The sequence below is a fragment of the Enterobacter sp. 302C9 genome, assembly GCF_034106085.1.
GTDB lineage: Bacteria > Pseudomonadota > Gammaproteobacteria > Enterobacterales > Enterobacteriaceae > Enterobacter > Enterobacter asburiae_B.
Genome location: NZ_JAWNBW010000007.1, coordinates 1 through 114,053 on the forward strand (window position 1 = coordinate 1; position 114,053 = coordinate 114,053).

At 55.7% G+C, this 114,053-nt stretch carries 106 protein-coding genes (1 of these 106 running past the window's edge); 45 read left to right on the forward strand and 61 right to left on the reverse strand.

The window, feature by feature from the left end; all coding sequences use genetic code 11:
• Positions 1 to 145: 145 nt before the first annotated feature.
• From UR289_RS14335 to UR289_RS14360, 6 genes are all read right to left on the reverse strand, one after another.
• A complete protein-coding gene (locus UR289_RS14335) occupies positions 146 to 328 on the reverse strand; it encodes a hypothetical protein (protein ID WP_014883604.1) in 183 nt (60 codons plus the stop codon).
• Between the two features lie 145 nt (positions 329 to 473).
• Positions 474 to 1,226, reverse strand: coding sequence for a fumarate/nitrate reduction transcriptional regulator Fnr (gene fnr / locus UR289_RS14340; protein ID WP_006174991.1), 753 nt, complete (start codon positions 1,224 to 1,226; stop codon positions 474 to 476).
• 183 nt (positions 1,227 to 1,409) lie between these two features.
• Positions 1,410 to 1,925, reverse strand: a complete 516-nt coding sequence (ogt, locus tag UR289_RS14345) for a methylated-DNA--[protein]-cysteine S-methyltransferase (protein WP_224978804.1) — start codon at positions 1,923 to 1,925, stop codon at positions 1,410 to 1,412.
• Between the two features lie 10 nt (positions 1,926 to 1,935).
• Positions 1,936 to 3,462 carry a p-aminobenzoyl-glutamate transporter gene (gene abgT / locus UR289_RS14350; protein WP_029740288.1) on the reverse strand — a complete coding sequence of 509 codons (1,527 nt, stop codon included), beginning with the start codon at positions 3,460 to 3,462 and terminating at the stop codon, positions 1,936 to 1,938.
• 41 nt (positions 3,463 to 3,503) lie between these two features.
• Positions 3,504 to 4,949, reverse strand: coding sequence for a M20 family metallopeptidase (locus UR289_RS14355; RefSeq protein WP_320710606.1), 1,446 nt, complete (start codon positions 4,947 to 4,949; stop codon positions 3,504 to 3,506).
• Complete coding sequence (locus UR289_RS14360; RefSeq protein ID WP_211437951.1) at positions 4,949 to 6,259, reverse strand: M20 family metallo-hydrolase; 1,311 nt, start codon at positions 6,257 to 6,259, stop codon at positions 4,949 to 4,951. Before UR289_RS14360 ends, UR289_RS14355 begins: the two co-directional genes overlap by 1 nt.
• 175 nt (positions 6,260 to 6,434) lie before the next feature.
• On the opposite strand from UR289_RS14360, the gene UR289_RS14365 reads away from it, so the two are divergent.
• Positions 6,435 to 7,346 (forward strand): LysR family transcriptional regulator, encoded by a 912-nt coding sequence (locus UR289_RS14365; RefSeq protein ID WP_048980433.1) that lies wholly within the window; start codon positions 6,435 to 6,437, stop codon positions 7,344 to 7,346.
• 355 nt (positions 7,347 to 7,701) lie between these two features.
• On the forward strand, positions 7,702 to 8,265 hold the full coding sequence (gene smrA, locus UR289_RS14370) for a DNA endonuclease SmrA (protein WP_318591936.1): 564 nt from the start codon (positions 7,702 to 7,704) through the stop codon (positions 8,263 to 8,265).
• Between the two features lie 27 nt (positions 8,266 to 8,292).
• Here smrA and tcp read toward each other — a convergent pair whose 3' ends face one another.
• Complete coding sequence (gene tcp / locus UR289_RS14375; protein ID WP_039262714.1) at positions 8,293 to 9,954, reverse strand: methyl-accepting chemotaxis citrate transducer; 1,662 nt, start codon at positions 9,952 to 9,954, stop codon at positions 8,293 to 8,295.
• Positions 9,955 to 10,098: 144 nt separating this feature from the next.
• On the opposite strand from tcp, the gene UR289_RS14380 reads away from it, so the two are divergent.
• Complete coding sequence (locus UR289_RS14380) at positions 10,099 to 10,965, forward strand: aldo/keto reductase family oxidoreductase (protein WP_320710609.1); 867 nt, start codon at positions 10,099 to 10,101, stop codon at positions 10,963 to 10,965.
• 45 nt (positions 10,966 to 11,010) lie between these two features.
• Here the strand turns inward: UR289_RS14380 and UR289_RS14385 are convergent, their stop codons facing one another.
• Entirely contained in the window at positions 11,011 to 11,211 is a 201-nt protein-coding gene (locus UR289_RS14385; protein WP_045889461.1) for a hypothetical protein, read from the reverse strand.
• 287 nt (positions 11,212 to 11,498) lie between these two features.
• On the opposite strand from UR289_RS14385, the gene umuD reads away from it, so the two are divergent.
• Positions 11,499 to 11,933, forward strand: coding sequence for a translesion error-prone DNA polymerase V autoproteolytic subunit (umuD, locus tag UR289_RS14390; protein WP_023311486.1), 435 nt, complete (start codon positions 11,499 to 11,501; stop codon positions 11,931 to 11,933).
• Positions 11,917 to 13,179, forward strand: coding sequence for a translesion error-prone DNA polymerase V subunit UmuC (gene umuC, locus UR289_RS14395; protein ID WP_246947823.1), 1,263 nt, complete (start codon positions 11,917 to 11,919; stop codon positions 13,177 to 13,179). The genes umuD and umuC overlap by 17 nt, the downstream gene beginning before the upstream one ends.
• A gap of 12 nt (positions 13,180 to 13,191) precedes the next feature.
• On the opposite strand, the gene UR289_RS14400 is transcribed toward umuC, so the two are convergent.
• Both UR289_RS14400 and UR289_RS14405 read right to left on the reverse strand, forming a co-directional pair.
• Positions 13,192 to 13,461 carry a hypothetical protein gene (locus UR289_RS14400; RefSeq protein WP_058840731.1) on the reverse strand — a complete coding sequence of 90 codons (270 nt, stop codon included), beginning with the start codon at positions 13,459 to 13,461 and terminating at the stop codon, positions 13,192 to 13,194.
• An 83-nt stretch (positions 13,462 to 13,544) separates the two neighbouring features.
• Entirely contained in the window at positions 13,545 to 14,432 is an 888-nt protein-coding gene (locus UR289_RS14405; RefSeq protein WP_232938188.1) for a LysR family transcriptional regulator, read from the reverse strand.
• 97 nt (positions 14,433 to 14,529) lie between these two features.
• Here UR289_RS14405 and UR289_RS14410 point away from each other — a divergent pair, with 97 nt between their 5' ends.
• Positions 14,530 to 15,585 carry an SDR family oxidoreductase gene (locus UR289_RS14410; protein WP_246947827.1) on the forward strand — a complete coding sequence of 352 codons (1,056 nt, stop codon included), beginning with the start codon at positions 14,530 to 14,532 and terminating at the stop codon, positions 15,583 to 15,585.
• A gap of 39 nt (positions 15,586 to 15,624) precedes the next feature.
• On the opposite strand, the gene UR289_RS14415 is transcribed toward UR289_RS14410, so the two are convergent.
• Entirely contained in the window at positions 15,625 to 16,605 is a 981-nt protein-coding gene (locus tag UR289_RS14415; protein ID WP_320710614.1) for a nitronate monooxygenase, read from the reverse strand.
• Positions 16,606 to 16,740: 135 nt separating this feature from the next.
• Here UR289_RS14415 and UR289_RS14420 point away from each other — a divergent pair, with 135 nt between their 5' ends.
• Complete coding sequence (locus tag UR289_RS14420) at positions 16,741 to 17,625, forward strand: LysR family transcriptional regulator (protein WP_045888868.1); 885 nt, start codon at positions 16,741 to 16,743, stop codon at positions 17,623 to 17,625.
• Here the strand turns inward: UR289_RS14420 and UR289_RS14425 are convergent.
• Complete coding sequence (locus tag UR289_RS14425; protein ID WP_246947831.1) at positions 17,597 to 19,051, reverse strand: PLP-dependent aminotransferase family protein; 1,455 nt, start codon at positions 19,049 to 19,051, stop codon at positions 17,597 to 17,599. The genes UR289_RS14420 and UR289_RS14425 overlap by 29 nt on opposite strands.
• Before the next feature lie 96 nt (positions 19,052 to 19,147).
• On the opposite strand from UR289_RS14425, the gene UR289_RS14430 reads away from it, so the two are divergent.
• Entirely contained in the window at positions 19,148 to 19,915 is a 768-nt protein-coding gene (locus UR289_RS14430; protein ID WP_320710617.1) for an arylamine N-acetyltransferase family protein, read from the forward strand.
• A gap of 22 nt (positions 19,916 to 19,937) precedes the next feature.
• Here the strand turns inward: UR289_RS14430 and UR289_RS14435 are convergent, their stop codons facing one another.
• The 4 genes from UR289_RS14435 to UR289_RS14450 all read right to left on the reverse strand — a co-directional run bounded on the left by UR289_RS14435 (position 19,938) and on the right by UR289_RS14450 (position 26,127).
• The gene (locus UR289_RS14435; protein ID WP_320710618.1) at positions 19,938 to 23,015 is read right to left on the reverse strand and encodes an efflux RND transporter permease subunit; all 3,078 of its coding nucleotides are present in this window, start codon (positions 23,013 to 23,015) and stop codon (positions 19,938 to 19,940) included.
• On the reverse strand, positions 23,012 to 24,160 hold the full coding sequence (locus tag UR289_RS14440; RefSeq protein ID WP_320710620.1) for an efflux RND transporter periplasmic adaptor subunit: 1,149 nt from the start codon (positions 24,158 to 24,160) through the stop codon (positions 23,012 to 23,014). The genes UR289_RS14435 and UR289_RS14440 overlap by 4 nt, the downstream gene beginning before the upstream one ends.
• A 78-nt stretch (positions 24,161 to 24,238) precedes the next feature.
• The gene (locus UR289_RS14445) at positions 24,239 to 25,435 is read right to left on the reverse strand and encodes a sensor histidine kinase (RefSeq protein ID WP_143347108.1); all 1,197 of its coding nucleotides are present in this window, start codon (positions 25,433 to 25,435) and stop codon (positions 24,239 to 24,241) included.
• Complete coding sequence (locus UR289_RS14450; RefSeq protein WP_029739347.1) at positions 25,432 to 26,127, reverse strand: response regulator; 696 nt, start codon at positions 26,125 to 26,127, stop codon at positions 25,432 to 25,434. The genes UR289_RS14445 and UR289_RS14450 overlap by 4 nt, the downstream gene beginning before the upstream one ends.
• A 124-nt stretch (positions 26,128 to 26,251) precedes the next feature.
• Between UR289_RS14450 and UR289_RS14455 the strand changes: the two genes are divergently transcribed.
• Entirely contained in the window at positions 26,252 to 27,037 is a 786-nt protein-coding gene (locus UR289_RS14455; RefSeq protein ID WP_320710623.1) for a MipA/OmpV family protein, read from the forward strand.
• Between the two features lie 12 nt (positions 27,038 to 27,049).
• Here UR289_RS14455 and UR289_RS14460 read toward each other — a convergent pair whose 3' ends face one another.
• The 3 genes from UR289_RS14460 to UR289_RS14470 all read right to left on the reverse strand — a co-directional run bounded on the left by UR289_RS14460 (position 27,050) and on the right by UR289_RS14470 (position 28,690).
• Entirely contained in the window at positions 27,050 to 27,319 is a 270-nt protein-coding gene (locus UR289_RS14460) for a hypothetical protein (protein WP_320710625.1), read from the reverse strand.
• Positions 27,320 to 27,371: 52 nt separating this feature from the next.
• Complete coding sequence (gene yajD, locus UR289_RS14465; RefSeq protein WP_003857471.1) at positions 27,372 to 27,719, reverse strand: HNH nuclease YajD; 348 nt, start codon at positions 27,717 to 27,719, stop codon at positions 27,372 to 27,374.
• A gap of 77 nt (positions 27,720 to 27,796) precedes the next feature.
• Positions 27,797 to 28,690: a PhzF family phenazine biosynthesis protein gene (locus UR289_RS14470; protein WP_232938182.1), complete on the reverse strand. Its 894-nt coding sequence runs from the start codon at positions 28,688 to 28,690 to the stop codon at positions 27,797 to 27,799.
• Between the two features lie 195 nt (positions 28,691 to 28,885).
• Here UR289_RS14470 and UR289_RS14475 point away from each other — a divergent pair, with 195 nt between their 5' ends.
• Entirely contained in the window at positions 28,886 to 29,911 is a 1,026-nt protein-coding gene (locus tag UR289_RS14475) for an LLM class flavin-dependent oxidoreductase (protein ID WP_032657621.1), read from the forward strand.
• Positions 29,912 to 30,009: 98 nt separating this feature from the next.
• Here the strand turns inward: UR289_RS14475 and UR289_RS14480 are convergent, their stop codons facing one another.
• Positions 30,010 to 31,044 carry an AI-2E family transporter gene (locus tag UR289_RS14480; RefSeq protein WP_033145372.1) on the reverse strand — a complete coding sequence of 345 codons (1,035 nt, stop codon included), beginning with the start codon at positions 31,042 to 31,044 and terminating at the stop codon, positions 30,010 to 30,012.
• 422 nt (positions 31,045 to 31,466) lie between these two features.
• Here UR289_RS14480 and mdtJ point away from each other — a divergent pair, with 422 nt between their 5' ends.
• From mdtJ to UR289_RS14495, 3 genes are all read left to right on the forward strand, one after another.
• Positions 31,467 to 31,829 (forward strand): multidrug/spermidine efflux SMR transporter subunit MdtJ, encoded by a 363-nt coding sequence (gene mdtJ, locus UR289_RS14485; protein WP_029739354.1) that lies wholly within the window; start codon positions 31,467 to 31,469, stop codon positions 31,827 to 31,829.
• A complete protein-coding gene (mdtI, locus tag UR289_RS14490; RefSeq protein WP_024909144.1) occupies positions 31,816 to 32,145 on the forward strand; it encodes a multidrug/spermidine efflux SMR transporter subunit MdtI in 330 nt (109 codons plus the stop codon). The genes mdtJ and mdtI overlap by 14 nt, the downstream gene beginning before the upstream one ends.
• An 83-nt stretch (positions 32,146 to 32,228) precedes the next feature.
• A complete protein-coding gene (locus UR289_RS14495; RefSeq protein ID WP_182931905.1) occupies positions 32,229 to 34,391 on the forward strand; it encodes a bifunctional diguanylate cyclase/phosphodiesterase in 2,163 nt (720 codons plus the stop codon).
• 1 nt (position 34,392) lies between these two features.
• On the opposite strand, the gene UR289_RS14500 is transcribed toward UR289_RS14495, so the two are convergent.
• From UR289_RS14500 to UR289_RS14510, 3 genes are all read right to left on the reverse strand, one after another.
• Positions 34,393 to 35,214, reverse strand: a complete 822-nt coding sequence (locus UR289_RS14500) for a serine protease (RefSeq protein ID WP_320710630.1) — start codon at positions 35,212 to 35,214, stop codon at positions 34,393 to 34,395.
• A gap of 280 nt (positions 35,215 to 35,494) precedes the next feature.
• Positions 35,495 to 36,016 (reverse strand): acid resistance repetitive basic protein Asr, encoded by a 522-nt coding sequence (gene asr, locus UR289_RS14505; protein ID WP_320710631.1) that lies wholly within the window; start codon positions 36,014 to 36,016, stop codon positions 35,495 to 35,497.
• 174 nt (positions 36,017 to 36,190) lie between these two features.
• Positions 36,191 to 36,706 (reverse strand): thioredoxin fold domain-containing protein, encoded by a 516-nt coding sequence (locus tag UR289_RS14510; RefSeq protein ID WP_320710632.1) that lies wholly within the window; start codon positions 36,704 to 36,706, stop codon positions 36,191 to 36,193.
• Between the two features lie 368 nt (positions 36,707 to 37,074).
• Between UR289_RS14510 and UR289_RS14515 the strand changes: the two genes are divergently transcribed.
• Complete coding sequence (locus UR289_RS14515; protein WP_320710634.1) at positions 37,075 to 38,127, forward strand: fimbrial protein; 1,053 nt, start codon at positions 37,075 to 37,077, stop codon at positions 38,125 to 38,127.
• Positions 38,128 to 38,501: 374 nt separating this feature from the next.
• On the opposite strand, the gene UR289_RS14520 is transcribed toward UR289_RS14515, so the two are convergent.
• From UR289_RS14520 to UR289_RS14545, 6 genes are all read right to left on the reverse strand, one after another.
• A complete protein-coding gene (locus UR289_RS14520; RefSeq protein ID WP_320710636.1) occupies positions 38,502 to 39,989 on the reverse strand; it encodes a carboxypeptidase M32 in 1,488 nt (495 codons plus the stop codon).
• A gap of 320 nt (positions 39,990 to 40,309) precedes the next feature.
• A complete protein-coding gene (locus tag UR289_RS14525) occupies positions 40,310 to 41,230 on the reverse strand; it encodes a hypothetical protein (RefSeq protein WP_094935341.1) in 921 nt (306 codons plus the stop codon).
• Between the two features lie 184 nt (positions 41,231 to 41,414).
• A complete protein-coding gene (locus tag UR289_RS14530) occupies positions 41,415 to 41,759 on the reverse strand; it encodes a DUF1493 family protein (RefSeq protein ID WP_094935340.1) in 345 nt (114 codons plus the stop codon).
• Positions 41,744 to 42,193 carry an STM2901 family protein gene (locus tag UR289_RS14535; protein ID WP_094935339.1) on the reverse strand — a complete coding sequence of 150 codons (450 nt, stop codon included), beginning with the start codon at positions 42,191 to 42,193 and terminating at the stop codon, positions 41,744 to 41,746. Before UR289_RS14535 ends, UR289_RS14530 begins: the two co-directional genes overlap by 16 nt.
• A gap of 13 nt (positions 42,194 to 42,206) precedes the next feature.
• Positions 42,207 to 42,689, reverse strand: coding sequence for an Hcp family type VI secretion system effector (locus UR289_RS14540; protein ID WP_094935338.1), 483 nt, complete (start codon positions 42,687 to 42,689; stop codon positions 42,207 to 42,209).
• 173 nt (positions 42,690 to 42,862) lie between these two features.
• Entirely contained in the window at positions 42,863 to 44,116 is a 1,254-nt protein-coding gene (locus UR289_RS14545) for an MFS transporter (RefSeq protein WP_320710639.1), read from the reverse strand.
• Between the two features lie 121 nt (positions 44,117 to 44,237).
• Here UR289_RS14545 and UR289_RS14550 point away from each other — a divergent pair, with 121 nt between their 5' ends.
• The 3 genes from UR289_RS14550 (at position 44,238) to bioD (ending at position 47,311) form a co-directional block, all read left to right on the forward strand.
• A complete protein-coding gene (locus tag UR289_RS14550; protein WP_232938178.1) occupies positions 44,238 to 45,170 on the forward strand; it encodes a LysR family transcriptional regulator in 933 nt (310 codons plus the stop codon).
• A gap of 94 nt (positions 45,171 to 45,264) precedes the next feature.
• Positions 45,265 to 46,485, forward strand: a complete 1,221-nt coding sequence (gene mlc / locus UR289_RS14555) for a sugar metabolism global transcriptional regulator Mlc (RefSeq protein ID WP_023311510.1) — start codon at positions 45,265 to 45,267, stop codon at positions 46,483 to 46,485.
• 130 nt (positions 46,486 to 46,615) lie between these two features.
• Positions 46,616 to 47,311, forward strand: a complete 696-nt coding sequence (gene bioD / locus UR289_RS14560) for a dethiobiotin synthase (protein WP_023311511.1) — start codon at positions 46,616 to 46,618, stop codon at positions 47,309 to 47,311.
• On the opposite strand, the gene clcB is transcribed toward bioD, so the two are convergent.
• From clcB to UR289_RS14595, 7 genes are all read right to left on the reverse strand, one after another.
• On the reverse strand, positions 47,246 to 48,556 hold the full coding sequence (clcB, locus tag UR289_RS14565) for a voltage-gated ClC-type chloride channel ClcB (protein WP_320710642.1): 1,311 nt from the start codon (positions 48,554 to 48,556) through the stop codon (positions 47,246 to 47,248). The two genes, bioD and clcB, sit on opposite strands and share 66 nt — an antisense overlap.
• A 102-nt stretch (positions 48,557 to 48,658) precedes the next feature.
• Complete coding sequence (osmV, locus tag UR289_RS14570) at positions 48,659 to 49,807, reverse strand: osmoprotectant ABC transporter ATP-binding protein OsmV (RefSeq protein WP_320710643.1); 1,149 nt, start codon at positions 49,805 to 49,807, stop codon at positions 48,659 to 48,661.
• Positions 49,807 to 50,454, reverse strand: coding sequence for an osmoprotectant ABC transporter permease OsmW (gene osmW, locus UR289_RS14575; RefSeq protein WP_006808875.1), 648 nt, complete (start codon positions 50,452 to 50,454; stop codon positions 49,807 to 49,809). The genes osmV and osmW overlap by 1 nt, the downstream gene beginning before the upstream one ends.
• Positions 50,455 to 50,462: 8 nt before the next feature.
• Complete coding sequence (osmX, locus tag UR289_RS14580; RefSeq protein ID WP_320710645.1) at positions 50,463 to 51,362, reverse strand: osmoprotectant ABC transporter substrate-binding protein OsmX; 900 nt, start codon at positions 51,360 to 51,362, stop codon at positions 50,463 to 50,465.
• Between the two features lie 18 nt (positions 51,363 to 51,380).
• Positions 51,381 to 52,091, reverse strand: coding sequence for an osmoprotectant ABC transporter permease OsmY (gene osmY, locus UR289_RS14585; protein ID WP_320710647.1), 711 nt, complete (start codon positions 52,089 to 52,091; stop codon positions 51,381 to 51,383).
• A gap of 276 nt (positions 52,092 to 52,367) precedes the next feature.
• Positions 52,368 to 53,105, reverse strand: coding sequence for a YoaK family protein (locus tag UR289_RS14590; protein ID WP_320710649.1), 738 nt, complete (start codon positions 53,103 to 53,105; stop codon positions 52,368 to 52,370).
• A 155-nt stretch (positions 53,106 to 53,260) separates the two neighbouring features.
• Positions 53,261 to 53,884 carry a glutathione S-transferase family protein gene (locus tag UR289_RS14595; protein WP_064672400.1) on the reverse strand — a complete coding sequence of 208 codons (624 nt, stop codon included), beginning with the start codon at positions 53,882 to 53,884 and terminating at the stop codon, positions 53,261 to 53,263.
• A gap of 353 nt (positions 53,885 to 54,237) precedes the next feature.
• Here UR289_RS14595 and UR289_RS14600 point away from each other — a divergent pair, with 353 nt between their 5' ends.
• Entirely contained in the window at positions 54,238 to 54,867 is a 630-nt protein-coding gene (locus tag UR289_RS14600; protein ID WP_087822476.1) for a helix-turn-helix transcriptional regulator, read from the forward strand.
• A 14-nt stretch (positions 54,868 to 54,881) separates the two neighbouring features.
• Entirely contained in the window at positions 54,882 to 55,493 is a 612-nt protein-coding gene (locus UR289_RS14605) for a helix-turn-helix domain-containing protein (RefSeq protein ID WP_080277771.1), read from the forward strand.
• A gap of 89 nt (positions 55,494 to 55,582) precedes the next feature.
• On the opposite strand, the gene UR289_RS14610 is transcribed toward UR289_RS14605, so the two are convergent.
• The 6 genes from UR289_RS14610 to UR289_RS14635 all read right to left on the reverse strand — a co-directional run bounded on the left by UR289_RS14610 (position 55,583) and on the right by UR289_RS14635 (position 61,783).
• Entirely contained in the window at positions 55,583 to 56,191 is a 609-nt protein-coding gene (locus UR289_RS14610; RefSeq protein ID WP_050595278.1) for a helix-turn-helix domain-containing protein, read from the reverse strand.
• Positions 56,192 to 56,417: 226 nt separating this feature from the next.
• Complete coding sequence (locus UR289_RS14615) at positions 56,418 to 57,062, reverse strand: molecular chaperone (RefSeq protein WP_320710654.1); 645 nt, start codon at positions 57,060 to 57,062, stop codon at positions 56,418 to 56,420.
• Between the two features lie 414 nt (positions 57,063 to 57,476).
• Positions 57,477 to 59,174 (reverse strand): autotransporter outer membrane beta-barrel domain-containing protein, encoded by a 1,698-nt coding sequence (locus UR289_RS14620; RefSeq protein WP_320710656.1) that lies wholly within the window; start codon positions 59,172 to 59,174, stop codon positions 57,477 to 57,479.
• A gap of 1,512 nt (positions 59,175 to 60,686) precedes the next feature.
• The gene (locus tag UR289_RS14625; RefSeq protein WP_320710658.1) at positions 60,687 to 60,902 is read right to left on the reverse strand and encodes a DUF6500 family protein; all 216 of its coding nucleotides are present in this window, start codon (positions 60,900 to 60,902) and stop codon (positions 60,687 to 60,689) included.
• Positions 60,903 to 61,041: 139 nt separating this feature from the next.
• Entirely contained in the window at positions 61,042 to 61,359 is a 318-nt protein-coding gene (locus UR289_RS14630) for a YebG family protein (RefSeq protein WP_320710659.1), read from the reverse strand.
• A gap of 70 nt (positions 61,360 to 61,429) precedes the next feature.
• Positions 61,430 to 61,783, reverse strand: a complete 354-nt coding sequence (locus tag UR289_RS14635) for a helix-turn-helix domain-containing protein (RefSeq protein WP_320710661.1) — start codon at positions 61,781 to 61,783, stop codon at positions 61,430 to 61,432.
• 336 nt (positions 61,784 to 62,119) lie between these two features.
• On the opposite strand from UR289_RS14635, the gene UR289_RS14640 reads away from it, so the two are divergent.
• Both UR289_RS14640 and oqxB read left to right on the forward strand, forming a co-directional pair.
• Positions 62,120 to 63,295, forward strand: a complete 1,176-nt coding sequence (locus UR289_RS14640) for an efflux RND transporter periplasmic adaptor subunit (RefSeq protein WP_320710662.1) — start codon at positions 62,120 to 62,122, stop codon at positions 63,293 to 63,295.
• 24 nt (positions 63,296 to 63,319) lie between these two features.
• Positions 63,320 to 66,475, forward strand: a complete 3,156-nt coding sequence (oqxB, locus tag UR289_RS14645) for a multidrug efflux RND transporter permease subunit OqxB (RefSeq protein ID WP_047061712.1) — start codon at positions 63,320 to 63,322, stop codon at positions 66,473 to 66,475.
• 97 nt (positions 66,476 to 66,572) lie between these two features.
• On the opposite strand, the gene UR289_RS14650 is transcribed toward oqxB, so the two are convergent.
• From UR289_RS14650 to UR289_RS14660, 3 genes are all read right to left on the reverse strand, one after another.
• Positions 66,573 to 67,052, reverse strand: a complete 480-nt coding sequence (locus UR289_RS14650) for an RrF2 family transcriptional regulator (protein WP_029739386.1) — start codon at positions 67,050 to 67,052, stop codon at positions 66,573 to 66,575.
• Positions 67,053 to 67,189: 137 nt separating this feature from the next.
• Positions 67,190 to 68,578, reverse strand: coding sequence for a sensor histidine kinase (locus UR289_RS14655; protein ID WP_047061713.1), 1,389 nt, complete (start codon positions 68,576 to 68,578; stop codon positions 67,190 to 67,192).
• A complete protein-coding gene (locus UR289_RS14660; RefSeq protein ID WP_048980503.1) occupies positions 68,578 to 69,255 on the reverse strand; it encodes a response regulator transcription factor in 678 nt (225 codons plus the stop codon). Before UR289_RS14660 ends, UR289_RS14655 begins: the two co-directional genes overlap by 1 nt.
• Before the next feature lie 203 nt (positions 69,256 to 69,458).
• On the opposite strand from UR289_RS14660, the gene UR289_RS14665 reads away from it, so the two are divergent.
• Entirely contained in the window at positions 69,459 to 70,295 is an 837-nt protein-coding gene (locus UR289_RS14665) for a MipA/OmpV family protein (protein WP_320710665.1), read from the forward strand.
• Positions 70,296 to 70,418: 123 nt separating this feature from the next.
• Here UR289_RS14665 and UR289_RS14670 read toward each other — a convergent pair whose 3' ends face one another.
• A complete protein-coding gene (locus UR289_RS14670) occupies positions 70,419 to 70,967 on the reverse strand; it encodes a hypothetical protein (protein WP_320710667.1) in 549 nt (182 codons plus the stop codon).
• Positions 70,968 to 71,220: 253 nt separating this feature from the next.
• On the opposite strand from UR289_RS14670, the gene UR289_RS14675 reads away from it, so the two are divergent.
• The gene (locus tag UR289_RS14675; RefSeq protein ID WP_219939570.1) at positions 71,221 to 71,646 is read left to right on the forward strand and encodes a VOC family protein; all 426 of its coding nucleotides are present in this window, start codon (positions 71,221 to 71,223) and stop codon (positions 71,644 to 71,646) included.
• A gap of 169 nt (positions 71,647 to 71,815) precedes the next feature.
• Entirely contained in the window at positions 71,816 to 73,531 is a 1,716-nt protein-coding gene (locus tag UR289_RS14680; protein ID WP_320710668.1) for a SulP family inorganic anion transporter, read from the forward strand.
• 39 nt (positions 73,532 to 73,570) lie between these two features.
• On the opposite strand, the gene dmsD is transcribed toward UR289_RS14680, so the two are convergent.
• From dmsD to UR289_RS14695, 3 genes are all read right to left on the reverse strand, one after another.
• Positions 73,571 to 74,185, reverse strand: a complete 615-nt coding sequence (gene dmsD, locus UR289_RS14685) for a Tat proofreading chaperone DmsD (protein WP_320710670.1) — start codon at positions 74,183 to 74,185, stop codon at positions 73,571 to 73,573.
• A gap of 93 nt (positions 74,186 to 74,278) precedes the next feature.
• The gene (gene ynfE / locus UR289_RS14690) at positions 74,279 to 76,717 is read right to left on the reverse strand and encodes a selenate/tellurate reductase subunit YnfE (protein ID WP_320710672.1); all 2,439 of its coding nucleotides are present in this window, start codon (positions 76,715 to 76,717) and stop codon (positions 74,279 to 74,281) included.
• A 131-nt stretch (positions 76,718 to 76,848) separates the two neighbouring features.
• On the reverse strand, positions 76,849 to 77,115 hold the full coding sequence (locus UR289_RS14695) for a DUF1161 domain-containing protein (protein WP_048976916.1): 267 nt from the start codon (positions 77,113 to 77,115) through the stop codon (positions 76,849 to 76,851).
• Between the two features lie 104 nt (positions 77,116 to 77,219).
• Here UR289_RS14695 and UR289_RS14700 point away from each other — a divergent pair, with 104 nt between their 5' ends.
• Positions 77,220 to 77,930, forward strand: coding sequence for a YnfC family lipoprotein (locus UR289_RS14700; RefSeq protein ID WP_033145401.1), 711 nt, complete (start codon positions 77,220 to 77,222; stop codon positions 77,928 to 77,930).
• A 17-nt stretch (positions 77,931 to 77,947) separates the two neighbouring features.
• On the opposite strand, the gene speG is transcribed toward UR289_RS14700, so the two are convergent.
• Positions 77,948 to 78,508, reverse strand: coding sequence for a spermidine N1-acetyltransferase (gene speG, locus UR289_RS14705; RefSeq protein WP_023311549.1), 561 nt, complete (start codon positions 78,506 to 78,508; stop codon positions 77,948 to 77,950).
• Positions 78,508 to 78,846, reverse strand: a complete 339-nt coding sequence (locus UR289_RS14710; RefSeq protein ID WP_023311550.1) for a DUF1283 family protein — start codon at positions 78,844 to 78,846, stop codon at positions 78,508 to 78,510. The genes speG and UR289_RS14710 overlap by 1 nt, the downstream gene beginning before the upstream one ends.
• 152 nt (positions 78,847 to 78,998) lie before the next feature.
• Here UR289_RS14710 and UR289_RS14715 point away from each other — a divergent pair, with 152 nt between their 5' ends.
• The 5 genes from UR289_RS14715 (at position 78,999) to UR289_RS14735 (ending at position 84,808) form a co-directional block, all read left to right on the forward strand.
• Positions 78,999 to 79,325, forward strand: coding sequence for a YnfA family protein (locus tag UR289_RS14715; protein WP_021241222.1), 327 nt, complete (start codon positions 78,999 to 79,001; stop codon positions 79,323 to 79,325).
• A gap of 110 nt (positions 79,326 to 79,435) precedes the next feature.
• Entirely contained in the window at positions 79,436 to 80,650 is a 1,215-nt protein-coding gene (gene manD, locus UR289_RS14720; protein ID WP_063145672.1) for a D-mannonate dehydratase ManD, read from the forward strand.
• Positions 80,651 to 80,664: 14 nt separating this feature from the next.
• Positions 80,665 to 81,684: a Zn-dependent oxidoreductase gene (locus UR289_RS14725; RefSeq protein WP_246947870.1), complete on the forward strand. Its 1,020-nt coding sequence runs from the start codon at positions 80,665 to 80,667 to the stop codon at positions 81,682 to 81,684.
• Positions 81,685 to 81,757: 73 nt separating this feature from the next.
• Complete coding sequence (locus UR289_RS14730; RefSeq protein WP_320710676.1) at positions 81,758 to 83,125, forward strand: MFS transporter; 1,368 nt, start codon at positions 81,758 to 81,760, stop codon at positions 83,123 to 83,125.
• Between the two features lie 219 nt (positions 83,126 to 83,344).
• On the forward strand, positions 83,345 to 84,808 hold the full coding sequence (locus tag UR289_RS14735) for a mannitol dehydrogenase family protein (RefSeq protein WP_320710678.1): 1,464 nt from the start codon (positions 83,345 to 83,347) through the stop codon (positions 84,806 to 84,808).
• A gap of 43 nt (positions 84,809 to 84,851) precedes the next feature.
• Here the strand turns inward: UR289_RS14735 and ydfZ are convergent, their stop codons facing one another.
• Positions 84,852 to 85,055: a putative selenium delivery protein YdfZ gene (gene ydfZ / locus UR289_RS14740; RefSeq protein ID WP_014883679.1), complete on the reverse strand. Its 204-nt coding sequence runs from the start codon at positions 85,053 to 85,055 to the stop codon at positions 84,852 to 84,854.
• A 288-nt stretch (positions 85,056 to 85,343) separates the two neighbouring features.
• On the opposite strand from ydfZ, the gene UR289_RS14745 reads away from it, so the two are divergent.
• The gene (locus UR289_RS14745) at positions 85,344 to 85,775 is read left to right on the forward strand and encodes a universal stress protein (protein WP_033145406.1); all 432 of its coding nucleotides are present in this window, start codon (positions 85,344 to 85,346) and stop codon (positions 85,773 to 85,775) included.
• Positions 85,776 to 85,808: 33 nt separating this feature from the next.
• On the opposite strand, the gene UR289_RS14750 is transcribed toward UR289_RS14745, so the two are convergent.
• Positions 85,809 to 86,495 carry a GntR family transcriptional regulator gene (locus UR289_RS14750; protein ID WP_214538361.1) on the reverse strand — a complete coding sequence of 229 codons (687 nt, stop codon included), beginning with the start codon at positions 86,493 to 86,495 and terminating at the stop codon, positions 85,809 to 85,811.
• Between the two features lie 91 nt (positions 86,496 to 86,586).
• On the reverse strand, positions 86,587 to 87,333 hold the full coding sequence (gene ydfG / locus UR289_RS14755) for a bifunctional NADP-dependent 3-hydroxy acid dehydrogenase/3-hydroxypropionate dehydrogenase YdfG (RefSeq protein WP_023292548.1): 747 nt from the start codon (positions 87,331 to 87,333) through the stop codon (positions 86,587 to 86,589).
• A gap of 142 nt (positions 87,334 to 87,475) precedes the next feature.
• Here ydfG and dcp point away from each other — a divergent pair, with 142 nt between their 5' ends.
• Complete coding sequence (dcp, locus tag UR289_RS14760; RefSeq protein ID WP_320710679.1) at positions 87,476 to 89,509, forward strand: peptidyl-dipeptidase Dcp; 2,034 nt, start codon at positions 87,476 to 87,478, stop codon at positions 89,507 to 89,509.
• A gap of 319 nt (positions 89,510 to 89,828) precedes the next feature.
• Positions 89,829 to 92,411: an EAL domain-containing protein gene (locus UR289_RS14765; RefSeq protein WP_320710680.1), complete on the forward strand. Its 2,583-nt coding sequence runs from the start codon at positions 89,829 to 89,831 to the stop codon at positions 92,409 to 92,411.
• Positions 92,412 to 92,512: 101 nt separating this feature from the next.
• On the opposite strand, the gene uspF is transcribed toward UR289_RS14765, so the two are convergent.
• Together uspF and UR289_RS14775 are read right to left on the reverse strand one after the other, a co-directional pair.
• Positions 92,513 to 92,947: a universal stress protein UspF gene (gene uspF, locus UR289_RS14770; protein WP_023292544.1), complete on the reverse strand. Its 435-nt coding sequence runs from the start codon at positions 92,945 to 92,947 to the stop codon at positions 92,513 to 92,515.
• Positions 92,948 to 93,191: 244 nt separating this feature from the next.
• Complete coding sequence (locus UR289_RS14775; protein WP_039262658.1) at positions 93,192 to 93,863, reverse strand: MgtC family protein; 672 nt, start codon at positions 93,861 to 93,863, stop codon at positions 93,192 to 93,194.
• Between the two features lie 456 nt (positions 93,864 to 94,319).
• On the opposite strand from UR289_RS14775, the gene UR289_RS14780 reads away from it, so the two are divergent.
• Positions 94,320 to 95,528, forward strand: coding sequence for an MFS transporter (locus UR289_RS14780; protein ID WP_320710682.1), 1,209 nt, complete (start codon positions 94,320 to 94,322; stop codon positions 95,526 to 95,528).
• Positions 95,529 to 95,547: 19 nt separating this feature from the next.
• On the opposite strand, the gene UR289_RS14785 is transcribed toward UR289_RS14780, so the two are convergent.
• A complete protein-coding gene (locus tag UR289_RS14785) occupies positions 95,548 to 96,537 on the reverse strand; it encodes a 2-hydroxyacid dehydrogenase (protein WP_058840686.1) in 990 nt (329 codons plus the stop codon).
• Between the two features lie 364 nt (positions 96,538 to 96,901).
• Here UR289_RS14785 and UR289_RS14790 point away from each other — a divergent pair, with 364 nt between their 5' ends.
• The 4 genes from UR289_RS14790 to UR289_RS14805 all read left to right on the forward strand — a co-directional run bounded on the left by UR289_RS14790 (position 96,902) and on the right by UR289_RS14805 (position 101,263).
• Entirely contained in the window at positions 96,902 to 97,657 is a 756-nt protein-coding gene (locus UR289_RS14790; protein WP_320710684.1) for a DUF4225 domain-containing protein, read from the forward strand.
• Between the two features lie 453 nt (positions 97,658 to 98,110).
• The gene (locus UR289_RS14795; protein ID WP_320710686.1) at positions 98,111 to 100,750 is read left to right on the forward strand and encodes a YdbH family protein; all 2,640 of its coding nucleotides are present in this window, start codon (positions 98,111 to 98,113) and stop codon (positions 100,748 to 100,750) included.
• A complete protein-coding gene (locus UR289_RS14800; RefSeq protein WP_014169918.1) occupies positions 100,747 to 100,938 on the forward strand; it encodes a YnbE family lipoprotein in 192 nt (63 codons plus the stop codon). Before UR289_RS14795 ends, UR289_RS14800 begins: the two co-directional genes overlap by 4 nt.
• A 7-nt stretch (positions 100,939 to 100,945) precedes the next feature.
• Complete coding sequence (locus UR289_RS14805) at positions 100,946 to 101,263, forward strand: YdbL family protein (protein WP_028017556.1); 318 nt, start codon at positions 100,946 to 100,948, stop codon at positions 101,261 to 101,263.
• On the opposite strand, the gene feaR is transcribed toward UR289_RS14805, so the two are convergent.
• Positions 101,264 to 102,172 carry a transcriptional regulator FeaR gene (gene feaR / locus UR289_RS14810; RefSeq protein ID WP_033145415.1) on the reverse strand — a complete coding sequence of 303 codons (909 nt, stop codon included), beginning with the start codon at positions 102,170 to 102,172 and terminating at the stop codon, positions 101,264 to 101,266.
• 241 nt (positions 102,173 to 102,413) lie between these two features.
• Between feaR and UR289_RS14815 the strand changes: the two genes are divergently transcribed.
• Positions 102,414 to 103,913 (forward strand): aldehyde dehydrogenase family protein, encoded by a 1,500-nt coding sequence (locus tag UR289_RS14815; protein ID WP_320710689.1) that lies wholly within the window; start codon positions 102,414 to 102,416, stop codon positions 103,911 to 103,913.
• Positions 103,914 to 104,050: 137 nt separating this feature from the next.
• Here UR289_RS14815 and UR289_RS14820 read toward each other — a convergent pair whose 3' ends face one another.
• From UR289_RS14820 to paaZ, 3 genes are all read right to left on the reverse strand, one after another.
• Complete coding sequence (locus UR289_RS14820; RefSeq protein WP_058840684.1) at positions 104,051 to 105,157, reverse strand: GGDEF domain-containing protein; 1,107 nt, start codon at positions 105,155 to 105,157, stop codon at positions 104,051 to 104,053.
• A 120-nt stretch (positions 105,158 to 105,277) separates the two neighbouring features.
• Entirely contained in the window at positions 105,278 to 107,554 is a 2,277-nt protein-coding gene (gene tynA, locus UR289_RS14825) for a primary-amine oxidase (protein WP_320710692.1), read from the reverse strand.
• Positions 107,555 to 108,045: 491 nt separating this feature from the next.
• Positions 108,046 to 110,088 carry a phenylacetic acid degradation bifunctional protein PaaZ gene (gene paaZ, locus UR289_RS14830; protein WP_320710694.1) on the reverse strand — a complete coding sequence of 681 codons (2,043 nt, stop codon included), beginning with the start codon at positions 110,086 to 110,088 and terminating at the stop codon, positions 108,046 to 108,048.
• 285 nt (positions 110,089 to 110,373) lie between these two features.
• Here paaZ and paaA point away from each other — a divergent pair, with 285 nt between their 5' ends.
• The 6 genes in view from paaA to paaF are tightly spaced (at most 11 nt apart) and all read left to right on the forward strand, a layout consistent with a single transcriptional unit that may run on beyond the window.
• On the forward strand, positions 110,374 to 111,303 hold the full coding sequence (gene paaA, locus UR289_RS14835) for a 1,2-phenylacetyl-CoA epoxidase subunit PaaA (protein WP_033145421.1): 930 nt from the start codon (positions 110,374 to 110,376) through the stop codon (positions 111,301 to 111,303).
• A gap of 11 nt (positions 111,304 to 111,314) precedes the next feature.
• Complete coding sequence (gene paaB, locus UR289_RS14840) at positions 111,315 to 111,602, forward strand: 1,2-phenylacetyl-CoA epoxidase subunit PaaB (protein WP_033145422.1); 288 nt, start codon at positions 111,315 to 111,317, stop codon at positions 111,600 to 111,602.
• 8 nt (positions 111,603 to 111,610) lie between these two features.
• Positions 111,611 to 112,357, forward strand: coding sequence for a 1,2-phenylacetyl-CoA epoxidase subunit PaaC (paaC, locus tag UR289_RS14845; protein ID WP_033145423.1), 747 nt, complete (start codon positions 111,611 to 111,613; stop codon positions 112,355 to 112,357).
• An 11-nt stretch (positions 112,358 to 112,368) separates the two neighbouring features.
• Positions 112,369 to 112,866 (forward strand): 1,2-phenylacetyl-CoA epoxidase subunit PaaD, encoded by a 498-nt coding sequence (gene paaD, locus UR289_RS14850; RefSeq protein ID WP_320710697.1) that lies wholly within the window; start codon positions 112,369 to 112,371, stop codon positions 112,864 to 112,866.
• Between the two features lie 7 nt (positions 112,867 to 112,873).
• The gene (paaE, locus tag UR289_RS14855; protein ID WP_039262617.1) at positions 112,874 to 113,944 is read left to right on the forward strand and encodes a 1,2-phenylacetyl-CoA epoxidase subunit PaaE; all 1,071 of its coding nucleotides are present in this window, start codon (positions 112,874 to 112,876) and stop codon (positions 113,942 to 113,944) included.
• Positions 113,941 to 114,053, forward strand: the beginning of a protein-coding gene (gene paaF / locus UR289_RS14860) for a 2,3-dehydroadipyl-CoA hydratase PaaF (protein ID WP_232938141.1). 655 nt of this gene lie beyond the right edge of the window; 113 of the gene's 768 nt are visible here — the first part of the coding sequence; it begins with the start codon at positions 113,941 to 113,943; the stop codon falls past the right edge of the window. The genes paaE and paaF overlap by 4 nt, the downstream gene beginning before the upstream one ends.

The following is a 114,053-nucleotide window of genomic DNA, read 5'->3' on the forward strand; positions in this document are numbered from 1 at the left end:
CTCTTGGGGGCTAATATGGGGGCGACAAATTAACCGATATACTCCGACATTATCCTTGTGCTGTTGGGGGTATAGCATTGATATTTATCTAAGTTATTGAGCGTGCTGAAATTATGATTTGCACTCAATAATTCATGAAAATTTATCAGAGGAAAAGTACCGTCGTCGTCACCGCGATAAACGCAATAAACAGCAGCACCATCACCGCTATCGCAAAGGTCGTGGAGTCCTGGACGTAGGTTTTTTCCTCCCCCTTCATCGGGCCGACAAGCATGATCCAGATGAAGATAAAGGTCACAGAGGCAATCACGACTGAAACGAAAAACAAACTTTCTCTCAATTCATAACCTCAACGAGAACCTTTCGGGCGCTGTGTGGGGACGTGCTACGGTGAAAATTTCTTGAAACGGAAGTGATTACACCAGACCAATAAATCACAAGAATTTATGGTCTGGTCATCAACATGCGGAGAGTTACGCCACGTTGCGGGCGTGCCCGGCAAGAACGGCAAGCGCTTCACCGTTTTCGATAGTGATGTATTTACCTTTAACGGCCAGCATCCCGCTTTTCTGGAAACGGCCCAGCAGGCGGCTGATGGTTTCCACGGTCAGGCCCAGGTAGTTGCCGATATCGCCACGCGTCATCGTCAGACGGAATTCACGCGGCGAGAAGCCACGCTCGGCGAAGCGGCGGGAGAGGTTGTAGATAAACGCGGCCAGGCGCTCTTCTGCGTTCTTTTTAGAAAGCAGCAGAATCATGTCCTGATCGCCTTTGATCTCACCGCTCATCAGACGCATCATCTGCTGACGCAGGTTAGGCATCTTACCGGACAGATCGTCCAGGGTTTCAAACGGGATTTCGCAAACCATTGAGGTTTCGAGTGCCTGAGCAAAGCTCGGATGATGGCCCGTGCCGATGGCATCAAAGCCCACCAGGTCGCCCGCCAGATGGAAGCCGGTGATCTGCTCATCACCCTGTTCGGTGATGGTGTAGCTCTTGATGGTGCCAGAACGGATAGCATAGAGCGATTTCAGTTCGTCTCCCGCTTTAAACAGCGTCTGCCCTTTCTGAATAGGCTTTTTGCGCTCGATGATATTATCAAGCTGATCGAGTTCATGCTCATTCAGGGTAAACGGGATACAGAGCTGGCTGATGCTGCAATCCTGGCAATGGATAGCACAACCGCCAGACTGAATGCGTCGTATAATTCGCTTTTCCGGGATCATAGGTTTGCTCAAGCCTTAATTGATATTGGTCAATTTTAACATCTTTTTGGTAAGTACGTAAGCCTGACAAACCCTCAATAAGGACAAGAGACGGCAACGTGTCGCCATCTTCTTGAAATTCCACAGCTTGATTATGGATTTTTAGCCTAACCGGTAGAAAATTAAGCACAAAAAGCCTGGGAGCTAGAGCAGGAGATACCCTTCGTGACGCAGCAACCACTCTTTTCGCTGCACGCCGCCGGCATAGCCTGTCATGGTACCGTTGCGGCCAATGACGCGATGGCACGGCACCACGATGCTGACCGGGTTAGAGCCGTTGGCGGCACCCACCGCGCGTGCGGCGCCTGCGCGGCCTAGCTGTTCCGCGAGCTGGCCGTAATGCATGACCTGCCCGCAGGGAATGGACCGCAGCGCCTGCCACACTTGGCGCTGAAAAGGCGTGCCTGCCGTGGCGGTCGGCAGAGTATCGATGATGCTGAGATCGCCTTCGAAGTAGGCCGCAAGCTTGTCGCTCAGCCCGCCCGGGTTGGTGGCGCGGATACGTTCATACCCCTGCGCGCGGTAGTGAACATTGAGCAGTTCTTCCATGCGGTCGCTGTGCTCTTCCCATTCAACGGCGCGCAGGCAGAACTGCTCGTCCGCGATCACCCACAGCGGCCCGAGCGGCGTCGCAATCTTATCTTCGAGTAATCTCAGCATCCTCATTCCTTTAGTTCAGCCTCGGGTAAATCCCCGGCCCAATCGGCAGGCCGACAAGATACCATGCCACCAGCATCACCAGCCATACCCCTAAAAAGATAAGCGGGTAGGGTAAAACCAGCGAATAGTAGGTACCCAGTTTGGCCTCGGGTTTATAGCGCTGCAGGAAGCCTAAAAACAGCGGAACAAACGGCGAAACCGGCGCCAGCGGAATCACCGAGGAGTCCGCGATGCGGAACAGGATCTGGGCAAACGCAGGATGAAAACCCAGCATCATAAACATCGGTACGAAGATCGGGGCCAGAATCGACCAGATGGCGGAGCCGCTGGCGATAAACATGCACAGCAGGGATGACAGCAGCGCCAGGCCGACAAACGCCGGTACGCCGCTTAGCCCGGCAGCCTCCAGCGCGTCGGTCAGGCCCACGGCCATAAACTTGCCCATGTTGCTCCAGTTAAACATCGCCACAAACTGCGCCAGCGGGAACACCATCACGATAAATCCCGCCATCTCCTTCATCGGCTCGATCATCAGCTGCGGCAGATCGCCCTGACGGCGGATCTTACCGGTCGCGATACCGTAGGCGAGCGAAACGACAAAGAAGAAGAGGATAATCAGCGGCACGATGCCCTGAATAAACGGCGACGGCAGGACGGTATGTTTAACCGGATCGCGCAAGATGCCGTTTTCTGGCACCACCATCAGCGCCACCAGCGCGATAAAGGCCAGCGAGACAACGCCCGCCACGCGCAGGCCGAAGCGCTGCTCTTTGCTCAGGGTTTCCAGCTTTTCATCGCTACGGCCTTCCCATTTACCCAGCCGCGGCTCGATGATTTTATCGGTAATCAGCCCGCCGACAATCGTCAGGACAATCACTGAGCTCGCCATAAAGTACCAGTTGTCGATCACGCTGACGTGCATGGCCGCATCAATGGTCTTCGCCGCCTCCGTGCTGATGCCAGAGAGCAGCACGTCGGTGGTGACGATCAGCAGGTTAGCGGTAAATCCGCAGCCCACGCCCGCAATCGCCGACAGCAGGCCCGCCACGGGATGACGCCCGACGGCGAGGAAAATCAGCGCCCCCATCGGCGGCATGATCACCAGCGCGGCGTCGGAGGAGATATGGCTGAAGAAGGCGATAAACAGCACCATATAGCTCGCGTAACGCGCGCTGACGTGAGAAGCCATCTTCACCATTAATGCGGGCAGCAAGCCCACGCGTTCAGCCAGCCCGGCGCCCAAAACCAGCGCCAGAATGGCGCCCAGCGGGGCGAAGCCGCTGAAGTTTTTGATGACGTTGGGTAAAAACCAGTGCAGCCCGTCAACGCTGAGCAGGTTTTTCACCGCCACCAGGCTGCCGTCGGCCGGGCTGCGCACGCTCACGTCAAAGGCGGAGAGCACGGCGGTGGCGACCATTAAAATCACAATCAGATAGATAAACAGCAGGAAAGGGTGCGGCACTTTATTGCCGATCCTTTCAACCCAGCCATAGAGCTTACCGGATGGGGAATGCGAAGGTATGGATGACATACTCATGGGCGTTCCTCGGGAGTGTTGTGTTGTTGTGTTGTGTTTTTTTATTTTAAAGGTGACGGTGTCACGCCCTGTGGGATCGGACACACGTACGGTTTTTCTTGTATTTGTTGTTCGAACTCTTCACGGCATTTTTTCAGCAGCGCCGCGTCCTGCAGCAGATTGAGCGCGGTTGCGCCCATCACTTTTCCGGCCAGCAGCATGCCTTTGTGGGCAATGGAGGTACGGCCCTGCGCCACCAGTTGCCAGGTGTGCAGCGGCGTGCCGACGGTAAAGCAGGGGCTGAAGCACTGGGCGACCGGCATTTTCCAGCTGACGTCGCCCACGTCGGTTGAACCCGCCAGCACATTGTCGGTGATGGCATAGGGCGCGACTTCATCCACCAGCAGCGTCTCCTGATGACGCCGGGCAAAGGCTTTACCCGCGTCTCCCCCCGTTGCGGCAATATTTTTCAGGCTGTTTTGCAGATCGTTGGGCGTCAGGGTGGCGCGGATCTCGCGGGCGAAGGCGCGTTCTTCCTCCGTCCAGAGCGGCGTGCCGTAGTGCTGCAACGCGCGATACATCGCCGCTTCAAGCGTGCGGTTCGGCAGGTAGCTGGAGCAGGCTTTATCAACGCGGCACTCGACGGTGGTTTCGGTCATCATCGCTGCGCCCTGGGCGATTTTCTCGATGCGTTCGTAGATCTGCTGCGCATCGGCCATCTCCGGGGCGCGGATCAGGTACAGCACCTCCGCCTGCGCCTGCACCACGTTGGGCGAAATCCCGCCGGTATCGGTAATGGCATAATGGACGCGCGCTTTCTCAATGATGTGTTCGTTAAGGAAGTTGGTGCCGGTGGTCATCAGCGTCACGGCGTCGAGCGCGCTGCGTCCCAGATGGGGGGAGTTGGCCGCGTGTGCCGCCACGCCGTGAAAACGCCAGGCGGCCTGAATATTTGCCAGCGTGCTGACGTTAAACATCCCGGCGTACGCTTCCGGGTGCCAGGTGACGGCGGCATCAACGTCATCAAACAGACCTTCGCGCACCATAAAGGTTTTCCCGGAGCCACCTTCCTCGCCGGGACAGCCATAAAAACGCACCGTTCCGCTGCCGCCGTGCTGCTCCAGCCAGCTTTTCGCCGCCACCGCGCCCGCAAGCGCCGCGGTGCCTAAGAGGTTATGCCCGCAGCCGTGGCCGTTGGCTCCCGGCGTGTCGGATTGCGCCGTCGCGCAGTGCGCCTGCTGGCTTAGCCCGGCCAGCGCGTCGTATTCGCCCAGCAGGGCGATGACCGGTTTCCCGCTGCCGAAGCTGGCGATAAAGGCATTTGGAATACCGCCGGCCTCGCGCGTCAGCGTGAAGCCCTCGGCCTCAAGCTCGCTGGCGAGCCGCTCGGCGGACCAGAACTCTTCAAAGCGGGTTTCAGGACGATCCCAGATCGCATCGGCAATATCGGTTAACGTCCGACATCGCGTGTCGATCGCATCGGCAATAAAAGCGTAGTTCTCCTGCATTACACACCTCGCGTCCACGGGAAATTGAGCGCAGTTCGCGCCAGCGTTTCAATGGCAATGGCCATGACCTGCTCATCGAAGTCGAATTTTTCGTTGTGATGTCCGGCGCTCAAATCCGTGCCGAACACCATATAGGACGCCATGCCGCCGTTCTGCTGCACGCGGGCCATCATCAGCGTGGCGTCTTCGGAACCCGCTGGCGCTTTCACCTTGTCGATGGCGTGAATAACCCCGGAAACCTGGCTCGCCTGTTCGCGCAGGTAATCCACCCACGCCGGTGTCGGCGCGCTGGACGTCGCGGCACCCATCAGGCGCATTTCGGCGCGCACGCCGTAGAGCGCCGCTGCGCCGGTAATGACCGCCTGCGCGCGCTCAAAGACGTACTGATTAATCGCTTCGCTTTCACCGCGGGTTTCAACCTTTATCAGGGCATTGGCGGGCACCACGTTGCGTCCGCTGCCCGCCTGCATCACCCCGACGTTCACCCGGGAGGCGCCGTCGCTGTGCGGGGCGATGCTGTGCAGGGCGAGGGCGGCCTGCGCGGCGGCGAGCAGGGCGTTACGTCCGTCCTCCGGCTTACCGCCCGCGTGTGCGGCAACGCCGGTAAAGTTCACGTCGAACTTGGTGGTGGCCATAAAGTTATCGCTGCCGCAAATCACCGTTCCGGCAGGGACGCCGGTACCAATATGAATAGCCGTGAAATAGTCCACGTCGTCCAGCGCGCCGGCGGCAACCATGGCGCGCGCGCCGCGGGTGCCTTCTTCGGCTGGCTGGAAGATCAGCTTGATGGTGCCGTTGAGCTGCGCGCCATTCTGCTTAAGCACCTGCGCCAGCCCCAGACCAATAGCGGTGTGGCCGTCGTGCGCGCAGGCGTGCATCATGCCCGCGTTGCAGGAGGCAAACCCGTCGCGGAACGGGCGATGGCTTTCATCCAGCGCTTCGCTTAAATCAAGGGCATCCATGTCGACGCGAAACGCCAGGGTCGGTCCAGGGCGGCCGGTATTGAGGGTCGCCACAATGCCGGTAAACCCGCCTTCAAACGGCGCCAGCCATTTCTCAGGCGCGCCCTGCGCCCGCGCGCGGGCAAACTCCTGCGCCAGGGTAGCGGCATCGGGCAGCCCCATCCGGCTTTCGGCATCGACGACGTCGCGGCCCATCGCCAGTTCGTAGCCCAGCGAGTCGAGGATTTCCGCGACTTTCGCGGCCGTTCGAAACTCTACCCAGCCGGATTCCGCGAAATGGTGAAAATCGCGACGCCATGCGCTCAGCTGCGGGGATAGTGTCTGGATGTACTGCGCCAGTGTGTCCATATCTGTTCCTGTCATCATTAAAATATGTGAACTGCTTCACGCTGTGATAGTTTTTACTTATCACTAACCGATTTTTCACAGTTTTAACCGTTCAGGAATTACCCTCGCACATCCCTTTCCATTAAAGTAGATGACAGTTTCTTTACTCTGATAAACAACGGTTATCGGTCGGGCTATGACATTCCAGATTAAATTTCATCAAATCCGGGCGTTTGTTGAGGTAGCGCGTCAGGGCAGCATTCGCGGTGCCAGCAGGACGCTGAATCTTTCCCAGCCGGCGCTGACCAAATCCATCAAAGAGCTGGAGGAGGGCATGGCGGCGCAGCTTTTCGTGCGCAGGAGTAAAGGCGTCGCGTTGACCGAATGCGGTGAGGGTTTTTACCAGCGCGCCAGGTTGATTCTGGAAGAGCTGCGCGCGGCGCAGGATGACATCCGTCAACGGCAGGGGGAGCTGGCCGGGCAGATCAACATCGGGATGGGGGCCAGCGTTTCACGCACGCTGATGCCCGCCGTTATCACCCGCTTTCATGCGCAGCATCCGCAGGTCAAGGTGCGGATTATGGAAGGGCAGCTGGTATCGATGATCAATGAATTACGCCAGGGCGAGCTGGACTTCACCATCAACACCTATTATCAGGGACCTTACGACCAGGAATTTACGTTTGAAAAGCTCTTCGAAAAACCGTTTGCGGTATTTTGTCGGGAGGGGCATCCGGCAATGGGGGCAACGTCAATTAATGAGCTCCTGCATTATAACTGGACAATGCCGACGCCGCGGGGAAGTTATTATAAGCAATTAGAGGAGGTATTTAGCGATCGTTCGCAAATACCGCGAATTGGTGTGGTTTGCGAAACATTTTCTTCCTGTATTAGCCTGGTCGCGCAAAGTGATTTTTTAAGCATATTGCCGCAGGAGCTAGGCTGTGACCCGCTGCTGGCACACCGTCTGGTCATGCTGCCGGTTGTCGAATCGCTTCCTAAAGCAACCTATTATTTAATTCAGCGCCGTGATTCACGTCAGACGCCCCTTGCTGAGTCATTAATTACGCAGTTCAGAAGGGAAGCGAGAAAAATAATCGTCGCGTGAAATGCAGATTAAAAAAAACAGGATCTGCCCGACATCAGACAGACCCTATAGTACACACAGCAGTGCGTCCTTTCGCCAATCCTGGGTATTATTTCCATGAGGCAGGTATATTTAGGTATAACACCTTTTCTGAAAAATGAAAGGCGGGCGAGTGATTGATTTCACGAAATTTTAACATAAATCACGTATTTTACCTTTGCTGAAATTTTAGTTAAGTCTGATTTAAATCTATTTAATAATTACTATATATATTCATCAGGTTAATATTATTACCGCGCATTGCCCCGTAACGGTGATTGAGGCCGGTCTCTGGCGCAGGTATAGTACAGCCCTCAGATGCAGCCGGAGGATGTCCATGAACCCTGACGACAAATCATTTTTTCTTGACGCCATGGAAGATGTCCAGCCCCTGAAGCGCTGCGCGGATATTCACTGGCAGCCCAGCCGCAATACGCGGACGCGCGAGGAGGTGGATAGCGAACAGCTGGATAACTTCCTGACGCTGGATTTTCTTGACATGCTTCCCCTGGAAGAACCGCTGGCATTCCAGCGCGAAGGGGTACAGCAGGGCGTTATCGATAAGCTGCGCTCGGGGAAATATGCCCGCCAGGCCAGCTTAAACCTCCTGCGTCAGCCCGCCGAACGCTGCCGTCAGATGCTCTATTCTTTTATTCGCCAGGCCGGACGCGACGGGTTACGCAATCTGATTATCATTCACGGGAAAGGGCGCGAGCAGAACTCGCATCCCAATGTGGTGCGCAGCTATCTGGCGCGCTGGTTAACCGAGTTCGAGGAAGTGCAGGCCTTCTGCGCGGCGCTGCCGCATCACGGCGGCAGCGGGGCATGTTATGTTTCACTGCGAAAATCGGATGAGGCAAAACAGGAAAACTGGGAGCGGCACGCCAAGCGCAGCCGCTAGCGGGCGATCTCCTCGCCCGCCTGAGACTTAGAACGTTTCCCAGTTGCTGTCGGTGGAGGCGGTTGTCGTTGCCGGGCGCAGCAGCTGTGGCGTTTTCAGACTGGCCGGGCGCGGGGCGACCGCTTTTTCTTTGCCGTTCAGGCGAAACGCGGCTACCGCCTGGCGCAGCTGCTCGGACTGATCTTCCAGTGCCGCAGCCGCCGTGGCGGACTCCTGCACCAGCGCGGCGTTTTGCTGCGTCACGCTGTCCATCTGCGAAACGGCCAGGCTCACCTGCTCAATACCGCGGCTCTGCTCGTCAGAGGCTGATGAAATCTCACCCATGATATCGGTCACGCGGGTGACGGCGGCGACAATTTCCTTCATGGTGGTGCCAGCCTCGCTAACCTGCTCAGAACCGGTATTCACCCGGCTGACGGAGTTCTCGATAAGCCCTTTGATCTCTTTCGCCGCCTGCGCGCTGCGGCTCGCCAGCGTACGGACTTCACCTGCAACAACCGCAAAACCACGGCCCTGTTCCCCGGCGCGTGCCGCTTCCACCGCGGCGTTAAGCGCCAGAATGTTGGTCTGGAACGCGATGCTGTCGATCACGCCGGTAATATGCGCAATTTGCTGCGAACTGTCGGCGATTTCGTTCATGGTGCGAACCACGTTATCCACGACGTGACCGCCGCGCGCGGCCGTTTCAGAGGCGTTTTTCGCCAGCAGCGTGGCCTGACGGGCGTTATCGGAGTTCTGCTTAACCGTCGCGGTCAGCTCTTCCATGCTGGCGGCGGTCTCTTCGAGCGAGGCGGCCTGCTGCTCGGTGCGGGCGGAAAGATCGTTGCTTCCTGCGGCAATTTCGCCTGCGCCGGTGTAGATGGAATCCGTACTTCCCCGTACGGCGCTGACGGTGGTCACCAGCGACTGCTGCATCTCATGCAGGCCCGCGGCCAGCTGGCCCATCTCATTGCGACCGGAGATAGCGATCTCCTGCGTCAGGTCACCCCCTGCAATGGCGCGAATATGGTTCATAATGGAGTGGAGGGGTTTTAACAGCAGGTGTTGTAAACCCTGCCAGATGACCACCAGAACCGCGATAACGGCCAGCAGAATCGCCGCCAGCGTCCACTGCATCTGCGTGAAGCTGCTCTGGTTCTCTTCGGTTGCGGCCTTCAGCAGGGTGTTGTTTTCGGCGCGCCAGCGGTTATAAACCGCCTCCATCTCGTCCTGCGCCTGCTGGGCGTCCAGATCGCCATAGGCCTGGTAGTTGTCGGCACGCAGATACTCAATCGATAGGCGCATCACTTCGTGCATCTGGTTCCAGGACTTCTGCATCTCGTCGGTTAATGCTGCCTCCTGGCCGTTAACCTGCGGCAGCTTCTGCCACTCTTTGTTATAGGCTTCGGCTTTTGCCAGCGAGTCGGCTGCGGTGCCAAGCAGTTTATTGATCGCCGCAAGGGAAGCCGGATCGCGCTGGTTTTTCAGGTAGCGGATCGCCACGCGGGTGACGGTGACGCGTGTTTTCACCAGCGTGTTCACGCTGTCGCTCAGGCTTTCCTGCTGGGCATTGAGCACGCCGGAATTCTGGAAGTTATGGCGATCGTTGCTGACGGCAGAGTAGAACAACCCTCCCGTGACAACTTGCAACAGACAGAATATGGTGAGGGCAAAGATAATACCGGTAATCACGTGCAAATTTTTCAGCATAGCGGTCGTCCGTTAGAAAGGATGCAGAGGTACACCAATACTATCGTCGTATAGAATTTAAACTTTAATTTAACTCGCGCTTAACTAAGGGCTCCGGTGAGGAACCTGTTGTAAATCCGGATCATTTTTATGAGGAAGGTTAACATGAGCAGCATTGATAAAAGCGGGACGTACGCGCTCGGGACGCGGACGGTAAAACGACTGGGCTACGGTGCGATGCAGCTCGCCGGGCCGGGCGTCTTTGGTCCACCGAAGGATAAGCAGGCCGCGCTGGACGTGCTGCGCGAAGCGGTGGCGGCGGGGGTGAACCACATTGATACCAGTGATTTTTATGGTCCTCATGTCACTAACCAGCTGATCCGCGAGGCGCTTCACCCTTACCGGGGCGATCTAACGCTCGTCACCAAGATTGGCGCCCGCCGCAACGACAAAGGTGCCTGGCTGCCGGCCTTTTCCGCGCAGGAACTGACTCAGGCGGTGCATGACAACCTGCGTAATCTGCAGCTGGACGTGCTGGACGTGGTGAATCTCAGGATCCTGTTTAGCGCGCACGGGCCGGCGGAAGGGTCAATTGCTGAACCGCTCTCCACCCTGGCCGAATTACAGCAGCAGGGGCTGGTGCGTCATATTGGCCTGAGCAACGTCACGGCCACCCAGGTTGCGGAAGCCCAGAAAATGGTTCCGGTGGTGTGCGTGCAGAACATGTACAACATTGTGAACCGGGGTGACGACGCGCTGGTGGATCTGCTGGCGCAGCAGGGGATCGCGTATGTGCCGTTCTTCCCATTGGGAGGCTTTACGCCACTGCAATCTTCCGGGCTGAAGACCGTCGCGGATTCACTGGGCGCCACGCCAATGCAGGTTGCGCTGGCATGGCTGCTGCAGCGTTCCCCGAATATTCTGCTGATTCCTGGCACCTCTTCCGTGGCGCATCTGCGGCAAAACCTCGCGGCGGGGGAGTTACGTTTGCCGCCTGAAGCACTGGAAACGCTGAATTCGCTGAGGGATTAAAAGTGACACGCGCAAAGCCTGGAGGGTGCTTCCGGCTTTGCGCGCTTAGGCTCCTGTCTGACTTTTCTGCCTGTGCAGCGCTAACGCTTCCGCCACAATCTCCTGCTTGCTCTTACGCGTCTCAAAGGCGGTGGTTCTGATGTACTCCATCAGATCGGAATCGATGCGGGCGCTCAACATCCTGAGATCGGCCTCCTTTGCCAGACCGCGTGCAACACGCTTGTCTGGATAGTCACGGGCGGGCATGGAAAATATTCTCCAGTAAGTCTTGTTAATTCGTTCGGTAAAATATGCTTTTATCTGACTTAAAAGTCAATGTGTAGTTATTTCATAGTGATGTTATTTTTTATAAGTCATAAACAAGATGACTTTTATATGACTTTTGCTGTCAGGCCTGTTAACGGCGGGCAACGTTGCTAAATTAAAACCGCTCAAACTTCAACGCGTTTGGGTTCGCCTTTGGAAATGACCTTGATCCTTGTCCATAATCCGTAATACTGTATTTATATACAGCATCTGGCGAGAAAGGCATTATGGACACTCTCTTTTCTTATCACCCAAAACAAAACATTGAATTACCTTTGTTTTTAGAACGCGTGGCCTGTGGTTTTCCCAGCCCGGCGCAGGATTATGTGGAGGATCGTCTCGATCTTAACCGGCTGGCAGTCAGACACCCCAGTGCGACCTATTTTATCAAGGTGAGCGGAGACTCCATGATTGGGGCGGGGATCGGCGACGGCGATCTGCTGGTGGTCGATCGTTCGTTAAATGCCGAACACGGGGATATCGTCGTGGCGTCGGTCGCCGGTGAGTTTACGGTGAAAGAGCTACAGACCCGTCCGGTTCTGAGACTTCTGCCGCATAATGCTCGCTATCAGCCGATTACCTTTCAGTCCGAAGAGGAGCTGCAGATCTTCGGCGTCGTCACCCACACCCTCAAAACGCATAAACATGTTCGCGCTGGTTGATGTGAATAGCTTTTACGCCTCCTGCGAGCGGGTCTTCCGCCCCGATCTGCAGGGGAAACCCATCGTGGTGGTGTCCAATAACGACGGCTGCATTATTTCGCTGTCGCGGGAGGCAAAGCAGTTCGGCATAAAAATGGGTGAGCCGTATTTTAAATTCAAAGAAAAGCTATATCCGTCAAAAGTTTACGTCTTTAGCTCGAACTATGCGCTGTATGCCGATCTCAGCAGTCGGGTCATGCAGACGCTGACCGATCTCGCCCCGGCAATAGAGATTTACTCCATCGATGAAGCGTTCGTGAACGTTTCAGGGGTCAGCCACTGCCTGTCGCTGGAAGCGTTCGGTCACCAGATGCGCACAGAGGTCTTTAAAAATACGGGCCTAACCGTTGGCGTCGGTATTGCCCCGACCAAAACCCTTGCAAAGCTGGCCAACTATGCGGCGAAACGCTGGGCCAGCACGGGCGGCGTGGTCGATCTCTCAGGCCGCGAGCGGCAGCGTAAGCTGCTGGAAAAGGTTCCGGTAGAGGAGGTGTGGGGCGTAGGGCGGCGCATCACGAAAAAGCTCAACGCTATGGGCATTACCACGGCGCTGGAGCTGGCGGAAGCGTCGTCCTGGGTCATCCGCAAACATTTCAACGTGGTACTGGAGCGGACGGCCCGCGAGCTGCGCGGTGAGCCCTGTCTTGATCTGGAGGAGTTCACCCCCACCAAGCAGCAAATCATCTGTAGCCGTTCGTTTGGACACCGTATTACCCAATATGAAGAGATGCACCAGGCCATTTGCGCCTACGCGGAACGCGCTGCGGAAAAACTGCGCGACGAGCATCAATACTGTTGTTTTATCAGCGTGTTTGTGCGCACCAGCCCGCACGCGGATAACGAAATTTATTACGGCAATCAGGCTTCCGTCACCCTGATGACGCCTACCAATGACTCACGGGATATCATCCGCGCCGCCACGGAGGCGCTGGGGCGTATATGGCTCGACGGCTATCGCTATATGAAAGCCGGGGTCATGCTTGCGGACTTTTTCAGCAGCGGCGTCGCCCAGCTTAACTTGTTTGACGATAATCGCCTGCGCGCCAACAGCGCGGCGCTGATGGAAACGATCGACAGCCTGAATCATTCCGGCAAAGGGAAGATATGGTTTGCCGGGCAGGGTATTGAGAAATCCTGGGCGATGAAGCGTGAGATGCTGTCACCGGCCTATACGACGCGGTACGCCGATTTGCCGGTGGCGAAGTAGAAGATGGTTGCGTTATTTCTTTTGCGTCAACCAGGTTGCCGCAGCCGTCAGCACGCCAATCCACGGCATTTGGCCCGCTCCGGCCAGGAAGTTATGGCGATCGATCTCGTTATTTTTACGGATATCGGCAAGGCGGGTAAGCGCCTCTTTTTCATCCGCGGCGCCAATCTCCTCAAACTGTTTTTCAAACCCCTGAGCGATGAGCTGAGCGGCCGCATCGGTGTTTGCGCTCTCGATCGCAATGAGGTTCGGGCCTTTTTGGAAAAAACAGTAATCCGGCATAAGTGCTCCAGAAAGAGGAGGATACGGTAAAAACACTCTATTCCTGGCGGTTAAAAAATGCACGTCATTTACGGCGGAAACAATCAATTTTTCTTGAGTATTTCAGGCAGTAACTGCTCGATTACGCTGACGACCTTTCTGACGCGCTGTGGAATAAAGCGGGCGTCAGGGTAGACGGCATAGAGGAAGCGATCGGGTAACCGCCAGTCGGGCAGCACCGGTACCAGCGTGCCCGCCTGCAGCGCCCTGGCCACGAGCGGTCGCTGCATGCCGCCGATACCCATGCCGGATTCCAGCGCCTGCAGCAGCGCGTCGCTGGTGTTGGCTCGGAAAACGGTATTCACGTTGATCTCGACCGTTTCCTCGTCGGACATCAGGCGCAGGGGGGCATCCAGCGGAATACCGCTGAACCGTACGTGTGGCAGCGTCGCCAGCTCGCTGACGGCGTGTACCACCTGAAAACCGGGAGCGGCAAACAGCGCGGCTTCAATACGCGCCAGCACGCGAGCCGCGTGCGCCTGCGGAGGCTCACTGCTCAGCCGTATCGCGACATCCACGCCCTCCGTCACCAGATCGGCAAGGCGGTCATCCAGGGAAAGCATCAGCTGCAGTTCGGGATGCAGGCGCTGCAGCGCCAGCAGATGCGGCAAAAAAATCTGCCCCAGGCCGCTCGGCAACTGGACATGGACGCGTCCCTGAACGCGATGGTCGGCAGGATGTAAACGCCTCTCCGCTTCCCCCATGGCGTCCAGCACAAGCTGCATATCACGCCGGTAACGTTCACCCTGTTCGGTCAGCTTCATCGTACGCGTCGTACGGTGCAGCAGCACCACGCCAAGCTCATCCTCAAGCGCCGCGATCTGTTGACTGACGGCGGACTGCTTAATGCCGGTCTGACGGGCGGCCGCTGAAAACGAGCCCGCTTCAGCGACGCGTAGAAAGGTAGAAATGGCGGTGAGCTTATTATTCATTTAATGATTCTGCTTATAAGTGCCATCGGTTTCAGGGGATATCTTCAGAAAAAATAATAGATCACACTGTGTCTGTCACCCTTTGCGGAGAAACACCATGAATAAGATGCAGCAACACAACGTCGCCCTGGTCGCGGGCGCCAGCGGCATTGTCGGCAGACAGCTGGTCAACACGCTCCTGCACCATCAGTGGGAAGTGATCGGCCTCAGTCGCCGCGAGGTAACCCATCCGGACGGCATTCCCATGGTGAACGTTGATTTACTGGATGCGCAGGATACAGCAAGGGCGCTGCACGCCCTGAACGGTGTTACCCACATCTTTTACAGCGCCTGGGCGAACGCGGCGAACTGGACGGACATGGTTGAGCCGAACGTCACCATGCTGCGCAATCTGGTCAGTACCCTCGAAAAAACGGCACCTTTGCAGACGGTCAGCCTGATGCAGGGATACAAAGTCTATGGTGCGCATCTGGGGCCGTTTAAAACCCCGGCGCGGGAAAGCGATCCCGGCGTGCCGGGTGCCGAATTTAACGCCGCGCAGCTCGCGTGGCTCAGCCAGTTTCAGCGGGGGAAACGCTGGCACTGGAATGCTATCAGGCCGGGCGTGGTGGGGAGCCCGGTACCGGGCAATGCCATGAACCTTGCGCTGAGCATCGCCCTGTACGCCTCCCTGTGCAGGGCGCAGGGTTTACCGCTGCGTTTTCCCGGTTCGGAACAGGCCTGGCACAGCATCGTTGACCATACCGACGCCGGGCTGCTGGCCGAGGCCACGCTGTGGGCAGCCGCGTCACCTGCGGCACAGAATCAGGCGTTCAACGTCAATAATGGCGATATCTGGCGCTGGAGCGAGCTGTGGCCGCGCATCGCACGCTGGTTTGAACTGGACCCTGCGCCGCCGGTGAGGCTGTCATTTCATCAGCTGTTTAACGACTATCGCGGCGTATGGCGCGAGCTTGCCGAAGAGCGGCTGGCGGAAGCGGATATTTTGCAGCTGAGCGACGGGCATTTTGCCGATTTTGTCTTTGGCTGGAATTACGACATGTTTGGTGACGGGAGCAAGCTGCGCAGGGCGGGCTTTACGCAAATGCAGGCGACCGATGAGATGTTTTTCAGCCTGTTCGCGCAGCTGAGAGCCGCGCGGATTATTCCCTGATGAGCCGGGCGTCCTGGGGCAGGCCAGGACGCCGGGTGCTTACACAACCGTTAACGCATTCACAACTTCGGCCACGCTTTTCACGCTGCGGATGTTCCCAATCCCCGTGCCGAGCGCGATATAGCCTTCATCGGTATTATCTTCCAGCATGCCCAGGCGCAGGCCCCGTAATCCTCCCATCGCCTTGCCCAGCGCGTCGTTGCTTGCGCCAGCTTTATCCATCGCCGCCAGTTTTTCCGCCAGCTTGCCGGGAAGAGCGCGGTAATAATGGGGCACGGTGCGGAAAAGCAGCAAATCGAGACCGTTGGCGGCAACGATTTTCTCTTTGACCCCCTGCGGCACGCGGCTTTCTTCCGTGCTGATAAAGACCGACCCGGCAAAAACGCCTTCCGCACCCAATGCATGGGCCGCTCTGGCGGTGCGATTGTCGGTAATGCCGCCCGCGGCCATCACCGGAATGTGCTTCACGGCATCGGCAATCAGCGGCACGATGGAAAAGGTGCCCAGCACCGTTGCGGGTAACGTCCCGCCCTCATCAAAACCGGTGGCGACGATAATGTCAGCCCCCATTTCTTCTGCGAGGCGGGTGTTCTCAGGCGTTGGGTTGATGTCGCGGTAGATAATGGCGATACCCGCCTCTTTTAACTCGCTGAACAGGGAGGGAATAATGCTGCCTTCCCCGTAGCCCGTATACACCACGGCCCTGACGCCTTCGTCTTTCACCACCTGAAGAATAGGCCCAGTCCAGACGTCATTAACGGCCGTGGGGATCAGGTTCACGCCAAAGGGTTTCTCAGTCAGCCGTTTGGTTTTACGAATCTCCTCGCGCATTTTTTCGGCGGTCTCTTCCGGCGTGGAGACCGCGGTGTCGGCGGTTAAACCGGCATTGGGCCCCAGCACGCCGAGCCCTCCGGCATTGCTGACCGCAGCAACTAAACGGGCATCCGTGAGCCAGGATAACGGCCCCTGAATAACAGGTTTTTCGATGCCCAGGATCTGACAAATACGGTTATTTTTCATAGCAGACTCTCCCTCACGTTTGAATGGGGAAGAGTGTAGGGCGGAGGATTGTTAGGAAAAATAGCCAAAAAGATTCATCACTGTTATAAAATTAATAACAATCATATTATTCTGCTCGCGGCAAAAGCATTCCTTATGCAAATAAACCTCTTTGAAGCTCTTCGAATTTTTATTGAAATTGTCGAGTCAGGCAGTCTTAGCCAGGCGGCGGAGAATCTGCAGATCCATCGTCCGGCAGTCACCAAAGCGTTACAGCTTCTGGAGCAGCACAGCGGCACGCGGCTACTGCAGCGCACAACGCGTCGGATTAGCCTGACCCCGGATGGGGAAGCGTTTTATCGCCGGAGTAAACCCCTGCTGGCGCAGGCGGACGAATTGCTGGAGTCGTTTGGTACGGACCGGGCAATACACGGCCAGCTGCGTGTGGATATGCCGGTCTCTTTTGCCACGCTGCGGGTGATACCTAATCTGCCTGATTTTTATCGTCAGCATCCTGAGATCGACATCATTCTGAGCAGCTCTGACCGCCGTCGGGATATGCTGCGGGATGGCCTGGACTGCGTGCTGCGCGTGGGAGAGCTGGAGGACGGTGACTACATCGCGCGTAAAATCGGGAACATCAAAATCACGACCTGCGCCAGCCCGGCCTGGCTGGCAAAGCACGGTACGCCAGAAACGCCGGATGATTTACGCAAACATCAGGCCATCAACTGGATTAATAACCGCAGCAGACAAATTCATCCGTGGACGTTTACCACGCCGGAAGGCATCGCGGAAATTACCCTGCCCGGTAAGCTTGTCGTGGATAACTCCGAAGCTTACATCGCGGCAGGTCTGGCCGGACTGGGGTTAATGCAGGGGATGAATCTCTTTCTCCAGCCTTACATTGACCGCGGTCTTCTGGTTGAAGTCCTGCCGGACTATCGCTCGCCGGACCGCAAGCTGTCACTGCTCTATCCACACCGCCACCTCTCCCGCAAGGTGCGGGTCTTTACCGAGTGGCTGGAGAGTCTGGTGTGAAAGCGGCCAGCTCGTGACACAGCGCGCCAATCTGTTCTACGGCGTTCAGCAGGCGGGGCGTGGGTTCGTTTGCGCAGTTCAGCCGCAGAAAGTGCGTTAACTCTGCGGCAGGGGAAAACAGAGGGCCAGGGCTGACGCCAATACCCAGCGCCAGCGCGCGACGGTGCACCTCCAGCGCGTTGACCCGCTGAGGCAGTTCAACCCACAGCAGGAAACCGGCAGCGGGCACGTTAACGCGCGTACCGGGCGGAAAGCTCGCCTTGACCTGCGCCACGACGGCGCGAACGCCCTCTGCGATCCGGCGCTTCAGCCGCCGCAGATGGCGATCGTAGTCGCCGCTCGCCAGAACCTCGCTCGTCGCCGCTTCCAGCAGCGGGGCGCCAGCCCATTCTCCGGCCATGCGGGCCTGTAAGACCTGCGGGGAGTAGCGTCCGGCGGCGATCCAGCCGATTCGCCATCCGGGCGCAAGCGTTTTGGACAGGGAACTGCAGTAAATCACATTCCCGCTCTGGTCGAACGCCTTGCAGGCCGGAGGGCGTTGCCCCTCGCCGACCAGGTCACCGTAAACATCGTCCTCAATCAAAGGAATTTCAGCCTCTTCAAGCAGGGCAACCAGTTCCTGCTTGCGCGCGACGGGCATGCTGGCACCCAAAGGGTTTTGCACGGTGGGCGAGGCCAGAACGGCCGCAGGGCGGTGGCAGCGAATGGCGTCCGCCAGCGGTTCCAGCAGCAGGCCTTCCACAGGGTCGGTGGGGATCGCTAAAGCCTTCAGGCCTAAATCTTCCAGCAGCAGGAGCGTGCCAAAGTAGGCGGGCTGCTCAATCGCCACGACATCGCCCGGCTGGCACACGGCCCGAAGGGCCAGGCGCAGCGCCTGCGTCGCGCCTGCGGTAATAATGAGATCGTCCGCGCCGAACCGGGCTCCCCACTGGGCAGAACGCGCGGCAATCCTGCTTCGCAAATCCCGTCTTCCCGGAGGCAGGCTGTAGCTCTGTCCATGCGCGTCCAGGCGACGGCCCGCAGAGTGCAACGCCCGCTGCAGGGCATCTCCCGGCAGCCACGCGGGATCGGGCAGGGCGGCGCCCAGCGGGATCAGCCGGGCTTCTGCACTGCTGAACAGCGACCGGGCCACGGCGGACATTGTGACGGGGACCGGGCCCGGCGTGGAACGCGCGGGCTCCGCGCGCGCAGGCTGGCTGGTCTGGCGGATGTAATAGCCTGAACGCGGGCGCGCAACGATCAGCCCTTCAGCCTCAAGGCAGCGAAGGGCCTCCAGCGCCGTCGGAAGGCTAACGCGCTCGCGTTCGGCCAGTTTGCGCGCGGAGATCATCCTGTCGCCGGCGCGCAGCGCGCCGGACGTAATGGTAAGACGCAGCATATCCGCAATACGGCGATAGTGAGGAGAGGACTGGGACGGGGCAGACATGGGTAACTGTTCAGGCTAATTTTCGATAAAACTGACTATACAGCCAATGATGCGCGCCATCTATAGTGTCCGGCATGTTCAGGACAAGGAGGCATTATGCAAAGCGATAACTTCAACATTTCCACCTATTTCAACCGCATAAACTATACCGGACCGGCGGCTGCCGATACGGCCACCCTGCATGCGCTGATGCGCCATCAGCTCTTTTCCGTTCCCTTTGAAAATCTGGACGTGCAGGCGGGCAAAGTTGTCTCGCTGGCGCCAGACGATATCGCCGATAAGGTGTTAACGCAGGGGCGCGGCGGCTACTGCTATGAGGTAAACGGGCTTTTTGCCATGGCGCTGGCGGCGTTAGGGATCCCTTACCGCTTCGTGGCGGCGCGCCCGATGTTCTACCCCGCGCGGCGGCCGAAAACCCACATGGCGATCGTCGCTGAGGTAGATAGCCGACAGTGGCTTTGCGACCTCGGGTTCGGCAGCTACGGCATTCGTGCGCCGATGGCGCTGGACACGCTTGATGTGGATATCACGCAGGATTTCGACACGTTCCGACTGAGCCGCAGCGCGGAGGGTGAGTATCTGCTTGAGGCGAAGGTTGAGGGAGAGTGGGCCCGGCAGTACGGCTTTGATCTCACCCCTCAGGAATGGATTGACTTCGTTCCGGCCAACTACCTTAACTCCACGCACCCGGATGCCATCTTTGTGCAGAAGCGGGTGGTGGTGCAACACAGCCCGGAGGGACGCCAGATTTTACTGGGCGATATGCTGAAAACCATCACGGCGAACGGCACTGAAACGCGGAAACTGGCGGAGGATGAAATCCGCCATGTCCTGAAAGACCGTTTTGCGCTGACCGCCGCGTAATCTGCCGGGAAACGGTGGAGCCTCAGCGCAGTCCGTCTTCTGTGGCGTTGCGCTGAGCTCCCCACTGTAACAGCAGGCTAAACGACGCGGGTAATACGGTCAGCGTCACCAGCGTCGCGACCAGCAGCCCGCCGATAATCGCATAGGCCATTGGCCCCCAGAAGACCTGATGAGAGATCGGGATCATGCCCAGAATGGCGGCGCAGGCGGTCAGACAGATGGGTCTGGCCCGGTGCTCCGCGGCCGCCATAATTGCGGCATCGTTTGCCATTCCCTGAGCAAGATTGCTGTCAACCTCGCTAATCAGTATCACCGCGTTGCGCACGATCATCCCCGCCAGGGCGATGACGCCCAGCAGCGCGACAAACCCCATCGGCGTACCGCCGGGCAGCATAGCCAGCACGATCCCCGGCAGGCCAAACGGGGCCATCAGGAGGGCCAGCAGCATCCGGGAATATCGCCGCAGCTGAAGCATCAGCAGCAACAGCATGAGGACCAGCGTTACCGGAAGAACGGTAAAGACGGAGCTGTTCCCCTTATCCGATTCGGCAACCGCGCCGCCTTCTTCAATGCTGTAACCTGCGGGCAGGCTCGCGCGCAGCTTGTCGACCGCCGGACGCAGCGCCGCGGATACCGCTTCAGCCTTTAGCCCCGGGGCAAGGTCCGTTTGCACCGTGATGAAGGGCACGCGCTGCCGACGCCAGACGACCGGATCGTCCACGCCCCAGACCGGCGTCGCAACGGCGCTGAGCGGAATTTTTTTACCGTCATTCCCCTGAATCGTGAGCGAGGAGAGGGTGGCGGTGCTGTGACGCGCATCGTCCGTGGCCCGCAGCACCACGTCGACAAGGCGGTCATTATCCCTGATGGAGGTAACAACGCTGCCGGACCAGACGGTGTTCAGCGTGCGGGCGAGGCTTTCTGACGATACTCCCGCCGCTATGGCCGCCGTCTGATTCACCTTAAGGGTGATGACCCTCTCCGGCTCTCCGGCCGTCTGGTTAACGTCGCGTGAGAACGGGGACTGTCCAATCGCGTCCGTGAGACGGTTCGCCAACGCCCGGACCTGCAAATAATCTGGCCCGCTCACCCGGTATTTGATGGGCCAGCCGACGGGCGGCCCCAGCTCAAGGGGCGACACGCGCGTGATGATGTCGCTAAACTGCGTCGCCAGGATCCTGTTGAGCTGAGCATGCAGACGATCCCGCGCCTCAAGATCTTTAGCCACCACGACCATCTGGGCGATATTTTCATTTTCCAGCAGCACGTCCATCGGCAGGTAAAAACGGATGGCGCCCGACCCGACGTACGTCGAATAGCGATCGATGTTGCCGTTGCCTGCCAGCGCCTTTTCCAGCTTTTCCACCTCTCTTAACGTTTCCGGCTGCGACGCGTTGGCCGGAAGCGTCAGGCTGACCAGCAGCTCAGGCCTGTCCGAAGCGGGGAAAAACTCGCCCTGCATAAACGTCGTGCCGTACACGGACAGCCCCAGCGCGGAAAGCGCAATCAGCACGGTAGCGACTCGGTGACGCAGTGCCAGGCGTAAAAGTCTGCCGTACCCGCGCGCGATCCTGCCGGGGCCTGCCGCGTGATGTCTGACTTTTTCCGGCAGCAGCCACGTGCCCGTCAGCGGCGAAAACAGGATCGCGACAGCCCAGGAGCAGAGCAGGGCAATGAGCACCACCGCAAACAGGGAAAAACAGTATTCACCGGCGCTGGAGGCCGCAAAACCAACGGGAATAAAGCCGGCAATCATCACCAGAGTACCGGTGAGCATCGGGAAGGCCGTCGTTTTGAATGCATGGGTGGCCGCGTGCCGACGGGAATCCCCCGCTTCCAGCCGGGAGACCATCGTTTCGACGGCGATCATGGCGTCATCCACCAGCAGGCCCAGGGCAATGATCAGCGCCCCTAGCGAGATACGCTGAAGGCCAATACCGGCGAGCATCATGCCGGCAAACGTCATGGCGAGCACCAGCGGAATGGCCGTCGCCACCACCAGTCCGGCCCGTAACCCCAGCGAGACAAATGAAACCGCCAGCACGATAACAACGGCTTCGATAAGCACCCGGATAAACCCGCTTACCGCGTCACTGACCACCGCTGACTGATCGGCAACTTTCACCATCTCGATACCGTGCGGCAGCCCGGCGCTGAGGGCCGCCATTCTGGCATTCAGCGCAGCGCCGAAACGCAGCATGTTGCCCGTTGGCGCCATCGACACCGCCAGCCCGATAGCCGGTTTGCCGTTCACCCGGTAGGCCGGGGCCGGTGGCTCGGCGATTTCCCGGGTGACGGTGGCAATGTCGGTCAGCGGAATATAGCGATTGTTCACGTGCAGCGTGACGGCGCGTAAGCTCTCCTTGGTCGTGAACGCTCCGCTGACCTTGATCGCCATGTTCTCTTTTTCGGTACGCATCGTTCCTGCCGGGACAACCGCATTTTGCGCCCGGAGGGCGTCGGCAACCGCCTGAATATCGAGCCCCATGCCGGCCAGGCGTGCCGGAGAAAAGGCGAGAACCCACTGCTCCTGCTGTTCGCCCAGCAGGGTGGTTTTGCCTATATCCGGCAGGGACATCAGCTCTCGACGAATTGTTTCTGCGCGATCCCGCACCTCCCGCAGGGTAAAACCTTCGGGAATAAAGGCGTAAATAGTGCCGAACGTGTCGTCAAACTCGTCGTCCACGGCAGGACCCTGCACCCCTTCGGGCAGGGACGGCGCGATGTCCTGCATTTTTTTGCGAACCTGATACCAGATATCCGGCACGCGTTGCGGGGGCGTATCGTCACGGAGGTTGACGTGGATAACGGTGCGTCCGGCCCGGGTTTCACTTTCGAGATAGTCCAGCCAGGGCGTTTCCTGCAGCTTTTTTTCAAGCGTATCGGTCAGCAGGCGGGTGGTATCCGCCACGGAGGCTCCCGGCCACTGCGCGGAGACGACGGCCGTTTTAATGGTAAAAGCCGGATCTTCGTTACGCGGCAGCTTCTCATAGCAGAACACGCCCATCGCAATCACCAACAGCATGAAAAAGCTGACCATCTGCTGGTTCTTCAGCGCCCAGGCGGAGAGGTTAAATTTGGCTTGCGGTACGGTGTTCATGGCTGAACCTCTCCGGCAACCACCGGCTCGCCGGAACGTAATGTGCTCACGCCCGCCGTAATCACCCTGTCGCCCGGCTCAAGGCCGGAGGCAATCATGACGGAGGTGGCCGTATAGCCGACGGGCACCACCGCGCGCAGCTGCGCCCGCGACTGCGGGGTAATCACAAAAACGGCCGGTTTGTCGCCGACGCGGGTCAGCGCCGAGGCGGGAAGGGTGTAGCCGCGCGGGGCAGACGATGGCAACGTGACGGTAACGCTGGCGCCCAGCGCCATGGCCGCCGGCGGGTTTTGCAGGGTGGCCCTGACGCGCCAGGTGCGGGTCTGCGGATCGGCCTGCGGGGTGATATCCCGCAGCGCGGCAGACGCCTGCACCGACGGGTCGCTGAGGAGGGAAACCCGCAACTCCGCCTTATCCAGAGGCGGGATCGCATCCGGAGTGGCAATATCAAACGCCACGTCGCGGGCTTCACCCGTTGCCAGCGTCAGCACGGACTGACCGTCGCTGACAACCTGCCCCGCAGAAGCGTTCACGGCGGTGATGACGCCCGCCTGCGGCGCGATCAGGCGCGTCCAGCCGAGGCTTTCACGGGCATTTCGCCACGCGGCCTCGCTGCTTTTTAAGCGCGCGCGGGCGACAAGCCAGTCCGCACGGGCGCTGTCGAGCTGCGTGCGGGCTATAGCGCCCGTTGGCATGAGCTTTTGCATTCGACTGACGTTAAGCGCGGCGACCTGCGCCGAGGCTTTAGCACCTTCATAGTCGGCCGCCGCGCTGTCGAGCTGGTTTTGCCCGGTCGTGTTGTCAAGCGTGGCCAGCAGCTGTCCGGCAGTGACCCGGTCGCCAATATCAACGCTGCGCGTCAGTATCCGGCCCCCGGTCCGAAAGCTCAGGGTCGTTTCATCGCGGGCACGGATCTCACCGGTTCTTTCCAGCGTGGGAAGGGTTTGGGCGGTGCCAACGACGACGTAGCGTACCGCTCGCGCAGGGTCGGGCTTATTTTCGTGTTTATCACCGCAGCCGGTCAGCGGAAAAATCGCCAGCGCAAGCAGGGCCAGGGGAAGAAAATGCAGCCAGGAAAGGGTGCGCGCCACGCCGTACAAATGATGCAGGCAGTGGCGGAGGGAGAGAAAAAATTCGTCTGACATAACGCCGCTCCATAAAGGGAATGGCGTTATTAAATGCGCGCTACGTCGAGAAAGATTCGATGTTCTGTCAAGGCTTTATCAAGAGTGAAGATTTTCATTACCGGACGGATGCCAGGGCAATAAAATGCGCACGGCGAGGCCGCCGGTTTCCGGTAATGACGCGCTAATCTCACCCCCATGCGCCTCGCAAATCGCCCGGGCGATGGACAAACCGAGGCCGCTGCCGCCGGAATGCCGCGCGCGGGACTGCTCCTCGCGGCTAAAGCGTTTAAACATTTCCGGTAAAAACTGGGGCGAGACCCCCGGCCCGTCATCGGTGAATTCGAGGGTGTAGCGCCCGCTGGCGTAGTGCAGCGCCACCTCGAGATGGCCGCCCTCGCGTCCGTAACGTAGCGCATTTTCCATGAGGATGGTAACGACCTGTCCAAGACGGAACGCATCGCCTCTGAAGGGGCTGGTGCGCGGGTTGCGAAGCGTTATCCGAAAATGATGCGCGTCAGCCTCGGGCATGATCCAGGCAGCCCGCTCCTGAATCAGCTCATCCAGACAAAACGGCTGGTCCTCCAGCACGAGGTTACCCGCGTCGGCGAGCGAGAGAAGGTGAAGCTCATCGGTGAGGCGGTTGAGGTGCTGGAGCTGTTTCATCACCATGCCGAGCTGCGCCGGGCTGGCGTCAAACACGCCGTCTAACATGCCCTGCAGACGCCCGATGGCGGCCGTCAGGGGCGAGCGCAGCTCGTGCGCCATCGCAACGTGCGAGGCGCGGAGCTCTTTTTCATAGCGGGCGAGCTGTCCCGTCATGGAGTTAAAGTCGGTCGCAAAGCTGACCATTTCAGCCGGCGCATCCTTGATAAGTTCCGCCTGGCGGCCAAACTGCCCGTCGGCGACATCCTTTGCCGCATCGCGAAGGCGGCTGAACTGCAGCGCCAGCGGCCGGGCGTGTTTGAGCCCCATCACCACGATAAACGGGATCATCACCAGCACCAGCAGGGCCACCGTGGCCCAGTCGGCTGAGGCGATAGACGGCGTGGAATAGCTCAGGCCCCACCAGGTGTCCACAATCGAGTGGAAGCGGGCCGGATTGGCCTGCGGGTTCTGGCTGAGCGTCAGAAACTCCTGCCGGACCGCCGCTGGCATTTTGCCCATTATCCAGTAGTTCTGTACCGCATAGCGCAGCCACATGCAGGTGGCAATGACGATCACGCTGCCGATAGCCAGCGCTAAGATGCGCGCGCAAATCCAGCGCCACAGAGAGGAGTGCTGATTTTTAATCATGGCTGTCTGAACCTGTAACCCACGCCGCGAACGTTGATCAGCACGCCGGAGATCCCCGCCGCTTCCAGTTTTTTACGCAGGTTATAAATATGGGTGTCCACCACGCGCTCCAGCGCCTCGCTTTCCGGCAAACAGTGCTCCAGTAAATACTGGCGGGAGAACGGGTGCGCCGGAGAACGCAGCAGCGTTGCCAGAAGCGAGAATTCCGTTGGCGTAAGATCGAGCATCACGGGCGCGTCGCCGCCGTTATCCACGCTCGCCACAATGGCGGCAACGTCCACCTCGAGCGTTTGCCAACGAAGGATCGCTTCATCCGTCTCTTTTTTACTGCTGCGCCGCAGCACCGCCTGCACCCGAGCCACCACTTCGCCCGGATGATAAGGCTTCACAACGTAATCATCCGCACCGTACCGCAGGGCACCAATGCGGTCCGGGGTATCCCCCATGGCCGTGACCATGATCACCGGCACATCGCTTTTACGACGCAGGCCAGCCAGCACCTCGGTGCCGTTAAGCCCCGGCAGCATCACGTCCAGCAGGATGAGGTCGGGCTTCCACCGCTGCGCCATATCCAGCCCGGAATGACCGTCTCCGGTAATGGTCACGTCGTAATTTTCCCGCCGTAAATAGGCTTCGAGCACGCCGGCCGCATCGGCGTCATCTTCAATAATCAGCACTCTTCTGGACAACATCCGTTCACCTTGACCATTTCTTAACACTATCCCGACGATTCATTGATTCAGCCAAATCATACTGCGCCAACGTTGTGTGGCCGCCCCCGTATCAGGAGGCGCCAGCGTCCGTATGGAGAGTATTATGATAGCGATAAAAAAAGTCCTGTATATGTCCGTCCCGCTTCTGATGGCCGTGAGTTCTGGCGCGCAGGCGGATGATGGCTCCGCGTCCGATTCCTTAACCGTCGGGCTGGGGGGACAGTATGCCCCACGTTACTCAGGCTCAGACAAGCAGGTGTGGCAGGTGGTTCCGGTGCTGCAGGGTCGTAAAGGCGCTTTCTTTATTGATGCGCAAAAAGGGGTGGGATATGACCTGCAAAACGACAGCGGCTGGTATTTCGAACACACGCTGGGCTACGACTTCGGAAGGGATGATAAAAATTCTGGCTGGCGTGAGGGCGCAAACAATCTGAAAGGGATGGGAGACATTGATGCCACCCTGAATACCGGCCTTGCCGTCGGCTGGCAGGCCGCGCCATGGCTGAGTATGGAAGGCAAAGCGACGCTGCCGTTAACGGACAGCCAGGGGGCAAGCTATCAGGCTTCCGTTACGCTAATTCCGGTACAAAATAATCAGGACACGGTCGCCTTTCAGTCTGCGGCCCTGTTTGGCGACAGCCGTTATCTGAATACCTGGTATGGGGTCAGCGAGCAGCAGAGCCGCCGCACCGGCTATCGCCGCTATGCTGCGCCGGGTGGATTCTATGGCGTCGACACCAGCCTGAGCTGGAGCCATCAGTTCGATGCCCACTGGGGAACGGTTCTGAGCGCGGACTATACCTGGCTTGGCGATCGTGCGAATAACAGCCCGATCGTGATGCGGCGCAATGAGGGGGCTGCAACCGCCGCTATCACCTGGACATTTTAACGAGGGAAAGGGTCAGGCAAAGAGTCCCTTAATAAGCATCCAGAAAAGTGAGAGCACGCAGAGGAGTTGTACCGTTCGCAATGACCACAGCTGAAAACGCCATTGATATCGCTCCCGGGCATCGGCTTCTGCAATCGGGCCAGCGGCATCAGCAGCGTTTTTCCCTGGGCGGCGCAGAAAATCATGGCACAGCCAGACCAGAAGTATGAGGCAAAGTATTTTCGTGAAAAGTAAACCGTAGGAGGTATAAAACATATCCCAGTAGCAGCGGAGGGTGTCCATGGCCTTTATCCTTTCCTGAGCCGCCCATACGGCAGGTATGGGCGGTGAAAGATTATTTCTTCTTATCCATCATCGCTTTTAAATCGGCAAACGGGTTAAACGTGGCGACGCCCACGTCTTTTTGCGCGTCTTCCCCGGCCACCACGGTGGTGCCGTACTGATCCGCTTCGGTGTATTTCGAATGCTCGTGATCGTGGCAAAACAGGCACAACAGCTCCCAGTTGCTGCCATCTTCCGGGTTGTTGGTATGGTCGTGATCGATATGGTGCACCGTGAGTTCGCGCAGATTGGAATAGACAAACTCGCGCGAGCAGCGTCCACACACCCATGGATAGATTTTTAATGCTTTTTCGCGATAGCCGCTTTCCAGCCGCGCGTAGTTTTTGGGGATCAAAGCCATTGCCGGTTTTACCTGTGATAAAAATAGTGTGCCAATATAGCCCATCGGGTGCCGTAAAGGTAAACGCCATTGCTCCGTTAGAGTGAAAATGCGCCTTCAAGCGTAATCACACATTTTCCCCCTACGCGAACCACCGCCTTTCCTGACGAGGCATCGTATCCCGCGAACAGCACGCTTGCTCGCCCCATATCAACGCCCTGACTGACGTTAAGGTTAAGCGTCGTTTTATTGCGGTGCAACGCCAGCAGCGCCGTTGTAGCGGCGGTCGCGCTACCTGTTGCAGGATCTTCTGTCATGCGGGGAGTAAACATGCGGGCCTGCACATCGTGAGGTTCATCGGGATCCGTATCCAGGGTATAGGCATAGAGGGAAACCGCGCCATCCAGCGGTAACGTTGCGCGAAAACCCTGTAAATTCGGCACGCACCGACGAAGCGCCTCGCGAGAAGTCAGCTCGGCTATCAGGAAGGGCAGACCTACCGACGCGACAACAGGCATATGTACCGCGGTACGGATATCTTCTGCGTTCAGGGATAAGCAGGCAGCCACGCTTTCCGGGCTTACTTCAGAGCGGCAGGAGAGTGCCTCAGGCACCAGGAGTTCTGCGCCAGTCACGGTATCGTTGTCACGCAGCAGGCGTACTGGCACCAGACCGGCTATTTCCTCGAAGTGCAGCGTTTCAGGCAGGGGCTGATGATTCATCGCGGCGTGATAGGCCAGCACGTACGCAGTTCCAACATTCGGGTGCCCGGCGAAGGGGATCTCGCGCGAGGGCGTAAAAATTCGCACGCGTGCCGTACTGGAGGGATTGTCTGGCGGCAGAACGAACGTGGTTTCGCTGTAGCCAAATTCAACGGCGACCTGCTGCATTTGTGCTTTGCTCATACCCTCCGCATCGAGTACGACGGCGACAGGGTTACCCTGAAACGGGGTGTCAGTAAAAACATCCGCAACAACATAGCGTCTCTTCATTTTCTGTCCGGTGTAAAAATCCTGACATAGAGTAGTAACGTTAAATCAAACCGATAACCAGCCGTTTTTTACCTGACGGACCTGAAAAAAATTCAATCAATTTATTTGAATTATTCCGTTAAATAAACGGCATTTATTCTTACCGGGTAATGCGTAAAGTGTATAGAACGCAAAGCATTCTCAGGACACATGGTTATGAAAAAGATCGGGTTTTTATCCTTTGGTCACTGGACGCCTTCGCCGCAGTCCGGCACGCGCTCGGCGGCAGACACGCTGCTGCAGTCCATTGATTTAGCCGTGGCGGCTGAAGAGCTGGGGGCAGACGGCGCCTATTTCCGCGTGCACCATTTCGCCCGACAGCTGAGCTCGCCGTTTCCTCTGCTGGCGGCCATTGGCGCAAAAACGAAAACCATCGAAATCGGTACCGGCGTAATTGATATGCGCTATGAAAATCCGATGTACATGGCCGAAGACGCGGGCGCGGCGGATCTGATTTCCGGCGGTCGTTTGCAGCTTGGCATCAGCCGCGGCTCGCCGGAGCAGGTCATTGATGGCTGGCGTCATTTCGGCTATGTCCCGCAGGAAGGGGAAGACGAATCGGATATGGCGCGCCGTCATACCGAGGTGCTGCTTGAGGTGCTGCGCGGTGAAGGGTTTGCCAAACCCAATCCGCAGCCTATGTTCCCGAATCCGCCGGGGCTGCTGCGCCTGGAGCCGTATTCTGAAGGGCTGCGCGAGCGTATCTGGTGGGGCGCCGGTTCGAATGCGACGGCCGTATGGGCCGCAAAGCTGGGAATGAACCTGCAAAGTTCAACCCTGAAGGACGATGAAACCGGCGAGCCGTTCCATATTCAGCAGGCAAAACAGATCCGCGCGTACCGTCAGGCCTGGAAAGAGGCAGGGCATACGCGCCAGCCGCGGGTGTCGGTCAGCCGCAGCATTTTTGCGCTAATGGACGACCGCGACCGGATGTATTTCGGTGCCAGCCGCAACGACAGCGATAGCGTGGGCTACCTTGATGAGAAAACGCGCGCCATCTTCGGGCGCAGCTATGCGGCGGAGCCGGACAAGCTGATTGAACAGCTGAAAAAGGACGACGCGATTGCCGAAGCCGATACGTTATTACTGACCGTGCCGAACCAGCTGGGTGTGGATTACAATGCGCACGTGATTGAATCCATTCTCAAACACGTCGCACCGGCAATGGGCTGGCGCGAGTAGTTGGCACACAGGGATAGCGCGTGGCGTGATTCTCAATCTGTAACTATCCGGGCGCTTATCGCGAAGACAGGAGGGGCAATACGTCCCTCCTGTCAGCGCTATTTATGGCTCATATCGCTCAGCAGCACGGCGATAGTTTGCCCGCCCGCCGTCTGTTCCAGACCAATCTTGACGATAATGGTCAGCGGGACTGAGAGCAGCATCCCAACGGGCCCGAGAAGCCAGCCCCAGAAAATCAGGGACAAAAAGACCACCAGCGTGGAGAGTCCCAGCCCCCGACCCATCATGCGTGGCTCAAGAATATTACCGAACACCAGGTTGATGACCAGATAGCCGGCCAGCAGGATCAGCGCGTCATAAAGCCCGCTGAAAACCAGCACCTGGAGGATAGGGGGGATCGCCGCCAGCACGGAGCCGATGTTGGGAATGTAGTTAAGCGCAAACGCCAGTAACCCCCAGACAAACGCAAAGCGAACGTCCAGCGCAAGAAGCATTCCCCAGACAACACCGCCCGTGACCAGGCTAATCGCCGTTTTCAGCACCAGATAGCGGGAGACGCTGTCCAGCGCGCGTTGAATCGCTCCCATTCCTTCAACCGGACGGACCATCATCTGCTGCAGCTTTGCCGGCAGCTGCGGCACCTCCAGCAGCATGAACACCACCGTTAAAAACAGCAGGAAAATGGAGGTCATGGCATTGGAAAGCTGCGCCAGCAGGCTGGTGACGATCGTCATGGCCGCATTGGGGTCGATATATTTCAGGAGTTCCTCAACCGAGACTTCGATGCCCGCGCGCTGCAGCCAGGGTTCCAGCTGCAGCAGCGGTATCGCCAGCGAAGAGCGGTACTTCGGCAGCGTTCGCGCCAGTTCATTGAGCGAGGTCCCCAGATACGCCACCAGCAAGACCATCGCCACAATGATGATGCTGATAAGCAGCGTAATCGCCAGCACGCGCGGGATGCGTAGCCGCGTCATGCGCTGCACCAGCGGGTTAAGGATCACCGCAACAAACAGGGCCAGAATAAAAGGCACAATAATGTCGGCGGCAAAACGAACGCCCGTCAGTATGATCACCAGCATGCCCAGCATGATGACAATTTTTAACCCGTTCAGGGTAATAATGGGTTTAGCCATGGTGACTCCGAATTTTTCTTTATATTTATAATAAAGGTGAAAGGCGTTGCAATAAACTAACCAAAATCAAACGGTATGGGTAAAGAATTGCAAAGACTTTGAGTAAAATCCTGGCTTATGGTACAAATCTGGTGTGTTTAACTACCGAGGACAATTTTCATCCGCAAAGACGAGAAGCAACAACGCGGATAATTGTAATTTTATGGACAATATGTTCAGGACGTACTCTTCAAACAATACCGCTGTCTACTCCACTTCTTTCTGCCTGCTTTCTGGTGAGCAACACTGGCGCACCGCACTATAGTCACGTCTTCTGCCTGAGCTGGCGTTAAGCGCTTAGCTATCTGATTTCAATTCGTATTTTTTTGGTTTGCTGCACGCAGCGAGCCACGATGGATTATATTCTCAAGCAGGAGAAAAACATGTTTTACTGGATCCTATTAGCGCTGGCTATCATCGCTGAAATTACCGGCACGCTGTCTATGAAATGGGCAAGCGTCAGCGATGGCAACACCGGTTTTATTTTGATGCTGGTGATGATTTCACTTTCTTATATTTTCCTCTCGTTTGCGGTGAAAAAAATTGCGCTGGGCGTCGCGTATGCACTGTGGGAAGGGATCGGTATTTTGTTGATTACGCTGTTCAGCGTGCTGATATTTGACGAAACATTAACAACAATGAAGGTCGCCGGATTAACGACGCTGGTTGCGGGTATTGTGCTGATTAAATCGGGTACCCGTAAGCCTGGCAAACAGCAGAAGGAGCAGAACCATGCAACAGTTTGAGTGGGTTCATGCGGCATGGCTGGGGCTCGCCATCGTGCTGGAGATCCTGGCGAACGTTCTGCTGAAATTCTCGGATGGTTTTCGCCGTAAACTCTACGGCCTGATGTCGATTGCCGCGGTTCTGGGGGCGTTCAGCGCGCTGTCCCAGGCGGTAAAAGGGATCGATCTTTCGGTGGCCTATGCGCTGTGGGGCGGTTTTGGTATCGCCGCTACCCTGGCCGCTGGCTGGGTACTCTTCGGCCAGCGCTTAAACAACAAGGGCTGGATGGGGCTCATCTTGCTGCTTGCCGGCATGATCATGATAAAACTCGCCTGACAGACCTCTCGCCATGATTTACAGGCAGCGAAATTCGCTGCCTGTATTACGCTTAGAAAAGCAAAACATGAAGAGGATGGCTGATGTATCGCACATTAAGCTGGCGCAATATTCCCAATGCGAGAACGTTGTTTGCCCTGGTCTTCATGGCGGGCATCGGCTTAATCATCTCCATCGTCGCACTGCTCTATCTATCCCTGCATCTTATCAGCACCAAAACCAACGAAATTGATGAACACCGCACGGCGCTTTCCGTGCAGGGGTCTATTCAGACATCGGTTAACCGCGTCTCCTCTCTGGTGCTTGATAACGCCGTCTGGGACGATGCGGTGCGGGAGGCCTACCGTCCCACGCTCGATACCGACTGGTTGTACAACACCTGGGGTACTGGCTTTAAAATCAATAACCTCTATGACGGCACCTTCGTGCTGGATGAGCATTTCAACGTCCTCTGGGGATCGTTTCAAAGCCGGCCCTTTAACGAAAAAAACCTCGACTTCTTTGGTAAAGGCCTCAAAGCGCTTATCGACCAGCACGGGCGCGAGCTTGCGGGCGAAAAAAATATCTATGCGGGGATCAGCCAGACGCGCAACGGCGTGGCCTTTGTCGGCATTGGACTGATTCGCCCGATGGTCGGCAGCTTACAGGTCCACGACGGAACGCGCCGCTATCTGGTGATTACCCGCCATCTGAACGCCAGAATATTATCCGACCTGGGCGGCACCTTTCAGATCGATAACCTCCATTTTACCCCGGGCAAAATCAACGATCGCAGTATGCCGCTGCACAGTGCGGCAGGGGAGTTAGTCGGATATCTGAACTGGCAGGCGCGGCTCCCGGGCGCACAGGCCGCCCGGGCGGCATCGTCTGATATCAGGCAGATTGTGGTGCTGGTGTCGGGGCTGATTCTGCTCTTCATTCTGGTGAGCAGCGTGGGGCTGTACAAACTCGCGCGCGGCGAAAGCCAGGCGCGTCTGGTCGCAAGAACGGACTGGCTAAGCCATCTGCCGAACCGGCGCGCGCTTATAGAAACGCTTGATCGGGTGCGTTTACGCGGCGATACCGACGTCAAAAGCGTGGTGTTTATCGATCTGGACGGTTTTAAAGATGTGAATGACATCTACGGCCACAGCGTGGGTGACGACCTCATCGTGGCGATAGCAAAAACGCTGAATGAACGCGTGCCGCCGGGCGGGATGCTGGCGCGCATGGGCGGGGATGAGTTTGCCATGACCATCGGTGGAGATGATGCAGAGGCGCAGGCTACCGCCTTTGCCGTTTCCGTGCTGGATTTTCTCACCACCCCGGTTCAGCTGGGGGAACGCACCATCCATATCGGTGCCAGCATCGGTATCGCCAGCGGAACCCTGACGGAATGCAACAGTTCCGAACTGTTTCGCCGTGCCGATATTGCCATGTATCACGCCAAAATGAGCGGGAAAGGGCGTATTACCCACTACGACGCGGAGCTGAACAGCGTCCGGGAACGCAAGCTGGCGATTGAAAATCAGATCCGCAGCGGTCTGGAGCGCGATGAGTTTGAGGTCTGGTATCAGCCGATCGTTGACGCCCGCAGTCAGACAATGAGCAGCGTCGAAGCGCTGGTCCGCTGGCCACGTCGCCCGGAGGGGCTGCTGGGTCCGGACACCTTTATCGCCATTGCGGAGACCAGCGGTCTGATTTACAAGCTGGGTCAGTTCGTATTGCAGCGAGCCTGTGAGGATCTGCAGCCGTACGGTGAATTAAAGCTCTCCGTGAATATCTCCCCCGCGCAATTTCGCGATCCTGCCTTCGAAGAAAAAGTGGCCAGCGTGCTGGAGAGCACCCGTTTCCCGGCCAACCGGCTGCAGCTTGAGGTTACGGAGTCGTATGTACTGGAAAATCCGGAGCGTGCCCGCATGGCGATAGCGAATCTTAAAGCGCTGGGTACGGCGGTGGCGCTGGATGACTTTGGCACCGGCTATTCCAGCATTGGCTATTTGCGGCGCTTTAACTTCGACACCATCAAAATCGATAAATCCCTGGCCGGGCTGGTGGATAACGATGAACAGGCGGCCGCGCTGGTGAGCGGTACGGTGCGGATCGCCAATGCGCTGGGCATGGCGGTGGTGGCAGAAGGGGTGGAAACCGAGAAGCAAATGAAACTGCTGCGGCTGGCTGGCTGCGATCAACTGCAGGGTTTTTGGTTCAGCCAGCCGATGCCAATTGAGTCAATCAAAGCGTTACGTAAGGTCAGACGCTGCTGATTTACTGCTGCGCCAGCGCTTCCAGCTGGTCGCGGAAACCGGTAACGGACAAGGCGCGGTTATCGGCGCGCCACCGGTCTTTTGCCGCCGGCGCAGAGCTCTGGACACCAATCAACTGCCAGCCATTGTCGGTTTTCAGCATCAGCGGCGAACCACTGTCACCCGGCAACGTATCGCACTGATGCGAGAGTACGCTGGTTTGCGCCCAGCCCGTCACAATACAGTCGCTGTGCGTATAAAGCGTATCCAGATGATCGACAGGATAGCCTGACTGCGTCACCTTTCGGTCGGCGGCTTTCAGCGCGGCGGTGAGTGCGGCCTTGTCGCCGTCAAATAAGGGTAGCGGCGTAATGCCCGAAGGCGGGTAGTGTAAAACGATCAGGCCAAAATCCCATGAGGCGGCCGCCGGTGGCACGATCCAGCCGTCGCCATCCGGCTTCAGGCGTTTGCCGAGAGACGGATCGACCCGTCCTTCAATGCCGTGGATTTCATAGCGCCAGGTCCCTTTTTGCGACACAAACCGCAAGGCAACCGCTTTATCCGGCTTGCCGTTTGGCGGCGTTAACAGGCAGTGACCTGCCGTCAGGGCAAGCTGCGGGGTGATCAGCGTCGCGGTGCATAAGTTACCGCTGGCGGTTTCCAGTTGACCTATAGCATCCCAGGGGGCCTGGGTGGGATCGGCGACGCGCGTACGATCGTCATGACCGAAAAAAAGCGTCTTTAGCTCTTTCGCGCTAATGGTGTCATCACCGCCATCATCCGCATGTGAGAATCCAGAAAAAACACCAAACGTTCCCAGTAACAACACAACAGATTTACGCATATCACACTCTGGTGGGGGTAATTATGATTATTAAAAGTGAACCCTATGAAAATACTATAGACGGGACAGCGCTAAAGTGGGAGTAAAATCAGCGTGCTACAATCAGGAAAGATAAAAATGGCTGGCGATGAGCGCGCATAAAATAAGCAGGATAAGAATCAGCTCAAACCGATAGCGTCGCAGCATACGCCCTCCGGAAATAAAAAAACGGCGCGGAACCTGTTCCGGTTCAGCGCCGGTTTACCAACGTGCCCCGAAGGGCACGGTTAAGCTTGTACTCTTACGCAGCTGGCTGTGCAGCTGGTTTAGCAGCTTCGTGTTTTACTGCTTTTTTGTGATGCTTTTTAGCAGCCTGAGCTTTCTGTTCTACAGCCGGTTTGGTCGCTTTTTTGTGATGCTTTTTAGCAGCCTGAGCTTTCTGTTCTACAGCCGGTTTGGTCGCTTTTTTGTGATGCTTTTTAGCAGCCTGCGCTTTCTGTTCTACAGCCGGTTTGGTCGCTTTTTTGTGGTGCTTTTTAGCAGCCTGCGCTTTCTGCTCTACAGCCGGTTTAGCGGCTTTCTTGTGGTGCTTTTTAGCAGCCTGAGCTTTCTGCTCGGTTGGTGCTGCGGTTGCTGGCGCAGCGGCTTCTTTTTTCACTGCAGCTTTGTGATGTTTCTTATGGTGAACCGCTTTTGCTGGCGCAGCGGTGGTGGTTGCAGCAGGCGCGGCAGCCGGTGCAGCAGTTGCGGTAGTGTCAGCAGCAAATGCAGCAGAAGACAGACCCATAGCAGCGGCAACAACCAGAGCTAATACTTTATTCATTCTCATACCCTCGAATTTGGTTTTTCATTTAACCCCACTGCGGGGCCGTTGAAATAACTATATCCCTGTAAATTCGAGGTTTCCGTGAGTGATTGGTATCGGCGTGTAACGGAATGTACAGAGGGGAGGAAAGTGTACGAACAGGCCAAACGCCGCTGCTCGTACGGGCCTCTGTTATTTGTTCAGTGTGGCCAGAATAGCCGCCGGAGACTGACTGCCTATAATCGACCGTGATTCAGGCTCGATCACCACCATTACCGGGGTGATGCTAATGCCCAGTCGTTCTGCCAGTGCAGATTGCCGCGCGATCAGATCGGAACAGGCTGTGGTGGTGTCGTTATCCGGTAAAAATCCCGCCATCGCTTGTTGCAGGCTTTTGACCTTATCGGTTGAACACCAGACGCGCCCCATATCTTCAATTACCGAGTCGCGAATGGCGTTGGGCGCAACGGTCAGAAACGACATCGTCAAACCGGCATCCGTATATTGCTTAACGCTTTTCACTACGTTGCTGCAGTAAATGCACTGATTATCAATAAACACCAGCAGCTTATATTTTTCAGCAGGAGCCTGAAACGTGATGGGCTGGAGGTCTGCAAGAGAACGGGTAATATCGTTGAACGCGTCTTGCGGGGTAGTATCCGTGGCTGCGAAAGTACTTAAACTTGTCGCACACAGAATGGCTAACATCGTTTCATTATACCTTTCATCTTTTACAAACTCCCCCGATCGCTGACAAGCGTCTCTATGCTGCCCCATGCCTGGATCTAACGAGATGCATAGCGTGTGAAAGGCAGGGCTACCCGGAAACCCGATCCGAAATCCATCATGTTGAGGCAATATCAGATATTCAAACTTACATGATAGTTTTAACCGATCGATTTATATTGAATAGATCGGCATAAGTGTATATTATTTTCGATGAACCTGTAATAAAAATACTCGGCACAGAAAAAATAAGATAAACCAATAAGAAAGCGAGCTAAAATTGGATTTCAAAAGTTTGTATAAACAATATACATTCTAGCCATTCTATTACCTAAATATAGTATGGCAGTATGAAAGAGTTTAGTTTGATTTTTTTAGCGTTATTTTCATTATCAGCTCATGCTCAAGATGCTTTGCCGGGAGAGGAGCTGAAATCATGTACTTCCTCACCTGTGTCAGTCTCGTTATCTGGTACAGCGCATTTTCAGCGTGATTCTCCGGTAGGAACGGAAAGCGAATATCTAACCCCGGATATTGAACAAAGTGTGACCTGCGGATTAATCAGCGATAAGGACGGTATAACTGATAGAGATGTATATTATCAATTTTCTGCCAGTGGTGAGAGTGAAAGTGGGATGCCGGGGGTGTTTAAAACGAATGTAGAGGGCGTTGGGATAAGATTTTACTATGGTGTTAAGGAATTTTATGGTTTTACCTACTGCCGCAGGGAAAATAGTGAAGAATATATAAGAACGAACGGGTCGTATATAGGTCTGATATGCCACTGGCTTGATGATACGCCTTCTGAGAGAGTTACAAGCCTTATCAGCGCGAAGTTAGTAAAAACAAGTCCCTCAATAACATCTGGTACAGTTACGTCTACGCCAGCTATGATAAATACACGAATAGTTTATAATAGCACTGTATTTATATATCCGTTAGATGGTATAAATATTTCATCTTCGATCAATATCCTCTCTGATAAATGTACAATAAACAATAATAACATGTCATTTGACATTGGGAATGTCAGCATAACCGATTTCGACGAACAAAGCGGATACGCGCCTGCTAAAACGTCTGTGCAGAATTTAAACTTGAGTTGTGACAATAATGCTAATATCAACATCACGCTCGCTGGAAATCAACATCCTGATTGTTCAGAGCAAAGTGTGTTAGCACTAAGTAATCAGGGGCAACCGGGCGTTGCACAAGGCGTCGGTGTACAATTGCTTTATAATAATATACCCATTAAATTAAATGAAATGCTGAACCTTAAACGCTCCACCGGAGGTCAGGAGATATTCCCGATAGAAGCTCGTTACTATCAGACAAAAGATAAAGACCAGATTAGACCCGGCAAGGCAAATGCAACAGCAACGTTAAACCTCACCTACCAGTAGAATTGAGGAACAAAAAAGCCGCAAATGGAACGGCAAAATGTGAGTGACAAAGAAAGGATTAATATTTCAGTTTGTTGTAGGCACAGAAGAACAGGGCACTAACTCCCTGGTGAAGAGAAATTACCCTCTAAGCTTAAATAAATCCGCCCCTGAGGGCAGGGAATAAAACAGAGGGTATAACGTTGGTTGCCTGACTATCGAATATTTAACCTTTTGTAATCATATCTTTATTTTTTAAATCCTGACCTGTAGCAGTTTAATTGTGACTTAAGGACACGCATTCATACACCCGACACATTCATGACAACATGTGCTAAATCATATTCTTATTGAAAAGGGTGAGAAGAATGCCGGAGCAGGCTCCGGCAGAGGGATTAAAGATAACGGGAGGTCAGATGTTCGCGGAAGTAACGGATATTCAGATCTTCGCCCGTCGCCTGGGTGATTAATTGCGACGTGCTGAAACGGCTGCCGTGCTGCCAGATGTTCTGACGCAGCCACTCAAAGAGTGCGGAAAAATCGCCTTCAGCGATGGAGGCCTGCAGACCAGGCAGTGCGGTTCGGGCGGCATGGAACAGCTGCGCGGCGTACATAGCGCCAAGCGTGTATGACGGGAAGTAACCAAAACCGCCGTCGGTCCAGTGGATGTCCTGCATACAGCCGTTGCGGTAGTTGTCTTTGGTGGATAATCCGAGCCAGGCCTGCATTTTCTCGTCCCACAGGGCGGGAATATCGTCCACCTCGATCTCGCCGTTGATCAGCGCACGCTCAATCTCATAGCGCAGCACCACGTGTGCCGGGTAGCTCACTTCGTCCGCATCGACGCGGATGTAGCCTGGTTTTACGCGCTGGTTCCAGGCAATAAAGTTCTCTTCGCTGAACGCCGCCTGGCTGCCAAAGCGGGCGTGTACCGCAGGGAGAAGATGCCTGAGGAAGGCTTCACTGCGCCCCAGCTGCATTTCAAAGAACAGGCTCTGTGACTCATGGATCGCGGTTGAGCGCGCCAGGGCAATCGGCTGTCCTGCCCACGCGCGCGGCAGGTTTTGTTCGTAGCGGGCGTGTCCGGTTTCGTGGATCACGCCAAACAGCGCGCTGAGCAGCTCATCTTCGTCATAGCGCGTGGTGATGCGCACGTCTTCCGGGACGCCGCCGCAGAACGGGTGCGCGCTCACGTCCAGGCGACCGCCGTTAAAATCGAAGCCGAGCATCTTCATGGCTTCCAGGCCCAGTTCACGCTGTGTTGCCGTCGGGAAGGGGCCTTGCGGCGGAATAAACGACCGTTGAGCCTGTTTTTCGACCACGTTTGCGAGCAGGTCCGGGAGCCAGGACTTCATATCGCCGAACAGAACGTCCAGACGCGCGCTGGTCATGTCGGGTTCAAAAATGTCCAGCAGCGCGTCGTACGGCGTACAGCCTTTGGCTTCGGCCCGCAGGCGAGCCTCTTCGCGGCTGAGTTTGACCACCTCTTTCAGGTTGGCGGAAAAACCCTGCCAGTCGTTAGCGGGGCGCTGAGTACGCCAGGCGTGTTCACACTTGCTGCCCGCCAGGGATTTGGCTTCCACCAGCGATTCCGGCAGCAGAGTGGCCTGCTGGTAGTGGCGCGTCATTTCGCGCAGGTTGGCTTGTTCGACATCATTCAGATCTTCACCTGCCGCCGCCGCTAACAGGTCGCCGACTTTTTTATCGGTCAGGATCTGATGTTGCAGGACGCTCATCTCCGCGAGTGCTTCACCGCGCGCGGCGCTGCCCCCCGGCGGCATCATCGTGAACATGTCCCAACTGGCGATGGAGGAGAGGTGGGAGAAGCGGGAGAGACGCTGGAATACTTTTACAAGTTGTTGGTATTGCGGGGTTTTTTCCATTCTACATCGTCCTTCTAAGTGGGAGTGTTCTAAGGAGCATTCGTGAATAGTAACAAACAATCTGCACAATCCCTGCACATTTCCTTCACTGAAAGAGATGGGTATGTATGGAGGAAAAGACACTCTAAACAGATGCAGTGGGTACCGGATTCAGTTCGATATCACATACTCAGTCATGCGCACACCACCACGTCAGATCGTGTGTATAAGACCAGACAGCCGTTGAAACAGATGCTTCTGGCGTTAAATAAGGCCACAGTGATGTCTAGACAAGTCCAGTAAGGAAGGAGGGGGGCGAAACTCCCCCCGCTGTGCTTTAGTTATCTCTCGTAATTATATTTTTTCAAAACAGTTGCCTCTGTCATGCCTGTGTATTCAGACATCGTTATATAGTTAGGCTTCACTATTGGTTTCAAACAGTTTAAAAATGCTTGTTGCTTATTGTGATAGGTAGGAAGGTGTCCCCACTCTTTGATTTTACTCAGTTCAATGTTGCTCTCAGCAATCTTCGGAAACTCCAAGAGAAATTGATGTAATTCATCAAGGACATAATCAGTTAAAGAAATTGCTGATTCTGTTATATCTACAAATCCACCGCAGAGTTCATCACCAAGCATTTTTCGTACTAAATTCACGTCCCTGTATTCCAAGATACCAACCTGAGACATAACCTCTTTAACCCTTTCATTGATATGGTTTCTTTTACGCAGAAGCTCCATAACTTGATTGTAGTTTTCAAACATCGCGCCAATCTTGACAACATTTCTCCAGGATTTACGCAACTCATCTATTGAAGGTTGCTTAATTTTTCTTCTTAAAATGCGATGAAGGAATGTCCATTTTATCTTTTGCCAAAGACTCTTATTTGCTGTGGGTCTAGTCCTAATGAAAAAAAGCTCATGAGCATTGAATTTAACATCTTCGAGCTTGGTGACTATTGTGGGGAATTCTCCCGCCCTTACCAGCGGGACGTCTGATGAGATGTGCTCGTAATTTGACTTGATTGCTACCAGCTTTGCCAGACATCCATGTGCTAATACAAAAACTTGGTTTGCTGCTACAAAATTGTCTCTGGCAATGTTTTTTAACTCTTGACGTTTGCTTATGCGAACAGCGGAAAGACCACCCAGTAGTGCACCAAAAAGAGCAATCACAAAAGGAAGAACATAGTCCTTAAGATAATCGGGTTTTGGTTGAAGTGCTGATATAGCCTTGGCAATAAGCTCTGCATCATGACTCATCACTTTGATTCCTCATTCTGCATACGTTTCATCCATTCAGCATGGCATGTCATGAGTTGTTGATAAGCTGATGTTTTTTCCATTCTTGTTCTTCCTTATCGTTTTGGGAGTATTGAGGGAGTGTATCGTGAATTATGGAGGATTAGTGCACTTTTGATGCAAGGGGCGCGAAGCCCCTTATTAGTCAGTCGTAGAGCCACTTTCCTGCTTTTGCCGACTCTGCAAACATTCTTACGGTCAACGGTATGCGGGTTGCTTCAACTTCTTCCCGCTTCAGCTTAAACCAGCGATCTAACAATGGGGTGTTCTGCCAGGGAAAATAATGAGACCAGTCCACACCCGATAAATCGACGTTAAACTCTTTCTCGTAACGGGTTAATGCATCATGAAGGTCATCGCCCGGTGAATCGAATAAATCAGAATCCAGTTCCAGAGGGACTTCTTTCCACTGGTTATCCAGATAGCCAGGAATTTCATCCCGAAACATACATAACACGTCGTCTACGATGCTCATCAGAAAGATGTCCACGCTATGCGGTCTTTTGGTCGTGCAATCAAATTGTATTTTTCTTGCGTACGCGTTGAAACTCGATGAAGAGTCAGTGCAAGTGAGGCCCACCCCAGCCAGGGGATATAACGACCAATTACCGCTGCGAGTTTGTTAGTTGGCTGCATCCTGACGCCTACGGGAGTGGGAATTTTAATCCCGAAGGGGAGACGTGCGTCCCGTAAAATTATTCGCGCGTACTTTGAAACAACGCTTGTTCCCAGGGTAGCGCCTTCAGGTTTTGCCCGAGTCCTTAGCCACGGTTGTCCGCCCAAAATAGCCGCGCCTGAAACGGCATCTATCCCCAACTCCATACAAAACTCCTCAAGAAAAATGATCTCAAGTAACTCGCCCGGAGTGACGTTTGAATGACCTCTGTAGAAGTAGGTTCCGTTAATTTCTTCCGTAGTATCCATACCAGTACCCCAGTTACGCTGTCGCCCGTTCATTCCATGCGTCAGAGAAAATGATATTGCCGTCGTTATGTTTCCACGTAATTTTCTCATAGCGCAATTCAACCGTTTCGAGGTGGTTGTTATTGGTGTCGCCCGGCGAGGCCATTGCAGGTGATACTGAAACAATCCGCACGCCTTCCAGAAGAATATTGAAATACTCCGCTTCAAGACCTGCGTCATTAATCTTGTAGAACTTGAGTTCGGCTTTTTGCAGGGCCTGACCAGTAGCGACCGCTTTATAGAGATAGGGTGATGAGTAATCGAATTCCTTTACGATCATCATTGGGGAGTGGATGCGTTTACCCGTAGGTTTACCCGTCAGGTTATCGGTCGGAGTCGAAAGATTGTGGTGAAATCCTTTGAACTCAATGCTGTATTCCCTGTGCTGCACATCACAACCGCCTTTGATAAGCGCACCACCGTCATCGAACAACCACATATTGCCTGGAATGGCCATTTTAAAATCCCTCTTTTCATACGATGAAGTCGATGAGCTTACAGAGAGAGGGAAGAGAGCTGAATGCACAAAATGGTTATAATGAATTCGTTTTACTTAATACTGAATTAAATTTTGCTAACATGAGAAACGCTCCCCCGTACATTAGCTGATATGCGGGGGATAGCGTTTGTTTATTTCAAACGCTGATGCAGGCTTCTCCCCACCAGCAGCGCCGCGCACAGCATCAGTGCGATAAACCCGCCCACGCCGTTCCAGCCGTAGTTATGCCAGAACACGCCGCCGAGGGTCCCGGCGATGCTGGAGCCCAGGTAATAGCTGAACAGATACAGCGATGATGCCTGGCCTTTGGCGCGACGCGCGCGCGGGCCAATCCAGCTGCTGGCGACCGAGTGGGCGGCGAAAAACCCGGCGGAGAAGAGCAGCATCCCGGCAAAGATGAACCACAGCGAGGATAATAGCGTCAGCAGCAGGCCGAGTAACATCACGCCCGTGAAGACCAGCAGTACCGGCCCGCGTCCATAGCGTGCGGTCATCGCCCCGGCTTTCGGCGAGCTCCACGTGCCGGTGAGATAGGCCACAGAAAGCAAACCGACAACGGCCTGATTCAGATGCCACGGCGAGAGCATCAGGCGGTAGCCAATATAGTTAAACAGCGTGACGAAGGCGCCCATCAGCAGGAAGCCGATCAGAAACAGGCGCGGGAGCCCTTTGTCGCGCCAGTGCAGGCGGAAGTTGATAAACAGCGTTTTCGGGCGCAGCGATGTCGGCCGGAAATGACGCGATTCCGGCAGGATTTTCCAGAACATCAGCGCTGATGCCAGCGCAAAACATCCGATTACCGCCAGCGCAATACGCCAGTTAAAGAAGTCCGTAAACACCCCGCTCAGCAGGCGGCCGCTCATTCCGCCAATCGAGTTCCCGCTGATGTAAAGCCCCATAGAGAAAGCAACAAAGCTCGGGTGGATCTCCTCGCTGAGGTAGGTCATCCCGACCGCCGCCACGCCGCTGAGCGAGAGCCCAATCAGCGCGCGCATCACCAGAATACCGTGCCAGCTGGTCATCATGGTCGAGAGTAACGTACAGACCGACGCCAGCATCAGCGCGGTTACCATCACCGGTTTACGGCCAATGGCGTCGGACAGCGGCCCGGTAAAGAGCAGGCCAATCGCCAGCATGCCGGTAGAAACAGAGAGCGAAACGCTGCTGCTGGCAGGCGATACGCCAAACTCATGAGAGAGAACGGGCAGGATCGGCTGAACGCAATAGAGCAGGGCGAAGGTCGCCAGACCGGCGGAAAAGAGCGCCAGCGTGACGCGCATAAATTGGGGGGTACCACGTTTAATGAACTGGACCGGCTGCGGTGCTGCGGGTAAATCATCGATATCTCTTGCCGGATCGATATCAATAGTCGTTGTACGGCTCACACAATTTCCTTGCTTAAACATCCCCGTGATTTCTGGTGACGGGTATGACCACCTGTTCAGGGTAGGAAAATGTAAATATTCTGTCTAATATATTAATAATCTCAAATGATACTTTAAAAATATGAATATCGAGCTGCGTCATCTTCGCTACTTTGTCGCCGTCGCCGAGGAGCTGCATTTTGGCCGCGCGGCGGCACGGCTGAATATCTCTCAGCCACCGTTAAGCCAGCAGATTCAGATCCTGGAGCAGCAGGTCGGGGCGCGCCTTCTGGCCCGCACCAACCGCAGCGTGAGCCTGACGGCGGCGGGTAAACAGTTCCTGATCGACAGCCGACAAATTCTGAGCATGGTCGATGACGCCGCCGCCCGTGCAGAACGGCTCTATCTCGGGGAAGCCGGAGAGCTTCGGATCGGGTTTACCTCGTCCGCGCCGTTTATCAGCGCCGTCTCGGAGACCCTATCGTCATTTCGTCGCCACTTTCCGGATGTTCACATTCAGACGCGCGAAATCAACACTCGCGAGCAGATTGCGCCGCTGAATGAGGGTTCGCTGGATCTGGGGCTGATGCGTAACACCCAGCTGCCGGACACGCTGGCGTGGGAGGTGATCCTGCGCGAACCGCTGATGGCTATGATCCCGCACGATCACCCGCTGGCGTCGCGTCCGGAGGTGTCGCTGGCAGAGCTGGCAAAAGAGCCCTTTGTCTTTTTTGACCCGCAGGTCGGGACGGGTCTGTATGACGATATCCTGGGGCTGATGCGCCGCTACGATCTTGCCCCGGTCATCACTCAGGAGGTAGGGGAAGCGATGACCATTATCGGCCTGGTCGCGGCCGGTCTGGGCGTGTCTATTCTTCCGGCCTCCTTTAAGCGGGTGCAGCTGCGCGAAATGCGCTGGGTGACCATCGCCGAAGAGGATGCCGTTTCCGAAATGTGGCTGGTGTGGTCAAAACACCGTGAACAGAGCCACGCCGCACAGCGCTTCAAACAGCAGCTAATCAGCGCCTCTGCCGGGCGGCATTTTCACGCAAAAGAGGGTAAAAATGTGCGGTAAATCACATGGCTAAGTAAATATTTGACGACGGCCATGCAAGTGCTTCACCATAGCAAACAGTTTATTTCGAAGCTCGAAAATAAGGGAGTACGAGGTGGTTGCTGATAGTCAGCCAGGGCATATCGATCAGATTAAGCAGACCAACGCTGGCGCGGTGTATCGCCTGATTGATCAGCTTGGTCCGGTTTCGCGTATCGATCTTTCGCGCCTGGCACAACTGGCACCTGCCAGTATCACCAAGATTGTCCGCGAGATGCTGGAAGCGCACCTGGTTCAGGAGACGGAAATTCAGGAGCCGGGCAGCCGCGGTCGTCCTGCTGTCGGGCTGGTGGTTGAAACGGAAGCCTGGCACTACCTGTCACTGCGCATCAGCCGGGGGGAGATCTTCCTTGCGCTGCGCGACCTGAGCAGCAAGCTGGTGGTGGAAGACCGGCTTGAACTGCCGCTCAACGCGGAGGAACCGCTCCTCGACGCGATTGTCTCGCATATCGATCACTTCTTTATCCGCCATCAGCAGCGGCTTGAACGCTTAACGGCGATTGCCATCACCATGCCGGGCATTATTGATACCGAAAACGGTATTGTTCACCGCATGCCGTTTTACGACGATGTCAAAGAGATGCCGCTGGGCGAGGTGCTGAAAAACCATACCGGCGTACCGGTCTATATCCAGCATGACATCAGCGCCTGGACAATGGCGGAAGCGCTGTTTGGCGCGTCGCGCGGCGCGCGGGATGTGATTCAGGTGGTCATCGACCATAACGTTGGGGCGGGCGTGATTACCGACGGACGTCTTCTCCACGCCGGGAGCAGTAGCCTGGTGGAAATCGGTCATACCCAGGTCGACCCGTACGGCAAGCGCTGCTACTGCGGAAACCACGGCTGTCTGGAGACCATTGCCAGCGTGGAAAGCGTGCTGGAGCTGGCGCAGGTCAGGCTCAGCCAGTCCATGAGCTCTTCGCTGCACGGCCAACCCCTGACGGTGGATTCCCTCTGCGCCGCCGCGCGCCAGGGCGATCTGCTGGCTAAGGACATTATTACCGGCGTGGGGAATAACGTTGGCCGTATACTGGCCATTATGGTGAACCTCTTCAATCCGCAAAAAATCCTTATTGGCTCACCGCTGAGCCAGGCGGCGGAGATCCTCTTCCCGGCGATTTCGGCCTGCATCCATCAGCAGTCGCTTCCCGCCTACAGCAAAAATATTGCGGTAGAAAGCACCCAGTTTTCCAACCAGGGAACCATGGCCGGCGCGGCGCTGGTCAAAGATGCCATGTATAACGGCTCGCTGTTGATCCGCCTGCTGCAGGGTTAACTCTTTTCCGCAGATGTAAGAAAAATTGCGCTATCTCAAGCCGGGTAGCGCACGCATCCCGTAGACTTCCTCCACTGAATTATTTACCTGGTTTATATTTTCGAAGCATACCCAAGAGGTGGAGTGAGTCATGCTTAAGCGTTTCTTTGTTACTGGTACAGATACCTCTGTCGGCAAGACCGTCGTATCCCGCGCATTGCTGCAGGCGCTGGCAGCAAGCGGTAAACGCGTGGCAGGGTACAAACCGGTCGCAAAAGGGAGTAAAGAGACGCCAGAGGGATTGCGTAATAAAGACGCCCTGGTGCTGCAAAGCGTCTCGTCGCTGGAACTGCCTTATCACGCGGTCAATCCCATTGCGTTAAGCGAAGAGGAGAGCAGCGTAGCGCACAGCGGCCTGATTAATTATCCCCTGTTGTCCGACGGACTGGCGAACCTGAGCGAGAAGGTTGACCACGTGGTTGTGGAAGGGACGGGCGGCTGGCGCAGCCTGATGAATGATTTGCGCCCGCTGTCCGAATGGGTCGTACAGGAACAGCTTCCGGTGGTAATGGTGGTGGGTATCCAGGAAGGGTGCATCAACCACGCGCTGCTGACGGCGCAGGCGATCGCCAATGACGGCCTGCCGCTGATTGGCTGGGTAGCAAACCGCATCAACCCGGGCCTGGCGCACTACGCCGAGATCATCGACGTGCTGAGCAAAAAGCTGCCCGGGCCGCTGGTGGGTGAACTGCCTTATCTGCCCCGCGCCGAGCAGCGCGAGCTAGCGCAGTACATCGATCTCTCTGCCCTCGGTGGCGTGTTGACCGTAGACCGAGTCGTGGCGTAACGTCCGCGACAGCACGGACGCCACCACGCAGGCGACCAGCAGGCCGGGCAGTAAAAAATACTGCCCGGTCATTTCACAGACCATCAGCGCCGACATAATGGGCGCATGCGTGGTCGCGGCAAGTAGCGTTGCCATTCCCGCCAGCCCCAGCAAAATCGCCGTCTCAGAGCCCGGTAGCCACAGCGCGAAAAGCTGCGCGAACAGCATTCCTGTTGCCATACCGACAAACAGCGTGGGCGTAAACACCCCTCCGGGCGCGCCCGATCCGCTGCTCGCCAGTACCGCCAGCAGTTTACAAACAAACACCCCGGCAATGACCGTCAGCAGCGGCGGGGCGAGCAGAAAAGCCTGAACCACGCTGTAGCCATTCCCCCACACCTTCGGCGTGAGAAGAGACAGCAGCCCGACGATCGCACCGCCCAGCGCCAGCTGCCACGGCGGCGAAAGGTTGAGGCGCAGGAAAAGCCCGTGGCTGACGTCCATCAGCCACATCAGCAGCGGTCCGCAGAGGCCCGCCACCAGCCCCATCGCGACGAGAAGAGCATAATCGGCCGCGGTAAGGAGGCCGCTCAGATGGACCGCGTAAAGCGTACCCGCGCCCGGAGCCAGGAGCTGCGTCGTAAGAAGCGCCACCACCGCCGCAATCACCACGGGGCCGAGCGAGGCCAGCATCAGCGTGCCAAACAGAATTTCCGCGATGAACAGGCTTCCGGCTAAGGGCGCATGATAGGCGCTGGCCATCCCGGCGGCGGCACCGCAGGCTATCCATAATTTCCATTCGGATTTGGGCGTAAAGCGCCGGGCGAAAAGGGAGGCGGCGAGGGCGGCAAGCAGGATCATCGCCCCTTCACGCCCGATGGCGCTTCCGCTGGCCACGACCAGCAGCGAGGCAAGGGATTTCACAAGGCTGGCGCCGTAGTCAAACTGGCCGTCTCCGGTCTCCAGCGCTTCCATGTAATCGGTGGGAGCATGAGGCCGCTGCGCGGTCAGACGCTGCCAACCCCAGAGCAGCAGTCCGGCGGCCAGCCCACCCAGCGCGGGCGTTAATGCGCGCCGCCAGGGCGAGAGCGACGCGGCCGCATTCACCAGGCTGCCGCTGTCGTTGCTGAGAAGCAGCCACTCCAGCAGGTACATGCTGTGGCGGAATACCGCAACGGCCAGCGCGGCCAGCACGCCGGTGACGGTGGCAATCAGCAGACGACGAAACATCGCGCGGATGTCGGGGTAGGTATGAAGACGTTGCATGGGTCGCGTTTTAACGGGGACGATACGATATTGTGGCGGGAAATCGCGGGGTTAGCAAAAGGTCTGCGTGCGAAAAAGCCGGGCGATGCCCGGCCAGAAAGGTTAGCTGTCGCTATGAATATTCAGCGCCCGACGCGTACGCCCTGAACTCAGGTACTCGGCAATGTAATCCTGCGAAATCTCGCCGTTGTAGCGACCGTCCTCATCCACGATCGGCATCCAGCTGGTATTACTCTCATACAGACGTGAAAGCACCACGCGCAGGTTGTCTTCCGCCTTGCCGGTCATGCGGAACGGATGGAGAATGTCGGCGCAGGTACCGCTGGCGTTACGCGCTTCGCGACGCTTAACAAAGCCCAGCGGTTTGCCGTGCTCGTCGACCACCGTAACGGCACGAATGTCATTATCATCCATGGTCGCAAAGGCTTCGGGAAGTGGAGTAGAGCCCCGCACCGTAATGGTCGGCTGCTGGTCGGTGACGTCGCCCGCCGATACCAGCAGCAGACGCTTCAGCGTCCGGTCCTGACCGACAAACGAGCCGACAAACTCGTTCGCCGGTTTCGCCAGCAGCTCATCCGGGCTGGCGCACTGCACGATTTTCCCCTGACGGAACACCGCAATACGGTCGCCGAGCTTCAGGGCTTCGTCGATATCGTGGCTGACCAGCATGACGGTTTTTTTCAGCTTGCGCTGCATCTCCAGGAACTGGTTCTGGATCACCTCGCGGTTGATCGGGTCCACCGCGCCGAAGGGTTCATCCATCAGCAGTACCGGAGGATCCGCCGCCAGGGCGCGGATCACGCCGATACGCTGCTGCTGGCCGCCGGACATCTCGCGCGGGTAGCGGTTGAGGAACTTATGCGGATCCATCGCCACCATATCCATCAGCTCTTCGGCGCGGGTTTTGCAGCGCGCTTTATCCCAGCCCAGCATGCGCGGCACGACGGTGATGTTCTCTTCGATGGTCATGTTCGGGAACAGGCCAATCTGCTGGATAACGTAGCCAATGTTGCGGCGCAGGGTGACGGTGTCCATCCCGCTGGTGTCTTCACCGCTGATCAGGATTGTCCCGCTGCTTGGGGTAATGAGGCGGTTAATCATCTTGAGGGTGGTGGTCTTCCCGCAGCCGGAGGGGCCGAGCAGGACGCACATTTCCCCTTCGGGTACGGTCAGGTTAACGTTGTCGACGGCCTTAAAGGACTGGCCGTGCTTCTGTGAAAATTGTTTGGTGAGGTTTTCCAGTTTTATCATTATCGAATCCCCTTTGGAGTCAGAACCACCTGCAGACGGTGCAGCAGCCAGTCGAGCACAATTGCTAAAAGACAAATCATCAGCGCGCCCGCAATCAACATGCGAATATCGCTTCCGCCGATGCCGTTGAGCAGCAGCAGGCCCAGCCCGCCCGCGCCGATTACGGCGGCAATCGCCATCACGCCGATATTCATCACCACTGCGGTGCGGATCCCGCCGAAAATCACCGGCAGCGCCATCGGGATTTCAACCCAGCGCAGCCGCTGCCAGAAGGTCATGCCGATGCCGCGCCCGGCTTCGCGCAGGCCCGGCGGCAGGCTGTCGAGCGCCGTATGGGTATTACGCACAATCGGCAGCAGCGAGTAGAGAAACACCGCCGTAATTGCGGGCAGGGCGCCAATACCCTGACCGATCAGCGAAAACAGCGGGATCATCAGCCCAAACAGGGCGATGGACGGAATGGTCAGCACGATGGTAGCAATCCCCAGCACCGGCGTTGCCAGCCACTTATGGCGGACAATCAGAATGCCCAGCGGTACGCCGATGATGATGGCTAAACCTACGGCCAGCGCCACCAGCCACAGGTGCTGAAGGGTGAGGGTTAAGAGGTAATCCCAGTTGTCGAGAATGTAGTGAATCGTCTCCATAGCGCCTCCTACAGCAGCTGTTTGCTACGCAGGAAATCGCGGGCGACCTGCTGCGGTGACTGATGGTCGATATCCACCTTCTTGTTCAGCTCGGTGATAACGTCGTTGTTGAGCTGCGCCGAGAGGGTGTTGAGCGCCTGTTCCAGACCGGGGTTCGCCTCCAGCGTGTCCTTACGCACCACCGGCGTCACCGCGTAGCTCGGGAAGAAGCCTTTATCATCTTCCAGCACCTTGAGGTCGAAGCCTTTTACGCGCCCGTCGGTGGTGTAAATCAGACCGGCGTCAACGAAGCCGTCGCGCACCGCGTTATAGACCAGACCGGGGTCCATCTGACGGATTTGCGGGCGGTCCAGATCCATCTTGTAGGCCGCCTGCAGCGGCTTCATGCCGTCGCTGCGCCCGGCAAACTCCAGGTCTAATCCCAGCAGCCAGTTTTTGTCCGGGTTGGTTTTACGGATCTGCTCAATCTTCGCCACCATCTCTGACATGGTGTTGATGTGTTCCGCCTCGGCGCGCTTGCGCTGCATGGCGAAAGCGTAGGTGTTGTTCATGTCGGCGGGCTTGAGCCAGACCAGACCGTGCTTCGCGTCCAGGCGTTTCACCGTCTCATAAGACTCCTGCGGCGACATGCGCTTGTTGATGTGGTTAAAGATGATCAAGGACGTGCCGGTGTACTCCCAGGTCATGTCAATCTGCTTGTTGATCATCGCGTTGCGGGAGATCACCGTGGCAATGTTGGTTTGCGGCTGGACCTGAAAACCTTTCTTTTGCAGGTACTGCACGGTCATCGCCGAGAGAATATGCTGCTCGGTAAAGCTCTTGGTCGCCAGAATCAGCGGGGCCGCCATCGCCTGGCTGGTGAACAGCGCCGCGACACACAGCGCCGTCAGGCCGGAAAACAGTCTCATAAAAGCTCCTTGTTATAGTTATCGAGCGAGATGGGGACTCATCGCGCGACCCAGCGCCGCCAGCAGGGTATCGAGGATCAGGGCGAACAGGGCGGTGGCCGCCGCGCCGAGGATCAGGGTCGGGAAATCGTTCAGGTAGATACCGGGGAAAATCAGCTCGCCGTAGCTGCTGGCGCCAATCAGGAAAGCCAGCGGCGCGGTACCGACGTTAATGGCGGTGGCGATGCGGATCCCCGAGAGCATGACCGGCCAGGCGGCTGGCAGCTCAACCTGACGCAGACGCTGCCATTTGGTCATCCCGATGCCGTTTGCCGCTTCCAGCAGCGACGGCGGGACCGAGCACAGCCCGGCGTAGGTATTGCGCACGATCGGCAGCAGCGAGGCGAGGAACAGGGCGATGATGGCGGGCGTATCGCCGATGCCAATCACCACCATCGCCAGCGCCAGTACGGCCAGCGGCGGGAGCGTGTTGCCGACGTTGAAGATTTGCATCACATATTCGGCGATACCCCGCGCGACCGGGCGGCTCAGCAGAATACCGGCTGGAATACCCACCAGCAGGGCAAAAAACATCGACGAGAAAACCAGAATCATGTGCTGTTGCCCGAGATAGACCAGGTCAACCTGGCGCGCCTTTATCGTCTCCATCCCGATACCCCAGACGAGAAGGGCGAGGACCACGATAATGGCGCCGATAAACAGCAGCGAACGTTTGAGTAATGGGTGCATTGCGGTGTGTCTCCCTGTGCGCATGCGTTATAGCAACCACCGGTTGCCTGTTGTTATGCCATGTTTCGGCAGGGGTATTTCACCTATAGCAAGCGTTTGGGAAGGGTTCCAGCGAAGGGGTAAAATCAGTAATCCTATGAAAACAGTGACAACCTTGGGTTAAGCCTTATGGCATAAGGGCTGATTGAGGGTCAGGCAGAATAGTCCTAAAGCGAATTTTTAGATGTGACGGTGTCACATCTAAAGAGCTCATACGCCGGATATCAGACTTTATCTTCACAGAGAGGCACGAACCCGTCGAACCCGCGTCGAGACGGAGATAATTGAAACGATAGCGACCACGGCGAGCATCAACCCGAGCGCTAGCATGGCGTTAAACCCGATCCATCTGAACAGCAGCAGCCCCGCGATACCGCCCGAAATAAACGAGAAAAGGGTGGTTAAGTGGGTTTTCAGCTGGCTTTTTTGCGCCGCCGTATCTTTGGAGTAATCCCTGCGCAGCATCGCCACCAGTACCGAGGCCAGGGATATCCCCGCGTCCGTCAGCGTGCCGGTAATGTGCGTTGATCTCACCCGCCCGCCGGAAAGCTGCGTGGAGGTGGAGTTATGAATGCCCATTAGTCCGCACAGAAAAAGAATAATCACGCGGTTGCTGGTGAGGGCATGAAAATACATCTCGTAGAAGGAGACGCCGGTCAGTAATAACCCTTCGACAAACAGGATCTGGCAAAAAACCAGCCTGACGTTATGAATAATGCCCCATATCACAATCATGCGCGCAATAATGGCGCCTGCGACAAAAGAGAGAATAATCGAGCCGAAGAAAATCATATCGCTCAGATCGGTGGAAGAGACTTCGCTCGATAACTGTGAGGTGTTGCCGGTCATGTGTGAGGGGAAAAAACCAAATGCCCCGAGAGCGATGGCATTCAGCAAACCTGCCGAGGTCGCCAGCCAGAGAGCAAGCCGGCGATCCTCCTTATGCGTTCGTTCTTTCTTGAGTCTAATCAGCAAGAATACCTCCAGATTGAGCTTTGCCTGAATATTCAGGCTAGCAAAGCGGCGCAACGGGCTGTCCAGGATATGGCTTAATTATTATTCCCTCTGACGACTTTCAGGGTTTAGTAATTAATTAAAATATCCTTACTCAAAATGGGGTCGAGAATACTTTAAATCATGCCGTTATTTCCGTGACGCAAAAACGCCGGTCGCTGGTTAAGGCGTTCAAACCAGGCCTCAATCGCGGGCACGTCGGGCTTATCAAAGGGCGTCATTTTCCAGCGATTCACCGACAGCCCAAGCACCACGTCCGCAAGGGTAAACGTCTCGCCCGCCGCAAAGGCGCCGGTGCGCTGCAGCTGGATTTCCAGGATGGTGATGCAGTGGTTCCACTCTTTTATTCCCGCCGCAATACGTTCAGGATCGTTAAAGTCCGGGTTTTTACGCCCCAGCGCCGGGAAGACATAGCGCCAGGCGTTGTTAAATTCGGTCGCCTGCCAGTCCATCCAGCGCTCGACGTTGGCGCAGGCCTGCGGTTCTGCGGGCAGCAGATCGTGACGTCCGGCCTTGCGCGCCAGGTAACGGCAGATGGCGTTAGATTCCCACAGCACGAAATCGTCATCGATCAGCACCGGCACCATGGCGTTGGGATTCAGCGCGCGGAAGGCCTCCGTTTCCGTTGAGGCAAAACCGCTGCCGTAATCTTCCTGTAGATATTCGAGGCCTGCTTCTTCGCAGGTCCAGAGCACTTTACGAACGTTAATGGAGGTGGTTTTGCCGAGGATGGTGATCATTGCGCAGGTGTCCTTTAGAGGAATGAATTGTCTAAAAACAATACACCAGTTGCGCGGGGAAGGTTGGGGCAAAATTTAGTGGGATGTACTGTCTTGCCCAATCGACCCCTTCCGGCGGATGCCTATCTTTTTGCTGTCTCAGACAACTGCGCCGCGCTCGTACCGCAGGAGTTGTCGATGGTACAAAGCCAGCGATCATCGTTTTCCTGCCGAAAAAAATAAATTCCGCCCCAGGAATCCCCTGGAAAATAATTATCTGCAATTGACATCCTTTATTGGACACAAAACCACTCCAATATTGCAGCATGTTTATCTAATATTATCTATATTGACTTATATTTATAAATGATACGATGTTACAGCAAAAAATAACAGAAATTATACTTTATGAACCTCGGCCACTGTTTCGCAATGCGGCCAAAAACAGCATCCAGGCCGTCAATGGCTCTCTGTTAGTGATTGAACCAGACGCGCTAATAGAGGAGGTGCCCCCTTTTAATGATCAAACGTCTTTATTCGCTGCAGGCGTTAGTGGTGCCGGTGAAGAAATATATTCTCTATTGCGGATAATTCATCATCTGATAATGCAGGGAAAAGAAATTATCGTCTGGGTCGCAAAACGGGATGACCTGCTTATCAGACTGATGTACGAGCTTGGTGTACAGACGCTACTCTGCGAAAATTATTTGGAAGAAGAACTCGCTCAGCGTATGTTATCCAAAAATTTCAGTTCAGGATATTTGCCTTTACGCTCCCCGCTAATAAATAACATGAATAGAAAAAATAGGCTCACACACTCTGAACTGAATATTCTTATCGACTGCGCCCGAGGTCTGAGTGCCTATGAGATCGCCAGTCTGCGCCATATGGGATATAAAACGGTCTTCACCCATAAACAAAACATCCGGTTACGTCTGAGCCTGCAAAAGTCAGCCAGTTGGCTGGATCTGCTTAACCGTTTGGATCAGATTTATTCAGTCTGAACATCTGGAGAACTATGTTTACTTTTACTGTTTGTTCCCGTGTGGTTCATCCGACTCTACTGAACGGGTTTATATCCAGCCTGAAGGCTTTTCGCGAACAAAACCCTGACTGGAAATATGAACTTACACGGCATGATAACGCGCACCTGACTTTGCTTGATTTCACCGCATATGACACGCTTACTGATATCTCCGCCGCGGAGTACGAAAGTCTCTGCCGGTCAGGTGAAGGAACTGCTCTGGTTATGCTCTCTGCATGTCAGGAGAAGCTGGCGCATCAGCTCATGAGGTCATACCGGTGTTCACTGCTTTGTGTGGATGAACGTCTGCTGGAACTGCGTGAGCTAATAAAACACAGTATGAAAAAACAACGTTATATCAGTGCTCACTTCCTGCGACTGCAGGAGCAGGAGAATAATATAACCGACGGTATGATTTTTACCGATGCAGAAAAAAAAGTACTTATTGGCCTGAAAAGCGGTAAAACCGGGATTGAATTATCACGTGAAATGTTTCGAAGTCAGAAAACGATCAGTACCCATAAGCGAAAGATTATGTTTAAGCTGGGGGTCAAGAATGATCTGCAACTGCGCAAAGCGATACAAAAGCTCCAGCCGCCGCTGTGATGCGGCAGCTGTACTTACGTCAGGTAATTTATCCCCCGGTATTGTTTGTCAGATATAACGGACCTGTGTCAATTATCCGTTAAAAGCGCTTAATATTTTTCAGGCAATTTATTAATTTTTATCAGAATACCTCGATTGATCTCAATATAACCACCGATACGCAAATCGCCCAGTATTTTCATAACACGACTGCGTGAAAGTCGGGTTTTTTCGAGAATATAATCACTGACGTTGACATGACCACTCAGCGCTTCATCTTCATTCATCAGGGCAATCAAATTCAGTCGTATCAACTCATAGGTGGAGAGCCCGACGGATGAGTAGTGGGCGACCAGCAATTGCCGGACGGCATACATATAACAGTATGCGGCCTCTTTCCATAATCCCTTCGTACTGATGACGTCAAGCATCTCTTTTGTGGGCAGGATCTCATAGCTAACATTTCTGTAGGCCTTTATAAAAATGTCGGCGTTGGTGTCAATTAATTCGTTCATGCCAGTAATCATTGGGGCTTTGATGTATTTGATTAGAAGCCGATCGCTGCTTCGGTATATCGCAACGACTCCCTCATGCAGGATAAACGTTACTGGCTCGGTTTTCTTCTCCAGCGAAATGAGCTGGCGTGGCTTACCACTCTGGATCCGCCTGGTGTCAGAGGCTGCCTCGATCAGGGTATTGAAATGTGTTTCAGGTTTCATACTTATGGCTACCAAAAAAATTATAATTGTTAATGTATGATAGAAGAGTTTGTTGAAAAGATGATAAAAATTCCGAATCAGAACGTATCGATACAATCAGTCAGGAGGTTGATAAGGCTCTGAACAGAATATGGGGTTGGAGGATTAGCTTCATCTGGACATCCTTGTGAGAAAAAACAAACATGAAACCGCCTTCCGATAGCGGTTTTGCGTACGCAGCTCGTCCTCAGTTGTATGCAAATGACATGGTAATAACAGGACTGATTGTACCGGGTATGTTGCCAGAGGCCATACTCACAGTATGTGTATGAATTTTAAAGGTCGGCGTGCCAACTGCTGAGGCAGTATCGATAATCCCTGTTCTCCCGCCGCTGTAGGCCTCATAAGAAAGTCCTTCAAACCGCTCGCCTGTAACATGCCACTTGAGTTTATCGCTCTGTTTTTCAACGTGGGCATCTTTTAGCGCGTCAGGGCGATAGATGGGTTTGATACTGGTCGCGGCGGCAATCTGTAGCGTCTTATTTTCCTTAGACGCAAACGGAATCGCCTTGACGCGAAGCCTGTACATCGACTCTTTAACCTGGGAAAGCGTGCCTGCAATAACAAGGCGCTTTAGGTTCTCTTTACCGCCTTCCTGGTGACAGAAGGGAAGAATGATGAGGTGGGGGGATTTGTGCACGTCGTTGTTAAGATTTTTCACTACCGCCTCAATTAAATACGGTGCACTGAACGGGTTGCGCACGATTACTGAAACTTCTTTTTTTGCTGCTTTATCTAAAAAACGGGTGCCGCGGAAATCGACAGTGTCGGAGGTATTATGAATGAGGGCAATTGCAACGCAGCCAGTTAATATAGGTAATGTGGCTTTCAATCCTGACTCCACAATAATTAATTGAAACAAACTCCGTAATATTATTATCTGGAGCTCCTTGCAGATCTTAAAAGATGATACTGGCGAAGATAAAAAAAGTCTTTTTTGGTAAGTCCTTAAAAGGATTGTGTTCTAATTGTTACATCAGACAAAATTTCTTTATTTGTCCACTATTATCATAAAACCGTGTTTATGAACCAACCTGATGTATCTGCAGGCAGGGCTCTTTGGTTGCTGGATTGCAATGGGTTTCTGAGGTGAGGGCGGCAGGGGCGGGGGAGAAAGCTGACTGCGCAGAAACGCGTTACCTTTTGTGCCATGCTAAAGCCTTTGTAATATGAAGTTATCCTTGCAGGCTTTTCGTAAAAAAAACCGGGCATAACATTATGCCCGGTTTTCGCTCCTGCCATTAAATTACCAGGTGTAGCTGACACCGGCATTCAGCTGCCATGGAGACTCGTAGTGATCCTGACCTTTGGCATAGTTCGCCCCGGCCCATCCGCTCAGGTTTTTGCTGAGTTTCACATCCGCGCCCAGGCCAACGATGCCGCGTGAACCGTCGGTGCTGTCGTTGATTTTTTCGCCGTTGATGTCCATGGTGTTGCTGTTCTCGGTTTCACCCGCAACGGCCAGATGCACATACGGACGGACCTCGGTGCCATTGTTCAGCGCCATCGCCGTACCGACATTCACACCGCCTTCCAGACCCAGTGAGGTGCTGCCGTCATCTTTCGTGTGCAGGCCATTTTTCAGCTTGTAGTCGACGCTGTTATAGCGGGCATAAGAAATCTGGGCATAAGGTTCGATATACCAGGCATTAAACTGCTTGTGGTAGCCCGTTTTGAAAGCTCCGCCGAAGCCATTGTTGTTATAGTCGCCGGTGGTATGACCGCCGTCCAGAGACGTCACGCTGATGTCGTTTTTCAGGTGCGTGCCCTTGATGCTGGCATCAAAGAACAGACCGTTGTTCAGGCGCAGTGAGGTATACAGTGAGGCGCCGTAGCTGTCGACATCTGTACCTGCACTGCCGCCGTCATGCATGTTCACATCCGAATACCCGCGGGTGGCGGCAAAACCGAACAGCAGGTTGCCCGGCGCGATATCGACACGCTTGTCAGCACCTAACATAAAGCCGTTGTTGGTCTGATCGTAGGCAGAACTGGTCTGCTCGACCTGCTGACGGTGGTAGCCGCCGTAGTAGCTGCCCCAGGCGTTCACCGTGCCGTCGCTGCTGCCGGTGAGGCGCTCGTTATCCAGACGGCGGTTCAGCACATCCTGTTCGTCGCTCCAGATGCTCATCGCTGCCGCACGGGTATTCACCACAGCCTGCGCGGCGGTTGAGAGCATGCGTGAATCCGGGTTCGGATTCGGGCCAGGGGCCGGGTCTGGCGTCGGTTCTGGCGTAATGTTATCGAGGATCACGCTGGTTGACCCGTCTGCGTTAGCCACGCTGCGTGATTCGTAACGGTAAACCCCGACATCGCTCTGCATGGAGTTGAAGGTTGCACCGGAACCGTCCGTCACCTGCACAATGGTGTTGCCGGTCATATCGCCCGCCGCACCGCTGGAGCTGGAGGTGACGCCGGCATTAAAGCTGCCGGAGGCCTTGTCGGCCGTGAGCACGAAGGCTGAACCGGTTTCCGCGTTATACGTGGAGTAAATGGTGGACGCCGTCGGGCTGGCCGCCGCCAGCAGCGTGGTCGGTGCGCTGTCGGACAGGCTTGCGGTGTGGATATTCCCGCCGTCCATCACGATGCTGCTGGCACCGGTCAGGCTGATGGCATTGACATCCGTGGCCGCGTTGTTGATCCAGGTTGAGCCGTTGCTGATATTCAGCGCCAGCGCGCCGGTACCGGTTTTGCCGGCGCTACCGGTCCAGGCTGAGCTGTCGATGTTCACCGACTGGTCAGCGCCTGAAGAGGTGGTGATGGCGCCGGAAAGGGTAGAGCCGCTGAAACCGACCGTATCCACTGCGCTGGTACCGGAGATCTGCAGCAGATTGGTTTTGCCGGTCACCGTGGAATCTTTCACGTTGACGGTGCTGCCAGTGGTATCCCCTTTAAGGATAATGGCATTATCACCTTCGATGGTTGACTTAGCGCTGACGTTCAACGTGTAATCGCCTGTTAATGAAACAGCATTGCCGGCCGAAGAAAGTACCGTGGAACCATCAATATTGATGATATTATTTTCGCCGCCGCTATCTCCGAAGATTCCATTTTTACTGCCTTTCACTGTTGAGCCTTTAGACAGCGTTATGTTGGTATTTTTATTAGATGAACCAATCATAATACCAGTATCATCGGAAGTGATAGTGGAGTTAGCAATCTTGAAAGTACTGCCGTTATTTTGTGTCATTCTAATACCAGCCTCAACAGCAGTAAGGGTTGAGTCAGTTATATCAACTATGCCAGAGAAGTCACCGTTAGTCAGGATTGCACGGGCATCCGATGTAATCGAGCTATTACTAACGTGAACCTCGGTGCTACCACTCGAAATAAACAGAGCATTAGCCCCGGAAACACCCTTCTCAGTCTTAATCACAGAGTTGGAAATATCAACGGTACTGCCACCGCCGGTTGATTCCCAGACATAGATCGCAGATTTCCCCCCCGTTACGGTCGCGTTTTCGACCTTTAGCGTTGCATTCGACTTACCATCCACATTGTTTCGGAACATGATACCATGCAACTGCCCGTCAACTTGCGCATTATCCGTCACGTTAACCACACTCCCTTTAGAGGTGGCTACATCTATACCGATATTCCCGCCAGAAATCGTGGTGCCCTGTCCACTGACATTAAGCGTAGCCCCTTTTGTAGGATCGGAAGTAAGATCAATCGTTACACTATTTTTATCACTAGCATTGCTTATCTTGCTGCCGCCATTAATATTTACGGTGTCACCAGCATTGTTTATCAATACCCCATCAGTTACAGTCTGCCCTGTGAAATCCTTTGTTTCACCGATGGCTTGCGTAGAAAAAATACCTGATGAATAAAGCGCGCCAAGCACCAGAATATTCAATGGATTCGCCCTGACTTTAAAGCGACCTAACTGTTTTGTTATGTTTGACATATTGCACCAAAGAGATTTGAGACTATTTCGCCATAAAAATGGCACCGATGTATTGCGGTGAGCAATTTTATTAATTGCGCCCAACTAAAAAGTTCAGAAATTTTACGTTCAATTAAAAAGAAAAACTCCGAAAATATAGTCCTCTTTAGTACTTTCATCCCCAAAACATCAGGTGGATGTTGCAATCGACTGATAAATAGGTTTTTTATGAGGCGTTCTTACCCAGGCTTTTCCCTGATAACATGATTGCAATATAATGCTTAAATAATGTTAACTTTTATTTAATAAAACGAAAATAAAAAAAGTGCTGTTCAGAATAAACTGAACGGCATCTATTATTACGTAGCGCATTACAGGATCTCTTATTAACCCGGACAGGTGCGATAGAGCTGATTCGGCACCGAAGGCGCTAAACGCCGGGCGATCTCATTAAGCATTTGGACTCACGGTGCAAAGCTGACAGCAGCAGAAAAAAATTCTGCTTTGAACGAAAAGTTGACGTGTAAGCTGGCGTCCTGTCCTCACCGGCCATCCCGCTTTAGCGTGTTACAGGGCTGAGGCGAGGTTTCGGATCTTTTCTGCCTTTTCAAAATGATCGAGTTTCATTTCCATAATCCACCAGTGCGCAACTTCCATAAGCAGTTCTGGATCGTCATTTTTATTAGCAAAAAAAGCATAAAACGAGAGCCCAACGTGGCTTCCCTTAGAGGCAATTTTTGAATCACAGATCCTGATGATTTTCGCCTTCATTTCCTGGCGCACGTCATCTCCTTATTTATGTTCTGAATATGAAACAATGACATTGTTACCCTCAACCGGCAGTGGATCCCAACAGACAGCAAAAAAGCCGTAAGCAGTTATCTGCTTACGGCGCCGGGATCTGTAATGATTTTTCTGGCAATCAGGCCGCTTTCACGGCCCTGATTTTTTTCGTGTCAGCCGCATCGGATTCTGTTTTATCCGTTGCAGCTGGAGCATTGACATCGGGAAGCTTGCTGGTACGCAGAATATGCTGCACGGTCTCTTTCTGCTCGGCGAGATACAGGCCGAGATTTTCAGCCTGCGTTTCATCCATTTGCATTCCGCTTTGCAACAGCCAGTCGGTGAACGCGTCTGCCATATCGAGCAGCTTGTCGTGAGCGTCAGCCTCTTTCTTACTGGCAAATGTCATTTTCTCTTCACCTTTTCTTACGACAACAAATTTTGTTTCAACAGCCATCGTGCACCTCGCTATACTGTATTTATATACAGTATAACAGCTCCCGATAGAAGTTGCAGCAAGATATGCATTACTGGCAAAGCTGCTGCGATTCCGGGCCCACCATGCTCCGCCGCCACGCCCCGGGCGCCTGACCATACTGACGCTTAAAGCTGCGGTTGAAGGACTGCTGGGAGTCGAAGCCCAGCGCGATCGCCACGTTCAGAATCGGCTCATCGCTGCGGGTTAGGCGCTCAACCGATTTTTTCAGCTTTTGCGCGCGAATATACCCGGCGAGGGGATAGCCCGTATGCTCTTTGAACAGGCGCTGGAGGTGCCATTTCGAGTAGCCGGATCGCCTGGCGACGGACTCAATGTCCAGACGGCTATCCAGGTTGTTATCGATCCAGTCGAGTAAATCATGCATAAATGCGCCAGTGTTCATCTGGTTACCCCCACGCGGCCTGTAAAAAAGTATCTTTGTCTGTTGCATTAAAAGGTGGCGCGTTTTTGTAATAATTGCAAGTTTTATTGTTGCACTTAAAACCCTGACCGAAACGGGTCTTTTCACATCCGCTCAAATAGCACATAAAGTGCAACAATTATTCTTGCACTTAGTTAAACGCCTTCCTACAATCGCCGCGATAGTGTATTCGCAACTGTTACAGTTTTGTGGCGATGAACGACACAAATGGCCTTGAGACAGCCACCGGACAAAGGAAGTGGCGCAGTGCCTCCTGCTGCGTCTTGCCCGGCGGCGACAATTACCGGAATAAAAATAATGAGCCTGCAAAAAACCTGGGGTAACTTTCATCTGAACGCGCTGGGGGTCATGTTGCTCTCCGTGCTGCTCGTCGGATGCGACAACAGCGTCGCGCAAAACGCCGCGCCGCCTGCGCCCGCCGTCAGCGCTGCTGACGTGGTGGTGAAATCCATTAGCCAGTGGGATAGCTTTAACGGCCGGATTGAAGCGGTGGAGAGCGTTCAGCTCCGTCCGCGCGTGTCCGGCTACATTGATAAAGTGAATTACACCGACGGCCAGGAAGTGAAGAAGGGCGAGGTGCTGTTCACGATTGATGACCGAACCTATCGCGCGGCGCTGGAACAGGCGCAGGCGAACCTGGCGAGAGCTAAAACGCAGGCCAGCCTGGCGCAGAGTGAGGCTAACCGTACCGATAAGCTGGTCAATACCAACGTTGTCTCCCGTGAAGAGTGGGAGCAGCGTCGTTCGGCCGCCACTCAGGCGCAGGCCGATATCCGTGCCGCGCAGGCGGCAGTTGACGCGGCGCAGCTCAACCTGGACTTCACCAAAGTCACCGCGCCTATCGACGGTCGCGCCAGCCGGGCGCTGATCACCAGCGGCAACCTGGTGACCGCGGGCGACACCGCCAGCGTTCTTACCACGCTGGTCTCGCAGAAGACGGTTTACGTCTACTTTGACGTGGACGAGTCGACCTACCTTCACTACCAGAATCTGGCCCGCAGCGGGCAGGGGGCGTCCAGCAATCACACGGCGCTTCCGGTTGAGATTGGCCTGACGGGCGAGGAGGGTTATCCCCATCAGGGCAAGGTGGACTTCCTTGATAATCAGCTGACGCCAAGTACCGGCACCATCCGCATGCGCGCGCTGCTGGATAACGCCCAGCGTCAGTTCACGCCGGGACTTTTTGCCCGCGTCCGCCTGCCGGGCAGCGCGGAGTTCAAAGCCACGCTTATCGACGACAAAGCGGTGCTGACCGATCAGGATCGTAAGTACGTTTATATCGTCGATAAAGAGGGGAAAGCGCAGCGCCGTGACATTACGCCGGGCCGTCTGGCAGAGGGTTTACGCATCGTGCGGCAGGGGCTGAACCCTGGCGATAAAGTCATCGTCGAGGGTTTACAGAAAGTGTTTATGCCGGGGATGCCGGTTAACGCGAAAACCGTTGCCATGACCGCCACCAGCGCCCTCAACTGATCCCTTGACCTGAGAATCCTATCCATGGACTTTTCCCGCTTTTTCATCGACAGGCCGATTTTTGCCGCGGTGCTGTCGATTCTGATTTTTATCACAGGGTTAATCGCCATCCCGCTGCTGCCGGTGAGCGAATATCCTGACGTCGTGCCGCCAAGCGTGCAGGTGCGCGCGGAGTACCCGGGCGCCAACCCGAAAGTGATTGCCGAGACGGTGGCGACGCCGCTGGAAGAGGCGATCAACGGCGTTGAGAACATGATGTACATGAAGTCCGTTGCGGGCTCCGACGGCGTGCTGGTCACCACCGTCACCTTCCGTCCGGGAACCGACCCGGATCAGGCGCAGGTGCAGGTGCAAAACCGCGTCGCGCAGGCCGAAGCGCGTCTGCCGGAAGACGTGCGGCGTTTGGGCATTACCACCCAGAAACAGTCCCCGACGCTGACGCTGGTGGTGCATCTGTTTTCGCCCAACGGCAAGTACGACTCACTGTATATGCGTAACTACGCCACGCTGAAGGTGAAGGACGAGCTGGCGCGCCTGCCCGGCGTCGGCCAGATCCAGATTTTCGGCTCGGGTGAATACGCGATGCGCGTCTGGCTGGATCCCAACAAGGTGGCGGCCCGCGGGCTGACCGCGTCGGACGTGGTGACGGCGATGCAGGAGCAGAACGTGCAGGTATCCGCCGGGCAGCTTGGCGCCGAGCCGCTGCCGAAAGAGAGCGATTTCCTGATCTCCATTAACGCCCAGGGGCGTCTGCATACCGAAGAAGAGTTCGGCAATATTGTCCTGAAAACGACGCAGGACGGTACGGTGGTCCGCCTGCGCGACGTGGCGCGTATCGAAATGGGGTCCGGCAGCTATGCGCTGCGTTCCCAGCTGAACAATAAAGACGCGGTCGGGATTGGTATCTTCCAGTCGCCTGGGGCGAACGCCATTGATTTGTCTAACGCGGTGCGCGCGAAAATGGACGAACTGTCCACGCGCTTCCCGGCTGACATGAAGTGGGCGGCACCTTACGATCCGACCGTATTCGTGCGCGACTCCATCCGTGCGGTGGTGCAAACGCTGCTGGAAGCGGTGGTGCTGGTAGTGCTGGTGGTGATCCTGTTCCTGCAAACCTGGCGCGCGTCGATCATTCCGCTGATCGCGGTGCCGGTTTCGGTGGTGGGTACCTTCAGCATTCTCTACCTGCTCGGCTTCTCGCTGAACACCCTGAGTTTGTTCGGGCTGGTGCTGGCCATCGGCATCGTGGTGGACGACGCCATCGTGGTGGTGGAAAACGTCGAGCGAAACATAGAAGAGGGGCTTGCGCCGCTTGCGGCGGCGCATCAGGCGATGCGCGAAGTGTCCGGGCCGATCATCGCGATTGCGCTGGTGCTGTGCGCGGTGTTTGTGCCGATGGCGTTTCTCTCGGGCGTTACCGGTCAGTTCTACAAGCAGTTTGCGGTGACGATCGCGATTTCCACGGTCATCTCCGCCATTAACTCGCTGACGCTCTCTCCGGCGCTGGCGGCACTGCTGTTAAAACCGCACGGCGCGCCGAAAGATTTCCCGACCCGGCTTATCGATCGTCTGTTCGGCTGGATTTTCCGTCCGTTTAACCGCTTTTTCCACCGCAGCTCGAACGGCTATCAGGGGCTGGTGGGCAAAACGCTGGGACGACGCGGCTCGGTATTTGTGGTGTATCTGCTGCTGCTCTGTGCCGCTGGCGTCATGTTTAAAGCGGTGCCCGGCGGGTTTATTCCGACGCAGGATAAGCTGTACCTGATTGGCGGCGTGAAGATGCCGGAAGGTTCGTCGCTGGCGCGCACCGACGCGGTGATCCGCAAAATGAGCGAAATCGGGATGAATACCGAAGGCGTGGACTACGCGGTGGCGTTCCCGGGGCTGAACGCGCTGCAGTTCACCAATACGCCGAATACCGGGACGGTCTTCTTTGGCCTGAAGCCGTTCGACCAGCGCAAACATACTGCGGCGGAAATAAACGCGGAGATTAACGCGAAAATCGCGCAAATTCAGGAAGGCTTTGGCTTCTCCATTCTGCCGCCGCCGATTTTAGGGCTGGGTCAGGGGTCGGGCTATTCTCTGTACATCCAGGATCGCGGCGGTCTGGGGTATGGCGCGCTGCAAAACGCGGTGAACACCATGTCCGGTGCGATTATGCAGACCCCTGGAATGCACTTCCCGATCTCAACCTACCAGGCTAACGTTCCGCAGCTGGACGTGCAGGTCGACCGTGACAAGGCGAAAGCGCAGGGCGTGTCGCTGACCGATCTTTTCGGAACGCTGCAAACCTATCTGGGCTCGTCGTACGTGAATGACTTCAACCAGTTCGGCCGTACCTGGCGCGTGATGGCGCAGGCCGACGGGCAGTTCCGCGACAGCGTTGAAGATATTGCGAATTTACGCACCCGTAATAGTCAGGGCGAAATGGTGCCGATTGGCAGCATGGTGAAAATCACGACCACCTACGGGCCGGATCCGGTGATCCGCTACAATGGCTACCCGGCGGCGGATCTGATTGGCGATGCCGACCCGCGCGTGCTCTCGTCTTCACAGGCGATGACGCAGCTGGACGCCATGTCTAAGCAGATCCTGCCAAACGGGATGAACATTGAATGGACGGATCTGAGCTTCCAGCAGGCGACGCAGGGCAACACGGCGCTGATCGTCTTCCCGGTCGCGGTGCTACTGGCGTTCCTGGTCCTGGCGGCGCTGTATGAAAGCTGGACGCTGCCGCTGGCGGTGATCCTCATCGTGCCGATGACCATGCTCTCCGCGCTGTTTGGCGTCTGGCTGACCGGTGGCGATAACAACGTCTTCGTGCAGGTGGGGCTGGTGGTGCTGATGGGGCTGGCGTGTAAAAACGCGATTCTTATCGTGGAGTTTGCCCGCGAGCTGGAAATTCAGGGCAAAGGCATTATGGAAGCCGCGCTGGAGGCGTGCCGCCTGCGTTTACGTCCGATTGTGATGACCTCCATCGCCTTTATTGCCGGGACTATTCCGCTGATCCTCGGCCACGGGGCGGGCGCAGAAGTGCGCGGCGTCACCGGGATCACGGTCTTCTCCGGGATGCTGGGCGTGACGCTGTTTGGTCTGTTCCTGACGCCGGTGTTTTACGTGACGCTGCGTAAGTTCGTGACGCGCGGGAAAAAAGAGGAAAGGGACGTTCTGCCCGCGTAGGAACGCTGCAGATAATAAAAAACCGCCTTCATTGTGAAGGCGGTTTTTTTACATCTGAATGTAGGCCGGGTTAGCGCAGCGCCACCCGGCGAGATCGCTAAGACGTTTTTTGATACTGGGCAATAAGGTCCGGGAGGGGATCCCATCCGCTGCTATCGGCGTTTTTAACCGCTTCCAGGGCGCTTGCCACGGTATGGCGGGCCAGTACCGCTAACGAAGCCTCCTCGGCTTCTTCGGATATCGATTTGAAGTACCAGCAGGCGTTAGCGCTGACCACGCAGCGGGCCGGCACGTCAGGGCGCGAGGCCCACAGCTTTTTATCTTCGATGACCGAAAGGTAGATGTCGCGCAGGGTGATTTCTTCCGGCGGGCGACCAAGATGAATTGAGCCGTTACGGCCAAGCGTTGAGACGATAATGCCGTCACGCGTCAGCGGAACCATCAATTTGCGGATGAAGCTCGGGTTCGCTTCCAGACCGTAGGCCAGAATCGCACTCGTGGAACGTTCACCCAATTGCTCCGCCATCGCTACGCTGAGAACCATCTGCAAAGCTGTCGGGAAGCGGTAATCTAACATTTTTCTGTCCTGGGTTGCGGTGAATCTTGTTCTTTTTGGCACCGCAGAGGTGAATAAGCAATAAACAACAATATAACAAATACGGTAATTATTTTGAAGCAATCTGCGGCATTTGCGATCGAACCCCCTGTTCTGATTTAGCAAAACGTGCGGTTCGGGAAGTCAACCGTCACCATCAGGCCACCTTCAGCGGAAGTACTCAGGTTTACGCTGCTGTTGTGTTGCTGCGCCACCGCTTTGACGATGGCAAGCCCCAGCCCGCTCCCGCTTTGCACCTGATTGGGGTCGCGGAAAAACCGGTCGAACACGCGCTCGCGCAGTTCAACCGGAATACCGGGCCCTGCATCTGAAACGCGAAGCCGCGCGAAGCCATCTGCTATGCAGACATCGACCTGAATCCGCCCGCCCTCGGGACTGTACTTCACGGCGTTCTCAATGAGGTTATCAATAAGCGATACCAGGCGTTCCCTGACGCCGGGGATCCAGATGTCATCCTCGGCGAAGAACTCCAGCTCAATCCTGCGCGCAGACGCCAGCGGTTCCAGCTCGGCCATTCGCTCCTGAATGAGCGTCGTCAGCGGCACGGTCTCCATTTCCGTATCAATCCGCGCTTCGCTGTGCATCATCAGCAGCAGCTGGTTGACGAGACGCGCTGCCCGACTGTTGCTGCGAATCACCCCCGCAAGCAGTTCCTGCTGGCTCTCGCTAATGACCCAGGACTGCAGCGCTTCCACGTTGATGCGCATCGCCGCGAGGGGCGTACGCAGCTCGTGCGCGGCATCCGCAATGAAAACCCGTTCCCTTTCCGCGCTTTCACGCACCCTGGCAAGGAAGTCATTGATCGCATCCACCATCTGGCGCAGCTCCCTGTGTCCGGGAACGGCTTTTAAAGGGGAGAGATCGTCAGGCGTGCGTAGCGTAATTTCATTGACCACCTTGTTCCAGGGGCGCATCGCAATGCGGATTGACAGCCATGCGGGAAACAGAAGAAAAGGGAAGCAGACCAGCAGCGGCATGATGTAGTAGCCGCGCGAGTTCAGGTAGATAAAGAAGTTCCAGCCGCCGGCCGGGGTGAAAAGGGTAACCTCCACGTCGGAATGAGCGGATTTAAGGGTTCGGCTGGTCCAGGTACGACCATCGCTCTGAACACGCTGCATTTCCCCAAACCGGGTGTTGGTTACCCCCGTTGGCGCATCAGGCGATGAAAAAATAATCGCGTTATTTTTGCGCACGATGAAGTTGATTGACAGCGCGGGATCTTCGCCGCCGCCATAGCCCTCACGCAGCGCTTTGCTAAAGGCTTCCAGCACCGCGGTGCGATCCTGCGGGTGTTCGTCCATCCGCTCGACCAGGGTAAAAAGGGTGTCGTAGGTATGACTGCCCGTAAGGATGGGAGGACTGCGCAGGTCCTCCCACAGAATGAAGGTTAAAAATAGACACCACAGCAGGGTAAGCAGCAGCAGCTGGGCGATAATAATTCGCCGTACCAGCGTTGGGCGTCTCAGGTGGTACCAGACGTTTTGCATTACCCTGTTACCTTCTGGACTGAAACGGTATCAATGACATACCCGACGCCCCGCACCGTTCGCACATAGCCGTCGCCGATTTTTCGCCGCAAATTTCCCATATGCACGTCGAGCGCATTGCTGAGGTTCTCTTTGTTACCGAATATCCGTTCTTCCAGAAACCGTCGCGTAATCACGCGGTCAGCGCGCAGCATCAGCGTTTCCAGCAGCGCATATTCACTCGCCGTCAGGTCTACGTGGCGCGCGCTCACCGTCACGCGGCGCGTTGGAACATGAAGCGATAAGCCCCGAATTTCTATCGCCTCATTTTCGAAACCGTAGCTGCGCCGCGCCAGGGCTCTCACCCGCGCCAGCAGCTCGGCGAGAATAAATGGCTTGACGAGATAGTCGTCCGCACCGGCATCCAGCCCGCACAGCCGGTCCTGCAGCGTACCTCGCGCCGTCAGAATGATGACCGGGATCCCCTTAAGCTGCTGACGCAAACGCGCCATCAGGCTCATGCCATCACCGTCGGGCAGCCCCAGGTCGAGCAAAATAAGTTCCGGCACGCAGACGTCCAGCTGATGCAGCGCATCCTCTTTGCGGCGAACCCATATGACGTCAAACCCTTGATCGGAGAGGGCGATACGTACGCCGTTGCCGAGATCCAGGTCGTCTTCGATTAGTAGAATTTTCACACTGGTAACTGTATCAACCGTGAATGAAGAACTTCTTAAGAAAAAAACGGTATCAGGAAACCTGCCCGGTTTACAGCGTCGGCTCGCGCTTCAGTGTTTCTTCATGTTCGGCTCATAAGAACCTTAGGGTCGGTATTCAAAATGGGCGTTCTGGCGGTTAACCGCATGCATCGTCATCATTTGAATCCAGAAGGGCTTCTTTAATGAGAAACATCGAACTGCGTCATACGTTTCCCCATTTACTTCCGGGCCGCAGCCTGAAAAACCTCGTGCCGGGCGTCGTTCTGGCGTTACTGGCTACGCCCGTACTGGCGGCAGAACAGAGCCAGGGTAACGTCTTAACCCTGGGGGGCGGCGTGGACGTCGCGCCGCGCTACTCGGGTTCAGATAAAACCCGCGTTTCCGCAGCTCAGGTGGTGGAGTACGCCATGGCAAACGGCTTCTTTATCGGCACCACGCGAGGGATCGGTTACGGCAACAACGTTGGCAATCTTGATTACAGCGCCGCGCTGAGCTATCGAGTTGGGCGTAAAGATAAAGACGTGAGCAGCGATTCCATCAGCTCCGGCAGCGACGAGCTGCGGGGAATGGGCGAGATAAAAGGCTCGGCAATCGTTGTGCCCGGGCTTGAGTACAGGGTGACCGACTGGCTTCACCTGCAGCTGCAGGCAGAGGTTCCGGTTTCTGAGAGGGACAACGGTGAAGCGGTGCATTTCGGCATTTCCAGCCCGTTCTATACCTCACCAAAAAATGAGGTGACGCTGGCGCTGACCGGCAGCTGGGGATCCGACAAGTACATGCAGACCTACTACGGGGTCAGCGCCGCTCAGTCGAGCGCATCGGGCTTTGCCCCACATGACGCCGGGGCGGGAATTTATGGCTACTCGATGAATCTTGACTGGACCCACAGGCTCACCTCGCGCTGGAGCGTCCTTGCCTCAGCGGGCGTTACGCAGCTGACGGGGGATGCGGGTGATAGCCCCATTGTGCAACGCAAAACATCGCCCACGGGAAGTTTGAAGGTGACGTACAGTTTTTGATTGTGGGCTGCGGTGGCTTAACGTTTTGAGCACGCTTTTGCGGTAATTAAAGCCGCTCCGGTTGAGATGGCGGGGCGGTTCCCTTTGCAGACAGTTACAGCACTGCACACGAGGTTGACGGATTTATCTAAAGCTCCATTGTGCCGTAATGACAAACACGGAAGGTATGATAATACCCACATCCATTCCAAAAAAAGACGTAAAATTATACTGGAACCCATGATATATATAGGGCGAAAATCCTATCCCCGTTGCTTTTTTAAAATCATGGTATGAACCATGGTCACCACAATCATCGAAAGTATCAAAGAAAAATTCACCTACATATCCATAGATTCCTTTAAAAACCCAACCGTTATCCCATCCAGCCCAGTCTCTTCTTACGCCGGCAGCGAGGCATCTGTCATTAAAGCTGTTTTTCATTGTCCCTAGCACAAGACTGTATTTCGACGTATCCGAGAATTTCCTCTCCACGGATATGAACTTATTTTCAAAGTTCTCCGTGTATTGTCCTCGATTATGGGTCAGATGATAAACGTATGAGCCGGTGTTTATTGAATACAGATTTATTTCATTTGCAGAGCAATGCAACGTAAAAAGATAAAAACTTCCGCACCACAGCCATGTGGGGCATCTTTTCCGAACTGTCTGCTTATGTGGAATATTATCCATATTCGCTCACTTTGGCTAACGTACTGAAATTATAAGGACTGTTTTCGGTCTTCAGCTGGATAAATTTTAGCATACATACCAAAACTCGAGATATTCACGTCACGGATAGGGGGCTGAAATTACGATAGGACATGTTCTGAGAACCCTTACCCCACGCGCTTACAGGAGTGAAAATCAGCCTTTTGCCGCCGCTAAAATCATAGCCTCTGAGGTATAATCGCTGTTCAGAAAACGGCAAAGAGGATGTGACAAGATGCTGACTTATATCACTATAGGTACAAAGGATCTTCAGCGCGCCGCGGCGTTTTATGACGCGATTTTTAACGTGCTTGGCTATTCACGTTTGCCTGCCTGGACCGAGGACTGGGCAATGTGGGGAGATGAAAATAATCCAGATGAGGGGTTTAGCTTCTGTATTTGTCCTCCATTTGACCGACAACCCGCAACGGCGGGAAACGGGACAATGTTCGCATTCCGTGCAGCTAACGCGGAGCTAGTCAGACGTTTCCATGCAGCAGGCCTTCTTGCGGGAGGGAGGAGTGAAGGCATGCCAGGGACACGAACCGCATACGGCCCCGATTTTTATGTTGCCTATCTGCGCGATCCTGACGGGCATAAGCTGGCATGCGTTTTTCAGCATTATTCTCCTGAAGCCGATACGTTCCCGGACGAAGAATAGTCACAAGCGGTCGTTTTTGAACTATGTTTAACACCAGTCAGAATAATAAATAGTTCAACTGTTATTAGATTCTGAACAGTGGCGCCTTAATCCGGAGCATTTGAAAACCAGAACCTCACTGAGAAGTGTGCCAGCATGACGTGGCTAATATCCTTATCCGGAGAACAACGTGTTCGGAAAACAATTGCTAAACTTCATGCCAGGTTTACAAACTTTGTTAGCCTACGATAAAAGCTGGCTAAAACATGATATTAAAGCCGGGTTATCCGTTGCGGCTGTCGCGCTACCCGTGGCTATTGCTTATGCTGAATTGGCGGGTGTTGGGGCAATAGTGGGGCTCTATTCCTGCGTTTTACCGATGATAGCGTATGCACTCTTTGGTTCTTCACGTCAGCTTATTGTGGGCCCTGATGCCACGACCTGCGCGGTGATCGCGGCCGTCGTGTTTCCTCTTTCTGCAGGTAATTCCGAACTGCACTGGCAGCTGACCATTATCATGACGTTGATGATGGGCGGGTGGTGCCTGCTTGCCAGTAAATTTCGTCTGGGCGCACTTGCCGATTTACTTTCTCATCCCATCCTTACGGGTTTGCTTAATGGCGTTGCCGTGACGATTATTGTCGGGCAATTAGGCAAGGTGTTGGGGATAAAACTCGACGAAGCGCAGGTTATTGAGAAAATAATGGCCTTGCCAGGCCGTCTTTCAGAAAGCCATTTATTAACCGTTGGCATATCGCTTTTAACGTTAATTATTTTAATGGCGATCAAAACGTATCGCAGCCACTGGCCAGCACCGTTGATTGCCATTGTGATGACAACGCTACTGGTATGGGCGACATCTGCGCAACAGTACGGTATTGCCACTATTGGGGGTGAAGGCTTCCAGCCTGGTTTACCCGTCGTTAACTGGGGCGCGTTCCAGCCCGGTCCGATGCGTGATTTAGTGATCCCGGCACTGAACCTGGCGTTGGTCAGTTTTGTCAGCCTGATGCTGACCGCCCGCAGTTTCGCCGCGAAAAATGGCTATGAAATTAATGCTGATGCAGAGTTCCGGGCGCTGGGTATTGCGAACATTATGTCTGGGTTATCTCAGGGGTTTGCTATCAGTGGAGCCGATTCCCGGACAGCGGTTAATGATTCAGTGGGTGGGAAAAGCCAGCTGGTTTCCATCGTCGCAGCCTTACTCATCGGTATCGTAGTGGTGTTTTTCACTCAGCCATTACAATTTATTCCGGTATCTGCATTAGGAATTGTTCTGATGTACGCATCCTGGTCATTAATTGATCTTCGCGGTTTATGGAATCTGAGGCGAAGAAATAAACAGGCATTTCGCCTGGCCTTTTTCACGTTTGGCTGTGTGTTAATTATCGGCGTCATCCAGGGGATCGGCCTTGCGGTGTTGCTTGGCCTGTTACAGTTCCTGCGTACGGTGTTTCGTCCCTCCGAGCATTTACTGGGAACTGACGAAAATGGAATGATTCACTCATTAGGGAATACAACCGATATTAAAATGGTCCCGGGCGTGCTGATGTATCGATTTAACTCTCCGCTGACCTATTTTAACGTGGCTTATTTTAAACGCCGGGTATTGAACCTGGTTGATGGTGCAGCAGTACAGCCTAAATGGGTGGTCATTGATGCCGTTGCTTGCTTCACCTATTCAGATATCAGCGTTCTGGCAACCATAAATGAGTTAAAGCGCGATCTGAAAGGTCGAGAGATTACGTTAATCCTTGCGGGCAGAAAAACGGAATTAACGCGCTGGTTTAAAGATAGCCGGCCAACGATGAATGATGATGACATGATTCTGGCGCCAGACCTCTATCTGGCACTTCGGTTCATTCAAAGCAAAGAGAGTGCGAGTGAATCAGGTGGCGAGGTATAAGCTAAAGGCTTGCCCGCCAACCGCGAGCAAGCCACACCCTTAGCGATACAGCGTCTTTTCCGTAACCGGAATAAGCAGACCGGATCGCCAGTCCGCGAGCGTCAGCTGCGCAAGCCTGCCCAGCGCGGCATAAAACGGATGCCCGGCGTTGTCGACAAACACCGACAGGAAGCGGGTGCTCCACGGCAGCAGGTGCCACGCCAGAAGCTGATTGCACTCCGGCTCGCGGCCATTCTCGGCCAGCCACGCCGCCAGCAGCAGCAACGTACCGAAATGATCTTCCGGCTCATTCTGCTGCATCTCAAACGCGATATTGTTCTCCCGCATCCACTGGCGCAGCGCGAGGGTCGAGTCGCCAAACAATACGGATTCACGGTCCAGCCAGACGGAACCCCACGGCGGAGCGGGCAGGGCATACGGACCAATAAACAGCCGTTGCCAGGCGTCCGCCAGCGACTCATCGGAAGATGAAGCAAACGTATCGGCAACGGGCTGCAGCGTTTCCGAAGGCAGGGGCCAGTCCTGAACCCATTCGCCAGCGGTGAGCGCTTTCACCAGCGGCGCGGCCTGCTCGCTGTCGGGAGCGAAATAAAACAGCGCGCCCAGCACCCGGGCGCTGAACGCGAACGATTCATGATGTGAGACGTCTTTCATTAGACTTTCCTTGCTCGCGCGGATGACGCCCGCGCGACTGTGTTAACCGATAATAGTGACCACAGAATAAACCAGGGTCTCGCGTTTCACCCTCTACACCTTCTCAATCTGCACCAGATTGGTGTGCTGCGGGTTGCCTTTTGCCAGCGGAGAAGGTCGATGGGTCGTCAGCGTGTTGATGCATGAGCCGTGATCGATACGATCGCCATTCATATTGGCATCATGCCACGCTCCCTGGCCCATGGCGCTCACGCCGGGCATGATGCGTGGCGTGACTTTCGCTTCAATTCGCACCTCGCCGCGATCGTTAAATACGCGCACCGTATCGCCGTTCTTGATGCCGCGTTTTGCAGCATCGACAGGATTAAGCCACACCTCCTGGCGACAGGCCGCTTTCAGCACGTCGACGTTACCGTAGCTCGAGTGGGTACGGGCCTTGAAGTGGAAGCCGAACAGCTGCAGCGGGAACTGCGCGCGCTCGGGCGCATCCCAGCCGTCAAAGGTCGACGCGTAGACGGGCAGAGGGCTGATGGTCTCATCTTTTGCCAGCTCCCAGGTAGCCGCAATCTCCGCCAGCTTGCTGGAGTAAATCTCAATCTTGCCTGATGGCGTTTTCAGCGGATGGGCTTCCGGGTTCTCGCGGAATTTTTTATAGGCCACAAAGTGTCCGTTCGGATCGTTGCGCTTATAAATGCCCATTTTTTTCAGCTCGTCATAGGACGGAAGCTTAGGGTCTTTCTCGAGCATTTTGGCATACAGGAACTGCAACCACTGTTCCTGCGTGCGTCCTTCGGTGAATTTCTGAAGGATATCCGGCCCGAGGCGTTTCGCCACTTCGCTCATCATCCAGTAGATCGGCTTACGCTCGAACTTCGGTGCGGTCACGGGCTGGAGGAAAATCAGATAGCCCATGTTCCCGGCGTAATCGTTAGGAATAATGTCTTCCTGCTCGACGGTCATCAGGTCCGGCAACACGATATCGGCGTACTTCGCTGACGAGGTCATGAAGTTGTCGATGACGACGATCGTTTCGCATCTACTTTCGTCCTGCAGGATCTCGTGAGTTTTATTGATATCAGAGTGCTGGTTGATGATGGTGTTGCCCGCATAGTTCCAGATGAACTTAATCGGCACGTCCAGCTTATCCTTACCGCGCACGCCGTCGCGCAGGGCGGTCATCTCCGGTCCGCGGGCGATGGCGTCCGTCCAGCTGAAGCAGGAGATTTGCGTTTTGACCGGGTTATCCGGTATCGGCATACGTTCGATGGTAATGGTGTAGGTCGACTCGCGCGCGCCGCTGTTACCGCCGTTGATGCCGACGTTTCCGGTGAGGATCGGCAGCATGGCGATGGCGCGGGACGTCAGCTCGCCGTTCGCCTGGCGCTGTGGTCCCCAGCCCTGGCAGATATAGGCCGGTTTCGTGGAGCCGATTTCACGAGCAAGTTTGATGATGCGATCCGCGGGAATGCCGGTGATGCGTGAGGCCCACTCCGGCGTTTTCGCCGTGTTGTCATCGCCCTGGCCGAGAATGTACGCTTTGTAGTGGCCGTTAGCGGGCGCGCCTTCCGGCAGCGTTTTTTCGTCGTAGCCCACGCAGTATTTATCCAGAAACGGCTGGTCGACCAGGTTTTCGTCGATCAATACCCACGCGATTCCCGCCACCAGCGCGGCATCGGTACCCGGACGGATCGGGATCCATTCATCTTCGCGTCCGGCTGCCGTATCGGTATAGCGCGGGTCGATAACGATCATGCGCGCATTGGATCGCTCGCGGGCCTGCTCCAGATAATAGGTAATCCCGCCGCCGCTCATGCGGGTTTCCGCCGGGTTATTGCCGAACATCACCACCAGTTTGCTGTTTTCAATATCCGAGGTGCTGTTGCCATCGTTGCTGCCGTAGGTGTAGGGCATCGCGCAGGCGATTTGCGCCGTGCTGTAGGTGCCGTAGTGGCTCAGGAAACCGCCGTAGCAGTTCATCAGGCGCGCCACCAGCGAAGCGTAAGGGGAGGAGCGGGTGATATTGCCGCCGACGATGCCGGAAGAGTAGTTGATGTAAACTGCTTCGTTGCCGTATTTGCTGACCACCTCTTTCAGGCTGGCGGTGATGGCGTCCAGCGCTTCATCCCATGTGATGCGCACGAACTTGCCTTCACCGCGTTTGCCCACGCGTTTCATCGGGTAGTTGAGACGGTCAGGGTGATTGATCCGACGGCGAATAGAACGTCCGCGCAGGCAGGCGCGCACCTGATGGTTACCGTAAATATCCTCGCCGGTGTTATCGGTTTCGACCCAGTACACTTCGTCGTCGCGGACGTGCAGACGCAGCGCGCAGCGGCTGCCGCAGTTGACCGAGCAGGCGCCCCACACCACTTTATCTTCAGCAGGCTGGACGGCGTTCTTCACCGCCGCGGCGGCGCTTTTTAAGCCGAAAGGAAGCGAGATCCCGCCGGCGGCCAGCGCCAGAGAACCTATTGCCGTGGATTTCATGAGAGTTCGACGGCTAATTCCGCCGTGATGTTCAGTATCGGACATGGCTCACCCCATCATTATAATTACGTATTATTTTTCCCGAAATGATAACCGGGCTAATGATGGGGTGAGTGTTACTGATTTGGGGGTATTAAATCTTAATCCTCATCAAATCAAAGGGGATTGAGGGTAAATTACTGCGCTTCAGCAGCCCCGCTGCCTGTACGGGTGTACAAAATTTTAAAGGTGTCGTTGGCGCAGTGGCCTACCACCTGAGTGCCCGCCTGGTCAGCCTGATCGTTCGGCACAATGCTCAGCGTAAAACCTGATTCAGGCACGCCGTTGTTGATAATTTTCTGCTGAATGTCGCTTTTCACGCGCTCGCAGGAATCCGGTGCCGCCAGCGCGGCCGTTGAGGCACTCATTAACAGCAGGGCGGTAATCCAGGGTAACCGTTTCATCTGTAGCTCCTTTTCTCTGTGTAGAGATTAATTTTAGCAGGCTTCGTGTAAACAACTGTATTTGCTAATATGATTGGGAATAATCTCCCTGTACGGTAATAAATGTGAAGAAATACGCAGCGATAACGCTACTGGCAGCAACACTGGTGGGGTGCGACAACAGCTCCGCGCCGCTGTCGTTTACGCCCGAGATGGCGAGTTTCTCGAACGAATTTGATTTTGATCCGCTGCGCGGCCCGGTGAAAGACTTCACCCAGACGCTGCTCAACGAGAAGGGCGAAGTGTCCAAACGGGTGACCGGCACCGTGTCGGCGGAAGGGTGTTTCGATACCCTGGAACTGCACGACCTGGAGGCCAATACCGGCGTGGCGCTGGTGCTGGATGCCAATTACTACCTTGATGCGGAAACCCAGCAGCGAAAGGTGAAGCTGCAGGGAAAATGCCAGCTGGCCGAACTGCCGTCAGCCGGGATAACGTGGGATACCGACGACAACGGTTTTGTGGTGGCGGCGCACGGCAAAGAGATGGAAGTGAAGTATCGTTACGATGCGGATGGCTACCCGCTGGGCAAAACCACCGTCTCGGGGGATCAGCACCTGTCCGTCCAGTCGACGCCGTCTAAAGACGTTCGCAAAAGAATGGATTACTCGGCAGTGAGCATGTTGAATGACAAGCCGCTGGGCAACGTGAAGCAGAGCTGCGACTACGATCGACACAATAATCCGGTGAGCTGCGACCTGACGATCACGGACGATAGCGTCAAACCTGCCGTTGAGCACAAATACACCATCAAAAACACGATTGAATACTACTGAGAATAAAACCGCGCAGGTTACTGCGCGGTCGGTTTCAGCAGGCTGGCGCCTGACGGCTTGTGTCCGGCAAGATGCTGATGCTGGAAGATGCACATGCGAATGGTATTGCGGTATTCGCCGTTGATAAAGAATTCGTGAATCAGCTCGCCTTCCACCATAAAGCCCAGCTTGCGGTAGATATGGATCGCTTTCTCGTTCTCTTTATCCACAATCAGGTAAAGCTTGTAGAGATTCAGAACGTTGAATCCGTAATCCATCGCCAGCTTCGCTGCCCGTGAGGCAAGGCCTTTTCCCTGATGCTCAGGGGAAATAATGATCTGAAACTCCGCCCGACGGTGAACATGGTTGATTTCAACCAGCTCCACAAGACCGGCTTTTTCGCCTTCACACTCCACCACAAAACGACGTTCACTCTGATCGTGAATGTGCTTATCGTAGAGATCGGACAGCTCAACAAAAGCCTCGTACGGCTCTTCGAACCAGTAGCGCATTACGCTGGCGTTATTGTCCAGCTGGTGGACGAAGCGCAGGTCTTCGCGCTCCAGCGGGCGAAGCTTAACGTCGCAGGGCGCCGACATTACGGGGCTACCGTACGGCCAGTGCGGCGATCAAGACAGCGCAGGGTGTTTGGCTCCCAGTAGGCGTTGACGTTTGCACTTTGCTGACACTTATCGCGCGCGTCAAAAGCGACATCTTCTTTGTCCCACTCTTTTTCAGCACGTTTGTTGACCTTGTGACGAAGGCTGCGGGTGTCATTCCATTGTTCTTTGTCCATGGCGGCGTTCTGGCGGCTTTGCGCGCTGTCACCAGACTCAATAATGAGCTTGCTGGTTTCCGCTGTCGCAGAGGCGGCAAAGGCGAACGATGACAGCGCCAGCAGGGCTGTCAGACAAAGGCGTTTGCTTAATGTGGTCATAGCGTTTCCTTTTAAACGGGTGCAGATAATCAAGTTACCCCGAACAGATTCTACACCAAAGCGAAAAGACGGCATACCCGCGGTGCAAGTATGGGAAAGTAAAGGATATCATCAGGTATGATGTCTAAATAAATCCTCACCTGACGTGAAATATGCTCAAAACGACGCTGCTTTTTTTTGCCACCGCGCTATGCGAAATCATCGGCTGCTTCCTGCCCTGGCTCTGGTTGAAGAAGGGGGGATCCGTATTGCTTCTCATCCCGGCAAGCGTCGCGCTGGCCCTGTTTGTCTGGCTGTTAACGCTGCATCCGGCCGCGAGCGGCCGCGTCTACGCCGCTTACGGTGGTGTCTATGTCTGTACCGCGCTGCTGTGGCTACGCGTGGTGGACGGCGTCAAGCTCAGCGCGTACGACTGGGCCGGCGCGCTGATTGCCCTGTGCGGAATGCTGATTATTGTGGCGGGATGGGGGCGGGCCTGAGGCCCCGGTTTTGTGATCGTTAGCGGATTTTATGATCATTATACTTGTATGGTAGTCTGGTTGGTGGGTAAGTTTCCAGCATCACAACGAATGATGTAAGGAAAGGAATTATGAAGATTGTCGCGGCTGACGTGTTTGTTACCTGCCCGGGGCGGAACTTTGTCACCCTTAAAATCACCACCGATGAGGGGATTGTCGGCCTCGGTGACGCTACGCTAAACGGGCGTGAACTCTCCGTGGCTTCCTACCTGAAAGACCATCTCTGCCCGCAGCTGATTGGCCGCGATGCGCACCGCATCGAAGACATCTGGCAGTTCTTCTATAAAGGCGCCTACTGGCGTCGCGGCCCGGTCACCATGTCGGCCATCTCCGCCGTGGACATGGCGCTGTGGGACATCAAAGCCAAAGCGGCCAATATGCCGCTCTACCAGCTGCTGGGCGGCGCATCCCGCGAAGGCGTGATGGTTTACTGCCACACGACCGGTCACACGATTGACGACGTGCTGGAAGATTACGCCCGCCATAAAGAGATGGGCTTCAAGGCGATCCGCGTGCAGTGCGGGGTGCCAGGTATGAAAACCACCTACGGCATGGCCAAAGGGAAGGGGCTGGCCTACGAGCCTGCGACCAAAGGCGACTGGCCGGAAGAGCAGCTCTGGTCCACCGAAAAATACCTCGATTTCACACCAAAGCTGTTCGACGCGGTGCGCAGTAAATTCGGCTTCAATGAGCATCTTCTGCATGACATGCACCACCGCCTGACGCCAATCGAAGCGGCGCGCTTCGGCAAGAGCATCGAGGAATTCCGCATGTTCTGGATGGAAGATCCAACGCCTGCGGAAAACCAGGCCTGCTTCCGCCTCATTCGCCAGCACACCGTCACGCCAATTGCCGTGGGCGAAGTATTCAACAGCATCTGGGACTGCAAGCAGCTCATCGAAGAGCAGCTCATCGACTATATTCGCACCACCATTACCCACGCGGGCGGGATCACCGGGATGCGTCGCATCGCGGACTTCGCCTCGCTCTATCAGGTGCGAACCGGCTCGCACGGCCCGTCGGATCTCTCGCCTGTATGCCACGCCGCCGCGCTGCATTTCGACCTGTGGGTGCCAAACTTTGGCGTCCAGGAATATATGGGCTATTCCGAACAGATGCTGGAAGTCTTCCCGCACAGCTGGCGCTTTGATAACGGCTATATGCATCCGGGCGACAAGCCGGGGCTGGGTATCGAGTTTGATGAAAAACTGGCGGCGAAATACCCCTACGATCCGGCCTATCTGCCGGTGGCCCGTCTTGAAGACGGCACGCTGTGGAACTGGTAAACGAGGAGCGAACGATGAAAAGCGTAGTGATTCAACAGCCGAACGAACTGGTGATTGAAGAGCGGCCACTCCCGGCGCCAGGTGCAGGTGAAGTTCGCGTCAAAATCACGCTGGCGGGGATCTGCGGCTCGGACAGCCACATCTATCGCGGCCATAACCCGTTTGCGAAGTATCCACGCACGATCGGGCACGAGTTTTTTGGCGTGATTGACGCCGTGGGCGAGGGGGTCGACAGTGCCCGTCTGGGCCAGCGCGTCTCGGTCGATCCGGTGATCAGCTGCGGACATTGCTATCCGTGTTCCGTCGGAAAACCGAACGTCTGCACCTCGCTGGTGGTGCTGGGCGTACACCGCGACGGGGGCTTCAGTGAATACGCGGCGGTACCCGCTAAAAATGCCTGGCCTATTCCGGATGACATTCCTGATAAACACGCCGTCATGGTGGAGCCTTTCACCATCGCCGCCAACGTGACGGGGCAGGCCAACCCCATCGAGCAGGACGTCGCGCTGGTTTACGGCGCAGGGCCGATGGGGCTGGTCACCGTGCAGGCGCTGAAGGGCGTCTATAAGGTGAAGCAGGTTATCGTGGTTGATCGCATCGACGAACGCCTGAAAATGGCCCAGCGCAGCGGCGCGGACTGGGTGTTGAATAACGGCGAGCAGTCGCTGCAGGCCGCGCTTGACGAACGGGGCATCAAACCGACGTTAATCATTGATGCCGCCTGTCATCCGGCGATTTTGCAGGAAGCGATAGCTCTGGCCTCTCCGGCGGCGCGCATCGTGCTGATGGGCTTCTCCAGCGAGCCGAGCCAGATTGTCCAGCAGGGCATCACCGGCAAAGAGCTGGCGATCTTCTCCTCGCGCCTCAATGCCAACAAATTCCCGGTCGTCATCGACTGGCTGAAAAAAGGGCTGATCGACCCGGAAAAACTGATCACTCATGCCTTTGACTATCACCATGTAACAGACGCCATTGAACTGTTTGAGAAAGACCAGCGGCAGTGCTGCAAAGTCTTGCTCACGTTCGGGCAATAATCCTTTACGCGGTTAAGAGCCTGCGCAGACAGGCTCTATGTGGTACGCATCTTACCCTTCAGAGATAGCCATTATGACGCAAGCACAACCTCAAAGAACCACTTCCGATCTGGTGAAAGCCGCCGTTTCCGGCTGGCTGGGCACCGCCCTGGAGTTTATGGACTTTCAGCTTTACTCGCTGGGGGCTGCCCTGGTCTTTCACGAGATCTTCTTCCCGGAACAGTCAGCCGCGATGGCGCTGATCCTCGCGATGGGGACCTACGGCGCAGGCTATATCGCACGCATTGTCGGCGCCTTTATTTTTGGAAGGATGGGCGACAGCATTGGTCGTAAGAAGGTGCTGTTTATCACCATCACCATGATGGGGATCTGCACCACGCTGATTGGCGTCCTGCCGACCTACGCGCAGATCGGGATTTTTGCTCCCGTTCTGCTGGTGACGCTGCGTATCATCCAGGGCCTGGGGGCCGGGGCTGAGATTTCCGGGGCCGGGACCATGCTGGCGGAGTACGCGCCGAAAGGGAAACGCGGCATTATCTCCTCGCTGGTGGCGATGGGCACTAACTGCGGAACGCTGAGCGCAACGGCGATCTGGGCGGTGATGTTCTTTGCCCTCGACCGTGAAGAGCTGATTGCCTGGGGCTGGCGCGTGCCGTTCCTCGCCAGCGTCGTGGTGATGATTTTCGCCATCTGGCTGCGAATGAACCTGAAAGAGAGCCCGGTCTTTGAGAAAGTGAACGATGCACAAGCCGTACAGCCGGACACCTCGCTGGGTTCAATGGTGAAAAGTAAATCCTTCTGGCTGGCGACCGGCCTGCGTTTCGGTCAGGCGGGCAACTCGGGTCTGATCCAGACGTTCCTCGCCGGGTATCTGGTCCAGACGCTGCTGTTCGATAAAGCCATCCCGACCGATGCGCTGATGGTAAGCTCCATTCTCGGGTTTATCTCCATTCCGCTGCTGGGCTGGCTTTCCGATAAAGTAGGGCGCCGTCTGCCGTACATTATCCTCAATTTCTCCGCCATTCTTCTCGCCTACCCAATGCTGTCGATCATCGTCGATAAGAGCTATGCGCCGGGGACAATTATGCTTTCCATCATCGTTATCCATAACTTCGCCGTGCTGGGGCTGTTTGCGCTGGAAAATATCACCATGGCTGAGATGTTTGGCTCGCGAAATCGCTTTACCCGCATGGCTATCTCGAAAGAGGCGGGCGGTCTGGTGGCGGTGGGCTTTGGTCCGGTACTGGCGGGGATCTTCTGCAACATGACCGGCTCCTGGTGGCCGATTGTCGCCATGCTGGTGGCCTATTCCGTGATTGGGCTGGTCTCGGCATTCCTGATGCCGGAAGTGCGCGACCGTGATTTGAGCGCGGCGCAAGACGCAGCGGAGTCCGCGCCAGAAGAGAGCGTGGGTTACGGCGCGGTCTCCTCGCGACGCTAATGGTTTATAACTTACGTGACCTGTCACATAACTTTATCTTTATGTCACACCACATGAGCAAAAGTTAATATAAATCAAAATATCAAACGGCAGTATCAGTATGGTTGATGGCAGTTATTTTTTTACCCCAACTGCCATTCTAGTTGGTGTAGTCAGCAGGCGCTGCCGCTTCAGAGGAGCGGCAGCGGTCCACGACTTTCTAATTAACGAGTCTTAATCATGGAAAACACCTTATTACAGGCCAACGCGACGCTGCCTCAGTACGATCGCGACAGCCTTCAACCACGCATTGTTCATCTGGGTTTTGGCGCCTTTCACCGGGCGCATCAGGCGGTGTACGCCGACATTCTCGCGGCTGAGCACGGCAGCGACTGGGGCTACTGTGAGGTTAACCTGATTGGCGGCGAGCAGCAGATTGCCGATCTGAAGGCGCAGGATAACCTCTACACCGTGGCGGAGATGTCTGCCGACGCATGGACATCCCGCGTAGTTGGCGTGGTTAAAAAAGCGCTGCATGCGCAGGTTGACGGGCTGGAAAGCGTTCTGGCGGCGATGTGCGAACCGCAGGTGGCGATTGTCTCGCTGACCATCACCGAGAAAGGGTACTGCCATTCACCGGCGACAGGACAACTGATGCTCGATCACCCGTTTATCGTCGCCGACCTGCAAAACCCGCACCAGCCGAAATCCGCGCCGGGCGTGGTGGTGGAGGCGCTGGCGCGTCGCAAAGCGGCGGGTCTGCCCGCGTTTAGCGTGATGTCCTGCGACAACATGCCGGAGAACGGCCACGTGATGCGCAATGTGACCTGCGCGTACGCCCGGGCGGTAGACGGCGAGCTGGCGGACTGGATCGAGGCTAACGTCACCTTCCCGTCAACCATGGTGGATCGCATCGTGCCGGCGGTCACGCCCGATACGCTGGATAAAATCGAACAGCTGACCGGCGTGCGTGACCCGGCGGCAGTCGCCTGTGAACCGTTCCGCCAGTGGGTGATCGAGGATAACTTTGTGGCAGGACGTCCCGAGTTGGAAAAAGCCGGAGCCGAGCTGGTGTCAGACGTGATCCCGTTTGAAGAGATGAAGCTGCGCATGCTCAACGGCAGCCACTCCTTCCTGGCGTACCTGGGCTATCTGGCCGGTTACCCGCATATCAACGACTGTATGGAAGATGAGAACTACCGCTTCGCCGCGCGTGCGCTGATGCTTAACGAGCAGGCGCCCACGCTGAAAGTGAAGGGCGTTGATTTAGGTCGCTATGCCGATCTCCTGATAGCTCGCTACAGCAACCCGGCCCTGCGCCACAGGACATGGCAAATCGCGATGGACGGCAGCCAGAAGCTCCCGCAGCGTATGCTGGACTCCGTGCGCTGGCACCTGGTGCACCAGACGCCTTTCCCGCTGCTGGCGCTGGGGGTGGCTGGCTGGATGCGTTATGTCGGCGGCATTGACGAGCAGGGTAACGCCATCGACGTGAGCGATCCGCAGCTGGCGGTGATTCAGGCGGCGGTGAACGGAAGTGCGGAAGGCGAAAGCCGGGTCAATGCGCTTCTCGGCATTGAGGCCATCTTTGGTAACGAGTTACCGCAGGAGCCGCGCTTTGTGGCTGCGGTGATGGCCGCGTACCGGTCGTTGCTGCAAAAAGGCGCGAAAGCGACCGTCGCGCAGTACGCGTCTCAACGGTAGTTCAGCACATGCCGCCGTGCGCGGCGGCATGGCTGCGCACAGTTTAGTGCATTCCCAGGCGAATCAGCTCAATCGGCTCGAACTTACCTTCGCATCCTTCCACTTCAACCGTTTTGCTGCGGCGCACCTGCGCGGCATCCAGCCCGTCGCTGTGGATCGCTTTAATCACGCCAGTTTTGCCCGTGCCGCTAATCATGACGCGGCTGCCGGTGGTGATTGCATTGCGGTTACGGTCGTATGTCATCATGGTATTTTCTCCTCTCTAACCTGTTCGTTACGGTGCTATTTCGGGTTATGCCGTTCACGGGGCATATAAATACGCCTGTCCGCGCTTCATGTTTTTGTTTTTGATCAAACTCACACTTTTTTCTTTATTTCGTCGAGCGCTGACGGTTCAGGACGGTAATTTACAAAGTGGACCGTTATTTTCATTAATTGATAGTTTCGACAGGGAAGCGTTGAGGGTTGGTTTATATTCCGGATGTCATCCTGTGTGCAGGAAATAACCCTTTCATTGGAATAAGGAGTCAGGCTTATGTATAAGAACATTTTGATGCCTGTAGACGTTTTTGAAATGGATTTGAGCGACAAAGCGGTTCGCCACGCGGCAAGCCTTGCGAAGGCTGAGGGCGCGTCGATCACCCTGGTCAATATTCTGCCTGCCAGCAGCCGGTCTCTGCTGCGCGGTTTCAACGCCGATATTAAAAAGTTTGAAGAGTATATGACCGCAGAGTCCGGGAAGAAAATGAACGAGTTAAAAAGACTGTTCGATATTGCCCCTGAGAATATTCACAGCATGGTGCGTTTTGGCAACGTCCGGGATGAAATTATCAAGCTGAGCAAGGAGGGGAAATATGATGCGATTGTCATCGGGTCGAAAAATCCGAGCATCTCCACGCATCTGCTGGGTTCAAATGCGGAATCTATTCTGCGCTACGCCACGATCCCGGTGTTAGTCGTTCGCTAATCACCTCGCCGCACCCGAAAGGGGCGGCGCATATTACTCTTCGCTAAACCACTCGCTATTTTCCTGACGAATAAGCTGCACGGATTCGCTAATTTCCTGCAGATGCAGCGTCATCGCTTTTTCCACACCGTCCGGGTCGCGTTTTTCCAGCGCGCTGAAAATATCATGATGCTGTCGGAGCAGCATTTCCGGCGGGGAGACGTGATCGAGGCTCATATAGCGCACGCGGTCAATGGTGGCCTTGATGTTCTCGATGGTGTCCCAGGCCAGCTGACATTCCGCGATCTGCGCCAGCTTCTGGTGGAATTCATCATCAAGCTGGAAGAAATCATTGAGCTGCTTACGGTCAATCGCAATACGCTGCTGGTGCAGGTTCTGCTCCAGCTGGTAACACTGGTTGTCGTTGATAAGCGTTGCGGCGCGGCGCGCCACCGCGCATTCAATGGCCTGGCGAACGAAACAGCCGTTGCGTACCTGAGAGAGTGAAATTTTGTTCACGTAGCTGCCGCGCTGCGGGCGGATCTGAATCAGTCCGTTCTCAGCAAGCTTAATAAACGCTTCACGTACCGGCTGACGGGAAACGTCAAAACGCACGGACACCTCTTTTTCAGAAAGCGGCGTTCCCGGTGGGATCAGGCAATGGACAATATCACGTCGCAAAATGCGATAGATTTGCTGGTTAACGGGCTGGGTGGGATTGAGTTGCGATTCAGCGGCCATGAGTTGTCATTTCTCAGAGAGTTAGCCTGAACATACTACCATTCTTTTATAACCCGAAACAGACCCGGCCCGCAGGCCGGGAAGGGCAGAGTTAGCCACGATGGACGCTAAGTCCGGCAAAACTCTGGCTGACGGGCATCATTTCCACGGTATTGATGTTGACGTGTTTTGGCAGCGTTGCCACCCACCAGACCGTTTCGGTCACATCTTCCGGCGTCAGCGCGTTAGCATTTTCGTAGGTTTTATCCGCTTTCGCGTCATCGCCTTTGAAACGCACGTTGGAAAACTCGGTGCCGCCCACCAGGCCCGGCTCGATATCGGTAACGCGAATGGCGGTGCCGTGCAGGTCGGTACGCAGGTTAAGGCTGAACTGGCGCACAAACGCCTTCGTTGCGCCATAGACGTTGCCGCCCGCGTAAGGCCAGCTTCCGGCGGTGGAGCCAATGTTGATAATGTGGCCGCGGTTGCGCTCGACCATGCCAGGCAGCACCGCGCGGGTCATATAGACCAGCCCTTTGTTGTTGGTGTCGATCATGTTTTCCCAGTCTTCAACGCTGGCTTTGTGGGCGGGCTCCATGCCCAGCGCCAGACCGGCATTGTTGACCAGAACGTCGATGGCGCGCCACTCGGCGGGCAGGTTGGCAATCATCTCTTCAATGGCCGCGCGGTTACGCACGTCCAGCTGCGCGGTCAGGATGCTGTCGCCTAATTCGTCCTTCAGCTCCTGCAGGCGCTCCTGACGACGGCCCGTGGCAATAACCTTGTGCCCGTTGGCGACGAAGCGACGCGTGATGCTTTCACCAAAACCTGCCGTTGCCCCGGTAACTAAAATAATCATCTCACTGTTCCTCAACGCTTTTTGTGTTGTACTAACATAGCACGGCCGCAGAGGGTGCGTTAAGGCAACATTTGTATGACGGCGTTGCTGGGGATGGCGGCCTGGCCTACTCTGGGAGGATACCCGTACTCAGGAGCGAAAGATGACGGCCACGAATCCCTTTTTTGACATCAGCCTGCTGCCTTACCAGGCCCCCCATTTTGATGAAATCACCGACGATCACTATCGCCCGGCCTTTGATGAAGCGCTTCGCCAGAAGCGGGCGGACGTAGACGCCATTGTGTCCCAAACCGCTGCGCCGGACTTCACCAACACCGTGCTGGCGCTGGAGAAAAGCGGCGCTTTGCTCTCGCGCGTCAGCAGCGTGTTCTTCGCTATGACCTCCGCACACACCAATGCGTATCTGCAGGAGCTTGAGGAGCAGTTCTCCACCGAGCTTGCCGCGCTGGCAAACGACATCTGGCTGAATGACACCCTTTTCGCCCGCGTGGAGAGCGTCTGGCAGGACCGTGCCGCGCTGGACGCCGAATCCCGTCGGCTGGTCGAGGAGACGTATCAGCAGTTTATTCTGGCCGGCGCGCGTCTCAATGAAACGGAAAAAGCCGAGCTGAAGGCGCTGAATACCGAGGCGGCGACCCTGACCAGCCAGTTCAATCAGCGTCTGCTGGCTGCCGATAAGACGGGTGGGCTGGTGGTGGATTACGCGCACCAGCTTGACGGGCTCAGCGCCAGCGAGATCGCCGACGCGGCGCAGGCTGCCGCGGATCGAGGGTTAAACGACCGCTGGCTGATCCCGCTTCTGAACACGACTCAGCAGCCCGCGCTTTCCGCACTGCGCAATCGTCAGACCCGCGAAAACCTGTTCAACGCAGGCTGGACGCGCACCCAGAAAGGGGATGAAAACGACACTCGCGAGCTGATCCTCCGCCTTACGGCGCTGCGCGCCCGGCAGGCCCGCCTGCTGGGATTTGACGATTACGCCAGCTGGAGTATCGCCGACCAGATGGCGAAAACCCCGGACGCCGCGCTGGAATTTATGCGCGGCATTGTGCCCGCCGCCCGCGCCCGGGCAGAGCGCGAGCAGGCCGATATTCAGAAAGTGATTGATGACGAGCAGGGCGGTTTCACCGCGCAGGCCTGGGACTGGGCCTTTTATGCCGAGCGCGTGCGTCAGGCAAAATATGCCCTCGATGAATCGCAAATCAAACCCTATTTTGCGCTCAATACCGTTTTGCACGACGGCGTATTCTGGGCCGCAAGCCAGCTGTTTGGCATCCGCTTTGTGGAGCGTTTCGATATTCCGGTGTATCACCCGGACGTCCGCGTCTGGGAAATTTTCGACCACACCGGTGAGGGCATGGCGCTATTTTACGGCGACTTCTTTGCCCGCGATTCCAAGCAGGGCGGGGCCTGGATGGGGAATTTCGTCGAGCAATCCTTCGAGCTTGCTGCCCGTCCGGTGATCTACAACGTCTGTAATTACCAAAAACCGGCTAACGGCGGCGTTGCGCTTCTCTCCTGGGATGACGTGATCACCCTGTTCCACGAGTTTGGCCATACGCTGCACGGTCTGTTTGCCAGCCAGCGTTTCGCCACGCTCTCCGGGACCAATACGCCGCGCGATTTCGTTGAATTCCCGTCGCAGATCAACGAACACTGGGCCAGCCATCCACAGGTATTTACCCACTACGCCCGCCATTACGAAACCGGTGAACCGATGCCGGACGCGCTGCGGGAAAGCATGCTCAACGCGACCCATTTCAACAAGGGTTATGACATGACGGAGCTGCTGGCTGCCGCGCTGCTGGACATGAACTGGCACGGGATTAGCGAAGCCGTTTCGAGCGTAGACGCGTTTGAAGCGGCAGCACTGAAAAAAGAGGGGCTGGATCTGCCCGCCGTACCGCCGCGCTATCGCAGCAGCTATTTTGCCCATATTTTCGGCGGCGGCTACGCGGCGGGATATTACGCCTACCTGTGGACGCAAATGCTGGCGGACGATGGCTATCAGTGGTTTGTCGAACAGGGCGGCCTGACTCGTGAAAACGGACAAAAATTCCGCGAGGCGATTTTGTCCCGTGGTAACAGCACGGATCTGGCTGAACTGTATCGCAACTGGCGCGGGCACGATCCGAAGATTGAACCGATGCTGGAAAATCGCGGGTTGAGCGAATAGAGCGAGTCTCGTCAGAAAAAAGAACCGGGCTTTACGCCCGGTTTTTTTATAGGCTCCAACGTGCTTGTAACGTCTTCTGCAAAAACAGTTTTAATATGTTTTCTTTATAAATAAAACAGGTGAGATTAAAACTTACTTCGAACAGTATATTTAATTAGCCAAGATTAGGCTTTAAATGGATTAATGGTTAATAGTTTGTTCTGGATTGTAAAAATAAAAACCTTTAGCTTCGGATTTTTAGCTATAAATTTTTGTTATTTTGTGCCGATAAATGAAAGTGGCATAAAAATCGACGCAGTAGCAGTTAAGAAGGCGAAAGATGACCCTACCTCTGAACAATCCGGGCTTCACGGATACCGAGCCTTCTAAAGGCCTGATAAATAAAACCTTTACCTATATTGTAACGTTGTTGATAAGTATTTTTATTGCGGCAATAATTTCCCTGCTAATAATAAAAGATAATGTGAATGAAATCAGCGACACGCACGATGAATTTTTGTTAAGGAAAGCCCTGGAGACCCGCCAGGAGAGCATGCGAAGTCATTTGAAAGATAATGCCGAGTGGGGGGATGCCTACAAACATCTTCATCTGAACAATGACGTTCACTGGGCATGGGATAAGCAGAACCTGGGTAAGTCCCTGTATGACAACTTTGGCTACGAAGGGGTGTTTGTTCTCTCTCCGGAAGGGAGTACGCGATACAGCGTGGTTGACGGGAAGCTGAAGCTTCAGGAGCTGGAGCGCTGGTTAGACAAATCAACCAAAGACCGTTTACTCCATGAGTTGAGTATAAAAAAGGGAGTGCCGGTTTCTGTGCTAGCGCTTATCGATTCCGTGCCGGCCATTGTTTCTGCGCAATGGATAACGACGGGCGATGATGCGAGCGTGCAAACCATGCCCGGAAAACCGTCGACAATGGTGTTTATAGACAAGTTAACGGCTAAAAAACTCCTCACGATTGGTCAGGATGACGGCATCCAGAACGTTCGGACTTCATCTGATCCAGCCACTTCTCAAATAAAGAATCAGACGGAATTTACATTAAGCACCCAAAATGGGGATGTGCAAATTATCTGGGACGGTGAAAATCCCGGCCAGGCGTTAATAATTTATTTTTTGCCATTGCTCATTCTTTCCGTCGTTCTGACGGTATCGATGACGGTGATATTAATGCGCCATATTATGCACAAGGCGAGAATGCTTGACGAAAATACGTTTCTCCTTGAGCAGGCGCGGTTGAATCTTATTACGAGTGAAAAAAGATTCCGGGACGTCAGTGAAACAACCAGCGACTGGTTCTGGGAAACAGATTTATCGTTAAGGATAACGTGGCTATCGGGTCGTTTTTCTACAATAACGGGATATGAAAATAGCAAATGGATAGGCCGCAGGTTGGATGAACTCTTTCCGGCGACAGGCGGATTATCACATGACTGCGCCGGGCAGCGGGACTTAACCGAACGCTTTGAATTTAAAAACTGTCCTTATACTCACGCGCAACAAACCACGTCATATTGCACGCTTCTGGCAAAGTTTTCTGCTCAGCCTGATGGAACGGTGGTGTTGCGAGGCGCGGCAACCGACGTCTCTCAGGAAGTTGAAGCAACAAAACGCGTGGAGTTCCTGTCACGCCATGATGAATTAACCGGTCTGCCGAACCGGTATCATATTAAGGAATTTCTGGCTGGCCAGTTGGCGAAAGAAGACCTTAACCGTTATCCGTTTGCCATGATTTGCCTTGATTTAGACAAGTTTAAACCCGTCAATGATATTTTCGGGCACTCCACCGGCGATGCCCTGCTTGGCGAGGTCGCTTCACGTCTTAAAAATTGCGTTCGTCGGGGTGATTTTGTCGCACGGCAGGGAGGGGATGAATTTATGCTTCTCCTCGGCAACACCAGCCAGCAAGACCAGATTGAGGAGGTGTGTCGTCGTATCGTGCAAGAACTTAACCGTCCTTTCGCCATTGAGGGCAATGATGTGGCGATAGGCGTAAGCATGGGCATTGCGCTGGCTCCCCGGGATAGCAGCAGCGCAAACGATCTTCTGCGCTACGCGGATATTGCGCTGTATCAGGCGAAACAATCCGGCAGAAACCGATGGGTCTATTATCGCCCGGATATGTCGGAAAAGTTGACCGAACGCAGGAAACTGGAATTAGAACTCAAGACCGCGATTCGCGAAGAACAGCTCTACCTGGTTTACCAGCCGCGTTATAACCTCCGGTATTCTAAAATTGAGGCCGTCGAAGCGCTGGTACGCTGGCAGCACCCGGCTCGGGGGACCATAATGCCCGATCAGTTTATCCCGCTGGCAGAAGAAACCGGGCTGATTATTAGCCTGAGCAACTGGGTCATACGCAAAGCCTGTACGGAGACGAAAGACAAATTGCCGGGATTATCGGTCTCCGTCAATATTTCTGCTATCGAATTCCAGGCAAGCGATCTTGCCGAAAGAATAAAAGAGATCCTTCACGAAACGGGGCTTGAACCCAACCGGCTGGAAATTGAAGTCACTGAAAACGTTACGCTTTCCGACCCGGAAAAAACCTTGCAGACCATGAAGTCTCTCAAAAGAATGGGCGTCCGCATTCTGATTGACGATTTCGGTACCGGCTATGCCTCCCTGAGCTATCTGCGGAAGTTTCAGTTTGACGGGCTTAAGCTCGACAAGAGCTTTATTTTTACCCTCGGTGACTCGCCGCAGAACCAGTCAGTCGTGGAGAAAATTATCGACCTGGGGAAAGCCTATTCCATGGCGGTAACCGCAGAAGGGGTGGAGACCGTCGAACAGCTGTCTTTTCTGAAAAAAAATAAATGTGATGAAGTTCAGGGCTACCTGCTTGGAAAACCGGCCGCCATTACGGACTTAAATTTAAACGCCAACAGAGTAAATCTCTAAATCGCGCTTTCACTCAGGAAAGCGTAAATGAAAAACCGGGCTTCTCGCCCGGTTTTTGTTATCCGCTCTCCGTTCGTATCCACGATCGTAAACGCCGCTTTCTATCTTACGACCAGGACAGGGCATTTCGCATGCCGAACCACTGCCGCAGCGTTCGAACCCAACAGATACGTCGATATGTCAGGTTTGTGGGAAGCGATGATAATCAGGTCGGCATCGATCGTGTCAGCGAGCTTAAGGATTTGATCTTTTGGAGAGCCCGTCACGGCGTGAGTCTGTATCTTGTCTGGAGGAATTTTGAATTGCTTAACGATTTCATCCAGCTTCGCTAAGGCCGCGTGCTGGAACTCTTTCAGCTTCGGCATTTCAACCGAATAGGCCAAACCTAATGATGAATAATACGGAAGCGATGGAATGACGGTAAGAAAGTGAACTTTAGCTGTGTTAAGTGCTGTATGTGCCTGAACGAAGGGGATAACCATGTGCGTCAGGCTATCCTCCGAAATGTCAATTGGAACCAAAATTGAGTTATACATTTGTCCCTCCTGAGTGTTTTTCACACAATTCAGGGTAGACCGTTAATTTCAGGAAAACAGAGAGCAAGCTGTCATAACGGGGACAAATTTCGGTTATGTGATAGGCGTACAGTCGAACCTGCCCGTGATCTCGTCAACGTGGCGTGACAACGAACAGGGGCATTCGGGGATGAATCTCTCCGCGTCACGGTCCGTTTCTGCAAAACGCCAAAGCCTCAACCGGGCGCAATGCCCGGTACCTTGTTCATATTGCGTGACAGCTGACGGACGCGATAATTTTATTCCCGCCCATATTCCCCATAATCAGATCGAGTAATTTTCGGTATTCCTCCCGGGTCATCACTTCCGCCCGAATTTCGGTTTTACCTTCTGCTTGCGCCGTAGCGGAATAAATCGCTTTCAGACTTAACGTCAACTCTTTCGCCATATTTACGACGCTCTGCCGCACCGCATCTTCATGCTCATCATTGCAGATGATTTTAAGTACATAGCATTTTTCGCCTTCATGGAGCACGGGCAGTTGATTAATTCGCTGCGCGGCTTCGCGAAGCAATATGTTAGCGCAGAGAATAATTAGGCTGGCCATGGCGGCATTCCAGAACTGGCCTAATCCGCACAGTACGCCAATTCCGGCCGAGCACCACAGCGTTGCGGCGGTGTTCAAACCACGAATATTCATTCCTTCACGCATAATGACGCCTGCGCCAAGAAAGCCGATACCGGAGACGATCTGCGCTGCGATACGCCCCGGGCTATCAGGAGAAGTCGATACCGAACTTAAAATGAACACTGCCGCACCCGTGGCAACCAGTGCATTAGTACGAAGTCCGGCCATACGCTGGCGCCACTGTCTTTCCGCGCCAATAATTGCGCCCAGCAGCATCGCTGCGAGCAGATGAGAGATATAAGGGAACATCAGCCTGTCGCCTGTTAACGTTATTAAATAATAAGCGTCAGTGCTTTGCTAAGCACATCATAACGCCGTTTAAATGCTAAACGTGTCAGGACGACGGTGGCGGAAAGAGTGAATGTGTAAACATGAACATGCGATGCCCCACAAATTGAGTGGTTTTACTATTTCGGGATACAATCGCTTAAAGAGGATTGCTGCCCACCGTTTCAGGTAAGCAGCGAGGAAATCGCGCTAGCTTACCTTCGTATCAACAATAAAATAACTTTCCAACGAAGGACTCCTGTGAAAATTTATTGCCAGTATAGTCAGGGTCGATAATGAGTAAAGCGAAAAAACAGCCTCCGTTATGAATTGTTTAAGTTCGCAAGGCATATTTTTTAAGACGTCATCTGATTTTAAAAAATACCCGCTATACTACATTTCCTTTTTTACAGGCGATAACAGACAAAGGCAGGAAGTATGTCTCTTCGTTCGCTGCGGGCATTATGCCTGACAAGTTTTTTCATCGCGGATGTCCGCGATGGCCTCGGTCCTTTTCTCGGTATTTTTCTGACCGAACGCCACTGGGCTCCCGATGATATCGGCATCCTGATGACGGCCGGTGGGCTGGCGGGACTACTGGCCACGCTGCCGGCGGGATTCATCACCGACACCTCACGCAGCAAGCGGACCGTGCTGGCGCTGGTGTGCCTGCTCATCACCCTTAGCACGCTCCTGCTCTGGTTTAGCCAGCAGAGCGCTGTTGTCGCCGTTTCGCAAATTGTCTCCGGCATCTGCGCGGCGTTTGTTGGGCCGCTGATCGCCGGGATTACCCTGGGGCTGACCGGCCAGAGCGGGTTCAGCGCGCAGATGGGCAAAAATGAGGCGTTCAATCACGGCGGCAACTTTGTTACCGCACTGATTGCAGGGGGCATTGCGTGGTACTGGGGCGTCGGCGGAATTTTCCTGCTGATGACCTGTACCACGCTGTTAACGCTCTGTGCGCTGCTTGCCATTCGCAACGGGGATATCGATAACGACGCGGCGAGGGGGCTCTCTTCTTCAGCGAGCCTGCCGGTTCCCGGCTTTGCCGTGCTGATTAAAAACCGGGCGCTGTTCGTGACCGGACTGACGCTGCTGCTGTTTCACCTGGCGAACGCCGCGCTGTTGCCGATGCTGAGCATGAGGGTGGCCTCCGCGCCCGCCTCGATCAACCCCGGTTTGTACGCGGCGGGCACCGTTATCATCTCTCAGGCCGTGATGATCCCCGTCGCCATCTGGGTCGCCCACCGAATAGACCGCTACGGCTACTGGCGCTTAATTATGCTGGCGCTGCTGGTGATGCCGGTGCGCGCAGCGCTGGCGGCGTCTACGGACGCGCCGCTCATGATGATCCCGGTACAAATTCTCGACGGGCTCGCCGCAGGGATCCTGGGCGTCGCGGTACCGTCGTTTATCGTGGTGCTGTTGCGCGGGAGCGGGCACGTCAATGCGGGGCAGAGTGTGGTGATGCTGATGCAGGGGGTTGGGGCATCCATGAGCCCGGCGTTAACCGGCACGATTGCCGGCCATTACTCATTTGCCACGGCATTCAGTGTCCTGAGCGCGATTGCGCTGGTGGCCGTTCTGCTGTGGTGGTGCTTTGCGCACCGGACCTGGGAAACAGACAGTACGCCGGGTGGGGCATAGCCGCCACCCGGCGTCACGCTTACGCCAGTTCGTTAGGGCACGCTTCGCCCTTTTCTAACTGCTGTAGGTTACCCAGCGTGGTTTCTGAAATGCTGATCAGCGCTTCGGCAGTCAGAAACGCCTGGTGTCCGGTAAACAGCACGTTATGACAGGCTGACAGGCGGCGGAACACGTCGTCCTGGATCACATCATTCGACTTGTCTTCAAAGAACAGATCGCGTTCGTTCTCGTACACGTCCATTCCCAGCGCGCCAATTTTCTGGGTTTTCAGCGCTTCGATAGCGGCCTGAGAGTCAACGAGCCCGCCGCGGCTGGTGTTGATGATCATCACGCCATCTTTCATCTGGTCAAACGCCGCCTGGTTAAGCAGGTGGTAGTTCTCCGGCGTCAGCGGGCAGTGCAGGGAGATCACGTCAGACTGGGAGAACAGGGTCGGCAGGTCGACGTATTCCACGCCCAGCTCCAGCGCAGCGGCGCTCGGGTATGGATCGAACGCCAGCAGACGCATGCCGAAGCCTTTCAGAATGCGCAGGGCGGCGACGCCGATTTTACCGGTGCCGATCACGCCCGCGGTTTTGCCGTACATGGTAAAGCCGGTCAGCCCTTCCAGAGAGAAGTTGGCATCACGGGTACGCTGATAAGCGCGGTGAATACGACGGTTGAGCGACATCATCATGCCAATTGCATGTTCCGCGACCGCTTCCGGGGAGTACGCCGGGACGCGCACCACCCTCAGACCCAGCTCTTTCGCCGCGTCGAGGTCCACGTTATTAAAGCCCGCGCAGCGCAGGGCGATATACTTCACGCCCTGTTTTTTCAACTCTTCCAGCACCGGACGACTGCCGTCGTCGTTAACAAAAATGCAGACGCCTTCACAGCCGTGCGCCGTTTTGGCGGTTTTTTCGGACAGCAGAAAGTCGAAAAATTCAAGCTCAAACCCGTAAGCCTCGTTAACATGTTGCAGATACTTTTTGTCGTACTGCTTTGTGCTATATACCGCGAGTTTCATAAGACTTTCTCCAGTGATTTTGCATTCACGTTAGCATGATTAAAATTATCTTACAATTTATAAAATATTATTGAATTCAATAAGTTCTATCAATTATTCTAGAGCATATGTGCACCCTAACTCCATGATATTCATATCCACCGATTTCTTAAGCGGGACTGACACCAGCGACATGTCTGCTTGTTTTACTCTAAGGGGGCTATGGGGGAGACTAAAGTCACAACAAGTGCGTATGTTTTGGTAAGTGGTTTCCCAATGCTTGAAAATATGACTACCTTTAGCTGTTAAAATGACGTAGCTCTTTGAATGTCCTAACATTGAAGGTAGTATTATTACTATCATATTAAAATGACAGGGAGACCGAATGTACAACCATAATCGGGACAAAAGTCATTTCGAAGAGAAAGTCTTAGAGATTGAAAATCTTGCGCAGCGAATTGCCACAAAGCATTTGCTTTATAGTACCGCTGGTATGTTTTTTGAAACTCAACAACTTGTTGCTCACCTGAGAAGGGAGATCGAGTCGCATTGCTTGACCTGGTCAGGCGGGATTCAATTACTTGATGAACAGATACATCATCTTAAGGAACAGGATGATTTACTCACCTTCAATAGAGCTAAGTTATTTATTGTTGTTGAAAAAAACCGGACAACAACGACGACTTTAGCGCTTAAACAGATCGGTTTCGTTGCCGGTGGTGCGCAAGTGTATGGGGGCGCTAGTTTATGCGTCGGTTCGCTGGGTCTGGCCTGTGCTGCGTATGGTGCACCTATGATTACTCATGGGCTAAACAACATGTATGAAAATGGATACTATCTTCTTTATCGTGAAGATCGGTCTGGCACGCTAAGAGATGCTTATCGTTACGCAGCAGCGAAACTCGGCTATGGGAATAATGAAGCTGATATTGTCTATGGAGTAGTTGATATCTCTTTATCAGCCTATGGCGCGGGCAGGAGAGTACTGGCTCCCAGAGAAAAATCCTGGAGTCTGTTTCGCAACATCGAATCTGATTATATCAGAGGATGGCAAGAGGCTTCTAAAACAGCGATGGCTCTGGATATAACCAGTGGAAGCGTCACAGGTTGGCAGATGTACCAGATAGCTAAAGAGAATTAATTATGTCGGAACAATTCGAGTTGTCATTAACCCCACCGATTCTACCTGCCGTATGCTATTTTATTGTATCTATTGTCATTTTTTTCTTGTTGTATCTCGGGAAACTCAAGGTCAACAGGCTTCATAAATATCCTCTGTTCATTGCCTATACGCTATTTGTGATAGCCATCGCAGCCATTCAAATTAACGTTTTTGCCAACGGCTATGAGTTTGTTAGCGGTTTTTTACATATTGATTTTGATCCCTGGCGGTACGACTCGGTGTATTGGGGGTCATTGATATTCGCCATGCTTTACCTTCTGGCGATGCCTCGGAACAGGCCCTAGTTTCGCAACTTAACGTTACAGCATCTATCCTTAAACCTGGCTTTGACTTCAACTGACCAGCTAAACATGCGACAATGATCGGCACTGCCGGCTTAATTCTTTCGCTAAATCAGGATATTAACTGCCCATGAAGGGTAAATACAAAGCCGCTCTTGCGCTTTTACTGCTGTTCATATTGTTGCCGCTGACGCTGCTGATGACGCTCGCCCAGTGGGTACCGACGCTCGCCGGGATCTGGCTGCCCGTCGGGACGCGCATCGCTTTCGAAGAGAGTCCGAAACTTACCCGCCACGCGCTGGTGATCCCCGATCTTCGCTATCTGGTTGAAGACTGCGAAATTGCCCGCATCGATAACGTGACGCTGTCACACCCGAGCCGCTGGAAGCTGGATATCGGCGCGCTGGATCTTAACTCCGTCTGTCTGAGCAAAATTCCCCAGTCTGCGCCCTCAACGGTCGCCCCCAAAACGCTGGCACAGTGGCAGGCGGTATTACCGAATACCTGGATCACGGTTCACCGTCTGACGCTGTCGCCCTGGCAGCAGTGGCAGGGCGAGCTGCATGCGTCGCTGACGCCGTCCATTCAGGAGATCGCCTATAAAGGCGAGCAGGTCAGCATTAAAGGCACGCTTCGCGGTCAGACGCTCTCGGTCAGCCAGTTCGATGTCCAGCTCCCGGACCAGCCGCAGCCGATTAAGCTGGTGGGCGAGTTTACCTTGCCGCTGGTACCGGATGGCGTGCCGGTGAAGGGCCACGCGGTCGCGACCTTTAACGTGCCACAGTTGACGTCTCTGGTCGATGCCGATCTGGACTGGGAAGACAATCAGGGTCAGCTGGTGGTGATGGCGCGGGATAATCCCGATCCGCTGCTCGACCTGCCGTGGCAGATCACCGCGCAGCAGCTGAACATCAGCGACGGGCGCTGGAACTGGGATCTCTCGGGTATGCCGCTGAGCGGGCGGGTATCCCTTCGCGCCGACAACTGGCAGCAGGGGCTGGATAACACCACCCTGACCGGACGGCTGAATGTGCTTACCCAAGGTGACGCGGGGAAAGGCAACGCGGTACTGAACATTGGGCCCGGCAGACTCAGCATGGAAAACAGCGACATGCCCCTGCATCTGAGCGGTGAAGCGAAGCAAAACGATCTCATTCTTTACGCAAAATTGCCCGCCACGCTGACCGGCAGCCTGTATGAACCGCAGCTGGCCTTTGAGCCGGGCGCGCTGCTCCGCTCGCGCGGGCGCATCATCGACTCACTCGATATCGATGAAATCCGCTGGCCGCTGGCGGGCGTGAAGCTGACGCAGAAGGGCGTGGACGGTCGTTTACAGGCGATTCTGCGCGCTCATGAAAACGAGATGGGCGATTTTGAACTCCATCTGGACGGCCAGGCCAACGACTTTTTACCTGATAACGGCCTGTGGCAGTGGCGCTACTGGGGGAAAGGCGGTTTCACGCCGATGCATGCCCGCTGGGATGTCGCCGGGAAAGGCGAGTGGCGCGACAATCTTATTGAGCTGACGGCGCTCTCCACCGGTTTTGACAAACTCCAGTACGGTACGATGGAGGTCAGCAAGCCGCGTCTCGTGCTGGATCAACCGGTGCGTTGGCTGCGTGACCCCGAAAAACCGGCCTTCAGCGGCGCGCTGTCGCTCAACGCCGGGCAAACCCGTTTCTCCGGCGGCAGCGCGTTGCCGCCCTCGGTCCTGACCTTCAGCGTCGACGGCACCGACCCGACCATTTTTCAGTTCAGGGGCGACCTCCATGCGGACAAAATCGGCCCGGTACAGGTGAACGGACGCTGGGATGGCGTGCGCCTTCGCGGGCAGGCCTGGTGGCCAAAACAGTCGCTCACCGTCTTCCAGCCGCTGATCCCGCCGGACTGGAAAATGACGCTGCGCGACGGGGAGCTTTACGCGCAGGTCGCCTTCTCGGCGGCGGCCGATCAGGGCTTTGAAGCGGGCGGGCACGGCGTGCTGAAATCCGGCAGCGCCTGGATGCCGGATAACCAGATTAACGGCGTCGATTTTGTGCTGCCGTTCCGCTTCAGCGAGGGAACCTGGTCTCTCGGCACGCGTGGTCCGGTCACCTTGCGCATAGGCGAAGTGGAAAACCTGGTGACCGCGCGCAACATTACCGCCGATCTACAGGGGGATTATCCGTGGACGGAGGACAATCCGCTGCTCCTCACCAACGTGAAGGTGGAAACCCTCGGCGGGAAAATCACCATGCAGCAGCTGCGGATGCCGCAGCACGATCCGGCCCTGCTGCGCGTGGACAATATCTCTTCGAGCGAGCTGATCAGCGCCGTTAATCCGAAACAGTTTGCCATGTCAGGGCCGGTGAGCGGGGCGCTGCCGTTCTGGCTGGACAATGAAAAATGGATCATTAAAGATGGCTGGCTGACCAACCCGGGGCCAATGACGCTGCGCATCGACAAAGATACGGCAGACGCCATCGTGAAAGATAATATGGTGGCGGGCGCCGCGATTAACTGGCTCCGCTATATGGAAATTTCGCGTTCGTGGACGAGAATCAATTTAGATAATCTGGGTGAATTAACCATGCAGGCGACCATCAAGGGGACCAGCCGGGTGGATGGCAAAAGCAGCTCCGTCAACCTGAACTATACCCATGACGAGAATGTCTTTACCCTCTGGCGCAGCCTGCGCTTTGGGGACAATCTGCAAACCTGGTTTGAGCAACATGCGGCGATACCTGCTCCCCGCAGTTTGACTGGCAAGGAAAGTGAGGAACAACAATGAAAAAGATGGCTGGTGTGCTCACCGTTGCCGTTGCCGCGCTACTGACCGGCTGTACGCCGCGCATTGAAGTCGCTGCGCCAAAGGAGCCGATTACCATCAATATGAATGTCAAAATCGAACATGAGATCCACATTAAGGTCGATAAAGACGTTGAAACCCTGCTGAAATCGCGCAGCGATCTGTTCTGAGGATGCCATGAAACGATTAGCTCTCATTTTACTGGCGCTGGGGATGAACGTGCAGGCGGCTGCGCTGACCTTAAACGATGCCCGGGCGCAGGGGCGCGTGGGGGAAACCCTCAGCGGCTATCTTGCCCCGATTCAACAGGACGCGGAAACGCTGGCGCTGGTCAATCGTATCAATGCGGCGCGCACGGAAAACTACCAGAAGCTGGCTGACAGCAATAATTTGCCGGTCGATGAAGTGGCTAAAATGGCCGGTCAGAAACTGGTTGCCCGCGCGCAGCCGGGCGAATACGTGAAGGGCATTAACGGAAAATGGCTCAAAAAGTAGTTAGCGGTAGCGCCTGCGGTATTCACCCGGCGAGACGCCAAAACGCTGCTTAAACGCCGTAGAAAAATGGCTATGGTCGGTAAAGCCCCAGCTGTAGCCAATGCCCGCCAGCTTTTCATCATCACCGGTAGATTGCAGTGCCTGCGCGCAGAGATCCAGACGACGGTTTTTGATGTACTGCGCCACCACCAGCCCCTTCTCGGCAAACATGCGGTAAAGGCTGCGCACGGACATGCCGCTCTCGGCGGCAATCCATTCCGGGCGCAGCGATTCAGACTGAATATGGTCGTCAATCAGCGCCACCACATGCTGGAACTGGCGCTCCTTGCGCGGCTGAATGATTTCACGCTGCTGGAACGCGGGGCGCAGCAGGCAGATCATCGCTTCGAGCGCCGCTTCGCTCTCCCGGTCACTCAGGTCGGCATTGCTCATGCTCTCCATCAGCAGGCGATGGCTCAGCTGTACAGTCGGCAAGGTGCGGGAAAGGGCGGTCGCGCAGCTTATCTCCTGGAAACGACACTGCTGCTCAATAATCTGACGGGGAACCAGCAGCGAAATCTGGCGGGATTTTTCCCGCCAGTTGATCGAGCAGGGACGTGACGCGTCAATCAGCGTGATATCACCGGTTCTGAGCAGCGCGCGACGGTCATCCTGCTCAATTTCCGCGCTGCCTTCGAGCTGGAACACGGTATAGAACCAGGCATCATTACTCTGAGCGATCTCCTGACGGGAGCGGAACAGGTTGACGCCGCCTGCGGTCACGGTGCTGAGCTTCAGGCTGCGCGCGTAGCTAGTCTCCAGCTCGCCGAAGAATTTCCCCCCGGTGGGCTGCGCGTTAAAACGCCCGCAAACCTGGTTAATTTGCGCCAGCCATTGCTGATACTGTTCCTGCTCGCTTGCACACGCCATCGTTTCTCTCACTGCACCGTCAACGTTTTTGCATTGTTGCATTTGTGTTGCATTTTGTCAGAGCTATGAGGCTGACTATAGGAAAGAACACTCACCGGTAACAGCGATATAAGCGGCAATTATCGCGATTTGCGGAGCCTGTCACAGGTGGCAAAGCGAATGTCACAGAGACAAAAGCGCGAACGCAAAACCCCACTTAGACTGGATGGACACCCTGCGAAGAATAACGAAGGAGTATCCTATGTCTGAATCACTGGTGGCCATTCAGCCTGCCGTACAACAATTTTTAGACCGACAGCATGGCCTGTGGATTGAAGGGCGTCAGGCCGCGTCGGACAGTGAAAAGCGGCTGAACGTCTTCAACCCGGCCACGGGCGAGGTCATTGCCTCGACTGCCGATGCCAGCGTCGATGACGTTGACCGTGCCGTCATGTCCGGCTGGCGCGCGTTTGTCGCCCGCAGCTGGGCCGGAAAACTGCCGGCGGAGCGCGAGCGGATCCTGCTTCATTTCGCCGATCTGGTCGAACAGCACAGCGAGGAGCTGGCCCAGCTTGAAACGCTGGAGCAGGGCAAATCCATCAACATTTCCCGCATGTTTGAAGTCGGCTGCACCCTGAACTGGATGCGCTATACCGCCGGGCTGACCACCAAAATTTCGGGTAAGACCCTCGACCTTTCCATTCCGCTGCCGCAGGGCGCCCGCTATCAGGCGTGGACGCGTAAGGAGCCGGTTGGCGTGGTGGCCGGGATTGTGCCCTGGAACTTCCCGCTGATGATCGGGATGTGGAAAGTGATGCCTGCGCTGGCCGCGGGCTGCTCTATTGTCATCAAGCCGTCAGAGACCACGCCGCTGACCATGCTGCGCGTGGCGGAACTGGCAAGCGAAGCGGGCATTCCGGACGGAGTGTTCAACGTGGTGACCGGGAGTGGCGCGGTGTGCGGCGCAGCGCTGACCTCGCATCCGCATATTGCAAAGGTGAGCTTTACCGGCTCAACGGCGACGGGTAAGCAAATTGCCCGCGCGGCGGCGGACACGCTAACCGGGGTGACTCTGGAGCTGGGCGGGAAAAACCCGGCCATCGTACTAAAAGACGCAGACCCGGCGTGGGTGATCGAAGGCCTGATGACCGGCAGCTTCCTGAACCAGGGGCAGGTGTGCGCGGCGAGCTCGCGCATCTATATTGAAGCGCCGCTGTTTGACACGCTGGTCAGCGGGTTTGAGCAGGCGGTGAAATCCCTGAGCGTCGGGCCGGGCATGTCGCCGGAGGCGTTTATCAACCCGCTGGTGTCGCGCGCGCACTGCGACAAGGTGCAGACCTTCCTTGATGAAGCGAAGTCGCGCAACGCGGAGCTGATCGTCGGTAACCGGGGGCCTGAAGGCAAAGGCTATTACGTTTCGCCTACGCTGGTGGTGAACCCGGATGCCTCACTGCGCCTGACCCGTGAAGAGGTGTTTGGCCCGGTGGTAAACCTCTTACGCGTCGCCGACGGGGAAGAGGCGCTCCAGCTGGCAAACGACAGCGAGTATGGCCTGACGGCCAGCGTCTGGACGCAGAATATCAGCAAGGCGCTGGAATATACCGACCGGCTGCAGGCGGGCACCGTCTGGGTGAACAGCCATACGCTGATTGACGCCAACCTGCCGTTCGGCGGCATGAAGCAGTCCGGCACCGGGCGTGACTTTGGTCCGGACTGGCTGGACGGCTGGTGTGAAACCAAATCGGTGTGCGTGCGCTACTAGTAAAAGCAAAAGGCAACCTGGAGGTTGCCTTTTTTGTGTTTGTTCCCTCTCCCGTGGGAGAGGGTCAGGGTGAGGGCATCAGGCTGCACCGGGCGAATTTTGTAGGTCGGGTAAGGCGTAGCCGCCACCCGACATGTTTACAGCGACCACCGATCCCGCCCGGCCTCTTTCGCCCGATACAGCGCCGCATCGGCGCGGGCGATGATCTCGGTGCCTGCTAACCCCTCCGCCATGCTCGCAATCCCCATGCTCACGGTGACACGATCGCTAACGGTTGACGCACTGTGCGGTATAGCTTCTGTACGCAGGCCGTCCTGAATGCGTAAGGCCACCTTTTCCGCGATGTTTTCCGGACAGTTAAACAGGATCACCACGAACTCCTCGCCGCCGTAGCGTGACACCACATCGTCAGGCGTGCGCACCGACTGCTTTAGCACCCGCGCCACGCGGGTCAGGCAGTCGTCACCCGCCTGGTGCCCGTAGGTGTCGTTGTAGCGTTTGAAATAGTCGATATCCAGCATAATCACCGAGAAGGTTTTTTTCTGCTCAACCGCGTTCTCCAGCACCACTTCCATTTTCCGGCGATTGGCGGTTTTGGTTAATGGATCCTGATGCGCCAGCGCATCCAGCCTGGAGATCAATAGCTGATTTTGCTGGTTACGTCGCCAGGCCTCGTCAAACCAGCTCAGCAGGATGAAACGTCCGCAAATCAGGATCAGCGTAAAGACGCTCCAGATAACAATGAAGTGAAGGTTGAGGCCATCGTTCCGTATCCAGCTTGCTACCGGCAGGGTGATCCAGAGCGGGAGCACAAAGGCGAGTAGCCCTTCAGGATAAAAATAGAGCGCCGTTAAGCCGGCGAGTAATAAAATGACGCACAGCGGCCAGACGTGCGGGAGCAGCAGCTGGGTGATAAACCAGAAGCAGGAGACCGACCAGATGGCGCTGCAGATAAACAATACCACGCTGATGCCGGCGATGCGCCGCCAGGCCATCAGGATCAGCGCGGCGGAGAGGATGATAATGCCGAGCATGGAGGCATCAACTATTCTCGTCAGCTGCGGCGAATGGGGATAAAGGGGATCGCTGGTATTAAGCAAAACGTGTCGCAGCAGAATCATCACCGCGAAGCTGATATTCACGAAGGCCAGCCACGGCAGGTTCATCGCCAGCCCGTGCATGACCATAGCATGGCGCGTTGGCCAGGTTGCCCGTTCAAGTGTCGGTTTTTTTCTTTTTTCCATAAAGCCCTTTCCCGTCCGGGGGATAAATCATGCAGGTGAGATATCAGTAACTATAAGCAAGCCAGGACGATCCTCAAATGCAGAGGCAAAAAAAACCGGGCATTGCGCCCGGTGCGTTATTTATTTCAGTTCGTCTTTCTTTTTCCCGAGCGTTGGCGTCTCGTCGAAGAAGTTCCACGGTTTAAGCAGAGTATGCACCCATTCCGTCGGCATAATCGGCCACTCTTCCGCGCGGGCGACGTGGGTGGTGCCGGTGGTCATCCAGACCACGTCATCCCGATCGTTGAGCGACTCGTTATCCTTGCTGTACTGTCCCAGGCCCGTGTCGTGAATGGAGCGGTTCGGGAATTTCCCTTCAGGGTAGAGTTCATCCGGATGGTAACGGGTAACCCACAGCTGTTTGTCCATAAAGCTCAGGCGATGATAAATCCACTCGTCCGGGGCAAATTTCGCGCCGGTCGCCACCGGGTGCGTACCGCCCGCGTAAGGGATAATCTGGTACGAGACCGGGTTGCCCATGCGGTTCTCTTTACTGGTGTTGCTCAGCAGCCGAATGGTGCCCGGGTCGAATTTCTGCGCCGCCTGCTGCTCGGTATCAATATCATACTGATTGATCTGCATGGTGCTGGTGCGCGGGCCCCCGGCGGTATTCGGCTTCACTTCTGGATCCATCGCCACCAGCTTGTTGTTGATGCCGTCCACGTCCATATCGAGACGGAAGTTGTAGATGTGCTGGTGCGTGGTGCCCACGATGTTATGGTCGATCAGCGTGCCGTATTTGGTGTCGTCTTTGGCGGTGGCGTCGTGCATGGTTTTCGCCTGAACGCCTTTCACCGCTTCGATACCCGTCGCGCCAGCATCAATGCCGATGGTGCCATTTTCATGGAACACCCAGTCGAAGATGTAATCGTAGTTGCCCACGGTACTCACCCAGCGCACCACCAGCTCGCGACGCTCGGTGCTGACGTTCGGCTGGCCCATCTCCTGATGTTTGTATTCTGGCCCCGCGTAGCGTTCGAAAATGGCGATCGCGCGCGGGATCTCCATCGGCGCGCCGGTGTAATCCGGGATAGTTTCATTGAGCATCACGGCGTTGGACGGCACGTCTTTACCGCGCACCAGCGGTGAGGTCAGGGTGCCCATACCGTAGTCGCCGGAGTCGAGATAGGCTTTAAAGTACCAGCCCACGTCCGGATCGCCATAAGGGACGATCATGCCGCCGAGCGACCCCTGATACATCACCTGGCGTTTTTTGCCGTTGTCGTTATAGGTGACGGTTGAAATTATTGGGCCGACGCGGGAATCCAGGCTCAGGTGGAAATCCCAGTTCTGCCAGTGCACCATATCCCCGGTGATGGTGTAGTTCTTGCCTTCCGGCTCAGTGATGTTGAGCGGTTTTTTCGGCGTCTCCATGCGGTCGCGGCCATCATAGGGACGCGGGGTCATGGGAACCGGAACAACGGCGCCTTCTTCAATCTTCTGGATCTTTTTCTGCTCAAGATCGACCACGGCCACCAGGTTTTCAATCGGGTGCGCCCAGTAGTTGCCGTCGCCCACGTCCAGATAGCTCACTACCTTCAGCAGGCGATCTTCCTGCTTCAGGCCGTCTTTACCGTCGAAATAGCCGACGGTCAGCGGCGTGGTAATCACTTTTTTCGGGTCGGTGATGCCGTGTTTTTTAAGCACCTCGGCGAACTCGGTACTTTCGTTGATGATCTGCTGAACCGCGGTGAAATCATCCAGCAGCACCATGCCGTGCGCGTCTTTTACCGGTTCCCAGCGCAGAATTTTTTTATCCTTCAGGTCCACCACGCTTTCGATAACGTGCTTGCCGTCGAGCATGACGATCTTCGCCTTACGAGGGGCATCCACTGCCGTACCGTTGAGCACAAAGTCCCACACTTTGGCTTTCTCGGGCTCAGCCAGGGCGATCTGGGTAAAGCGGGTATTCGGCTTAAAGTCCGCCGAGGCTTTCACAATCTCAACGGCCTGCTTAATTTCGTCCGCCGTTAGCGCGTTTAACGGGTGAGGGCGTTTTTCTACCTGGAAGGTCTGGTCAAGGCCGGACTGGAAAACGTCGTTGATGAAGGTTTCGGAAATAAAGGCTTTCTTGCCTTTCATCACCACCGGCACCTCAAGCCTGAGGGTTTTACCGTTGACGATGGCGGTTTTTGCGCCCGGTTTGACCTTCACAAAGGCACCGTCTTTCGCAACGGTGAACATCTGTGCGTAATCATCCCACTGAACGTCCGCGCCAAAGTCCTGCAGCGTTTTGTCCATCGGGACCATATGCGCCTCACTGCCGTGGGCGAAAACAGGGGATTGCCAGGCGCAACACAGCGCAACGGCCATAGCCAGCGCCGTTCTACGGGCAGAAAAAGAAGAATTGCTTCCCATCGTAGACCTCATCTTGTTGTGTTTATACCCGTCATACTTCAAGTTGCAGGTGCGTTGGCTGCACTCACTCACCCCAGTCACGTACTTATGTACGCTCCCGGGGATTCGTTCCCTTGCCGCCTTCCTGCAACTCGAATTATTTAGGGGATATTGTGTTGTGACAGCCTTATCCTGACAGGCGCCTGAGAAAAGCGTTTGCCTGCATCTGCCAGATTATTTGTCAGCCTTGCCAGGTTAAAAAAAGAGCGGGGATAAATCACATGCCAGACCATTTCCTCTCCTCATTGAGGCTGAGGTAACCCCACAAATGATGTCAGCACAGACGGCCCCCTCTCCCTTGAGGGAGAGGGCTGGGGTGAGGGGGAACATACGGCTGTGGAGGTCATTCCGTTCACTTTATGTTGAGGGCCTTGCTGAAGGCCCCCAGTGAATCTGTAAGCAGCGTCAAATTACCGGGAGCCACCAGCCATTGTGGTAAAGGGAAAGGGACGTTAGCTGAAATCGCCCTGCTGGCGCGCCACCAGCGTCAGAATGGAGTAGAGCGCCACGGCCTGCTGGTGCTGGTTGAAAATCTCAACCGCCCACTCCACCACGCCGGTCGGTTTTTCCTCGGCGGTACGCTGTTTCTTCAGCGTTTTACGCTTGCAGGTCAGGCGCACCTGAATGGTATCGCCCGGCTTAACCGGCTCGATAAAACGCAGGTTTTCCATGCCGTAGTTGGCAATAACCGGCCCGACGCCCGCATCAACAAACAGTCCCGCCGCGGCGGAGATCAGGAAGTAGCCGTGCACCACGCGCTCGCCGAAGATCGACTCCGCCGCACCGATCTTATCCATATGGGCGTAGAAGTGGTCGCCGCTCAGGCAGGCAAAGTTCACGATGTCCGCTTCCGTGAGGGTGCGGCGCGGCGTCAGCAGGCTGTCGCCCGGCTGTAGCTCCTCAAAGTATTTGCGGAACGGATGCACGCGGTCTTCCTGCACCGCTGCGCCACGCACCCACTGTTTGCCAATGGCGGCCAGCATCGTCGGGCTGCCCTGAATCGCGGTGCGCTGCAGGTAGTGCTTCACCGCGCGCAGGCCGCCCAGCTCTTCGCCGCCGCCCGCGCGACCCGGGCCCCCGTGCACCAGCTGAGGCAACGGGGAGCCGTGGCCGGTAGACTCTTTTGATGATTCCTCGTTTAGGATCTGAATACGCCCGTGGGCGCGCGCCGCGCCGGCAATAAACTGGCGGGCAATTGCCGAATCGGCGGTGACCAGCGTACCGGCCAGGCTGCCGCCGCCCGCGCGGGCAAGCTGCATCGCGTGGCGCGCGTTGCGATACGGCAGCAGCGTCGCAACCGGGCCGAAGGCTTCGGTGGAGTGCACCGCCGGGGTTTCATCCGGCTGCGGGCAGAACAGCAGGGTCGGCGGGAAGAACGCCCCCGCGGCCTGCAAATCTGCTTTGCCGCCCAGACGGATCTGGCAGCCAGCGGCGATCAGTTGCTCCACTTTCTCCTGCACGTCCGCGCGCTGTTCGGCGTTGACCAGCGCACCCATCTTCACCCCTTCCTGCGCCGGGTCGCCCACCACCACTTTTTCCAGGCGGGCAATCAGCGCCTGGCTCACCGCGTCAATCTGGTTTTGCGGGACGATAATCCGGCGAATGGCCGTACATTTTTGCCCGGCTTTGGCGGTCATCTCGCGGACCACTTCCCGGATGAACAGGGCAAACTCCGGCTGGTCTGGCGTAACGTCTTCCCCCAGCACGCAGCAGTTCAGGGAGTCGGCCTCCATGGTGAACGGAATCGAATTCGCCACGATATTCGGGTGCACGCGCAGGCTTTGCCCGGTGCTGGCGGAGCCGGTAAAGGTCACGACATCCTGGCTGTCGAGCTGGTCGAGCAGATCCCCCGCGCCGCCGCAGATCAGGCTGATGGCGCCGTCCGGCACCAGCCCGCTGTCGACGATGGATTTCACCATCGCCTGCGTCACCTGCGCGGTCGCGGTAGCGGGTTTGATGATGGCGGGCATGCCGGCAAGCCAGGTCGGCGCCAGCTTTTCCAGCATTCCCCAGCAGGGGAAGTTAAAGGCGTTGATGTGCACCGCCACGCCGGATTTGGAGGTGAGAACGTGGCGCGCCGCAAAGCCGCCTTCTTTCGACAGGGGGATTAACTCGTCTTCCGGCCACAGGGTGTCATCCGGCAGCTCGCGGCTGCCCAGGCTGGCGTAAGTGAAGAGGGTGCCGATGCCGCCTTCAATATCCACCCAGCTGTCCGCCTTCGTCGCCCCTGTCTGGGCCGACAGGGCATAAAACGTCTCTTTCTCGCTAAGCAGGTGCTTTGCCACCGCCTTCAGCATGGCAGCACGTTCGATAAAGGTCATCTCGTGAAGCGCTTCCCCGCCGTGCTCAATCGCATAGCGACGGGCGGCCGCCATGTCCAGCCCTTCGCTGGTCACGCTCCACAGGGCTTCGCCACTGATGGCGTGATGAATAGTGCGCTCGCGGCCCCGGCCAGACTGCCAGGTACCGGATAAGAAGCTGGCTAACTGCTGCATCGCTTATCTCCAAATGTTACGTGATTTACTCATTAATAGTTTGATCGTGAATCATAAAAATCAAGCTGAGTTTTTAATGAATTGTTAACGTTGTGATCTGGCTGGATGAATCGCATCGCCTGAAGACGCTTTATGAAAGGCCTGATGCAAAAGCCTTGCGAGCAGCATCACAAAACCAGGAAACAATTCTTGGGGTTATATTTAACCTGTGTGTAACTTTTAAAAAACAAAGTGATTCAACTTTACGCCTTAATTTGCAAACTAACGAATCATAAAGGTGATGACGTGACGCAAGAACAACGGTTTGAGCAGCGCATAGCGCAGGAGACGGCGATTGAGCCTCAGGACTGGATGCCTGACGCCTACCGTAAGACGTTGATCCGCCAGATTGGTCAGCATGCGCACTCCGAAATTGTCGGCATGCTGCCGGAAGGGAACTGGATCGCCCGCGCGCCGACGCTGCGCCGAAAAGCGATCCTGCTGGCGAAAGTGCAGGACGAAGCCGGGCACGGGCTCTACCTCTACAGCGCGGCGGAAACGCTGGGCTGCGCGCGGGAAGACATCTACCAGAAAATGCTCGACGGCAGGATGAAATACTCCTCCATCTTCAACTATCCGACCCTGAGCTGGGCCGATATCGGTGTGATCGGCTGGCTGGTGGACGGCGCCGCTATCGTCAACCAGGTGGCGCTGTGCCGGACCTCTTACGGTCCGTATGCCCGCGCGATGGTGAAAATCTGTAAAGAAGAGAGCTTCCACCAGCGCCAGGGCTTTGAGGCCTGCATGGCGCTGGCGCAGGGCAGCGAGGCCCAGCGTCAGATGCTGCAGGACGCCATCAACCGCTTCTGGTGGCCAGCGCTGATGATGTTCGGGCCAAACGACGACAACTCGCCGAACAGCGCCCGCAGCCTGGCGTGGAAAATCAAACGCTTCGGCAATGACGAACTTCGCCAGCGCTTTGTCGACAACACGGTGCCGCAGGTGGAGATGCTGGGCATGACGGTGCCGGATCCTGACCTGCGTCTGGATGAAGAGAGCGGTCATTACCGCTTCGGCGAGATCGACTGGCAGGAGTTTGACGAGGTCATTAGCGGGCGCGGCATCTGCAACCACGAGCGCCTGGCCGCCAAACGTAAAGCCTGGGAAGAGGGGGCGTGGGTGCGCGAAGCCGCACTGGCGCACGCGGAAAAACAACACGCCCGCAAAGTGGCTTAAGAGGAATCACGATGAGCAACGTCTACTGGCCGCTGTACGAAGTGTTCGTACGTAGCAAACAAGGGTTATCCCACCGTCACGTGGGCAGTCTGCATGCCGCCGACGATCGCATGGCGCTGGAAAATGCGCGTGATGCCTACACCCGTCGCAGCGAAGGGTGTTCTGTCTGGGTGGTTAAGGCGAGCGAGATTGTCGCCTCCCAGCCGGAAGAGAGCGGTGAGTTCTTCGACCCGGCGGAAAGCAAGGTTTACCGCCATCCGACGTTCTACACCATCCCCGACGGCATCGAGCATATGTGAGGCAAAGAATGAATTCAGTGACTGCCTATGCCCTGCGTCTGGGCGATAACGGTCTGGTGCTCTCCCAGCGTCTCGGCGCCTGGTGCGGCCACGCGCCGGAGCTGGAAATTGACCTCGCGCTCGCCAATATCGGTCTCGACCTGCTGGGCCAGGCGCGCAATTTCCTGACCTATGCCGCGGAGCGGGAAGGCCAGGGCGATGAAGACACGCTGGCGTTTGGCCGCGACGAGCGCCAGTTCCGCAACGTCCTGCTGGTGGAGCAGCCGAACGGCAGCTTCGCCGACACCATTGCCCGACAGTACCTGATGGATGCCTGGAACGTGGCGCTGTACGAACGGCTGACTCAAAGCAGCGACGGCCAGCTTGCGGCCATCGCCGCCAAAGCGATTAAAGAGGCGCGCTACCACCTGCGCTTCAGCCGCGGCTGGCTGGTGCGTCTGGGCGACGGGACCGAAACGTCCGCGCAAAAAATGCAGCAGGCCATCGACAATCTGTGGCGTTTTACGGCGGAGCTGTTTGAAGCCGATGACGTCGAGCTGGCCCTGATTGACGCCGGCGTGGCGGTTGACCCGCGCGTCCTGCGCCAGCCGTGGGAAAGCGAAGTCTTTGCCGGTCTCAATGAAGCCTGCCTGCAGGTTCCCGCAGAGGTGGCGTACCGCACCGGGGGCAAGAGGGGGCTGCATACCGAACATCTGGGCCCGATGCTGGCGGAAATGCAGTACCTCCAGCGCGCGTATCCCGGTCAGCAGTGGTAAAGGAGAACGCTATGCAACGCCTCGTCGACATCGCGCCCGCGCAAATCCCGCAGATCTGGTCGCTGTTAAGCCAGATCCCCGATCCGGAAGTGCCGGTATTAACCATCACCGATTTAGGCATGGTGCGCAGCGTGAAGGCGCAGGGGGAAGGCTGGGTCATTGGCTTCACGCCAACCTACTCGGGCTGCCCGGCAACGGAGCACCTGCTGGGGGCGATCCGCGACGCGATGACCGCGAACGGCTTTACCCCGGTACACATTGTGCTCCAGCTTGAACCCGCCTGGACCACCGACTGGATGACCGCCGACGCGCGCGAGCGCCTGCGGTCCTACGGCATCAGCCCGCCCGTGGGGCATAGCTGCCACGCGCACGCGCCTGTGGAGGTGAGCTGCCCGCGCTGCGCCAGCACCGAGACCGCGCTTATCAGTGAATTTGGTTCGACGGCCTGCAAAGCGCTCTACCGCTGCAACACCTGCCGCGAGCCCTTCGACTATTTCAAATGTATTTGAGGCTGCCATGACAACGTTTCATTCATTAACAGTGGCAAAAGTGGAACCCGAAACCCGCGACGCGGTGACCATCACGTTCGCGGTGCCGCAGGCGCTGCAGGACGCCTACCGCTTCCGCCCAGGCCAGCACCTGACGTTAAAAACGAAGCTTGGCGGGGACGAGCTGCGCCGCTGCTACTCCATCTGCCGGAGTACCGCCCCGGGCGAAATCAGCGTGGCGGTCAAAGCCATCGACGGCGGGCGCTTTTCCCGCTATGCCCGTGATGAGATCAAAGCGGGTATGGCGCTGGAGGTGATGGTGCCTCAGGGGCAGTTTGGCTACCAGCCGCGGGCTGAACGCGAAGGCCACTACCTGGCAATTGCGGCAGGCTCCGGGATCACCCCGATGCTGGCGATTATCTCCGCGACGCTTGCGACCGAACCCAACAGCCACTTCACCCTGATCTACGGCAACCGCAGCAGCCAGAGCATGATGTTCCGCCAGGCGCTGGCGGACCTGAAGGACAAGTACACGCAGCGGCTGCAGCTGGTCTCCATCTTCAGCCAGGAGCGGCTGGACAGCGATCTGCTTTATGGCCGCATCGACGGGGAAAAGCTGCAGGCGCTGGCGAAAACCCTGATTAACTTCCGCCAGTACGACGAGGCGTTTATCTGCGGCCCGTCGGCGATGATGGACGACGCCGAAGCGACGCTGAAAGCGCTGGGGATGCCGGACAAATCCATTCACCTTGAGCGCTTTAACACCCCGGGGACCACCGCTAAACGCGCGGTGCACGTCCAGGCGGAAGGACAGAAAGTGACCGTGCGCCAGGACGGGCGCGATCGCGAAATCACCCTGACGGCGGACGACGAAAGCATCCTGGATGCCGCCCTGCGTCAGGGGGCGGATCTCCCGTATGCCTGCAAGGGCGGCGTGTGCGCCACCTGTAAATGCAAAGTGCTGCGTGGGAAGGTGGACATGGCGACCAATTACAGCCTGGAGCCGGACGAGCTGGCCGCCGGATACGTGCTGAGCTGCCAGTCGCTGCCGTTAACCGCCGACGTGATTGTCGACTTCGACGCGAAGGGGATGGCATGAGCGAACTGATTGTTACCCGTCATGGCCGCGTGCAGCAGCTGACGCTAAACCGTCCGGCGGCGCGCAACGCCCTCAATAACGCGCTGTTAACCCAGATTGCCGAGCAGCT

What these genes read in the sequence shown, in the direction of transcription:
- fnr (WP_006174991.1), bottom strand. Translation starts at nt 1,226, where the DNA reads ATGATCCCGGAAAAGCGAATTATACGACGCATTCAGTCTGGCGGTTGT.
- ogt (WP_224978804.1), bottom strand. Translation starts at nt 1,925, where the DNA reads ATGCTGAGATTACTCGAAGATAAGATTGCGACGCCGCTCGGGCCGCTG.
- abgT (WP_029740288.1), bottom strand. Translation starts at nt 3,462, where the DNA reads ATGAGTATGTCATCCATACCTTCGCATTCCCCATCCGGTAAGCTCTAT.
- UR289_RS14355 (WP_320710606.1), bottom strand. Translation starts at nt 4,949, where the DNA reads ATGCAGGAGAACTACGCTTTTATTGCCGATGCGATCGACACGCGATGT.
- UR289_RS14360 (WP_211437951.1), bottom strand. Translation starts at nt 6,259, where the DNA reads ATGGACACACTGGCGCAGTACATCCAGACACTATCCCCGCAGCTGAGC.
- UR289_RS14365 (WP_048980433.1), top strand. Translation starts at nt 6,435, where the DNA reads ATGACATTCCAGATTAAATTTCATCAAATCCGGGCGTTTGTTGAGGTA.
- smrA (WP_318591936.1), top strand. Translation starts at nt 7,702, where the DNA reads ATGAACCCTGACGACAAATCATTTTTTCTTGACGCCATGGAAGATGTC.
- tcp (WP_039262714.1), bottom strand. Translation starts at nt 9,954, where the DNA reads ATGCTGAAAAATTTGCACGTGATTACCGGTATTATCTTTGCCCTCACC.
- UR289_RS14380 (WP_320710609.1), top strand. Translation starts at nt 10,099, where the DNA reads ATGAGCAGCATTGATAAAAGCGGGACGTACGCGCTCGGGACGCGGACG.
- UR289_RS14385 (WP_045889461.1), bottom strand. Translation starts at nt 11,211, where the DNA reads ATGCCCGCCCGTGACTATCCAGACAAGCGTGTTGCACGCGGTCTGGCA.
- umuD (WP_023311486.1), top strand. Translation starts at nt 11,499, where the DNA reads ATGGACACTCTCTTTTCTTATCACCCAAAACAAAACATTGAATTACCT.
- umuC (WP_246947823.1), top strand. Translation starts at nt 11,917, where the DNA reads ATGTTCGCGCTGGTTGATGTGAATAGCTTTTACGCCTCCTGCGAGCGG.
- UR289_RS14400 (WP_058840731.1), bottom strand. Translation starts at nt 13,461, where the DNA reads ATGCCGGATTACTGTTTTTTCCAAAAAGGCCCGAACCTCATTGCGATC.
- UR289_RS14405 (WP_232938188.1), bottom strand. Translation starts at nt 14,432, where the DNA reads ATGAATAATAAGCTCACCGCCATTTCTACCTTTCTACGCGTCGCTGAA.
- UR289_RS14410 (WP_246947827.1), top strand. Translation starts at nt 14,530, where the DNA reads ATGAATAAGATGCAGCAACACAACGTCGCCCTGGTCGCGGGCGCCAGC.
- UR289_RS14415 (WP_320710614.1), bottom strand. Translation starts at nt 16,605, where the DNA reads ATGAAAAATAACCGTATTTGTCAGATCCTGGGCATCGAAAAACCTGTT.
- UR289_RS14420 (WP_045888868.1), top strand. Translation starts at nt 16,741, where the DNA reads ATGCAAATAAACCTCTTTGAAGCTCTTCGAATTTTTATTGAAATTGTC.
- UR289_RS14425 (WP_246947831.1), bottom strand. Translation starts at nt 19,051, where the DNA reads ATGTCTGCCCCGTCCCAGTCCTCTCCTCACTATCGCCGTATTGCGGAT.
- UR289_RS14430 (WP_320710617.1), top strand. Translation starts at nt 19,148, where the DNA reads ATGCAAAGCGATAACTTCAACATTTCCACCTATTTCAACCGCATAAAC.
- UR289_RS14435 (WP_320710618.1), bottom strand. Translation starts at nt 23,015, where the DNA reads ATGAACACCGTACCGCAAGCCAAATTTAACCTCTCCGCCTGGGCGCTG.
- UR289_RS14440 (WP_320710620.1), bottom strand. Translation starts at nt 24,160, where the DNA reads ATGTCAGACGAATTTTTTCTCTCCCTCCGCCACTGCCTGCATCATTTG.
- UR289_RS14445 (WP_143347108.1), bottom strand. Translation starts at nt 25,435, where the DNA reads ATGATTAAAAATCAGCACTCCTCTCTGTGGCGCTGGATTTGCGCGCGC.
- UR289_RS14450 (WP_029739347.1), bottom strand. Translation starts at nt 26,127, where the DNA reads ATGTTGTCCAGAAGAGTGCTGATTATTGAAGATGACGCCGATGCGGCC.
- UR289_RS14455 (WP_320710623.1), top strand. Translation starts at nt 26,252, where the DNA reads ATGATAGCGATAAAAAAAGTCCTGTATATGTCCGTCCCGCTTCTGATG.
- UR289_RS14460 (WP_320710625.1), bottom strand. Translation starts at nt 27,319, where the DNA reads ATGGACACCCTCCGCTGCTACTGGGATATGTTTTATACCTCCTACGGT.
- yajD (WP_003857471.1), bottom strand. Translation starts at nt 27,719, where the DNA reads ATGGCTTTGATCCCCAAAAACTACGCGCGGCTGGAAAGCGGCTATCGC.
- UR289_RS14470 (WP_232938182.1), bottom strand. Translation starts at nt 28,690, where the DNA reads ATGAAGAGACGCTATGTTGTTGCGGATGTTTTTACTGACACCCCGTTT.
- UR289_RS14475 (WP_032657621.1), top strand. Translation starts at nt 28,886, where the DNA reads ATGAAAAAGATCGGGTTTTTATCCTTTGGTCACTGGACGCCTTCGCCG.
- UR289_RS14480 (WP_033145372.1), bottom strand. Translation starts at nt 31,044, where the DNA reads ATGGCTAAACCCATTATTACCCTGAACGGGTTAAAAATTGTCATCATG.
- mdtJ (WP_029739354.1), top strand. Translation starts at nt 31,467, where the DNA reads ATGTTTTACTGGATCCTATTAGCGCTGGCTATCATCGCTGAAATTACC.
- mdtI (WP_024909144.1), top strand. Translation starts at nt 31,816, where the DNA reads ATGCAACAGTTTGAGTGGGTTCATGCGGCATGGCTGGGGCTCGCCATC.
- UR289_RS14495 (WP_182931905.1), top strand. Translation starts at nt 32,229, where the DNA reads ATGTATCGCACATTAAGCTGGCGCAATATTCCCAATGCGAGAACGTTG.
- UR289_RS14500 (WP_320710630.1), bottom strand. Translation starts at nt 35,214, where the DNA reads ATGCGTAAATCTGTTGTGTTGTTACTGGGAACGTTTGGTGTTTTTTCT.
- asr (WP_320710631.1), bottom strand. Translation starts at nt 36,016, where the DNA reads ATGAATAAAGTATTAGCTCTGGTTGTTGCCGCTGCTATGGGTCTGTCT.
- UR289_RS14510 (WP_320710632.1), bottom strand. Translation starts at nt 36,706, where the DNA reads ATGTTAGCCATTCTGTGTGCGACAAGTTTAAGTACTTTCGCAGCCACG.
- UR289_RS14515 (WP_320710634.1), top strand. Translation starts at nt 37,075, where the DNA reads ATGAAAGAGTTTAGTTTGATTTTTTTAGCGTTATTTTCATTATCAGCT.
- UR289_RS14520 (WP_320710636.1), bottom strand. Translation starts at nt 39,989, where the DNA reads ATGGAAAAAACCCCGCAATACCAACAACTTGTAAAAGTATTCCAGCGT.
- UR289_RS14525 (WP_094935341.1), bottom strand. Translation starts at nt 41,230, where the DNA reads ATGAGTCATGATGCAGAGCTTATTGCCAAGGCTATATCAGCACTTCAA.
- UR289_RS14535 (WP_094935339.1), bottom strand. Translation starts at nt 42,193, where the DNA reads ATGGATACTACGGAAGAAATTAACGGAACCTACTTCTACAGAGGTCAT.
- UR289_RS14540 (WP_094935338.1), bottom strand. Translation starts at nt 42,689, where the DNA reads ATGGCCATTCCAGGCAATATGTGGTTGTTCGATGACGGTGGTGCGCTT.
- UR289_RS14550 (WP_232938178.1), top strand. Translation starts at nt 44,238, where the DNA reads ATGAATATCGAGCTGCGTCATCTTCGCTACTTTGTCGCCGTCGCCGAG.
- bioD (WP_023311511.1), top strand. Translation starts at nt 46,616, where the DNA reads ATGCTTAAGCGTTTCTTTGTTACTGGTACAGATACCTCTGTCGGCAAG.
- clcB (WP_320710642.1), bottom strand. Translation starts at nt 48,556, where the DNA reads ATGCAACGTCTTCATACCTACCCCGACATCCGCGCGATGTTTCGTCGT.
- osmV (WP_320710643.1), bottom strand. Translation starts at nt 49,807, where the DNA reads ATGATAAAACTGGAAAACCTCACCAAACAATTTTCACAGAAGCACGGC.
- osmW (WP_006808875.1), bottom strand. Translation starts at nt 50,454, where the DNA reads ATGGAGACGATTCACTACATTCTCGACAACTGGGATTACCTCTTAACC.
- osmX (WP_320710645.1), bottom strand. Translation starts at nt 51,362, where the DNA reads ATGAGACTGTTTTCCGGCCTGACGGCGCTGTGTGTCGCGGCGCTGTTC.
- osmY (WP_320710647.1), bottom strand. Translation starts at nt 52,091, where the DNA reads ATGCACCCATTACTCAAACGTTCGCTGCTGTTTATCGGCGCCATTATC.
- UR289_RS14595 (WP_064672400.1), bottom strand. Translation starts at nt 53,884, where the DNA reads ATGATCACCATCCTCGGCAAAACCACCTCCATTAACGTTCGTAAAGTG.
- UR289_RS14600 (WP_087822476.1), top strand. Translation starts at nt 54,238, where the DNA reads ATGTTACAGCAAAAAATAACAGAAATTATACTTTATGAACCTCGGCCA.
- UR289_RS14605 (WP_080277771.1), top strand. Translation starts at nt 54,882, where the DNA reads ATGTTTACTTTTACTGTTTGTTCCCGTGTGGTTCATCCGACTCTACTG.
- UR289_RS14610 (WP_050595278.1), bottom strand. Translation starts at nt 56,191, where the DNA reads ATGAAACCTGAAACACATTTCAATACCCTGATCGAGGCAGCCTCTGAC.
- UR289_RS14630 (WP_320710659.1), bottom strand. Translation starts at nt 61,359, where the DNA reads ATGGCTGTTGAAACAAAATTTGTTGTCGTAAGAAAAGGTGAAGAGAAA.
- UR289_RS14635 (WP_320710661.1), bottom strand. Translation starts at nt 61,783, where the DNA reads ATGAACACTGGCGCATTTATGCATGATTTACTCGACTGGATCGATAAC.
- UR289_RS14640 (WP_320710662.1), top strand. Translation starts at nt 62,120, where the DNA reads ATGAGCCTGCAAAAAACCTGGGGTAACTTTCATCTGAACGCGCTGGGG.
- oqxB (WP_047061712.1), top strand. Translation starts at nt 63,320, where the DNA reads ATGGACTTTTCCCGCTTTTTCATCGACAGGCCGATTTTTGCCGCGGTG.
- UR289_RS14650 (WP_029739386.1), bottom strand. Translation starts at nt 67,052, where the DNA reads ATGTTAGATTACCGCTTCCCGACAGCTTTGCAGATGGTTCTCAGCGTA.
- UR289_RS14655 (WP_047061713.1), bottom strand. Translation starts at nt 68,578, where the DNA reads ATGCAAAACGTCTGGTACCACCTGAGACGCCCAACGCTGGTACGGCGA.
- UR289_RS14665 (WP_320710665.1), top strand. Translation starts at nt 69,459, where the DNA reads ATGAGAAACATCGAACTGCGTCATACGTTTCCCCATTTACTTCCGGGC.
- UR289_RS14670 (WP_320710667.1), bottom strand. Translation starts at nt 70,967, where the DNA reads ATGGATAATATTCCACATAAGCAGACAGTTCGGAAAAGATGCCCCACA.
- UR289_RS14675 (WP_219939570.1), top strand. Translation starts at nt 71,221, where the DNA reads ATGCTGACTTATATCACTATAGGTACAAAGGATCTTCAGCGCGCCGCG.
- dmsD (WP_320710670.1), bottom strand. Translation starts at nt 74,185, where the DNA reads ATGAAAGACGTCTCACATCATGAATCGTTCGCGTTCAGCGCCCGGGTG.
- ynfE (WP_320710672.1), bottom strand. Translation starts at nt 76,717, where the DNA reads ATGTCCGATACTGAACATCACGGCGGAATTAGCCGTCGAACTCTCATG.
- UR289_RS14695 (WP_048976916.1), bottom strand. Translation starts at nt 77,115, where the DNA reads ATGAAACGGTTACCCTGGATTACCGCCCTGCTGTTAATGAGTGCCTCA.
- speG (WP_023311549.1), bottom strand. Translation starts at nt 78,508, where the DNA reads ATGTCGGCGCCCTGCGACGTTAAGCTTCGCCCGCTGGAGCGCGAAGAC.
- UR289_RS14710 (WP_023311550.1), bottom strand. Translation starts at nt 78,846, where the DNA reads ATGACCACATTAAGCAAACGCCTTTGTCTGACAGCCCTGCTGGCGCTG.
- UR289_RS14715 (WP_021241222.1), top strand. Translation starts at nt 78,999, where the DNA reads ATGCTCAAAACGACGCTGCTTTTTTTTGCCACCGCGCTATGCGAAATC.
- manD (WP_063145672.1), top strand. Translation starts at nt 79,436, where the DNA reads ATGAAGATTGTCGCGGCTGACGTGTTTGTTACCTGCCCGGGGCGGAAC.
- UR289_RS14725 (WP_246947870.1), top strand. Translation starts at nt 80,665, where the DNA reads ATGAAAAGCGTAGTGATTCAACAGCCGAACGAACTGGTGATTGAAGAG.
- UR289_RS14730 (WP_320710676.1), top strand. Translation starts at nt 81,758, where the DNA reads ATGACGCAAGCACAACCTCAAAGAACCACTTCCGATCTGGTGAAAGCC.
- UR289_RS14735 (WP_320710678.1), top strand. Translation starts at nt 83,345, where the DNA reads ATGGAAAACACCTTATTACAGGCCAACGCGACGCTGCCTCAGTACGAT.
- ydfZ (WP_014883679.1), bottom strand. Translation starts at nt 85,055, where the DNA reads ATGATGACATACGACCGTAACCGCAATGCAATCACCACCGGCAGCCGC.
- UR289_RS14745 (WP_033145406.1), top strand. Translation starts at nt 85,344, where the DNA reads ATGTATAAGAACATTTTGATGCCTGTAGACGTTTTTGAAATGGATTTG.
- UR289_RS14750 (WP_214538361.1), bottom strand. Translation starts at nt 86,495, where the DNA reads ATGGCCGCTGAATCGCAACTCAATCCCACCCAGCCCGTTAACCAGCAA.
- ydfG (WP_023292548.1), bottom strand. Translation starts at nt 87,333, where the DNA reads ATGATTATTTTAGTTACCGGGGCAACGGCAGGTTTTGGTGAAAGCATC.
- dcp (WP_320710679.1), top strand. Translation starts at nt 87,476, where the DNA reads ATGACGGCCACGAATCCCTTTTTTGACATCAGCCTGCTGCCTTACCAG.
- UR289_RS14765 (WP_320710680.1), top strand. Translation starts at nt 89,829, where the DNA reads ATGACCCTACCTCTGAACAATCCGGGCTTCACGGATACCGAGCCTTCT.
- uspF (WP_023292544.1), bottom strand. Translation starts at nt 92,947, where the DNA reads ATGTATAACTCAATTTTGGTTCCAATTGACATTTCGGAGGATAGCCTG.
- UR289_RS14775 (WP_039262658.1), bottom strand. Translation starts at nt 93,863, where the DNA reads ATGTTCCCTTATATCTCTCATCTGCTCGCAGCGATGCTGCTGGGCGCA.
- UR289_RS14780 (WP_320710682.1), top strand. Translation starts at nt 94,320, where the DNA reads ATGTCTCTTCGTTCGCTGCGGGCATTATGCCTGACAAGTTTTTTCATC.
- UR289_RS14785 (WP_058840686.1), bottom strand. Translation starts at nt 96,537, where the DNA reads ATGAAACTCGCGGTATATAGCACAAAGCAGTACGACAAAAAGTATCTG.
- UR289_RS14790 (WP_320710684.1), top strand. Translation starts at nt 96,902, where the DNA reads ATGTACAACCATAATCGGGACAAAAGTCATTTCGAAGAGAAAGTCTTA.
- UR289_RS14795 (WP_320710686.1), top strand. Translation starts at nt 98,111, where the DNA reads ATGAAGGGTAAATACAAAGCCGCTCTTGCGCTTTTACTGCTGTTCATA.
- UR289_RS14800 (WP_014169918.1), top strand. Translation starts at nt 100,747, where the DNA reads ATGAAAAAGATGGCTGGTGTGCTCACCGTTGCCGTTGCCGCGCTACTG.
- UR289_RS14805 (WP_028017556.1), top strand. Translation starts at nt 100,946, where the DNA reads ATGAAACGATTAGCTCTCATTTTACTGGCGCTGGGGATGAACGTGCAG.
- feaR (WP_033145415.1), bottom strand. Translation starts at nt 102,172, where the DNA reads ATGGCGTGTGCAAGCGAGCAGGAACAGTATCAGCAATGGCTGGCGCAA.
- UR289_RS14815 (WP_320710689.1), top strand. Translation starts at nt 102,414, where the DNA reads ATGTCTGAATCACTGGTGGCCATTCAGCCTGCCGTACAACAATTTTTA.
- UR289_RS14820 (WP_058840684.1), bottom strand. Translation starts at nt 105,157, where the DNA reads ATGGAAAAAAGAAAAAAACCGACACTTGAACGGGCAACCTGGCCAACG.
- tynA (WP_320710692.1), bottom strand. Translation starts at nt 107,554, where the DNA reads ATGGGAAGCAATTCTTCTTTTTCTGCCCGTAGAACGGCGCTGGCTATG.
- paaZ (WP_320710694.1), bottom strand. Translation starts at nt 110,088, where the DNA reads ATGCAGCAGTTAGCCAGCTTCTTATCCGGTACCTGGCAGTCTGGCCGG.
- paaB (WP_033145422.1), top strand. Translation starts at nt 111,315, where the DNA reads ATGAGCAACGTCTACTGGCCGCTGTACGAAGTGTTCGTACGTAGCAAA.
- paaC (WP_033145423.1), top strand. Translation starts at nt 111,611, where the DNA reads ATGAATTCAGTGACTGCCTATGCCCTGCGTCTGGGCGATAACGGTCTG.
- paaD (WP_320710697.1), top strand. Translation starts at nt 112,369, where the DNA reads ATGCAACGCCTCGTCGACATCGCGCCCGCGCAAATCCCGCAGATCTGG.
- paaE (WP_039262617.1), top strand. Translation starts at nt 112,874, where the DNA reads ATGACAACGTTTCATTCATTAACAGTGGCAAAAGTGGAACCCGAAACC.